The organism is Streptomyces sp. NPDC004126 (genome assembly GCF_050275515.1).
Lineage (GTDB): Bacteria > Actinomycetota > Actinomycetes > Streptomycetales > Streptomycetaceae > Streptomyces.
In genome coordinates this window covers 112,481-222,346 of sequence record NZ_JBNNPF010000004.1, presented here as the reverse complement: position 1 = coordinate 222,346, position 109,866 = coordinate 112,481, and the positions used below count along the sequence as shown (strand labels likewise).

Annotated in this window: 110 protein-coding genes and 4 tRNA genes (2 of these 114 only partly in view); 59 read left to right on the top strand and 55 right to left on the bottom strand. The window is 72.8% G+C overall.

Features of this window, described 5'->3' with window-relative positions:
• Positions 1-15 carry the 3' end of a PIN domain nuclease gene (locus ACQKM2_RS06370; RefSeq protein WP_427707148.1) on the top strand. The gene continues 426 nt to the left of window position 1, outside the view, so 15 of the gene's 441 nt are visible here — the last part of the coding sequence; its start codon lies off the left edge, out of view; the stop codon is at positions 13-15.
• A gap of 8 nt (positions 16-23) precedes the next feature.
• Positions 24-221, top strand: a complete 198-nt coding sequence (locus ACQKM2_RS06365) for a hypothetical protein (protein WP_427707147.1) — start codon at positions 24-26, stop codon at positions 219-221.
• Here the strand turns inward: ACQKM2_RS06365 and ACQKM2_RS06360 are convergent.
• Both ACQKM2_RS06360 and ACQKM2_RS06355 read right to left on the bottom strand, forming a co-directional pair.
• The gene (locus ACQKM2_RS06360) at positions 182-1,147 is read right to left on the bottom strand and encodes a kinase (RefSeq protein ID WP_427707146.1); all 966 of its coding nucleotides are present in this window, start codon (positions 1,145-1,147) and stop codon (positions 182-184) included. The two genes, ACQKM2_RS06365 and ACQKM2_RS06360, sit on opposite strands and share 40 nt — an antisense overlap.
• Entirely contained in the window at positions 1,144-1,632 is a 489-nt protein-coding gene (locus ACQKM2_RS06355) for a MarR family winged helix-turn-helix transcriptional regulator (RefSeq protein ID WP_427707145.1), read from the bottom strand. Before ACQKM2_RS06355 ends, ACQKM2_RS06360 begins: the two co-directional genes overlap by 4 nt.
• 121 nt (positions 1,633-1,753) lie before the next feature.
• On the opposite strand from ACQKM2_RS06355, the gene ACQKM2_RS06350 reads away from it, so the two are divergent.
• Both ACQKM2_RS06350 and ACQKM2_RS06345 read left to right on the top strand, forming a co-directional pair.
• Entirely contained in the window at positions 1,754-2,602 is an 849-nt protein-coding gene (locus ACQKM2_RS06350) for an NAD(P)H-binding protein (RefSeq protein WP_427707144.1), read from the top strand.
• Positions 2,599-3,006, top strand: a complete 408-nt coding sequence (locus tag ACQKM2_RS06345; RefSeq protein WP_427707143.1) for a MarR family winged helix-turn-helix transcriptional regulator — start codon at positions 2,599-2,601, stop codon at positions 3,004-3,006. Before ACQKM2_RS06350 ends, ACQKM2_RS06345 begins: the two co-directional genes overlap by 4 nt.
• Here ACQKM2_RS06345 and ACQKM2_RS06340 read toward each other — a convergent pair.
• Entirely contained in the window at positions 2,990-3,634 is a 645-nt protein-coding gene (locus tag ACQKM2_RS06340; protein ID WP_427707142.1) for a disulfide bond formation protein B, read from the bottom strand. The two genes, ACQKM2_RS06345 and ACQKM2_RS06340, sit on opposite strands and share 17 nt — an antisense overlap.
• Before the next feature lie 13 nt (positions 3,635-3,647).
• On the bottom strand, positions 3,648-3,806 hold the full coding sequence (locus tag ACQKM2_RS06335) for a hypothetical protein (RefSeq protein WP_427707141.1): 159 nt from the start codon (positions 3,804-3,806) through the stop codon (positions 3,648-3,650).
• A gap of 141 nt (positions 3,807-3,947) precedes the next feature.
• Here ACQKM2_RS06335 and ACQKM2_RS06330 point away from each other — a divergent pair, with 141 nt between their 5' ends.
• Positions 3,948-4,349 carry a TOBE domain-containing protein gene (locus tag ACQKM2_RS06330; protein ID WP_427707140.1) on the top strand — a complete coding sequence of 134 codons (402 nt, stop codon included), beginning with the start codon at positions 3,948-3,950 and terminating at the stop codon, positions 4,347-4,349.
• 35 nt (positions 4,350-4,384) lie between these two features.
• Here ACQKM2_RS06330 and ACQKM2_RS06325 read toward each other — a convergent pair whose 3' ends face one another.
• Entirely contained in the window at positions 4,385-5,845 is a 1,461-nt protein-coding gene (locus ACQKM2_RS06325) for a PucR family transcriptional regulator (RefSeq protein WP_427707139.1), read from the bottom strand.
• A gap of 217 nt (positions 5,846-6,062) precedes the next feature.
• Here ACQKM2_RS06325 and ACQKM2_RS06320 point away from each other — a divergent pair, with 217 nt between their 5' ends.
• From ACQKM2_RS06320 to ACQKM2_RS06305, 4 genes are all read left to right on the top strand, one after another.
• A complete protein-coding gene (locus ACQKM2_RS06320) occupies positions 6,063-6,890 on the top strand; it encodes an FAD binding domain-containing protein (RefSeq protein WP_427707136.1) in 828 nt (275 codons plus the stop codon).
• The gene (locus tag ACQKM2_RS06315) at positions 6,887-9,670 is read left to right on the top strand and encodes a molybdopterin-dependent oxidoreductase (protein WP_427707134.1); all 2,784 of its coding nucleotides are present in this window, start codon (positions 6,887-6,889) and stop codon (positions 9,668-9,670) included. The genes ACQKM2_RS06320 and ACQKM2_RS06315 overlap by 4 nt, the downstream gene beginning before the upstream one ends.
• Positions 9,671-9,750: 80 nt before the next feature.
• Positions 9,751-10,200 (top strand): molybdopterin-dependent oxidoreductase, encoded by a 450-nt coding sequence (locus ACQKM2_RS06310; protein ID WP_427707132.1) that lies wholly within the window; start codon positions 9,751-9,753, stop codon positions 10,198-10,200.
• A gap of 138 nt (positions 10,201-10,338) precedes the next feature.
• Positions 10,339-10,671, top strand: a complete 333-nt coding sequence (locus ACQKM2_RS06305; RefSeq protein WP_427707130.1) for a hypothetical protein — start codon at positions 10,339-10,341, stop codon at positions 10,669-10,671.
• Between the two features lie 19 nt (positions 10,672-10,690).
• Here ACQKM2_RS06305 and ACQKM2_RS06300 read toward each other — a convergent pair whose 3' ends face one another.
• Entirely contained in the window at positions 10,691-11,149 is a 459-nt protein-coding gene (locus tag ACQKM2_RS06300; RefSeq protein ID WP_427707128.1) for a MarR family winged helix-turn-helix transcriptional regulator, read from the bottom strand.
• A 139-nt stretch (positions 11,150-11,288) separates the two neighbouring features.
• Between ACQKM2_RS06300 and ACQKM2_RS06295 the strand changes: the two genes are divergently transcribed.
• The 3 genes from ACQKM2_RS06295 to ACQKM2_RS06285 all read left to right on the top strand — a co-directional run bounded on the left by ACQKM2_RS06295 (position 11,289) and on the right by ACQKM2_RS06285 (position 13,487).
• Positions 11,289-11,888, top strand: a complete 600-nt coding sequence (locus ACQKM2_RS06295; RefSeq protein ID WP_427707126.1) for an SgcJ/EcaC family oxidoreductase — start codon at positions 11,289-11,291, stop codon at positions 11,886-11,888.
• Positions 11,885-12,646, top strand: a complete 762-nt coding sequence (locus ACQKM2_RS06290) for an SDR family NAD(P)-dependent oxidoreductase (RefSeq protein ID WP_427707124.1) — start codon at positions 11,885-11,887, stop codon at positions 12,644-12,646. Before ACQKM2_RS06295 ends, ACQKM2_RS06290 begins: the two co-directional genes overlap by 4 nt.
• Positions 12,647-12,740: 94 nt before the next feature.
• On the top strand, positions 12,741-13,487 hold the full coding sequence (locus tag ACQKM2_RS06285; RefSeq protein ID WP_427707122.1) for a hypothetical protein: 747 nt from the start codon (positions 12,741-12,743) through the stop codon (positions 13,485-13,487).
• Here the strand turns inward: ACQKM2_RS06285 and ACQKM2_RS06280 are convergent.
• A complete protein-coding gene (locus ACQKM2_RS06280) occupies positions 13,456-14,355 on the bottom strand; it encodes a S41 family peptidase (RefSeq protein ID WP_427707120.1) in 900 nt (299 codons plus the stop codon). The genes ACQKM2_RS06285 and ACQKM2_RS06280 overlap by 32 nt on opposite strands.
• A 159-nt stretch (positions 14,356-14,514) precedes the next feature.
• On the opposite strand from ACQKM2_RS06280, the gene ACQKM2_RS06275 reads away from it, so the two are divergent.
• The gene (locus tag ACQKM2_RS06275; protein WP_427707118.1) at positions 14,515-14,850 is read left to right on the top strand and encodes an SCO4225 family membrane protein; all 336 of its coding nucleotides are present in this window, start codon (positions 14,515-14,517) and stop codon (positions 14,848-14,850) included.
• 15 nt (positions 14,851-14,865) lie between these two features.
• Here ACQKM2_RS06275 and ACQKM2_RS06270 read toward each other — a convergent pair whose 3' ends face one another.
• Positions 14,866-15,798 carry a hypothetical protein gene (locus tag ACQKM2_RS06270; RefSeq protein WP_427707116.1) on the bottom strand — a complete coding sequence of 311 codons (933 nt, stop codon included), beginning with the start codon at positions 15,796-15,798 and terminating at the stop codon, positions 14,866-14,868.
• 206 nt (positions 15,799-16,004) lie between these two features.
• Here ACQKM2_RS06270 and ACQKM2_RS06265 point away from each other — a divergent pair, with 206 nt between their 5' ends.
• Positions 16,005-16,241 (top strand): hypothetical protein, encoded by a 237-nt coding sequence (locus tag ACQKM2_RS06265; protein WP_427707114.1) that lies wholly within the window; start codon positions 16,005-16,007, stop codon positions 16,239-16,241.
• A 71-nt stretch (positions 16,242-16,312) separates the two neighbouring features.
• Here the strand turns inward: ACQKM2_RS06265 and ACQKM2_RS06260 are convergent, their stop codons facing one another.
• Positions 16,313-17,125 carry a VOC family protein gene (locus ACQKM2_RS06260; protein WP_427707112.1) on the bottom strand — a complete coding sequence of 271 codons (813 nt, stop codon included), beginning with the start codon at positions 17,123-17,125 and terminating at the stop codon, positions 16,313-16,315.
• 128 nt (positions 17,126-17,253) lie between these two features.
• Here ACQKM2_RS06260 and ACQKM2_RS06255 point away from each other — a divergent pair, with 128 nt between their 5' ends.
• Positions 17,254-17,838 (top strand): HhH-GPD-type base excision DNA repair protein, encoded by a 585-nt coding sequence (locus ACQKM2_RS06255; RefSeq protein WP_125819154.1) that lies wholly within the window; start codon positions 17,254-17,256, stop codon positions 17,836-17,838.
• A 97-nt stretch (positions 17,839-17,935) separates the two neighbouring features.
• Positions 17,936-18,409 (top strand): cupin domain-containing protein, encoded by a 474-nt coding sequence (locus ACQKM2_RS06250; protein ID WP_427707109.1) that lies wholly within the window; start codon positions 17,936-17,938, stop codon positions 18,407-18,409.
• Here the strand turns inward: ACQKM2_RS06250 and opcA are convergent.
• Together opcA and ACQKM2_RS06240 are read right to left on the bottom strand one after the other, a co-directional pair.
• Entirely contained in the window at positions 18,358-19,290 is a 933-nt protein-coding gene (gene opcA, locus ACQKM2_RS06245; RefSeq protein WP_427707107.1) for a glucose-6-phosphate dehydrogenase assembly protein OpcA, read from the bottom strand. The two genes, ACQKM2_RS06250 and opcA, sit on opposite strands and share 52 nt — an antisense overlap.
• An 84-nt stretch (positions 19,291-19,374) precedes the next feature.
• Positions 19,375-20,994: a helicase HerA-like domain-containing protein gene (locus ACQKM2_RS06240; protein ID WP_427707105.1), complete on the bottom strand. Its 1,620-nt coding sequence runs from the start codon at positions 20,992-20,994 to the stop codon at positions 19,375-19,377.
• 88 nt (positions 20,995-21,082) lie between these two features.
• Between ACQKM2_RS06240 and ACQKM2_RS06235 the strand changes: the two genes are divergently transcribed.
• Both ACQKM2_RS06235 and ACQKM2_RS06230 read left to right on the top strand, forming a co-directional pair.
• Positions 21,083-21,379, top strand: a complete 297-nt coding sequence (locus ACQKM2_RS06235) for a type II toxin-antitoxin system VapB family antitoxin (RefSeq protein WP_007265358.1) — start codon at positions 21,083-21,085, stop codon at positions 21,377-21,379.
• 79 nt (positions 21,380-21,458) lie between these two features.
• Positions 21,459-22,154: a LytR C-terminal domain-containing protein gene (locus ACQKM2_RS06230; protein ID WP_427707102.1), complete on the top strand. Its 696-nt coding sequence runs from the start codon at positions 21,459-21,461 to the stop codon at positions 22,152-22,154.
• A 17-nt stretch (positions 22,155-22,171) separates the two neighbouring features.
• Here the strand turns inward: ACQKM2_RS06230 and upp are convergent, their stop codons facing one another.
• Complete coding sequence (gene upp, locus ACQKM2_RS06225; protein WP_007265356.1) at positions 22,172-22,807, bottom strand: uracil phosphoribosyltransferase; 636 nt, start codon at positions 22,805-22,807, stop codon at positions 22,172-22,174.
• Positions 22,808-22,989: 182 nt separating this feature from the next.
• On the opposite strand from upp, the gene ACQKM2_RS06220 reads away from it, so the two are divergent.
• The 12 genes from ACQKM2_RS06220 to ACQKM2_RS06165 all read left to right on the top strand — a co-directional run bounded on the left by ACQKM2_RS06220 (position 22,990) and on the right by ACQKM2_RS06165 (position 32,142).
• Positions 22,990-23,952 carry a universal stress protein gene (locus ACQKM2_RS06220; RefSeq protein ID WP_427707099.1) on the top strand — a complete coding sequence of 321 codons (963 nt, stop codon included), beginning with the start codon at positions 22,990-22,992 and terminating at the stop codon, positions 23,950-23,952.
• Between the two features lie 124 nt (positions 23,953-24,076).
• Complete coding sequence (locus ACQKM2_RS06215; RefSeq protein WP_050779660.1) at positions 24,077-24,277, top strand: hypothetical protein; 201 nt, start codon at positions 24,077-24,079, stop codon at positions 24,275-24,277.
• 283 nt (positions 24,278-24,560) lie between these two features.
• Entirely contained in the window at positions 24,561-25,112 is a 552-nt protein-coding gene (locus tag ACQKM2_RS06210) for a hypothetical protein (RefSeq protein WP_427707097.1), read from the top strand.
• Between the two features lie 62 nt (positions 25,113-25,174).
• Positions 25,175-25,603, top strand: coding sequence for a tRNA adenosine(34) deaminase TadA (gene tadA / locus ACQKM2_RS06205; RefSeq protein ID WP_427707189.1), 429 nt, complete (start codon positions 25,175-25,177; stop codon positions 25,601-25,603).
• Positions 25,604-25,693: 90 nt separating this feature from the next.
• Positions 25,694-25,781, top strand: a tRNA-Ser gene (locus ACQKM2_RS06200).
• 80 nt (positions 25,782-25,861) lie between these two features.
• The gene (locus ACQKM2_RS06195; RefSeq protein ID WP_427707096.1) at positions 25,862-26,155 is read left to right on the top strand and encodes a hypothetical protein; all 294 of its coding nucleotides are present in this window, start codon (positions 25,862-25,864) and stop codon (positions 26,153-26,155) included.
• A gap of 398 nt (positions 26,156-26,553) precedes the next feature.
• Positions 26,554-26,715 carry a hypothetical protein gene (locus tag ACQKM2_RS06190; protein WP_164720920.1) on the top strand — a complete coding sequence of 54 codons (162 nt, stop codon included), beginning with the start codon at positions 26,554-26,556 and terminating at the stop codon, positions 26,713-26,715.
• Positions 26,716-26,956: 241 nt separating this feature from the next.
• On the top strand, positions 26,957-27,982 hold the full coding sequence (locus ACQKM2_RS06185; RefSeq protein WP_427707095.1) for a SigB/SigF/SigG family RNA polymerase sigma factor: 1,026 nt from the start codon (positions 26,957-26,959) through the stop codon (positions 27,980-27,982).
• A 229-nt stretch (positions 27,983-28,211) separates the two neighbouring features.
• Entirely contained in the window at positions 28,212-29,051 is an 840-nt protein-coding gene (locus ACQKM2_RS06180) for an RNA polymerase sigma factor SigF (RefSeq protein WP_427707094.1), read from the top strand.
• 60 nt (positions 29,052-29,111) lie between these two features.
• Complete coding sequence (locus ACQKM2_RS06175) at positions 29,112-29,930, top strand: hypothetical protein (protein ID WP_427707093.1); 819 nt, start codon at positions 29,112-29,114, stop codon at positions 29,928-29,930.
• 114 nt (positions 29,931-30,044) lie between these two features.
• Positions 30,045-30,476, top strand: a complete 432-nt coding sequence (locus ACQKM2_RS06170) for a MarR family winged helix-turn-helix transcriptional regulator (protein ID WP_427707092.1) — start codon at positions 30,045-30,047, stop codon at positions 30,474-30,476.
• 13 nt (positions 30,477-30,489) lie between these two features.
• Entirely contained in the window at positions 30,490-32,142 is a 1,653-nt protein-coding gene (locus ACQKM2_RS06165; protein ID WP_427707091.1) for an MDR family MFS transporter, read from the top strand.
• Positions 32,143-32,190: 48 nt separating this feature from the next.
• Here ACQKM2_RS06165 and ACQKM2_RS06160 read toward each other — a convergent pair whose 3' ends face one another.
• The 9 genes from ACQKM2_RS06160 to ACQKM2_RS06120 all read right to left on the bottom strand — a co-directional run bounded on the left by ACQKM2_RS06160 (position 32,191) and on the right by ACQKM2_RS06120 (position 41,408).
• Positions 32,191-32,847 carry a TetR/AcrR family transcriptional regulator gene (locus tag ACQKM2_RS06160; protein ID WP_427707090.1) on the bottom strand — a complete coding sequence of 219 codons (657 nt, stop codon included), beginning with the start codon at positions 32,845-32,847 and terminating at the stop codon, positions 32,191-32,193.
• A 60-nt stretch (positions 32,848-32,907) separates the two neighbouring features.
• Entirely contained in the window at positions 32,908-35,133 is a 2,226-nt protein-coding gene (locus ACQKM2_RS06155) for a glycosyltransferase family 39 protein (RefSeq protein ID WP_427707089.1), read from the bottom strand.
• On the bottom strand, positions 35,130-36,398 hold the full coding sequence (locus ACQKM2_RS06150; protein WP_427707088.1) for a glycosyltransferase: 1,269 nt from the start codon (positions 36,396-36,398) through the stop codon (positions 35,130-35,132). The genes ACQKM2_RS06155 and ACQKM2_RS06150 overlap by 4 nt, the downstream gene beginning before the upstream one ends.
• A gap of 25 nt (positions 36,399-36,423) precedes the next feature.
• Positions 36,424-37,938, bottom strand: coding sequence for an ATP-binding protein (locus tag ACQKM2_RS06145; protein ID WP_427707086.1), 1,515 nt, complete (start codon positions 37,936-37,938; stop codon positions 36,424-36,426).
• Complete coding sequence (locus ACQKM2_RS06140) at positions 37,938-38,705, bottom strand: response regulator transcription factor (protein WP_427707085.1); 768 nt, start codon at positions 38,703-38,705, stop codon at positions 37,938-37,940. The genes ACQKM2_RS06145 and ACQKM2_RS06140 overlap by 1 nt, the downstream gene beginning before the upstream one ends.
• A gap of 85 nt (positions 38,706-38,790) precedes the next feature.
• Positions 38,791-39,675 carry an amidohydrolase family protein gene (locus tag ACQKM2_RS06135; protein ID WP_427707084.1) on the bottom strand — a complete coding sequence of 295 codons (885 nt, stop codon included), beginning with the start codon at positions 39,673-39,675 and terminating at the stop codon, positions 38,791-38,793.
• Positions 39,659-39,997, bottom strand: coding sequence for an antibiotic biosynthesis monooxygenase family protein (locus tag ACQKM2_RS06130; protein ID WP_427707083.1), 339 nt, complete (start codon positions 39,995-39,997; stop codon positions 39,659-39,661). Before ACQKM2_RS06130 ends, ACQKM2_RS06135 begins: the two co-directional genes overlap by 17 nt.
• A gap of 89 nt (positions 39,998-40,086) precedes the next feature.
• Entirely contained in the window at positions 40,087-40,977 is an 891-nt protein-coding gene (locus ACQKM2_RS06125; RefSeq protein ID WP_427707082.1) for a DUF2797 domain-containing protein, read from the bottom strand.
• Complete coding sequence (locus ACQKM2_RS06120) at positions 40,974-41,408, bottom strand: Lrp/AsnC family transcriptional regulator (RefSeq protein WP_007265336.1); 435 nt, start codon at positions 41,406-41,408, stop codon at positions 40,974-40,976. Before ACQKM2_RS06120 ends, ACQKM2_RS06125 begins: the two co-directional genes overlap by 4 nt.
• A gap of 143 nt (positions 41,409-41,551) precedes the next feature.
• On the opposite strand from ACQKM2_RS06120, the gene ACQKM2_RS06115 reads away from it, so the two are divergent.
• Positions 41,552-42,475, top strand: a complete 924-nt coding sequence (locus ACQKM2_RS06115; protein WP_427707080.1) for an SMP-30/gluconolactonase/LRE family protein — start codon at positions 41,552-41,554, stop codon at positions 42,473-42,475.
• Between the two features lie 22 nt (positions 42,476-42,497).
• Here the strand turns inward: ACQKM2_RS06115 and ACQKM2_RS06110 are convergent, their stop codons facing one another.
• The 3 genes from ACQKM2_RS06110 to ACQKM2_RS06100 all read right to left on the bottom strand — a co-directional run bounded on the left by ACQKM2_RS06110 (position 42,498) and on the right by ACQKM2_RS06100 (position 43,540).
• Positions 42,498-42,863 carry a PH domain-containing protein gene (locus ACQKM2_RS06110; RefSeq protein WP_007265334.1) on the bottom strand — a complete coding sequence of 122 codons (366 nt, stop codon included), beginning with the start codon at positions 42,861-42,863 and terminating at the stop codon, positions 42,498-42,500.
• Between the two features lie 178 nt (positions 42,864-43,041).
• Positions 43,042-43,114, bottom strand: a tRNA-Arg gene (locus tag ACQKM2_RS06105).
• A 335-nt stretch (positions 43,115-43,449) separates the two neighbouring features.
• Positions 43,450-43,540: transfer RNA gene (locus ACQKM2_RS06100), tRNA-Ser, on the bottom strand.
• Positions 43,541-43,717: 177 nt separating this feature from the next.
• Here ACQKM2_RS06100 and ACQKM2_RS06095 point away from each other — a divergent pair.
• The 3 genes from ACQKM2_RS06095 (at position 43,718) to ACQKM2_RS06085 (ending at position 48,083) form a co-directional block, all read left to right on the top strand.
• Positions 43,718-44,140: an SSI family serine proteinase inhibitor gene (locus ACQKM2_RS06095; protein ID WP_427707078.1), complete on the top strand. Its 423-nt coding sequence runs from the start codon at positions 43,718-43,720 to the stop codon at positions 44,138-44,140.
• Between the two features lie 119 nt (positions 44,141-44,259).
• Positions 44,260-47,493 carry a PAS domain-containing protein gene (locus ACQKM2_RS06090; protein ID WP_427707076.1) on the top strand — a complete coding sequence of 1,078 codons (3,234 nt, stop codon included), beginning with the start codon at positions 44,260-44,262 and terminating at the stop codon, positions 47,491-47,493.
• Positions 47,494-47,507: 14 nt separating this feature from the next.
• Complete coding sequence (locus ACQKM2_RS06085; RefSeq protein ID WP_125813447.1) at positions 47,508-48,083, top strand: antibiotic biosynthesis monooxygenase; 576 nt, start codon at positions 47,508-47,510, stop codon at positions 48,081-48,083.
• A gap of 19 nt (positions 48,084-48,102) precedes the next feature.
• On the opposite strand, the gene ACQKM2_RS06080 is transcribed toward ACQKM2_RS06085, so the two are convergent.
• From ACQKM2_RS06080 to ACQKM2_RS06010, 15 genes are all read right to left on the bottom strand, one after another.
• A complete protein-coding gene (locus ACQKM2_RS06080; RefSeq protein WP_427707073.1) occupies positions 48,103-49,752 on the bottom strand; it encodes a long-chain fatty acid--CoA ligase in 1,650 nt (549 codons plus the stop codon).
• 188 nt (positions 49,753-49,940) lie between these two features.
• Positions 49,941-50,474 carry a SigE family RNA polymerase sigma factor gene (locus ACQKM2_RS06075; protein WP_427707071.1) on the bottom strand — a complete coding sequence of 178 codons (534 nt, stop codon included), beginning with the start codon at positions 50,472-50,474 and terminating at the stop codon, positions 49,941-49,943.
• 134 nt (positions 50,475-50,608) lie between these two features.
• Complete coding sequence (locus ACQKM2_RS06070; RefSeq protein ID WP_427707069.1) at positions 50,609-51,775, bottom strand: lipid-transfer protein; 1,167 nt, start codon at positions 51,773-51,775, stop codon at positions 50,609-50,611.
• Positions 51,772-52,161, bottom strand: coding sequence for a MaoC family dehydratase (locus ACQKM2_RS06065; RefSeq protein ID WP_427707067.1), 390 nt, complete (start codon positions 52,159-52,161; stop codon positions 51,772-51,774). The genes ACQKM2_RS06070 and ACQKM2_RS06065 overlap by 4 nt, the downstream gene beginning before the upstream one ends.
• The gene (locus ACQKM2_RS06060; RefSeq protein ID WP_427707065.1) at positions 52,158-53,255 is read right to left on the bottom strand and encodes an acyl-CoA dehydrogenase family protein; all 1,098 of its coding nucleotides are present in this window, start codon (positions 53,253-53,255) and stop codon (positions 52,158-52,160) included. The genes ACQKM2_RS06065 and ACQKM2_RS06060 overlap by 4 nt, the downstream gene beginning before the upstream one ends.
• Before the next feature lies 1 nt (position 53,256).
• A complete protein-coding gene (locus ACQKM2_RS06055; protein WP_427707063.1) occupies positions 53,257-54,171 on the bottom strand; it encodes a bifunctional MaoC family dehydratase N-terminal/OB-fold nucleic acid binding domain-containing protein in 915 nt (304 codons plus the stop codon).
• Complete coding sequence (locus ACQKM2_RS06050; RefSeq protein WP_427707188.1) at positions 54,168-55,319, bottom strand: acyl-CoA dehydrogenase family protein; 1,152 nt, start codon at positions 55,317-55,319, stop codon at positions 54,168-54,170. Before ACQKM2_RS06050 ends, ACQKM2_RS06055 begins: the two co-directional genes overlap by 4 nt.
• A 209-nt stretch (positions 55,320-55,528) precedes the next feature.
• A complete protein-coding gene (locus ACQKM2_RS06045; RefSeq protein ID WP_362456499.1) occupies positions 55,529-55,840 on the bottom strand; it encodes a hypothetical protein in 312 nt (103 codons plus the stop codon).
• Positions 55,841-56,304: 464 nt separating this feature from the next.
• Positions 56,305-56,691 carry a DUF6344 domain-containing protein gene (locus ACQKM2_RS06040; protein WP_427707061.1) on the bottom strand — a complete coding sequence of 129 codons (387 nt, stop codon included), beginning with the start codon at positions 56,689-56,691 and terminating at the stop codon, positions 56,305-56,307.
• A 233-nt stretch (positions 56,692-56,924) separates the two neighbouring features.
• Positions 56,925-57,012: transfer RNA gene (locus ACQKM2_RS06035), tRNA-Ser, on the bottom strand.
• 60 nt (positions 57,013-57,072) lie between these two features.
• Entirely contained in the window at positions 57,073-58,020 is a 948-nt protein-coding gene (locus tag ACQKM2_RS06030; RefSeq protein ID WP_427707059.1) for a trypsin-like serine peptidase, read from the bottom strand.
• A gap of 264 nt (positions 58,021-58,284) precedes the next feature.
• A complete protein-coding gene (locus ACQKM2_RS06025) occupies positions 58,285-59,331 on the bottom strand; it encodes a YeiH family protein (protein WP_427707057.1) in 1,047 nt (348 codons plus the stop codon).
• Positions 59,331-59,879, bottom strand: a complete 549-nt coding sequence (locus ACQKM2_RS06020; RefSeq protein WP_427707055.1) for a cysteine dioxygenase — start codon at positions 59,877-59,879, stop codon at positions 59,331-59,333. The genes ACQKM2_RS06025 and ACQKM2_RS06020 overlap by 1 nt, the downstream gene beginning before the upstream one ends.
• A gap of 99 nt (positions 59,880-59,978) precedes the next feature.
• Complete coding sequence (locus tag ACQKM2_RS06015; RefSeq protein ID WP_427707053.1) at positions 59,979-60,884, bottom strand: LysR family transcriptional regulator; 906 nt, start codon at positions 60,882-60,884, stop codon at positions 59,979-59,981.
• A gap of 125 nt (positions 60,885-61,009) precedes the next feature.
• On the bottom strand, positions 61,010-62,599 hold the full coding sequence (locus ACQKM2_RS06010) for a S1C family serine protease (RefSeq protein ID WP_427707051.1): 1,590 nt from the start codon (positions 62,597-62,599) through the stop codon (positions 61,010-61,012).
• A 290-nt stretch (positions 62,600-62,889) separates the two neighbouring features.
• Between ACQKM2_RS06010 and ACQKM2_RS06005 the strand changes: the two genes are divergently transcribed.
• The 3 genes from ACQKM2_RS06005 to ACQKM2_RS05995 all read left to right on the top strand — a co-directional run bounded on the left by ACQKM2_RS06005 (position 62,890) and on the right by ACQKM2_RS05995 (position 65,530).
• A complete protein-coding gene (locus ACQKM2_RS06005) occupies positions 62,890-63,690 on the top strand; it encodes a glycerophosphodiester phosphodiesterase (protein ID WP_427707049.1) in 801 nt (266 codons plus the stop codon).
• A gap of 81 nt (positions 63,691-63,771) precedes the next feature.
• Complete coding sequence (locus tag ACQKM2_RS06000; protein ID WP_427707187.1) at positions 63,772-64,389, top strand: ATP-binding protein; 618 nt, start codon at positions 63,772-63,774, stop codon at positions 64,387-64,389.
• Between the two features lie 166 nt (positions 64,390-64,555).
• A complete protein-coding gene (locus ACQKM2_RS05995; protein WP_427707047.1) occupies positions 64,556-65,530 on the top strand; it encodes a DUF5926 family protein in 975 nt (324 codons plus the stop codon).
• Between the two features lie 181 nt (positions 65,531-65,711).
• Here the strand turns inward: ACQKM2_RS05995 and ACQKM2_RS05990 are convergent, their stop codons facing one another.
• Both ACQKM2_RS05990 and ACQKM2_RS05985 read right to left on the bottom strand, forming a co-directional pair.
• Positions 65,712-66,272, bottom strand: coding sequence for a hypothetical protein (locus tag ACQKM2_RS05990; RefSeq protein ID WP_427707045.1), 561 nt, complete (start codon positions 66,270-66,272; stop codon positions 65,712-65,714).
• Positions 66,273-66,391: 119 nt separating this feature from the next.
• Positions 66,392-67,120: a bifunctional DNA primase/polymerase gene (locus ACQKM2_RS05985; RefSeq protein WP_427707043.1), complete on the bottom strand. Its 729-nt coding sequence runs from the start codon at positions 67,118-67,120 to the stop codon at positions 66,392-66,394.
• 423 nt (positions 67,121-67,543) lie between these two features.
• Between ACQKM2_RS05985 and ACQKM2_RS05980 the strand changes: the two genes are divergently transcribed.
• Together ACQKM2_RS05980 and ACQKM2_RS05975 are read left to right on the top strand one after the other, a co-directional pair.
• Positions 67,544-69,133, top strand: coding sequence for a PP2C family protein-serine/threonine phosphatase (locus tag ACQKM2_RS05980; protein ID WP_427707041.1), 1,590 nt, complete (start codon positions 67,544-67,546; stop codon positions 69,131-69,133).
• A gap of 270 nt (positions 69,134-69,403) precedes the next feature.
• On the top strand, positions 69,404-70,870 hold the full coding sequence (locus ACQKM2_RS05975) for an aminopeptidase P family protein (RefSeq protein ID WP_427707039.1): 1,467 nt from the start codon (positions 69,404-69,406) through the stop codon (positions 70,868-70,870).
• A 60-nt stretch (positions 70,871-70,930) separates the two neighbouring features.
• On the opposite strand, the gene ACQKM2_RS05970 is transcribed toward ACQKM2_RS05975, so the two are convergent.
• On the bottom strand, positions 70,931-71,434 hold the full coding sequence (locus ACQKM2_RS05970) for an ATP-binding protein (RefSeq protein ID WP_427707037.1): 504 nt from the start codon (positions 71,432-71,434) through the stop codon (positions 70,931-70,933).
• Positions 71,435-71,760: 326 nt separating this feature from the next.
• Between ACQKM2_RS05970 and ACQKM2_RS05965 the strand changes: the two genes are divergently transcribed.
• The 9 genes from ACQKM2_RS05965 to ACQKM2_RS05925 all read left to right on the top strand — a co-directional run bounded on the left by ACQKM2_RS05965 (position 71,761) and on the right by ACQKM2_RS05925 (position 81,695).
• Positions 71,761-72,576 carry a hypothetical protein gene (locus ACQKM2_RS05965; protein WP_427707035.1) on the top strand — a complete coding sequence of 272 codons (816 nt, stop codon included), beginning with the start codon at positions 71,761-71,763 and terminating at the stop codon, positions 72,574-72,576.
• Positions 72,577-72,686: 110 nt separating this feature from the next.
• Positions 72,687-73,430 (top strand): YcnI family protein, encoded by a 744-nt coding sequence (locus ACQKM2_RS05960; RefSeq protein ID WP_427707033.1) that lies wholly within the window; start codon positions 72,687-72,689, stop codon positions 73,428-73,430.
• Between the two features lie 80 nt (positions 73,431-73,510).
• On the top strand, positions 73,511-74,164 hold the full coding sequence (locus ACQKM2_RS05955; RefSeq protein ID WP_427707031.1) for an SCO family protein: 654 nt from the start codon (positions 73,511-73,513) through the stop codon (positions 74,162-74,164).
• A complete protein-coding gene (locus tag ACQKM2_RS05950) occupies positions 74,161-74,703 on the top strand; it encodes a copper chaperone PCu(A)C (protein WP_427707029.1) in 543 nt (180 codons plus the stop codon). Before ACQKM2_RS05955 ends, ACQKM2_RS05950 begins: the two co-directional genes overlap by 4 nt.
• 22 nt (positions 74,704-74,725) lie before the next feature.
• Positions 74,726-76,780 carry a copper resistance protein CopC gene (locus ACQKM2_RS05945; protein WP_427707026.1) on the top strand — a complete coding sequence of 685 codons (2,055 nt, stop codon included), beginning with the start codon at positions 74,726-74,728 and terminating at the stop codon, positions 76,778-76,780.
• Positions 76,781-76,785: 5 nt separating this feature from the next.
• A complete protein-coding gene (gene efeB, locus ACQKM2_RS05940) occupies positions 76,786-78,069 on the top strand; it encodes an iron uptake transporter deferrochelatase/peroxidase subunit (protein WP_427707024.1) in 1,284 nt (427 codons plus the stop codon).
• A gap of 42 nt (positions 78,070-78,111) precedes the next feature.
• Entirely contained in the window at positions 78,112-79,047 is a 936-nt protein-coding gene (gene pheA / locus ACQKM2_RS05935) for a prephenate dehydratase (RefSeq protein WP_427707022.1), read from the top strand.
• A gap of 561 nt (positions 79,048-79,608) precedes the next feature.
• On the top strand, positions 79,609-80,886 hold the full coding sequence (gene serS, locus ACQKM2_RS05930; protein WP_427707019.1) for a serine--tRNA ligase: 1,278 nt from the start codon (positions 79,609-79,611) through the stop codon (positions 80,884-80,886).
• A complete protein-coding gene (locus tag ACQKM2_RS05925; protein WP_427707017.1) occupies positions 80,883-81,695 on the top strand; it encodes an HAD family hydrolase in 813 nt (270 codons plus the stop codon). The genes serS and ACQKM2_RS05925 overlap by 4 nt, the downstream gene beginning before the upstream one ends.
• A gap of 161 nt (positions 81,696-81,856) precedes the next feature.
• Here ACQKM2_RS05925 and ACQKM2_RS05920 read toward each other — a convergent pair whose 3' ends face one another.
• Positions 81,857-82,420, bottom strand: a complete 564-nt coding sequence (locus tag ACQKM2_RS05920; RefSeq protein ID WP_427707015.1) for a hypothetical protein — start codon at positions 82,418-82,420, stop codon at positions 81,857-81,859.
• Positions 82,421-82,583: 163 nt separating this feature from the next.
• On the opposite strand from ACQKM2_RS05920, the gene ACQKM2_RS05915 reads away from it, so the two are divergent.
• Both ACQKM2_RS05915 and ACQKM2_RS05910 read left to right on the top strand, forming a co-directional pair.
• Positions 82,584-83,576 (top strand): sensor histidine kinase, encoded by a 993-nt coding sequence (locus ACQKM2_RS05915; protein ID WP_427707013.1) that lies wholly within the window; start codon positions 82,584-82,586, stop codon positions 83,574-83,576.
• Between the two features lie 10 nt (positions 83,577-83,586).
• A complete protein-coding gene (locus ACQKM2_RS05910) occupies positions 83,587-84,231 on the top strand; it encodes a response regulator (protein ID WP_427707011.1) in 645 nt (214 codons plus the stop codon).
• A gap of 42 nt (positions 84,232-84,273) precedes the next feature.
• Here ACQKM2_RS05910 and ACQKM2_RS05905 read toward each other — a convergent pair whose 3' ends face one another.
• The 5 genes from ACQKM2_RS05905 to ACQKM2_RS05885 all read right to left on the bottom strand — a co-directional run bounded on the left by ACQKM2_RS05905 (position 84,274) and on the right by ACQKM2_RS05885 (position 88,537).
• Positions 84,274-84,945 (bottom strand): rhomboid-like protein, encoded by a 672-nt coding sequence (locus ACQKM2_RS05905; RefSeq protein ID WP_427707009.1) that lies wholly within the window; start codon positions 84,943-84,945, stop codon positions 84,274-84,276.
• Positions 84,946-85,028: 83 nt separating this feature from the next.
• A complete protein-coding gene (locus ACQKM2_RS05900; RefSeq protein WP_427707007.1) occupies positions 85,029-85,748 on the bottom strand; it encodes an ABC transporter permease in 720 nt (239 codons plus the stop codon).
• Positions 85,749-85,762: 14 nt separating this feature from the next.
• The gene (locus tag ACQKM2_RS05895) at positions 85,763-86,674 is read right to left on the bottom strand and encodes an ABC transporter ATP-binding protein (protein ID WP_386271475.1); all 912 of its coding nucleotides are present in this window, start codon (positions 86,672-86,674) and stop codon (positions 85,763-85,765) included.
• The gene (locus ACQKM2_RS05890; RefSeq protein ID WP_427707005.1) at positions 86,671-87,558 is read right to left on the bottom strand and encodes an ABC transporter permease; all 888 of its coding nucleotides are present in this window, start codon (positions 87,556-87,558) and stop codon (positions 86,671-86,673) included. The genes ACQKM2_RS05895 and ACQKM2_RS05890 overlap by 4 nt, the downstream gene beginning before the upstream one ends.
• Positions 87,548-88,537: an ABC transporter ATP-binding protein gene (locus tag ACQKM2_RS05885; protein WP_427707003.1), complete on the bottom strand. Its 990-nt coding sequence runs from the start codon at positions 88,535-88,537 to the stop codon at positions 87,548-87,550. The genes ACQKM2_RS05890 and ACQKM2_RS05885 overlap by 11 nt, the downstream gene beginning before the upstream one ends.
• A 212-nt stretch (positions 88,538-88,749) precedes the next feature.
• Between ACQKM2_RS05885 and ACQKM2_RS05880 the strand changes: the two genes are divergently transcribed.
• Genes ACQKM2_RS05880 through ACQKM2_RS05865 form a run of 4 tightly spaced genes read left to right on the top strand, consistent with a single transcriptional unit; the run spans position 88,750 to position 92,483 of the window.
• Positions 88,750-89,619 (top strand): M24 family metallopeptidase, encoded by an 870-nt coding sequence (locus tag ACQKM2_RS05880; protein WP_427707001.1) that lies wholly within the window; start codon positions 88,750-88,752, stop codon positions 89,617-89,619.
• 5 nt (positions 89,620-89,624) lie between these two features.
• Entirely contained in the window at positions 89,625-91,397 is a 1,773-nt protein-coding gene (locus ACQKM2_RS05875) for an SDR family oxidoreductase (protein ID WP_427707186.1), read from the top strand.
• A gap of 14 nt (positions 91,398-91,411) precedes the next feature.
• Complete coding sequence (locus ACQKM2_RS05870) at positions 91,412-91,558, top strand: hypothetical protein (protein WP_427707191.1); 147 nt, start codon at positions 91,412-91,414, stop codon at positions 91,556-91,558.
• A 10-nt stretch (positions 91,559-91,568) separates the two neighbouring features.
• A complete protein-coding gene (locus tag ACQKM2_RS05865; protein ID WP_125813411.1) occupies positions 91,569-92,483 on the top strand; it encodes a MerR family transcriptional regulator in 915 nt (304 codons plus the stop codon).
• 115 nt (positions 92,484-92,598) lie between these two features.
• Here the strand turns inward: ACQKM2_RS05865 and ACQKM2_RS05860 are convergent, their stop codons facing one another.
• The gene (locus ACQKM2_RS05860) at positions 92,599-93,384 is read right to left on the bottom strand and encodes an aquaporin (protein WP_427706998.1); all 786 of its coding nucleotides are present in this window, start codon (positions 93,382-93,384) and stop codon (positions 92,599-92,601) included.
• 144 nt (positions 93,385-93,528) lie between these two features.
• Here ACQKM2_RS05860 and ACQKM2_RS05855 point away from each other — a divergent pair, with 144 nt between their 5' ends.
• The 3 genes from ACQKM2_RS05855 (at position 93,529) to ACQKM2_RS05845 (ending at position 99,182) form a co-directional block, all read left to right on the top strand.
• Complete coding sequence (locus ACQKM2_RS05855) at positions 93,529-94,068, top strand: RNA 2'-phosphotransferase (protein ID WP_427706995.1); 540 nt, start codon at positions 93,529-93,531, stop codon at positions 94,066-94,068.
• Between the two features lie 153 nt (positions 94,069-94,221).
• Entirely contained in the window at positions 94,222-96,153 is a 1,932-nt protein-coding gene (locus ACQKM2_RS05850) for an HSP90 family protein (RefSeq protein ID WP_427706993.1), read from the top strand.
• Entirely contained in the window at positions 96,150-99,182 is a 3,033-nt protein-coding gene (locus tag ACQKM2_RS05845; RefSeq protein WP_427706991.1) for a tetratricopeptide repeat protein, read from the top strand. Before ACQKM2_RS05850 ends, ACQKM2_RS05845 begins: the two co-directional genes overlap by 4 nt.
• A 90-nt stretch (positions 99,183-99,272) precedes the next feature.
• Here the strand turns inward: ACQKM2_RS05845 and ACQKM2_RS05840 are convergent, their stop codons facing one another.
• Complete coding sequence (locus ACQKM2_RS05840) at positions 99,273-100,175, bottom strand: LLM class flavin-dependent oxidoreductase (protein WP_427706988.1); 903 nt, start codon at positions 100,173-100,175, stop codon at positions 99,273-99,275.
• 185 nt (positions 100,176-100,360) lie between these two features.
• On the opposite strand from ACQKM2_RS05840, the gene ACQKM2_RS05835 reads away from it, so the two are divergent.
• Positions 100,361-101,242, top strand: coding sequence for a Cof-type HAD-IIB family hydrolase (locus ACQKM2_RS05835; RefSeq protein ID WP_427706986.1), 882 nt, complete (start codon positions 100,361-100,363; stop codon positions 101,240-101,242).
• Between the two features lie 28 nt (positions 101,243-101,270).
• On the opposite strand, the gene ACQKM2_RS05830 is transcribed toward ACQKM2_RS05835, so the two are convergent.
• The 4 genes from ACQKM2_RS05830 to ACQKM2_RS05815 are packed head-to-tail and all read right to left on the bottom strand — an operon-like array spanning position 101,271 to position 109,183.
• On the bottom strand, positions 101,271-103,016 hold the full coding sequence (locus tag ACQKM2_RS05830) for a GAF domain-containing sensor histidine kinase (protein WP_427706984.1): 1,746 nt from the start codon (positions 103,014-103,016) through the stop codon (positions 101,271-101,273).
• 37 nt (positions 103,017-103,053) lie between these two features.
• A complete protein-coding gene (cydD, locus tag ACQKM2_RS05825; protein ID WP_427706982.1) occupies positions 103,054-106,611 on the bottom strand; it encodes a thiol reductant ABC exporter subunit CydD in 3,558 nt (1,185 codons plus the stop codon).
• A 46-nt stretch (positions 106,612-106,657) separates the two neighbouring features.
• On the bottom strand, positions 106,658-107,659 hold the full coding sequence (gene cydB / locus ACQKM2_RS05820; RefSeq protein WP_427706980.1) for a cytochrome d ubiquinol oxidase subunit II: 1,002 nt from the start codon (positions 107,657-107,659) through the stop codon (positions 106,658-106,660).
• An 18-nt stretch (positions 107,660-107,677) separates the two neighbouring features.
• The gene (locus tag ACQKM2_RS05815) at positions 107,678-109,183 is read right to left on the bottom strand and encodes a cytochrome ubiquinol oxidase subunit I (RefSeq protein WP_427706978.1); all 1,506 of its coding nucleotides are present in this window, start codon (positions 109,181-109,183) and stop codon (positions 107,678-107,680) included.
• Between the two features lie 201 nt (positions 109,184-109,384).
• Between ACQKM2_RS05815 and ACQKM2_RS05810 the strand changes: the two genes are divergently transcribed.
• On the top strand, positions 109,385-109,753 hold the full coding sequence (locus tag ACQKM2_RS05810; RefSeq protein ID WP_042801275.1) for a cyclophilin-like fold protein: 369 nt from the start codon (positions 109,385-109,387) through the stop codon (positions 109,751-109,753).
• 40 nt (positions 109,754-109,793) lie between these two features.
• On the opposite strand, the gene hisC is transcribed toward ACQKM2_RS05810, so the two are convergent.
• Positions 109,794-109,866, bottom strand: partial view of a histidinol-phosphate transaminase gene (gene hisC / locus ACQKM2_RS05805; protein ID WP_427706976.1) — the 3' end only. The gene runs 1,007 nt beyond the window's last position; 73 of the gene's 1,080 nt are visible here — the last part of the coding sequence; its start codon lies beyond the right edge, outside the window; the stop codon is at positions 109,794-109,796.

Genomic DNA, 109,866 nt, shown 5'->3' with positions numbered 1-109,866 from the left:
AGGTCTGGGGGCTGAAGCCGTTCGTGCGGACCAGCACCGTGATCACCGCCGTCTGGACCGCGGCCTTCGCCGTGACCGCGGTCGCCCTCGCGGCCCTGTCCCGCTCCGGCCTCGGCCACTCGGCCGCCGCCACCCTCGCCCAGGCCGCCGGATTCGTCGTCCCGATGCTCTTCACCACCCGTTACGTCGCTTCCGCGCAGGCCAGGGCCGCCGCGCGCTGACCGGGGACCCACGGGGCACCCGCGCCGGTCCAGTCGTCGGCCGGGCCGAGGGTGCGGTGGAGGCGGGTGGTGCCGGGGAGGGCGGCGGCGCAGGCGGACCGGGCCGCGGCGGCCTTCGCGGGGGTGGCGGGGTCGTCGTGGGGCAGCAGGATGCCGAGCACGGTGCCGCTGTGGGCGCAGGCCACGCCGAGCCCGCCGACGTCCCGGCAGACGCGCAGCAGGGCGGGCAGGGCGGGGCGCGGGTGGCGGCGGGCGTGCAGTTCGGCGCTGCGGGTGGCGACGCGGCCGAGGGCGGGCAGGTCGGCGGCGCGGACCGCCTCGCGCGCCCGGTCGAGGAGGAGGGCGTACTCGCGCCGGTCGGCCGCGCCGGGTGCGGCGGCCGTGCGGTTGCGGCCGATGGTGTCGACGGTGCCGCCCTCGTCGTAGCCGACGACCGTCATGGCCGGCACCGTGCCCAGCCGTTCCCGGAGCCTGACCTCGCGGTGCCGGAAGGCGACGACCTCGTCGTACATGACCCCGTCGGTCGGCTCCACGCCGCGCAGCAGCGCCTCGACGTCGGCGGGGCCGAACCGGGCGCCCACGGCGTCGGCGACGGCCCGGGCCGTGGCCACGAGGTCGGCCGAGGAGCTGGCCATGCCCTTCCCCTCGGGCAGTCCGCCGCCCAGGCTCAGCCGGCCGCCGCCGGGAAGGCCGGCGGCGCGCAGGGCCCGTACCGCCAGCCGTGCCGCCCGGTGCTTGTGGGCCGGGGCGACCCGGACGCCGGGGGCGGACGGTTCGTACGAGAACTCGGCGGTGGACCACCGCGCCAGCGGCAGGGTCACCATGAAGTGGCCGCCGGCGCCGGGCAGTACGCCCTGGAGCAGTTCCCCGAAGGTGCCGAAGGCGCTGCCGCGGCCCGCCGCTCCCGCCACCGCCGGGCGGCTCAAGCCCCGCGCCGGCGCAGGGACTCCTGGGACGCGACGTACTTCAGCATCAGGCGGGCGAAGTCCAGGCGTTCGCGCTCGCTCCAGTCGGCGGTGATGTACTCGAACGCCGAGCGCTGGTGCCGGCGGAAGCGGACCATCAGCTCCTCGCCCCCGGGGCTGAGGTGCAGGACCGTGCGGCGGCCGTCCTGCTGGGAGGCGGCGCGGACCAGGTAGCCGGCGGAGATGCAGTCGGACACCATGCGACTGGCCACCGACGGGTCGGTGCCCAGGTGCGCGCCGACCGCGCCGACGGTGACCTCGCGGGCGCCGTCCTGGCCGATCTCCAGGACCACGTTGAGGACCAGGGTCCGGCCGAGGTCCTTCTGGGAGATCGGGTCCTCGACCTCCAGGAGCGAGGAGCGCCGCAGCTTCCCGAAGGCCGGGCCGACGGCGTTCAGCAGCTCTTCGTCACCCATGTCCGCCGCGTCCGGCTGCTGCTTCGTCATGCCCCTCATCGTACATACGTGACTGTCGACAAACATGTGTTGACCTGAAAACGTGTGCATGCAAGCATGCATATGTCGACGGTCAGCGAACGGCTGCCGCCACCACGAACGGAGAACCCCCATGACCACCCTCGTCACCGGCGCCCGCGGCAAGGTCGGCCGGGCCCTCGTCGCCCGCCTGCACTCCGCCGGCCACGCCGTCCGCGCCGCCAGCTCCCACCCCGCCCGGCTCACCGTCCCGGCCGGCGTCGAGACCCGCGAGCTCGTCCTCGACCGCCCCGGGACCTTCGCCGCCGCACTGGACGGCGTCCGGCAGGTCTTCCTCTATCCCGAGCCCGCCGGCATCCACGAGCTGATCGACACCGCCGGGGCAGCCGGCGTCGAGCACGTCGTCCTGCTGTCCTCGTCCTCCGTCCTCGCCCCCGGCGCCGAGGACGACGCGCTCGCCGGCCACAGCCTCAAGGTCGAGCGCGCCCTCGCCGCCTCGCCTTTGACCTGCACCTTCCTGCGCCCCGACGCCTTCGCCAGCAACTCCTTCGGCTGGGCGTACCCCATCGGCCGGGGCCTGCCGGTCCAGCTCGCCTTCCCCGACGCGCACATCGCGCCCATCCACCCCGAGGACATCGCCGACATCGCCTTCGAGGCCCTCACCGGCGACTCCCTCACCGGCCGCCGGCTCACCCTGACCGGCTCCGAGTCGCTCACCTTCCGCCGCCAGCTCGCGATCCTGGGCGACGCCATCGGCCGCGGGATACCCGTCGAGCGCATCTCCCGCGCCGAGGCCGAGCGGCAGATGGGCGCCCACATGCCCGCGCCGATGGTCGCCTCGCTGCTCGACCTGTGGGAGGCCGCGGACCACGGCCCCGCCGCCGTCGCCGACACCACCGAGACCCTCCTCGGCCGCCCCGCCCGCAGCTACGCGCAGTGGGCCCGCGAGAACGCCGCCGCCTTCACCGGAGCCTCCTCGTGAAGCCCATCGGCCACTGGCTCAGCCGCACCGACCAGGCCCTCACCACCGCCATGGACGCCCTGCTGGACGAGTTCGGCCTCACCCGCCTCGGCTGGCAGGTCCTGAACGTCGTACGCGACTCCCCCGCCGCCGGTGACGCCGCCGTGCACACCGCCCTCGCCGCCCACGCCACGGCCGCCGGCCTGGACTCCGCCATCGCGGCCGTCCTCGACGGCGGCTGGGCGGCCCGGCCGGAGCCGGGCCGCCTCGCGCTGACCGACGACGGCCGCGCCCGGCTCGCCCTGGCCGGCGAGCGCGTCGGCGCCTTCCGCGAGCTGTCGACGGCCGGCATCTCCCCGCAGGAGTACCGGACCGCCGTCAGCGTCCTGGAGCGGATGACCCGCAACCTCACAGCAGATCGGTGAAGAACCGGTAGCCGGTCGGGTCGCCCGGCATCTGCCAGTGCAGGCCCTGGAGGAGGAAGCAGGCCACCAGGTTGCTCACCGCGAAGAACGCGAGGACGGCCAGGGTGAAGCCGGCCGCGCGGCGCAGGGCCGGCGAGGCCTGGGCGGCGCCCAGGGGCTGGAACTCGCGGGCCAGGACCAGGTTCACGGCCGCCGCGAGGACGGCGAGCAGGAAGGTGATCGCGGCCCAGGTGTAGAGGTGCAGACCGAGCAGGGCGCCCGCGTAGCCGGGGTCCGGGGGCACGATGTGCATCAGCACCTGCGAGGCGGAGACGGTGCTGCCGATCAGCGCCGAGACGATCGCGACGCCCCACCCGGAGGCGAACTCGGCGGTGCCCACCGCGCCCTTGCGCGAGCGGGCGACGATCATGGCCGGGCCGAGTGCGCTGAGCAGCATGAACATCCGCTGCAGCAGGCACATCGGGCAGGGGTACTCCCACAGGCCGAACTGGAAGACGTACGCCCCGCCGATGGCGGCGCACATGCCCAGCACGTAGGCGTGGGCGAACCAGAGGCCGAGGCGGTGGGAGAGCCGGGCGGGGGGAAGGGCGGTGACGGTGGTGGTGGTCGTGGTCGCGGTGGCGGTCATCGCGTGCTCCTCCTCAGAAGCTCAGGCCGAAGGCGCGGTCGAGGTGGGGGAGGAACGCGAGCGTGGTGAGCGCCAGCGTCCCCGCCCACAGCAACAGCCGTGGCCCGCGCGGCCAGCCGCGCAGCACCGCCCAGAGGCAGAGGGAGATCAGGAGGAACAGGAGGGTGTACATGGCGTCCTTGCTTCATCGAAAGGCTCTTGCCACCACCCTCGTCCGGTCCTCGGGCCCCCGGTAGGACCTCCGGACCGATGGACCCATAGGCCGGCCCTATGCCCCCGCCGCGGCCGGCACGGCAACCCCTAAGCTGCGGGCGTGCCGTCTTACTCGATCGGACAGGCCGCGGCCCTGCTGTGCGTGAGCCCCGAGACCGTCCGCCGCTGGGCCGACGCCGGCCGGCTGCCCTCGCTGCGCGCCCCCGACGGCACCCGGTCCGTCGACGGCGCGGCGCTGGCCGCCTTCGCCACCGGGCGGGCCGCCGGGATGCACCCCGTGCCCGGCCGGGCCCCCGCGACCTCCGTGCGCAACGCCTTCGCGGGCATCGTCACCGCCGTACGGGTCGACGAGGTCGCGGCCCAGGTGGAGATCCAGTCGGGGCCGCACCGCATCGTCTCGGTGGTGACCCGCGAGTCGGTGGAGGAGCTCGGGATCGCGGTCGGCGTCAGCGTCACCGCCCGGGTGAAGTCGACGGAGGTCCACGTGGACCTACCCGGGTAGCCCGCGCGGGGGCCTCCCCGGCCGGCGCGCGGGGGTCAGCGGCAGAGCAGCGCCGCGTACAGGTCCAGCTTGTGGTCCAGGCGCGAGAGGTCGCGGCCCGTCAGGGCCTCCACCCGCTCCATCCGGTAGTGCACGGTGTTCACGTGCAGGTGGAGCGCCTCCGCCGTCCGGGCCCACGAGCAGTTGTTGGCCAGGAAGACCTCCAGGGTCTCCCGCAGCATGCCGTCCCCCAGCGACCCCAGCGTCGCCGTCCCGAACACCGAGCGGACCTCTCCCGGCACCCCCGACAGCAGCTCCGCGAGGGTGTCCAGCTGCTCGACCGCCCGTACCCGGCCCTCTGCCTCGGCGGCCGCCGTCAGGGCGAAGCGGGCCTGGCCGAGGGAGGCCCGCAGGCCCTCCGGCCCCGCCGCCGGGGCGCCCGCGCCCAGCCGCAGGTCCGCTCCCGGGACCCCGCAGGCCTGCAGCAGCGGCCACAGTGCGCGCAGCTCGGCCGCGACGTCCACGCGCCCGCGCGGGTCCTCGTACAGCACGGCGGCCCCGTCGCCCGCCGCCCACGGGACCCCCTCCAGGTGCGCCAGCGCCTCCGCCAGCGCGGTCCCCGAGGTGGCCGCGAGCACCCGGTACGGGCCCGCGGCGGGCAGGCCGGCCGCCGCGAGGGCCTCCTCCAGCGCCGCCGAATCGGGCTCCGCCGGGCCGGACAGCAGCCCGGTCAGGGCCTGCCCGGCCGCCCGCGCCGCGGCGGTGTCCCGGCGCTCGCGGCCCTCGCGGTACTGGGCGAGGACCTCGGCGATCTCGTGCAGCACCCGGGGCGGGGCCGCGTCGGCGTCCGGGACGTGCAGCTGCCAGGCGTCGTACGGGGAGCTGTCGGCCTCGACGCGCAGGGTGAGCCCGCCCCGCGCGGGGGCGGCGGCCCGCTGTGCGGGTATGACGGGGGCGGAGGGCGTACGGGCCACCGTGCGCCCGCTCGCGGTCAGGAGGTAGCAGGCCACCTTGCCGAGGTGCGCGCAGGCCCGGTCCAGCAGTTCGGCGGGTCCGGCGCCGCCCTCCAGCAGCCGGCTCAGCTCGCCGCGCACGTTCTCGGGGAGGGCGAAGGGCCTGGTGGGACGGCGGCTGAGGTCGCCCCACTGGCGCAGGTAGACGGCTTCGGTGACGGCCCGGAAGCTGGTGCGCCCGGGGACGGCCACGATCGGCATCCGGTGGGCCCGGCAGGAGGCGACCAGTGCGTCGGGCACCCGTCCGTGGGTCTCCTCGCCTGCGAGGAGGGCGGTGGCCCCGGCCTCCGCGAGGGCGGAGACGAAGCGGTCCGCCTTGGCCGGCTCGCCCTCCGCCCACCACACCAGACCGCTCAGTACGAGCTCGCCCGGGCCCAGGAAACGGCCCGGGTCCTCCAGGTCGGTGGCGGTGACACCGCTGATCTCCTGGCCGAGAAGCGCTTCCTCGCCCCAGAGCAGGGTGAGGCCGAGATTGTCTGACTGGAGCAGGTCGAGGACGTGCATGGGGACTCCTTGCGGTGGGGGTGTCCCACATTCGCGAGGTGAATACGAGGAATGTCATCGTAAATGCAAGGCTGCTGGCGGCCTATAGCTCTTGGATGATTCACCAGGAGCGGCCTGCCGCGGCCGGATCCTTTCCGTGGCCTGGACCAGTCGTTTCGCCCCCTTTCCGTTGCTTCACTGAGGCGAACCCCGACGGCAGGAAGGCTGGTGGCGCGAAATGGACCTCAACACGGTGCTCGACGTGCGCGATGCGCGCCGCCGCGAACCCTGGCGTCCCGGCGACGCCTTCCTCGGCGGCGGCACCTACCTCTTCTCCGAGCCCCAGCCCCACATCCGCCGCCTCGTCGACCTCTCCCGGATGGGCTGGCCGCCGCTGTCCTGGCAGCCCGACGGCTCCCTCGACATCGCGGCCACCTGCACCATCACCGAGCTGTCCCGCTTCGGGCGGAACCTGTCCCGCGCCGCCGCCCCGCTCGTCGAGCAGTGCTGCCGGGCCTTCCTGGCCAGCTTCAAGATCTGGAACATGGCCACCGTCGGCGGGAACCTCTGCAACGGCCTGCCGGCCGGCCCGGTCATCTCCCTGACCGCGGGCCTCGACGGCACCGTCCTGCTCCAGGGCCAGGACGGCGCCACCCGCCGGATGCCCGTCACCGACTTCATCCGCGGCGCCGGCGTCAAGGACCTGCGCGACGGCGAGCTGCTGCGCTCCGTACGGATCCCCGCCCACGCCCTGGAGACCCGTACGGCCTTCCGGCAGGCCTCGCTCTACGGACTGGGCCGCTCCGGCTCCCTGGTGATCGGCGCCCTCGACCCGCGGGACGGCTCCCTCGCCGTCACCGTCTCCGCCGCCACCACCCGCCCGTTCCGCTTCTGGTTCGCGCTGCCGCCCACGGCGGACGCGCTGCGGGCGGCCATCGACGACGCCGTCCGCCCCGAGGAGTGGTTCGACGACATCCACGGCCTGCCCGAGTGGCGACGGCACATGGCACTGCGGCAGGCGGAGGAGATCCGCCGCGAACTCACCCTGGAGGAGGGACCCCGATGAGCTACGGGATCGAGATCAACGAGCAGCGCTTCGAGGACGAGCCGCGGGCGGGCCAGTGCCTGCGCACCTACCTGCGCGAGCGCGGCTGGTTCGGCGTGAAGAAGGGCTGCGACCAGGGCGACTGCGGGGCCTGCACGGTCCACGTCGACGGACAGCCGGTGCACAGCTGCCTCTACCCGGCCGTCCGCGCCGAGGGCCGCTCCGTCACCACCGTCGAGGGCCTGGCCAAGCCCGGCGGCGAACTGCACCCGGCGCAGCAGCAGTTCCTCGACGCCCAGGGCTTCCAGTGCGGCTTCTGCACGGCCGGGTTCCTGATGACCACCTCCGCCCTCCAGGCCGAGCGGGGCACCGCCCACGACGACGGCAAGCTCGACGACCTCCCGCGCGCCTTCAAGGGCAACATCTGCCGCTGTACGGGCTACCGCGCCATCGAGGACGCCGTCCGCGGCGTCCGGCACACCGAGGAGCCCGAGGCGGGCCGGGCCGTCGGCCGCAGCCCGGGCGCCCCGGCCGGCCCCCAGGTCGTCACCGGCACCGCCCGCTACACCTTCGACGTCGAGGTGCCCGGGCTGCTCCACATGAAGCTGCTGCGCTCCCCGCACCCGCACGCCCGCATCGTCGGCATCGACACCCGCGACGCCCTCCAGGTGCCGGGCGTGCACGCGGTCCTCACCCACCACGACGCCCCCGACCACCTGTACTCCTCCGCCCGCCACGAGCACCCGACCGAGGACCCGATGGACACCCGGGTCCTGGACGACGTGGTCCGCTTCGTCGGCCAGCGGGTGGCGGCCGTGGTCGCCGACAGCGAGCAGGCCGCCGAGGAGGGCTGCCGCCGCGTGGTCGTCACGTACGAGGAACTCCCCTACGTCACCGACCCGGAGGAGGCGATGCTGCCGGGCGCCCCGGTCCTGCACCCCAAGGGCCCCGAGTCGGGGATCTTCCGCGCCGAGAACAACGTGTGCGGCGAGGTCCACGGCACGATCGGCGACATGGAGAAGGGGTACGCGGAGGCGGACGTCGTCCACGAGGAGACCTTCCGGACGCAGCGCGTGCAGCACGCCAGCCTGGAGACCCACGGCAGCGTCGCCTATTTCGAACCCAAGGAGGACGGCAGCGGCGAGCGCATCACCGTCCGCTCCTCCACCCAGGCCCCCTTCCTCACCCGGCGGGCGCTGTGCGCGCTCTACGGCTTGGGCGAGGACGAGGTCCGGGTCGTCGCGGGCCGCGTGGGCGGCGGGTTCGGCGGCAAGCAGGAGATGCTCACCGAGGACATCGTGGTCCTCGCCGCCCTGAAGCTGCGCCGCCCGGTGAAACTGGAGTTCACCCGGGCCGAGCAGTTCTACGGTGCCACCACCCGCCACCCCTTCAAGATCACCATCAAGATCGGGGCGAAGGCCGACGGCACGCTCACCGCGCTGCGCATCCGCATCGTCTCCAACACGGGCGCCTACGGGAACCACGGCCCGGCCGTCATGTTCCACAGCGCGGGCGAGTCCTTCGCCGTGTACAAGGCGCCGAACAAGGAGGTGGAGGCGTACTCGGTCTACACCAACACCGTGCCCGCGGGCGCCTTCCGCGGCTACGGCCTGGGCCAGGTCCTCTTCGCCCTCGAATCGGTGATGGACGAGCTCGCGATCCGGCTCGGCATGGACCCGCTGGTGCTGCGCGAGAAGAACGTGATCGGCGCCGGCGACCACATGGTGACCCCGATCGGCCACGAGGAGGACCTCTTCATCGCCTCCTACGGGATGAAGCAGTGCATGGACATCGTGCGCCGGGCCGAGGCCGAGGACCGCAGCCACGAGGACGTCCCCGAGGGCTGGCTGACCGGCACGGGCTCGGCGGTCGCCATGATCGCGACCGGGCCGCCCGGCGGGCACTTCGCCGACGCGCGGGTCAGCCTGCTGCGCGACGGCACGTACGACATCGCGGTGGGCACGGCGGAGTTCGGCAACGGCACCACCACCGTCCACAAGCAGATCACCGCCGGAGCGCTGAACACCACGGTCGACCGGATCACGGTCCGCCAGTCCGACACGGACGTGGTCCGCCACGACACCGGCGCGTTCGGCTCGGCCGGCACGGTGGTGGCGGGCAAGGCCGTGATGCTCGCGGCGGACTCGCTCGCCGAGCGGCTGAAGACCTTCGCCGCCCGCCACACGGGAGTGGCCCGGCACCTGTGCAGGCTGGAGGCCGAGGCCTTCGACTGCGCGGGCCGCGTCCTCACCCTCAAGGAGCTGTACGAGGCCGCGCACGACAAGGGCGCGCTGGAGGAGATCGCGGCGGACGGCCACTGGGGCGGCTCCCCCCGCTCGGTGGCCTTCAACGCCCAGTGGTTCCGGCTCGCCGTGGACCCGGACACGGGCGAGATGAGGATCCTGCGCAGCGTGCACGCGGCGGACGCCGGCAAGGTCATGAACCCGATGCAGTGCCGCGGGCAGGTCGAGGGCGGTGTGGCCCAGGCGCTGGGCGCCACCCTCTTCGAGACGGTACGGGTCGACGAGCGCGGGGAGGTCACCACGGCCGCCTTCCGCCGCTACCGGCTGCCGCAGTACGCGGACGTGCCGCGCACCGAGGTGCACTTCATGGAGACCTCGGACGCGATCGGCCCGCTGGGCGCGAAGTCCATGAGCGAGAGCCCCTTCAACCCGGTGGCCCCGGCGTTCACGAACGCCCTGCGGGACGCGACGGGGATCCGCTTCACCGAGCTGCCGGTGACACGTGATGTGGTTTGGCGGGCAATCAACCGGAAACTGCAAGGTGGAAACGACAATTGATCGCACAGATGCGGCTCATACGACCCTCCCAACCTCGCAGATGAGGTTCCACCGCCACTCCGGCGGGGCATGACTGCTCCATGCCCTCACTCCTGCTGCACGGCGACCTCGACCACCCGGCTCTTCTCACCGTCGCCGACCTGCGGGAATGGCCACAGCACCGGGCAGAGGTCACCTTCGACTGCGCGACGAACGGCCCGCAGCACCACGTCTTCGAGGGCGCGCTGCTGCGGGACGTCGTCTCCGGCGCCGGCCCGGTCTTCGACGCCCGCCGGCGCAAGGACCGCAGCCGCTACCTCCTCGCGGTCAGCGGCGGCGACGGGCACCACACGGTGCTGTCCTGGGCGGAACTGGACGCCGACTTCTGCGGGAGTCCGGTCCTGCTGGCCACCCGCCTGGACGGCGAGGAGCTCGACGTCCCGGGCAGCCAGCTGGTGGTCCCCTCCGACCGCTGCGGGGCCCGCTACGTCAGCGCGGTCACCCACGTCTGGTTCGGCACCCTGTCCGTCCCGGCGCTGACCTCGGTCTGAGCGCACGCCCCGCACGCTCCTCGCGCCCCTCCTTCACCACCACACGCCGTGTCACGGAACGTGACCTCCACCTACCGTCGGTCATGACACCTGGTCGGGCGAGAGGAACGAGGCGGACGGATGCGGATGCGGATGCAGATGAGGACGAGGACGAGGACGAGCGTGCGGGCACGGGCGCGGGCGCGGAGGACGGCGGGGCTGCTGGGGGCGTGCGCGGCGGCCGCGGCACTGGCGCTGGCGACCCCGGGCACGGCACAGGCGGCCCAGGGCGTCCTGTTCATCGACGGCGCGCCGAACGGCGACCCCAGCGGCTGCTTCCCGCTGGGGGACTTCGCCCCGTCGGAGGTCTTCAACCTCACGGACGGGGTGGCCTGGGTGTGGAGCGGCGCGAACTGCGACGGCCGGGTGGTGCACCCGATCCTCCCGGGCCAACTGGCGATCGGGCACGGCCGGAGCCTCTTCATCGAGTAGCCGGCCGCGCGGCTTCCGCCTACCGCTCCCGCGTCGCGGCGCGGATCTCCTCCGTGGCCTCGCGGAAGGCGGGGGCCGCCCGGGCGAAGTAGTCGAAGAGCAGCGCCTGCTGCTCCGGCGGATACGCGGCCAGCACCTCCGCGATCCTGCGGCGCGCCGGGCCGACCGCCGCCTCGACCTCCGCGAGCGCGCCCGGCACCGCCTCCACCACGACCTTGCGCCGGTCGGCCGGATCGGCGGTCCGGCGTACGTAGCCCGCGCGCTCCAGCCGGTCGATCAGCCGTGTCGTCGCGCCCGTGGTCAGACCCGTGCCGGCGGCGAGCTCCCCCGAGGTGAGCCCGCCGGCCAGGGTGATCCGGCTGAGCGCGTACCACTCGGACGCCTGGAGGCCCGCGGCTTCCGCGCCCGCCATGCCGTGCAGCCCCACGGCGTCGACGTAGTCCCGGAAGACCAGCCGGCGTTCGTCCTGTTCCGCCATGTCCACACCTCTCCCCTTGCCTAATATCTGCACGTGTGCAGATAATGCATGCATGCAGTTGCTGCACCAGTGTAGTCAATCTGCGGCAGTCGTGCCGTGCCCCGCCCCGAACGAACCCGTCGATCCGAGAGGCACCACCATGAACACCAAGACCCTCAAGCGCGCCGCCCTCGCCACCGCCGCCGTCCTCGCCCTGGGCGCCGGCGCCGCGTACCTCTACCTCGACGCCACCTCCGAGGTCCACCGCACCGGCGCCGCCGCCTGCGCCGACGTCATACCGGCCACCGCCGACCGCGCCGACGGCGAGGCCGTCTGCGCCACCATCGACGCCCTCACCGCCGCCTGGGCGGCCGGGGACGCCGACGCGTACGGCCGCCAGTTCACCGAGAACGGCACCTACACCACCTACGTCGGCACCCACTACGAGGGCCGGGACGACATCACCGAAGGCCACCGGGCGCTCTTCCAGGAGTTCGTCAAGGGCACCCGGCTGGCGGCCTCCTACCTGGACATGCGCTTCCTCACCAAGGACGTCGCCGTCCTCACCGGCCGGGGCGACGACTACAGCGGCGACAGGCCGGCCGCCCGCGAGCTGTCGAAGGTCCAGACGTACACGCTGGTCCGGGACACCGACGGCGCCTGGCGGATCGCCGCCTTCCACAACACCCGGCGGCAGAACGTGATGGAACGGTTCTCCTTCCTCTACTCGCCCGCCACGGCCCCCAAGGCGGAGCGGTGAGCCGCGCCCTGATCACCGGCGCCACCGAGGGCATCGGCCGCGCCCTCGCCCTCGCCCTGGCCGCCGAGGGCCACACCGTCACCGCCGTCGCCCGCACGCAGCACCGGCTGGACGCCCTCCTGGCAGAACTCGACGGTGTCCGCGCGGCCGGCCACGGCCGCCTGGCCGCCGACCTCGGCACCCCGGAAGGCCTGGAGGCCGTCGCCGCGGAACTGCGCACCGGGCGCTACGACCTGCTGGTCAACAACGCCGCCACCGCCCCCGCCGGCCCCTTCGCCGGCTCCGGTGACCCCCTCGGCGCCGCCGGCGCGGCGGCGGCCGTCCGCCTCAACTGCGAGGCCGTCGTCACCCTCGCCCACGCCTTCCTGCCCGCCGCCCGCCCCGGAGCCGCCCTCGTCAACGTCTCCTCCGCCCTCGCCCACACCCCCAAGCCCGGCCAGGCCCTCTACGGCGCCACCAAGGCCTTCGTCACCGCCTTCTCGGACGCCCTCTGGTACGAGCAACGGGGCCGGGGCGTCCACGTCCTGGCCCTCTGCCCCGGCCCGACCGCCACCCGCCCCGGACTCCACTCGGACGCCCCCTCGGCGCTGGTCCGCACGCCCGAGCAGGTCGCCGCCGCCACCCTGGCCGCCCTGCGCGAGCGCCGCCGCACCGTCGTCCCGGGCCGCGCGGCCGCCCTCGCCGCCAGGGCCGTCCGGCTCCTCCCCCGCCGCACGGCCCTCGCCCTCCTCGCCGAGCACCCTCCAACTCCCCTGTGAGGGATCGACCCTGACTTCCCTTCAGGGCTGCCTCAGGGTGGGTACGGGGCCATCCCGGTGACCCGCCGGGCCGGTGGAGCGGCACCGTGGGGACATGCAGACCAACACCCTCCTCCGCCGCACGGCCGCCGGCCTCGGCCTCGCCGCCGCCCTCACCGTCGCGGTCACCGGGACGGCGAGCGCCTCGCCCGTACCCGCGCCCACGCCGTCGTTCGACTTCACCGACTGCCCGGCCATCCCCGCCGGGGTGGACGCGGCACAGTGGAAGTGCGAGGTCCTGACGGCCACCGGGGCCCTGCAGCTCGGCAACCGCACCCTGCCGGAGCTCGCCCCGATGACCGTCACCCACGCCGAGGGCCCGATGCCCGACGGGAGCAAGGGCCAGGTCTGGGGCGCGCTGCGCAGCGGCCCGACCGCCGTCCCCGGCGGGCTGTTCGGGAACCCGGCCGGCGACCGCAGCCCCGTACTCGGCCTCTCCCTCCAGCCGGAGTACGGCGGGCGCTCGGACTTCTACAGCGTCGGCGACGACATGGGCTTCTTCACGCTGCGCTACCGCGTGGTGAGCCCGCTCCTCCCGCAGGGCTGTGTCATCGGAGCGGGCGACAACCCCGTCGAGATCCGGCTGAAGCGCGTGGGCAAGTCCGAGCGCGTCTCGAAGGAGCCGCCGGTGATCAAGTTCACCGCCGCCGACGACTCCTTCGCGGTGCCGGCCGCCGAGGGCTGCGGGCCACTGGGGAAGGTCGTCAACGACAAGCTCGGCCTCCCCGCGACGACCGGCAACTCGATCACCCTGTCCGCGCTCTACACCTTCAGGACCTACGACCGGCTGCCGTCGCGCTGAGGGCGAGCGCCTCCTCCAGGGCCCGGTCCGCCGGGACCTGGACGTCCGGTACGACGCCCACTCCCTCCCAGTTGGTGCCGGTGACGGTGTTGATGCTCCGGGCCGCCGGCACGGTCACCAGGATGTGCTCGGCGACCGCGTGGCGGGCCGTCGGATGGGCCCCGCCCCGCGAGGTCGCGCCGACGACGACGGCCCTGCCGTGCGCCTGCAGGGTGTACGCCACGTCCTCGCCCCCGGAGAACGTCGTCGCGCTGGTCAGCACGTAGACGGGCCGGTCCGTGTAGCGCGGCGCGGGCAGGTGTCCGGTCGTCCAGTACTGCCGGGTCGTGTCGGTGGCCCGTTCGTAGATGTCGTTGAGGTGCACCTGGTCGTCGGGGAAGAAGTAGCTGCACCACAGCGCCGCCCCCTCCGGGAACCCGCCGAGGCACTCCCGCAGGTCCAGGACGAGCGCGGAGCTGTTCGCGACCAGCTGCATGACCGCGCCGATCGCGGTCGCGCCCTCGATCGCGGTCGCGATGCGGCGGACCTCGATGACCGCCACGTTGCCCTCCAGGTGCTCGACGCGGCGGATCCCCTGGTGCTCCGCCCTGAGGAGCGCGAGGAACGCGGCCTCGCCCCCGTCGTCGTCCACCGGTTCGAGCGACTGCGGCTCGTCCGTCCACAGCAGGCGCAAGTGCCGGTCCGGGCACACCTCCTGGAGGTCCGCCGTCACCGTCGCGCAGAGCGCCGGCCCGTCCAGATCCGCGTAGGCGCCCTCCGCGAGCCTCGCCCGGATCGCCGCCTCGACGGCGCCGGTCTTCTCGGGGAAGACGTAACCCGCGGTGATCCGCTCCAGGGCCTGTTCGATCACTTGTTCATTGGTAGGCATGGTCGGTCACCCTAGGCCGCCGCCGGAGATCCCTCCCCCCATTTACGCGGCCCGGCCGCCGCAACCGCGGCGGTACCGGGCGGGATTGGGTACGGGTACTCACGACACCGCGGCCGTCCGGGCCGACCCTGGAGGCACACCACGCCCCAGGGAGAACCGATGAACGAGCGCACGCTGATACGCCTGACCTTCGCCAATCCCGCCTCGGCGGTGTACCTCACCCTCGTCGCCGGCGCCATCGCGGTCGCCACGGGCATCTCCCTCTTCGGCCAGGACCCGGGCTTCGTCTGGATCTGGCCCACCCTCTTCACCGCCCCCTCCTCCTTCGCGGCGACGGCCTTCGGCATGCTGCTCTGGGACGCGTCGAAGCCTCCCCTGTGGTTCTCCGTCGGCGTGCTGGCCGCCTGCGCCCTCGTACAGTCCGCGGTCATCGGCGCCGTCTGGCAGGCCCTCCGCCGCGGCCGCCGCCCCCTCGCCGGCCCCCGGCACGGCTGACCCGGCCCTCCCGGATCACCCACCCCGGACCGCCACCGCCCGGCGCCGCGAACCCCCACCGGACCGGACCAGGACCCGCAGCATCCCCGCACCCGCGACCACCGCGCACAGGTGCAGCAGGACCGCCGCGACGGGGTCCTCCGGCGGGGTCACCCCGGCCGGCTCCGCCAGGGCCACGTACAGCGTGAGGGGCAGCTTCCAGCCGCTCCACGCGAACAGCGAGCCCGACCCGACCCAGCCGAAGACCAGCGGAACCCAGCGCGGCAACCCCCCGGGCCGCGCCCGGGCCGTCACCCAGACCGCAGCGGCCCCCGCAACCGCCCAGAAGCCCGAGACGGCCCCCAGCAGGTACCCGGCGGCGACCCGCTCGGCCGGGTGCGCGATCCCCACCGTGCCTCCGGCCGCCCAGTACAGCCAGACCAGGCCCACGGCCGCCGCGAGCACCGCCGGCCAGGCCCCCGCCCCGCGCGGCCCGTCGCCTATCCGCCCGGCGAACGCCTCCGGCCAGCGGCGCCTCAAGTAGGCGGGCACCGCGACGGCCAGCCCGATCCCCGTCCCCAGGAAGCCGAGCTGGATCAGCACGCCCTCCCATGCCGGCAGGGCCCCGCCGTCACCGCCGCCCTGCCCACCCAGCCCGCCGAACACGGAGAACGGCAGCACCGACACCAGGAATCCCGACCCCACCCAGGCGCAGAAGCCGACGAGGGACCCCGGCATCCTCATCCCCCACGGCCGCACCAGGGCCAAGGCCATCCCGATCCCGATCGCGGCCATGCCGACCGTGACGGTGTTGAGCACCACCCACTCCGCCGTGGTGAACTCCTCGCCGACCGGCACCACCCCGACGAGCGCGCCGACCACCCACGCCACTTTGATCAGCAGGTACGGCGTCAACGACAGCGCCGCCCCGTACCCCGCCATCCGCCCCGCCCGGTCCCAGCGCTCCATCTCCGAATCCCCCTCCTCCAGCAGGAATTCAAGAGTCGGACAACGCCCCGCCCCGCCACCTCCCCCAGCGGGGGGAACCGGCTCCCCCGGACGGGGGAGGGCAGCGGGCGAGTGATCGATTCTGCGGTGAACCGGCTCCGGCAACCGGGTGATCAGGAGTGTCCTCGGCTGGTGGGCGCCGACGGACCGGCGCTATCTCTGCACGCATGATCAAGAACATCGCCGCCGCCGCGGCGCTCGCTCTCAGCACCGCCCTGTTCACCAGCACCCCCGCCCAGGCCGCGCCGAGCTCCTTCCCGCTCCCGCCCTTCGGCTATCCGGTGGTCTACACGGTCGCCCCCGCCCCGTCCGTCCGGAACGCCCCGCTGGTGCTCCACCCCGCGTACCACCCCGCGTACCAGCCCGCCTTCCGGACCGCGCTCACCGTCCAGCCGCTGTACTGACGCCCGCACGCCGCCCCGCTCCTCCGCCGGGTCGACCGGCGGGGGAGCGGCTCCGGACACGGGCCGCGCGGCTAGCCGAAGCTCGGCATCTCCCCGGCCGTCGTCGACAGGTCGATCACCGCGAACGCCGCCCCCTGCGGGTCGGTGACCGCCGCGAAGCGGCCGAAGGGGCTGTCCATCGGCCCGAAGTGCAGCTGCCCGCCGTGCTTGCGGGTCTTCGCGACCGCCTCGTCGCAGTCCGGCACCGCGAAGTAGACCTGTACGTACGAGGGGATCTCCGGCGGGAACTCCTCGCCCATCTTCATCCGGCCCAGCACCGGGTTCTGCGGGCCGCCGACGCTGAAGACCTTGAAGTCCATCCCGGCCGCCTCCGGGTCGTCACCGGGGTCCATCTGCTGGGACTCGTACGGGAAGACCTGCGACAGGAAGCCGTCCGCCTTGTCCGGCTCGCGCGTGAACACCTCCGCCCAGGCGTACGCACCGGACTCGCCGAGCTTCTCGAAGCCCTTGTGCTCGCCGGGCTGCCAGACGCCGAAGACCGCGCCGCTCGGCTCCTTGGCGATCGCCATCGTCCCGAAGGCGCCGACCTGCATCGGCTCCATCATCAGCGCGCCGCCCGCCGCCTTGATCTTCTCTGCGGTGGCGGCGGCATCGGACGAGGCGAAGTAGAGACACCACTGCGAAGGGGCGTCGCCGCCCGGCATCGGCGGCACCACGGCCGCGACCGCCTTGCCGTCGGAGTAGGCCTGCGTGTAGTTGCCGTACTCGCTGCTGGCCTCGCCGAAGGTCCAGCCCAGCACGTCGCCGTAGAACGCCTTGGCGCCCTCCACGTCGGTGAACATCGCGTCCACCCAGCACGGGGCGCCTTCCGGGAACTCAGCCATGGTCGATCGACTCCTGTGTCGTATGCCGTCCGTACACGTGCCTGTCCTGTCGCTCCCACGCTAGGCGCGGGGTCTGACAACCGCGCGCCGACCGGGCGCCGGGCCCCCCGCTGGGAGAGGCTGGGGGCATGGACGACATCACCATCCGGCTCGCGCAGCAGCCCGAGGCCGACGCCCTGCTCGCGCGCAGCCCGCTGGCCGCGCTCACCGGCATGCTGCTCGACCAGCAGGTGCCGATGGAGTGGGCGTTCTCGGGACCCTGGACCATCGCCCAGCGGCTCGGCACCGACGACCTCGACGCGCACGCCATCGCCGCCCACGACCCGGAGGCCTTCGCGGCACTGCTGTCGCAGAAGCCCGCCGTGCACCGCTACCCGGGGTCGATGGCGAAGCGGATCCAGCAGCTCTGCGCGTACCTGGTGGAGCACTACGACGGCGACGCGGCCGCCGTGTGGGCCGACGCCGCGAGCGGCGCGGAGCTGCTGGCCCGGCTGAAGGCGCTGCCGGGCTTCGGGGAGCAGAAGGCGCAGATCTTCCTGGCCCTGCTCGGCAAGCGCTTCGGCGTCCGCCCCGAGGGCTGGCGCGAGGCCGCCGGCGGCTACGGCCTGCCGAACGTCCACCGCTCGGCGGCCGACATCACGGGCCCGGAGTCCCTGGCGAAGGTCCGCGAGTACAAGCAGGCGCAGAAGGCCGCGGCCAAGCGCTCCGCGTGAGCCGGCGGGACGTCACTTCCCGCGCCGGAAACGGAGTTACGCCTTCCAGGGGCACCCGTCGGCAGGGCGCGGGGCCGGGCGCCGTAGGGTCGGCGGCATGACCGAGAACCTCACCCGCGCCGCAGACGCCGAAGTCATCTCCGACGGCCCCGGCAGCTTCATCACGCTGCTCACCGACACCGCCGAACTCACCTGCAACACCGCGCGCTTCGAGGTGGGCGCGGCCGGGGCCCCGGTGCACTTCCACACCAAGGCCACCGAGTTCTTCCACGTCACCGACGGCCGGCTCGACGTGCTCGTCGGCGACGAGGTCCACACCCTCGCCAAGGGCGACTTCATCAGCATCGCCCCCGGTGTGAAGCACGCCTTCGCCCCGGCCGCCGGCCACACGGCCGAGGTGTTCGTCGGCTTCACCCCCGGCATGGACCGCTTCGACTACTACCGCCTCCTCGGGCGGGTGCGCGCGGGCGAGGCCACCGTGCAGGACATCATCGACAGCCAGCCCACGTACGACAACCACTACGCCGAGAGCGACGCCTGGGCCGCCCGGCCGCGCAGCACCGAGGCGTAGACCTCGTCGGCGTCGAGCCTCCGCAGCTCCTCCGCGATCAGCTCGGCGGTGCTGCGGATCTTGAGCGCGACCTTGCGGTCGGGCCAGCCCGGCAGCACCAGCGTGGCCAGCGAGCCGGTCGGGCGGTCCACGACCACCTCCCCGGCGGAGGTCTCCAGCCGGACCCGGGTGATGACCGGCCCGTCCGACGGCACCCGGGCCACCGGCACGCCGAGCCGGTCCTCCAGCCAGCGCGCCAGCAGCTCCGCGCTCGCGTTGTCGGGCTCGCTCTCCACCGCGGCGGCGGTCACCGGCAGCGGCTTCTGGTCGAACGCGCAGGCCAGCAGGGAGCGCCACGGCGTGAGCCGGGTCCAGGCGAGGTCGGTGTCGCCGGGGGCGTACGAGGCCGCGCGCGCGTCCAGCACACCGACCGGGTCCGGCGCCTCCTGCGCGTCGGTGATCCGGCGCTGCGCCAGCGCGCCCAGGTCGTCGCGGGCAGGATCGGCGGGGGCCTCGGCCGGCCACCACGCCACCACCGGCGCGTCCGGCACCAGCAGCGGGAGCACCACCGAGCCGGCCTGGGTGGTGAGGTCGCCGTGCAGGCGCAGGATCACGATCTCCCCCGACCCGGCGTCCGATCCCACGCGCAGTTCGGCGTCGAGCCGGGTCCGGCGGCGCCGTTCGGGGCCCCGGTGGGTCCGCTTGATCACCGCGATGATCCGGCACGGGTGCTCCCGCGAGGCCTCGGAGGCCGCGCGTACGGCGTCGTAGGCGTTCTCCTCGTCGGTGACCACGACGAGGGTCAGCACCAGCCCCATGGTCGGGCTGCCAACGGCCCGGCGGGCGTCGAGCAGCGCCCGGCCGATCTTGCTGGACGTGGTGTCGGTGAGTTCGGTCCGCATGCCCCCGAGTCTGTCAGCGCCCGCCGGGCGCCCGACAGCCGGTTCGCTCGATTCCGTCTGGAGGGGGGACCCGGGCGGCCCGGCTCAGCGGCGGCGGCGCGCGGTCCCGAAGATCGACCGCGAGATCTCCCGGCCCAGCTGCGTCCCGATCGACCGCGCCAGGGAGCGGAACAGCCCGCTCCCCACGACCTGTTCGGCCAGGGAGGGTTCCGGTTTCGGGGCGGAGCGGGCGGCCTTCGCCGCCTCCTTGGCCTGCTTCTCGGCCTCCGCCGCCGCGGCGGCCGCCTCCGCCTCGGCCTCCGCGGCGGCCTGTTCGGCGGTGATCTTCTCGTACGCGGACTCGCGGTCGACGGGCTCGGCGTAGCGCGAGTACAGCAGCGAGGACTTGACCGCCCGGTCCAGGGCCTCGGCGTCGACGGGCCCCATCAGCGACTGCGGTGCGCGCAGCCGGGTGGCGGCGACCGGGGTCGGGGCGCCCTTCTCGCTGAGCACCGTGACGACGGCCTCGCCGGTGCCGAGCCCGGTGAGCGTCTCCTCCAGGTCGTAGGGGGAGTTGGGGAAGGTCTTCACCGTGGCCTTGAGGGCCTTCGCGTCATCGGGGGTGAAGGCGCGCAGGGCGTGCTGGACGCGGTTGCCGAGCTGGGCCAGTACGTCCGCGGGCACGTCCTTGGGGGTCTGGGTGACGAAGAAGACGCCGATCCCCTTGGAGCGGATCAGCCGGACGGTCTGGGTGATGGATTCCAGGAACGCCTTCGAGGCCCCGTTGAAGAGGAGGTGCGCCTCGTCGAAGAAGAACACCAGCTTGGGCTGTTCCAGATCGCCGACTTCGGGAAGTCCTCCGTAGAGGTCGGCGAGCAGCCACATCAGGAATGTGGAGAAAAGCTGCGGTTTGTCCTGTACGGCAGGGAGTTCCAGTACGGAGACCACCCCGCGCCCGTCGGCGGCCGTCCGGAGCAATTCACCGGTGTCGAATTCGGGCTCGCCGAAGAATTCCGTGGCGCCCTGCTGCTCGAATGCGGTCAGGGCGCGCAGGATCACTCCGGCGGTGACGGTGGAGAGGCCGCCGATTCCCTTCAGCTCGGCTTTTCCCTTGTCGGACACGAGGAAGGCGACGACCGCGCGCAGGTCCTTGAGGTCGATCAGCTCCAGGCCCTTGGAGTCGGCGTAGTGGAAGATCAGGCCGAGCGACTGCTCCTGCGTCTGGTTGAGCTGGAGCACCTTGGACATCAGCACCGGCCCGAAGGCCGTCACCGTCGCGCGGACCGGGATCCCGGGGCCGATCCCGCCGAGGGAGTAGAACTCGGCGGGGTATCCGGTGGCCTCCCACTCCTGCGCGACCTCGCCGGCCCTGGCGGCGGTCCGCCCGTCCGCCGCGCCCGGGGCCGAGATGCCGGAGACGTCGCCCTTGATGTCGGCCAGGAAGACGGGCACGCCGTTCGCCGACAGCTGCTCGGCGATCAGCTGGAGCGTCTTGGTCTTGCCGGTGCCGGTCGCCCCGGCCACCAGCCCGTGCCGGTTGAGCATGGCGAGGGGGATCCGGATCTGCCGGTCGGGCAGGCACTTCCCGTCCCAGAGCAGGGCTCCGAGGTCGAGCGCCGGGCCGGTGAAGGCGTACCCGGCGGCGATCGCGTCGACCGCGGGGTCGGGCGCCCCGGGCGGTTCGGGCGAGTCGGCCGGATCGGCCGGGTCGGTGCTCTGGCTCATGCATCCCTCCCGGAATAGGCCTGTCTGCCACTTTTGCACCGACGGCGCGAGGCTGCGCCCGGAGGCACCGGCCCGGTAGGCTTTCCGTGTGATCTTCAAGCGCATCGGAAACGGGCGGCCGTACCCCGACCACGGCCGGGAGAGCGTCCGGCAGTGGGCGGACGTCGCGCCGCGCCCGGTACGGCTCGACCAGCTCGTGACGACCAAGGGACAGCTGGACCTAGAGACCCTGCTCGCGGAGGACTCCACCTTCTACGGGGACCTCTTCGCCCACGTCGTGAAGTGGCAGGGCGACCTCTACCTGGAGGACGGGCTGCACCGCGCCGTGCGCGCGGCCCTCCAGCAGCGCCAGGTCCTGCACGCGCGCGTCCTCGAGATGGACTGATTGCGCCTTTCGGGTCTGCCTTACCCGATCAACAGATCATTTAGTAGGCATCGTTCCGGTACGGCACTACGCTGCGCCCATGAGCATGCTCACTCCCCCCGGCATGGGCGGAAAGTACCGCGTAACGGGAGCTGCCTACCCCCGTATGAGCCGCCCCCGGCGGCGTCGGAAGATCGTCCTCGCCCTGCTCGGATCCGTCCTGGCCCTGGCCCTGCTCGGCTACGGGGCGCTGCAGCTCATCGACGTGTTCGGCGGCGACGACAGCGGCAAGCGCAATACGGCGGCGTCCGACGGGAACTGCCCCACGGCCTCTGCCAAGCCCGCCAAGCCCGCCAACGCCGTGAAACCCGCCACCGCGCCGGACGCGGGCCCCGCCGCCTCCAAGGCCCCCGCGACCGCCCTTCCGCAGCCCGGCCAGATCACCGTCAACGTCTACAACGCGACCCCGCGCTCCGGCCTGGCCAAGGCCGTCGGCGACGAGCTGAAGAAGCGCGGCTTCGCGATCGGCCACGTCGGCAACGCCCCCGCCGACTTCGACAAGAAGGTCCCCGGCCCCGGGATACTGCTCGGCTCCCCGCGGACGGACAAGGCCGCCTACTCCGTCCTCGGCACCCAGCTCGCCGGGGTCACCACCCAGACCGACGCCCGCGAGGGCGCAGACATCGACCTGATCCTCGGCGACTCCTTCAAGGAGCTCAGCACGAAGGAGGACGCGGACAAGGCGCTGGCCGTCCTGGCCAACCCGCCCGCGCCCGCGCCCTCCGCGAAGTGCTGATCCCCTGAGGGGGAGTACTACTCGGCCGAGCCGTACATGCGGTCGCCCGCGTCGCCCAGGCCCGGGACGATGTAGCCGTGCTCGTTGAGCCGCTCGTCCACGGCGGCCGTCACCACCGTCACCGGCGTGCCCGCGAGCTCGCGCTCCATGACCTCGACGCCCTCCGGCGCGGCCAGCAGCACCACGGCGGTCACGTCGTCGGCGCCGCGCTTGATGAGCTCCTGGATCGCGGCGACCAGCGTGCCGCCGGTGGCCAGCATCGGGTCCACCACGTACACCTGGCGGCCGGAGAGGTCCTCGGGCATGCGCGTCGCGTACGTGGAGGCCTCCAGGGTCTCCTCGTTGCGGACCATGCCCAGGAAGCCCACCTCGGCGGTCGGCAGCAGCCGCACCATGCCGTCCAGCATGCCGAGGCCGGCGCGCAGGATCGGGACGACCAGCGGGCGCGGGTACGACAGCTTGACGCCGGTGGTCGGGCCGACCGGGGTCTCGATGTCGGACTGCTCGGTGCGCACGTCGCGGGTGGCCTCGTACGCGAGGAGCGTCACCAGCTCGTCGGCGAGCCGACGGAAGGTGGGGGAGTCGGTGCGCTTGTCGCGCAGCGTGGTGAGTTTGTGCGCCACCAAGGGGTGATCGACGACCTGCAAACGCACAACATCCTCCAAGACTCAGCCGGGCTTCGACCTGCGATCAGCGAACTGCGAGACCCTGCTACCTGCGAAAACGGCCGCCTGTTCGCGACCCACTGGCAAAAGGCTACGCGCTGTGCGCACCGCCGTGCGTCCGCCGCGGGCCCTGAGATGCGGCCCGCCGCCGGGCCCAGCACGCTGGACTGGTGAGCAACGGACTGGTGATCGCGGCCGTCGACGGATCCGAGCACAGCCTCCGCGCCCTGGAGTGGGCCCGCACGGCCGCCCTGCGGCACGGCACCGGCCTGCTGGTCGCACACGTGCTGCCCGAGGCCACCCAGCTGTACGCCGGCCGCCGCGCGGGCCTGCACGACCCGAACGAGCCCGAGGAGTACCCGGACCCCGTGGGCGACCGCGTGCGCGCCATCCTGGCGGCCTCCCCCGAGCCGCCCGCGGAGATCCGCTACGAGGCCCTGGAGGGCTCGGTCCCGGCGGCCCTGCGGGTGATCAGCGGCGAGGGCTCGCCCCGGATGCTGGTGATGGGCTCCCGGGGGCGCGGCGGGTTCGCCGCGCTGCTGCTCGGCTCCAACAGCAGGGCCGTGGCCACCACCGCCTCCTGCCCCGTGGTGGTGGTCCCGCACGCCGACCGCGACGCGGCCGCCGACCCCGCCGGGGAGGCCGCGGGCGCCTCGGCCGGCAAGGTGGTGCTCGGGCTGCACGTCACCGAGACGCCCGAGGACGTGCTGTCGTTCGCCTTCGCTGAAGCCGCCGCACGGGGGACCACCGTCCAGGTGGTCTCCGCGTACGCGATCCCGCCCGGCCCGGCGAACGTGCTCGGCGGCCCGTTCGCGGTGATCCCGCCGGAGGCGCTCGCCGACGAGGGGGACGCCGTGCCGGCCGAACGGGAGATGCTGCGGGCCCAGACCCGGCGGCTGGAGGCGGTGCGGGGCCGGTACCCGGACGTGCCCGTCGAGCAGGCCGCCGAGCCGGGGAACGCGGCCGGGCGGCTGGTGGAGGCGTCCCGGTCGGCCGCGCTGGTCGTGGTGGGCCGCCACCACCCGCGCGTACGGTCCCTGCTGATCGGGTCCGTCGCGCACGCGGTGCTCCAGCACGCGCACGGCCCGGTGGCCGTCGTACCGGCCCTCACCGACGAGGACGCCGAGGTCTGACCCCTGACCTGGGGCGATCTGCGCGCCGGTGGCATCAAACGCGCCGGCCGGGGGAAGGTGGGAGCCGGGGGGTCTGCTCCGTGACGGCGGAGGAGGACGACCGGACCAGCCTGGGGTGGTGCCGATGCCCGAGACGCAGCCGAACGACACCGACGGGAGAGAGGCGTACGAGGCGCCGGAGACGGCGGCGCAGCGCAGGGCGCGACGCGCGCAGTTCCTGCGCGATCTGAACGAGGCCAGGGAGCTGCGCGACCGGGTCCAGCCCCGGCGCGCCCGAGCGGCCCGGATGCGGCAGCAGATGCGGATGCGTACCTTCCGCTGGTGACCGGGGGACCCTGGTGCGACCGGGGTGCGGCCGGGCGCGCCCCCTGGCGCGCCGCCCGGCTCACCGGCGTGCGCGCCGACGGCCCCCTGACCGGGCCCGCGACCGGGCGCGCCACCGGCGCCGCGACACGGCCGCCGCGCGGAAGACCTCTCGCAAAGCCGCTGTTTCTGCCACGATGCCGATTGGGCGGGGTGCGGACGGCAAGCGTCACGGCCGTGCACACCCCAACCTCCGGCCGGGGGGACCTCCAACCGGCACGCCTATGACCAGTGGGAGAGTCACGGTGTATTTCGCCGCACTGCTCGCGCGCACCGAAGACGGGTGGGAAGCGAGCGACCTGGAACTCGACGACGTCGAGTCCCTCAGTGATCTGATCGATCTCGCACGGTCCGCCGCTGTCGACGACGACACGGTGGTCGCCCTCATCGAGCAGGAGGACGCCTGGTTCGGCGTCATCCGCGTGGACGGAGAGGAGGACCCCCGCTACTTCGTGTCGAACGCCTCCGTGGCCGACCGCAGCTCCTACGGATCGATGCTCACGAAGGAGCTGCTGGGCACCGACGAGGAGGACGACGACCTCGACGAACTGGACCTGGACGGCACCGAGGACGGCGAGGACGAGCCGGTCGCCGCCTACACGGACGACGAGGACGACGACGCGGACGACGAGCCGCGCGCCGGCTCCGAGCCCCTGCCGGCCGGCCCCCTCGGCGACCCCCGGCTGCTGGACGACCTCGGGGTCGGCCACAAGGAACTGCTGACCCTCGACGGAGACGCCCTCACCGAGATCGCCGACGCCCTCGGCGCCACCGACGTGCTGGAGGCCGTCCGCTAGTGATCACCGAGCACCACATCACGTACGACCCCGATCCCGTACGGGATCCCTGGCGGGACTCCATGCGCCTGGCGCTGGAGGAGGCCGCCCTGGCGGTACCGGCCGGCGACGTGCCGGTCGGTGCCGTCGTGCTCGGCCCCGGCGGGGAGCTCCTCGCCACCGGGCACAACGAACGGGAGGCCGCCGGAGATCCCACGGCGCACGCCGAGCTGCTGGCGCTGCGCCGGGCGGCCGCCCGGCTCGGGGAGTGGCGGCTGACCGGGTGCACGCTGGTGGTGACCCTGGAGCCGTGCGTGATGTGCGCGGGCGCGCTGGTGCAGTCCCGCGTGGCGCGGGTCGTCTACGGCGCGGGGGACGAGAAGGCGGGCGCGGCCGGGTCGCTCTGGGACCTCGTACGCGACCGCCGGCTCAACCACCGCCCCGAGGTGATCCGCGGGGTGCTGGAGCAGGAGTGCGCGCGGCAGCTCACGGACTTCTTCCGGGAGCTGTGAGCCCCTCGCGGGAGCCTTCCGGGAGGGGTGAGCCAGGCCACGTCCTGCGGATTTGCAAACCACTCCCCACCTTGGGCTAGGATCTCTCTCGGTGGTGTGTCCGAGTGGCCGAAGGAGCTCGCCTCGAAAGCGAGTATGGGGCAACCCATCGGGGGTTCAAATCCCTCCACCACCGCCAATGAGAGCCCCGGTTCGTACGAACCGGGGCTCTCGTGCGTACCCGCCGTGACCGGCCGCCCGCTCGGCCGTTGTCACGGCATGACCAAGACCCAGCGCATGCTCGCCGCCTTCGCCCTCGCGGGGGCCGCCGCGGGCCTCGCCGCACCCGCCGCCTCCGCCGCACCCGTGGACGCGGCCCCCCTCAGCCTCCCGGACCTCCCGGCCGCCGCCCCGGGCATGCCCGCCGGCGCCCAGCCGTCCATCCCCGAGATCGGCGCGCGGCTCAGCCAGGGCGCGAACCAGCTCAACCAGCTGACGACCCTGCCGGACCAGCTCTCCCCCGTGATCGCGCCCGTACAGCCGCTCCTGGGCCTCGCCGGCGCCATCCAGTAGCCCCCGGCAGCCCAGGCCTCCCGGCACCCCCGGCACTCCCCCCGAACGCGAAGAAGGTCCCGACCGGAGTCGGGACCTTCGACGGTGGGGACGGGGGAAGTGGCGATCGGGGGGACAAGCCACTTCCCCCGACGGGGACGGAACCTGCCAGCCCGGGCCGCAGTCAGGGGGGAAGCTTGCGGCTCGGACCCCGCAGTGAGGTCCTGTCCCTCACCCACCGGTTTCCTGCCAGAACCGGTGGGCTCGTGTTCAATCCTGCGCCCGCCCCGACCGGGCACCCAGCGGCAAAGGGCCCCAACCGCCGGGTCATTGGTCCTTAAAGGACAGGTGAGTGACCAAACCTGACCGGTTAGACTCACCCGACTTTGCAGCGCCGGTTGGGGAGGCCGACACCGTCCATGGACACCAAGAAGCTCATCACGGGCGTCCTCACCGTGTTCGTCCTCTTCGTGATCATCACCCAGCCCAAGCGGGCGGCGGAGATGGTGGGAATAGGCTTCCAGGGCATATCGGATGCCGCCTCCGGCATCGGTGAGTTCATCACCGAACTGGTGAACTGAAACCGCACGCCGAAGCGATTTCCGGACTTCCAGGTCCCCCACTCCGACGGGTGGGGGACCTTTCGCGTTCACGGTCGGGGGAGCCGGTAAAAAGAATACCCCTAAATGCCCAACTTGCCCTCAACACGGCTATATACGGTGCTTGCACACAGTGCACATCTCTTGTGATGCTATGACCGCTTTTGACCGATGAGTTGATCGAAGGGGTGGCGTGACCGTGCCGGCCAGTACTGCGCCTCAGGTGCCTCCCCAGCAAGAGCTCCGTCCGCACGAACCGCGCCACCAGGAGCCGCGCCCGGCCGAGCCCCGTACCGCGGAGCCCCGCCCGGGAGGTCCCCGTCCGGGGGAGCCGCGCGCAGGGGAGCCGCGCTCCGGGCCCCGCCCGCAGGAGCAGTCGCAGGAGCAGTCGCAGGAGCAGCCTCGGGAGCAGCCGCAGGACGTACCCGGGGGTGCGTCCCAGGAGCCGTCCCAGGACCTGCCCCCGACGCCGGCGAGGCCGCAGGGCCGGGGCGCCGACACCCGGGCCCTGACCCAGGTGCTCTTCGGCCAGTTGAAGGACCTGGAGCCGGGCACCAGCGAGCACCACCGGGTGCGCGGGGCCCTGATCGAGGCGAACCTCCCGCTCGTCCGGTACGCGGCCGCCCGCTTCCGCAGCCGCAACGAGCCCATGGAGGACGTGGTCCAGGTCGGCACCATCGGCCTGATCAACGCGATCGACCGGTTCGACCCGGAGCGCGGGGTCCAGTTCCCCACGTTCGCGATGCCGACGGTCGTGGGCGAGATCAAACGGTACTTCCGCGACAACGTCCGCACCGTCCACGTCCCGCGCCGCCTCCACGAGCTGTGGGTGCAGGTGAACGCCGCGACCGAGGACCTCACGACCCTGCACGGCCGGACCCCGACCACTCCCGAGATCGCCGAGCGGCTGCGGATCAGCGAGGACGAGGTGCTGTCCTGCATCGAGGCCGGCCGCAGCTACCACGCGACCTCGCTGGAGGCCGCGCAGGAGGGCGACGGCATGCCCGGGCTGCTCGACCGGCTCGGCTACGAGGACCCCGAGCTGGCCGGCGTCGAACACCGCGACCTCGTGCGCCACCTGCTGGTGCAGCTGCCCGAGCGGGAGCAGCGGATCCTCCTCCTGCGCTACTACAACAATCTGACGCAGTCGCAGATCAGCGCGGAGCTGGGCGTCTCGCAGATGCACGTGTCCCGGCTGCTCGCCCGGAGCTTCGCCCGTCTGAGATCCGCAAACAGGATCGAGGCCTAACCGGATCGGGTGGATCTGTTCCAGCGTTTCCCTACAGAATCGGCTCATTCTGCTCGGTCGGTCGACTGTCGCTGGAGATACTTGTCGACATGACGCTACAGCGTGTTGCCGACATGTGACATTCTGCTGGAACCGCGTTTGCCGCAGCCCCGCCTCCGGTATTCAGGTGGAGGCTGCGTTCCTCCGACGGGCGCAGAGACGCGACCGTCCGCGACCTCAAGGGGGTGGCATGTCCGCAGAACAGGGCAGCTCCAAGGTGCTCACGCTCGAAACGCGTGAGCTGCCGGCAGTGGCCGACCGCTCGGAAGCCATCGACACCCGCACCCTCTCCCGCTCCCTCTTCCAGCGACTCGCCGCCCTGGACGCGGACAGCCCCGAACGGGCGTACGTACGAGACACCCTGATCGAGCTGAACCTGCCGCTGGTGCGCTACGCGGCGGCCCGGTTCCGCAGCCGGAACGAGCCGATGGAGGACATCGTCCAGGTCGGCACCATCGGCCTGATCAAGGCGATCGACCGGTTCGACTGCGAACGCGGCGTGGAGTTCCCGACGTTCGCGATGCCGACCGTCGTGGGCGAGATCAAACGATTCTTTCGAGACACTTCCTGGTCCGTCCGCGTCCCGCGCAGGCTCCAGGAACTGCGCCTCGCGCTGACCAAGGCGAGCGACGAACTGGCCCAGAAGCTGGACCGGTCGCCGACCGTCCCGGAGCTGGCGGCCGTGCTCGGCGTCTCCGAGGAGGAGGTCGTCGACGGCCTCGCCGTCGGGAACGCCTACACCGCCTCCTCGCTCGACTCGCCCTCCCCGGAGGACGAGGGCGGCGAGGGCTCGCTCGCGGACCGCCTCGGGTACGAGGACAGCGCCCTGGAGGGCGTCGAGTACCGCGAGTCCCTCAAGCCGCTGCTCGCCAAACTCCCGCCCCGGGAGAGGCAGATCATCATGCTGCGGTTCTTCGCGAATATGACCCAGTCGCAGATCGGCGAGGAGGTCGGCATCTCCCAGATGCACGTCTCCCGCCTGCTCACCCGCACGCTCGCGCAGCTGCGGACGGGCCTGATCGGGGACTGAAGCGCGGACCGGCGGGCGGGCGGGGTTCACATTTGACATTGCGTCAGGAACACTGGCGCGATGCGAACGGGACCCCGCGCCGCCCTCGCCCTCGTCCTCTGCTGCAGCGCCCTGGCCGCCCTCGCCGGCTGCGGGCAGGACCGGGACGGATACGTCGTCGTGGGCGCCGCGGCCGCGGGCCCCGAACGGGGCGCGGGAGAGAACGTGCCGCCCCGTGGCCGGGTGGAGTTCCAGCCGCTGGCATCCGACGGACCGGGCCCCTCCGCCGAGGCCCCCGGTTCCACGCCGCCCGGTGCGCCCGGATCCCGGCCGGCCGACGGCTCCGGCCCGGGCGGAGGGACGGCCACCGCCCCCGTCGGCTCCGCACCCGTTCCCGGCACCCCGCCGGACCCGGGCACCGCAGCCACCCCCGGCGGCGCCGGGGGCACCGGGGGCACGGGCACGGGCGCCACCACCCCGGCCCCGCCCGCCCCGCCGACCTCACCCGGCTCTCCGGGCAGCCCCGGCACTCCGGCCCCGCCCGCACCCAAGCCGGGCACGACGCCGCCCGCCCCGCCGGCCACACCGGCCACCCCGGCCCGGCTCACGCTCGGCGCGCCGGTCCGCGCGGCGGCGTCCTCCCGCTGGTGCGAACGCGTCACGGTGACCTTCACCAACACCGGGACCACGCCGGCCCGCTCGGGCACGGTCGGCTTCGCGACGCACATCATCGGCGCCCTCGGCGTCGACTGGGCCACGATCACCACGACCCAGCCCCTGCCCGCCCCCATCGCGGGCGGCAGCTCGAAGACGCAGACGTACACGGTCTGCGTGGAGGCGTGGCGGGTCCCGCTGGGCATGCGCGTGGAAACCCGGAACGTCAGCGCCGCCTGGAACTGAGGCCACCGGCCCGGCTTTCCGATTCCTTTACCGCCGCACCCCCCGGATTCATTTGCCTGTAGCAACCATGCGCTTCTATGGTTGCCCTAAGCAACAAGATGGGGGCGGTTCCCGGTGACCACGCAGACGGCCCAGCACACCCGCTACGAGGAGCTGGCCCGCCAGCTCACCGGAATCGGCGCGGTCAAACGCGACCTCGCCCGGATGCTGCCCCCGCACTGCCCGCCCGGCTCCGCCGCCGTCCTCACCGTCCTCGACCGGCACGGCGAGATGCGGCTCAGCCGGCTCACCGAGTTCATGGCCGTCGACATCTCGGTCAGCAGCCGGCACGTCGCCCACGTGGCGCAGCACGGCTGGATCGAGCGGGAGACCGACCCCGGCGACGGCCGCTGCCGGATCCTGCGCCTCACCGAAGCCGGGCGCGCCATGCTCGCCGAGCTCGGCGCCCGCTACACCGACGCACTGGAGACGGCCCTGGCCGACTGGTCGGCCGAGGACATCGACGTACTGAACACCCTGCTGGCCCGACTCCGATCGAGCTTCTAGGCAAAGGAAACACATGGCTACGACCACACCCGGCGGTGTGCGGGGAGGCGGCCGGTCGGAGACCACGTCCGACGGCGCACCCATGACCCATCCGCAGATCATGAAGGCGCTGTCCGGGCTCATGCTCGGCATGTTCGTGGCGATCCTGTCCTCCACGATCGTCTCCAACGCCCTGCCCCAGATCATCAGCGACCTCGGCGGCACCCAGTCCTCCTACACCTGGGTCGTCACCGCCGCGCTGCTCTCGATGACGGCCGCGACCCCGCTGTGGGGCAAGCTGTCCGACCTCTTCAGCAAGAAGCTCCTCGTCCAGATATCCCTGGTGATCTACGTCCTCGGCTCCGTGGTCGCGGGCATGTCGCAGAACACCGGGATGCTGATCGCCTGCCGGGTGGTCCAGGGCATCGGCGTCGGCGGCCTGTCCGCCCTCGCCCAGATCGTGATGGCCGCGATGATCTCCCCGCGCGAGCGCGGGCGCTACAGCGGCTACCTGGGCGCGGTCTTCGCCGTCGCCACCGTCGGCGGCCCGCTGCTCGGCGGCGTCATCACCGACACCGACTGGCTGGGCTGGCGCTGGTGCTTCTACGTCGGCGTGCCGTTCGCGGTCATCGCGCTGATCGTGCTCCAGAAGACCCTGCGGCTCCCCGTGGTCCGCCGCGACGTCAAGGTCGACTGGCTCGGCGCCTTCCTCATCAGCGGGGCGGTCTCGCTCCTGCTGATCTGGGTCACCCAGGCCGGGGACTCCTACGACTGGATCTCCTGGACCACCCTGGCGATGACCGGCGGCGCCGTGGTGCTCGGCCTGCTCTTCCTCCTCGTCGAGTCCCGCGCGAGCGACCCGATCATCCCGCTGCGGCTGTTCCGCAACAAGACCATCAGCCTGGCCTCCGCCGCGTCCCTGTTCGTCGGCATCGCGATGTTCTCCGGCACGGTCTTCTTCAGCCAGTACTTCCAGCTGGCCCGGGGCGAGTCCCCCACCATGTCCGGCATCCTCACCATCCCGATGATCGGCGGCCTCTTCGTCTCCTCCACGGTCTCCGGCCAGATCATCACCAAGACCGGCAAGTGGAAGGCCTGGCTGGTCTCCGGCGGCGTGCTGCTGACCGCCGGACTCGGCCTGCTCGGCACCCTGCGGTACGACACCCCGTACTGGCACATCGCGGTCTACATGGCGCTCACCGGGCTCGGCCTCGGCATGATGATGCAGAACCTGGTCCTCGCGACGCAGAACCAGGTGGCCCCCGAGGACCTCGGCGCCGCCAGCTCCGTCGTCACCTTCTTCCGCTCGCTCGGCGGCGCCATGGGCGTCTCGGCGCTGGGCGCGGTCATGGCCAACCGGGTCACCCACTACGTCAAGGACGGCCTCGCCGCGCTCGGCCCGAAGGCCGCGGCCATGGGGCACAGCGGCACCGCCGGCGGGGGGATCCCCGACCTCGACAAGCTGCCCGCGCCGCTGCGGACCGTCATCGAGTCCGCGTACGGGCACGGCGTCGGCGACGTCTTCCTGTACGCCGCCCCGAGCGCGCTCCTCGCGCTGCTGCTGGTGCTGTTCATCAAGGAGGTCGCGCTGAAGTCGAAGCCGGCCCTGCACGAGCCGTCCGCCGAGGGCGGCGCCGGGACCGGGGCCGCTGTGTCCGCCGAGGCCGCCGCGCGGGCCAAGGCCTGACCGGAAGTCCGCCCGGAGCAGCCGTGAAAGGCCCGGGCCGGCACCCCGCTAAGGGGTCCCGGCCCGGGCCTTCGCCGTATGCGCCGCCTTGGCCTCGATGCCGGCGATCAGGACGTCCAGGGCCAGGGCGAACTCCGCCTCGGGCGCCCGCCGGACCGTGCCGCCGCAGCCGTTCAGGGCGCAGCCCCCGAGGAACTGGGAGACGGCCAGGTGCGCGCCCGTCCGGGCGGCGTCCACCAGGCCGGTGGACTCCAGCAGCCGGTGCAGGGCGGCGTCGAAGGCCCGCGCGTGCGGGCCGATGTTCGGGTAGGCGACGCTGAGCGGGGCCACCCACGGGTGCTCCGCCAGCAGCTGCCGGTAGCCGCAGGCCAGGGCCCGCAGCCGGGCCGGCCAGCCCTCCCCGGGGGGCGGGCCGGCCGGCAGGCGCTGCTGGCCCAGGGCGCTGTCCAGGGCCAGTTCGAGCAGGTCGTGCTTGGTGTCCACGTACCAGTACAGGGACATCGCGGTGACCCCCAGCTCGGCGGCCAGCCGGCGCATCGAGAACCGGCCGAGCCCCTCCGCGTCCAGCAGCCGCACGGTGGCGGCGGTGATCCGGTCCCGGTCCAGGCCCGAGGGCGCCTCGCTGCGGCGTCTGCTGGGGGCGCCGGCTCTGGTGCCCAGCCACACACTGGTCCTGGCCTCGCCCGGATCAGCCTCGGTCACCATGGAGGCACCCTCCTCACCACAAGGGGATCGGCCCGGAATGCCCGGTCCGCCCTCTTGATGCTAGGGGGTCGTCAGGTCGTAGAAGGTGGCTCCGCCGATGGTGGTGGCCTTGAAGTTCGCCTTCACCCAGCTGTCGATGGCCGAACCCGCCGCCCCGCCGGGGCCTCCCGTGCCTCCCGGCCGGTTCGCACCGGCACCCCCCTCGCCGGAGGCGCCGTCGACGCCGCCCTGGGCGATGAACCAGTGGATCTTCCCCGCCTTCACGTACGCCTTGAACTGCTCCAGCGTGGGCGAGGGGTCGCTGCCGTTGAAGCCGCCGATCGGCATCACGGGCGCGCCGGAGGCCAGCTGGTAACTCGCCGCGTTCTGGGAGCCGATGGTGGCCGCCGCCCAGGTGTAGCGGTCCGCGCCGCCGCTCAGCGCGGCCTTGGCGTCCGCGCCGACCCGGGTACCGCCCAGCAGCCCCCCGGGACCGCCGCCGGCGAAGCCCAGGCGTTCACGGCCGCCCTGGCCGGCCGGGGTGCCCTGGCCGCCGGGAGTCCCGCCCGGGGCACCGCCGTTCGGCCGCGTCGCACCCGGGCCGCCCATCGGGCCACCGCCCTGCGGCGCTCCGCCGGGGAACCCGCCCGGCGCGCCCTGGCCGGTGGGGGCTCCCGGGCCGCCCGCGAGCTGCTCGGCTCCGGGGCCGAAACGCATCCCGCCCGGGCCGCCCCGGCCGCCGGCCACCGCCGGGCCGGCCGTCGGGATGGATCCGGTGTGGCCCGTGCCGACGGTGGTCAGGCAGTAGGCGAGGGGCCCCGCCAGGGCCGCGCCCAGGCCCAGCGCGGCCGTCGCGAGCAGCACCCGGCGCCCGAGGCGGGCCGCGAACGGCAGCAGGACGGCGGCGAGCAGCCCCCCGGCCAGTACCGCCCAGCGCAGCCACGGAAGGTAGCCGGAGGAACGGCCGAGGAGTACGTACGACCAGACGGCGGTCAGGGCCAGCGTCCCGGACAGGGTGAGCGCGGCCGCCTTCCCGCCCCGCTCCTCCCAGAGCACGGCCGTTCCCATGCCGACCAGCGCGGCCACGAAGGGCGCGAGCGCGACGGTGTAGTACTCGTGGAAGATGCCCTGCATGTAGCTGAAGACGAGCACGGTGATCAGCAGCGAGCCGCCCCAGGCGAGGAACGCCGCGCGGGCCATGCCCTCCAGGGAGTCCGTGGTCCTGCGGGCCCGCCAGGTGACCACCAGCCCGGCCACCAGCAGCACCAGCGCCGCCGGCAGCAGCCAGGAGATCTGGCCGCCCACGTTCCCCGAGAACAGCCGGTCGATGCCGGTCTCCCCCCAGCCGCCGCCCCTGAGGCCCGGGCCCCCCTCGGGCATCCCGTAACCCCCGGCCCCGCCGGTCATGGCCCGCCCGCCGCCGACGCTGCCCGTCTCGTCGCCGTTCAGCCGGCCGAGGCCGTTGTAGCCGAAGGTGAGCTCCAGGAAGGAGTTGTTCTGCGAGCCGCCGATGTACGGGCGGGAGGAGGCCGGCCACAGCTCCACCACGGCCACCCACCAGCCGCCGGACACCACCGCGGCCAGCCCGGCGAGCAGCAGCTGCCCGAGCCTGCGGCGCAGCCGGGTCGGCGCGCAGACCGCGTACAGCAGGGCCAGCGGCGGCAGGATGACGAAGGCCTGCAGGGTCTTCGTCAGGAAGCCCAGGCCGATCGCCGCGCCGGCTGCCACCAGCCACCCCGTCCGCGCCCCGTCCAGGGCCCGGAGGACGCAGTACACGGTGACGGTCAGCAGCAGCGTCAGCAGCGCGTCCGGGTTGTTGAAGCGGAACATCAGCGCGGCCACGGGCGTGAGCGCGAAGGCGGCACCGCTCAGCAGGGCGGCCCCGGCCCCGAACTGGCGCCGCACGGCCGCGTACAGCACGGCGGTGGTGCCGACGCCCATCAGGGCCTGGGGTACGAGGATCTGCCAGGAGCCGAGCCCGAACAGCCGGACGGACAGCGCCATCGGCCACAGGGCGGCCGGGGGCTTGTCTACGGTGATGGAGTTCCCGGCGTCGGAGGAGCCGAAGAAGAAGGCCTTCCAGCTCTCCGAACCGGCCTGAACGGCGGCGGAGTAGAAGGAGTTGGCGTAACCGGAGGCCCCCAGGTTCCACAGCAGCAGCACGGCGGTGGCGAGCAGCAGCGCCGCGTAGGCGGGCCGCTCCCAGCGCGGGCGCACGGCGCCGGCCCGGTGCGCGGCGGTGCCCGCTGCCGCGGCGGGCGGCCGCTCGGGGAAGGGGGAGTCGAAGGGGGCTGGCGCGGTGGTCATCGGTGGTCGTCCTTCACGGGAGTGGTGCGCCGCTCGGGGAAGACCCAGGCGCGGAAGAGCAGGAACCGCAGCACGGTGGCGGCGAGGTTGGCGGTGATCAGGACGGCCAGCTCGGTGCTGTGGGCGGGGTTCACGGCGGCCGCGTCGAGGGCGGCGAGCGAACCGCTGGTCAGTGCCAGTCCGATGGCGAAGACCACGAGCCCCTGGGCCTGGTGGCGGACGGCCCGGTCGCGGCCCCGGACGCCGAAGGTGAGCCGCCGGTTGGCGGCGGTGTTGGCCACGGCGGAGAGCAGCAGGGCGGCCGCGTTGGCGGTCTGCGGCCCGGCTCCGAGCCGGAAGAGGGAGTACAGGGCGAGGTAGCAGAGGGTGGACAGCACCCCGACCACGCAGAAGCCGAGGAGCTGGCGGGCCAGCCCGCGCGGTACCCCGGGCAGGGCCGTGCGGTCGCGCGGGTCGTCTCCGAAGGGGCGGGCGAGCCGGTCGAGCGGGAGCGCTCCGACCGCCAGCGCCCGGCCCACCCGCCAGACCCCCTTCAGGTCCTCGGTGGCGGTCCTCACGATGTGGACCGTGGAGTCGGGATCGTCCACCCAGTCCACCGGCACCTCGTGGATCCGCAGCCCGGCCCGCTCGGCGAGTACCAGCATCTCGGTGTCGAAGAACCAGCCGGTGTCCTCCACGAGCGGCAGCAGCCGCTGCGCCACCTCTCGCCGGATGGCCTTGAACCCGCACTGGGCGTCGCTGAACCGGGCGGCGAGGGAGGAGCGGAGCAGCAGGTTGTAGGCACGGGAGACGAACTCCCTCTTGGCTCCCCGCACGACGCGCGAGGAGCGGGCCAGCCGGGTGCCGATGGCCAGGTCGGAGTGGCCGGAGATGAGCGGGGCGACCAGCGGCAGCAGCGCGTTCAGGTCGGTGGAGAGGTCCACGTCCATGTACGCGAGGACGGGGGCCTCCGAGCACGACCAGACGGTGCGCAGGGCCCGTCCGCGGCCCTTCTCCTCCAGCCGGAAGCTGCGTACTCCCTCGACCGAGGCGGCGAGCCCGGCCGCGACCTCGGGGGTGCGGTCGGTGCTGGCGTTGTCGGCGATGGTGATGCGGAAGGCGTACGGGAACGTGCGGGTGAGGTGGGCGTGGAGCCGGCGTACGCAGGGGCCGAGGTCCTTCTCCTCGTTGAAGACCGGGATCACCACGTCGAGTACGGGCTCGCCGGGCGCGGACGCGAGCGGCGCCCGGGCCGGGAGGGCGTCGGGAGAGGTGTCGGTTGGCATGTTCCGACCCTCGCCGGACGCCCTGTCACCTCGGTGTGGTGAGCCTGTGCGCCGTCTGTGAGTGCGTGCCGGGGTCGTGGGCCGCCAGCGGGAGCAGCACTTCGAAGCAGGTCCGGCCCGGCTCGCTGCGTACGCCGACCCGTCCGTCGTGCGCGCCGACCACGGCCTGGACGATGGCGAGGCCGAGCCCGGTCGATCCCGCCGAGCGGGACCGGGAGGCGTCGCCGCGGGCGAAGCGCTCGAAGACGTGCGGCAGCAGCTCTGGCGGGATCCCGGGGCCGTCGTCCTCGATCAGCAGGCGGACGGCGGATGTTTCACGTGAAACATGGGCGGTGACGGTGGTGCCGGGCGGGGTGTGGGTGCGGGCGTTGGCGAGGAGGTTCACCAGGACCTGCTGGATCCGTGCCGCGTCGGCGCGGACGGGTGCGGGCTCGTCGGGGAGGGAGAGGCGCCAGTGGTGGCCGGGGCCTGCGGCACGGGCGTCGCTGACGGCGTCGACGACGAGCGGGGCCAGGTCGGTGTCCTCGAAGGACAGCGGGCGGCCCGCGTCCAGCCGGGCCAGCAGCAGCAGGTCCTCGACCAGTCCGGTCATCCGGGTGGCCTCGGACTCGATCCGGCCCAGGGCGTGCCGGGTGTCGGGGCCGGGCTCTTCCCGTCCCCGGCGGGTGAGTTCGGCGTAGCCCCGGATGGAGGCGAGGGGGGTGCGCAGCTCGTGGGAGGCGTCGGCGACGAACTGCCGGACCTGCGTCTCGCTCTGCTGGCGTGCCGTCAGCGCGGAGGAGACGTGCCCCAGCATCCGGTTGAGGGCGGCACCGACCTGCCCCACCTCGGTGCGGGGGTCGGCCTCGGCGTCCGGGACCCGCTCGTGCAGGGCGGGTTCGCCGCTGTGCAGGGGGAGTTCGGACACCCGGGTGGCGGTGGCGGCGACCCGGCGCAGCGGGCGCAGGGCGACCCCGACGAGGACCTGCCCGGCGAGGGAGGCGGCGATCAGACCGGCCAGGGTGACGCAGACCTCGACGGCGATCAGGGCGCGCACGGTGGAGTCGACGCCCTGGAGCGGGAAGGCGAGCACCAGGGTGCCGTCGGGGGCGGAGACGACCCGATAGGCGCCGAGGCCGGGCAGGTCGGCGTCCACGGGTTCGGTGCGGCCGTGGCCGGCCTTGCGGGCGACCGCCGCGAGGGCCTCGGTCTGGGCCTCGGTGAGCAGCTCGCGGTGGTCGAGGTTCTGGCCGGACACGGGGACGATCCGGGCGCCGCCGATCACCGTGCGCTCCGCGTCGAGGCGGATCCCGGCGGCGCCCATCGGGGAGCCGGGGGCGAAGACGAAGCCGAGGCCGGCGTCGCGGGCCGCCTTGGCGGCACCGGGGCCCCGGACGGCCATCTCGACGGAGGTCTTCAGCTGGTTGTCGAGCTCTCCGACCAGGCGGGAGCGCATGGCGAGGGTGGTGACGGTGCCGATGGCCGCGCCCACGACGGCGATCAGCGCCACCGCCGAGACGACCAGCCGCGTCCGCAGCGACCAGGGACGCCGGAGGGCCACTAGTCGGCCGGCTTGATCAGGTAGCCGGCGCCGCGCCGGGTGTGGATCATCGGGGGCAGACCGGTGCCGCCCTCCAGCTTCCGGCGCAGGTAGGAGATGTAGAGCTCCACCACGTTGGCCTGGCCGCCGAAGTCGTACGACCACACCCGGTCCAGGATCTGCGCCTTGCTGAGCACCCGGCGGGGGTTGCGCATCAGGTAGCGCAGCAGCTCGAACTCGGTGGCGGTCAGGTGGACCTCCTGACCGCCCCGCACGACCTCGTGGCTGTCCTCGTCGAGACGCAGGTCGCCGACGGTCAGGACCGAGCCGCCGCGGGCGGCCTGCGCGGCGCCGGAGCGGCGCACCAGCCCGCGCAGCCGGGCCACGACCTCCTCCAGGCTGAACGGCTTGGTGACGTAGTCGTCGCCGCCCGCCGTCAGGCCCGCGATGCGGTCCTCGACGGAGTCCTTGGCGGTCAGGAACAGCACCGGGACGTGCGGGATCTCACGGCGCAGCCGTCCCAGGACGGCCAGCCCGTCCATGTCCGGGAGCATGATGTCGAGGACCACCACGTCCGGCCGGAACTCCCGCGCGGCCCGGACGGCGCCCGCCCCGTCGCCCGCGCTGCGGACCTCGCAGCCCTCGTAGCGCAGGGCCATGGAGAGCAGCTCGGAGAGCGAGGCCTCGTCGTCGACGACGAGGACCCGGCAGGGTCCGCCGTCGGGCCGCAGCAGGGCCGTCGGGTTGCCGGTGGACGTGGACGCGTGGGAGGTGGTCGTCGCGGTCATGGCCCCACGCTGGCGGCCGCCCCTGAGAGCGTTCTTGCCCCTTCCTGTGAATCTCCTGAGAAAGGGCGGTCCCGTCCGAGAGCGCTCAGGGAAGGGGGAGGCCGAACAGGCGGGCGGCGTTGTCGTGGCAGACCGCGCGCAGCCAGTCGTCGCCGAGGCCGAGCCGTTCCAGTGCCTCCAGCTGGTGCTCGTAGGGGTAGGGGATGTTCGGGAAGTCGGTGCCCAGCAGGATCCGGTCCCCGAGGTCGGCGAGCCGCCCCAGCTCTCCCGGCGGGAAGGGCCCGAGGCGCTCCGAGAAGTCGGTGAAGGCGATGGTCGTGTCGAGGCGCACCTCGGGGTACCGGTCGGCCAGGTCGAGGAAGTCCGTGTACTCGGGCATCCCCATGTGCGCGATGACCAGCGGCAGCCGGGGGTGGCGGGCCAGCAGCCGGGCGACCGGCCCGGGTCCGGTGTGCTTGCCCGGGGCGGGCCCCGAACCGCAGTGGACGACGGTCGGGATCCCCGCCTCGGCCAGCAGGCCCCAGACCGGGTCGAGCCGGTCGTCGTTCGGGTCGTAGCCGCCGACCTGGAGGTGCGCCTTGAAGACCCGGGCCCCGTCGGACACGGCCTGCGCGGTGTACGCCGCCACGTCCGCCTCGGGGAAGAAGGTCGCGGTGTGCAGGCAGTCGGGGGTGCGGGCGGCGAAGTCCGCGGCCCACGCGTTGAGCCAGGCGGCCATCGCGGGCTTGTGCGGGTAGAGCATGGAGGTGAAGGCGCGGACCCCGAACTCCCGCAGCAGCGCCACCCGCCGCTCCTCCTCGTGCCGGTAGGTGATGGGCCATGCGACGCCGGTCAGCGGACCGACGGCGTCGAAGTAGTCCCAGACCTTCGCCAGCACCCGCTCCGGCATGAAGTGCGTGTGGACGTCCACCAGTCCCGGCAGGCCGAGCCGCTCGCGGAACGCGCGGACCGCCTCAGCCGTTGCGGGCAAAGCCGTGGCTCCGCTCGACGGTCGCGACGTGCAGGGTGTAGCTCTCGTACCAGTGGGCGCGGCCCTGCTTCATGGCCGCCTGGTGGTCCAGGTCCTCCCGCCAGCCGCGCAGGGACTCGTGGTCGCGGAAGTACGCGACGGTGATCCCGAGGCCGCCGGGGGTGCGGGCGGATTCGTAGCCGAGGAACCCGGGGTTCTCCTTGACGATCTCGTCCATCCGGGCGCTGGTCTCCGGATAGCCGCTCTCGTCGGAGGTGCGGACATTGGTGAATACGGCCATCACGTAAGGCGGTTCGAACGCCGGAACGGGCTGAATGCTCATGTCCCCACCCTCGGCGGAAGCCCCTTGGCATGTCCATCAGATTCGGCCCCGGGAGGCCAAAGGGATCCAAGTTTTGACCTTGCCCCGCGTCAGAACAGTCCGCCCTGCTCGGCCTCGGGCGGCGCGGGCGCGACGGTGGTCAGCGGTACGTCGGTGCGGGCACCCTCGGGGGCGGCGGACAGCTCCCATCCGGCCAGCAGCCGGGTGTCCACCACGAGCCCGTCCGCGAAGTGCAGGTCGGGTCCGGCGGCCCCCGCCAGCCGCCCGACGACGGTCCCGCCGGGCACCAGCTCCGTGACCAGCCGGGCCGGTTCCGGCAGCCCGGCCAGCCCGAACGGCCCGGCGTGGTCGGTGATCTCGCACCCCACCCGCTCCAGAGACTCCGGCCACCCGGGCAGCGCGGCGGCCCGCGCGTACAGCTCGGCGACCTCCCGGGCCCGCTCGGGCTCCTCCGGCAGCCGGGCCCGTACGGCGCGCTTGCGGGCGTACGCGATCCGGTCGGGCACCCCGAGGGCGGCCCGCAGCAGCTCCTCCGTCCGGCGCGCCGCCATCAGCGGGCCGCGCCCCAGCCAGGCCCAGGTGACCGCCCCCTGCTCCAGCAGCCGGACCGGACCCCGCTCCTCGGCGGTGATGCCGACCTTGACCATCCCGGGCCCGAACCACGCCAGGTAGACGCGGTAGGTCCGCGGGTCGGCCGCATTGGTGTCCGCGGCCACCGAGAACGACCGGTCCAGCCGGGCGCACTCGGGGCACTGGGCGCTCCCCGCCCGGCCCGGCACCGACCGGGCCACCGGGCACGGGGTCCGCTTCCCGGCCCGCCGCACGCCGAGGCAGTGCCGCTCGCCGCGGGCGGTGAAGGCCAGCCGCTGCCCCGGGGCGAGTGGGCTGCCGCGCTCCCCGCGCCCGCACCACCCGATGGCGGGACCCCCCGCGCTCCACCGGATCCCGGTGCACCACCAGCCCGCGGCGGGGGCGGTCACAGCGGGAGCGGCCGCTCGAAGAAGGTCTCCAGGACCACGGTGGCCTGCGTCCCGCTGACCCCGTCGATGGCGTAGAGCCGCCGCAGGACGTCCTGGAGCTGCTCGGTGGTGGCCGTGCGCACCTTGACCAGCACCGAGGCGCTGCCCGCGATGATGTGCGCCTCCTGGATCTCGGGGATGGCGGCGAAGTCCTCCGCCGACTCGCCCATCCACGCGTTGGAGTCGACCATCACGTAGGCCAGCACCCCGCTGCCGACCGCGGCCGGGTCCACGTCGACGGTGGTCCGCCGGATGACCCCGCGCTCGCGCAGTTTGCGTACGCGCTCGTGGGTGGCCCCGGCCGAGAGCCCCACGGCCGCGCCGAGTGCGGCGTAGGACTGGCCCGCGTCCTGCTGGAGGCGCAGGACGAGCGCCCGGTCGATGTCGTCCACGCCGTCTGCCTCCCGTGGGCCCGCCGGCCCGTCGAGCCCCTTGGGCCGGTTGAGCCCGCCGGCTCTTGCGAAGACGGTACCTGATCCTGCAATCTCACCATCACACCGAACACAATTCGGAGCTTCACTCATCTGGGGGAATCATGTTGGGTATAGCTGACCTCACCTTGTACGAGATCCTGGACGAACGCTTCCGTACCGGCCGCTGCGCCAACGGAGACGCCCGCCTGGAACGGCTCTACGACGACTGCCGCTGGGCCGAAGGCCCCCTGTACCTGCCCGCCTGGCGCCAGCTCGTGTGGAGCGACATCCCCAACGACCGGATGCTGCGCTGGGACGAGGCAACCGGTGCGGTCTCCGTCTTCCGTTCCCCGGCCGGCCACTCCAACGGCAACACCCTCGACCGCGAAGGCCGCCTGATCACCTGTGAGCAGGGCAACCGGCGCGTCACCCGCACCGAACCCGACGGCAGCCTCACCGTCATCGCCGACCGCTACGACGGCAAGCGGCTCAACAGCCCCAACGACGCGGTGGTCCGCTCGGACGGGTCCGTCTGGTTCTCCGACCCGGACTTCGGGATCACCAACGACTACGAGGGCCGGCGGGCGCCGAGCGAGATCGGCGCCCGCAACCTCTACCGTGCCGACCCGGCCACCGGCGAGGTCCGCCTCGTCGCCGACGGCTTCCTCGGGCCGAACGGCCTGGTCTTCTCCCCCGACGAGAGCGAGCTGTACGCGGCCGACACCCGCGCCGGCCACATCCGAGTCTTCAAGGTCGGCGACGACGGCACCCTGAGCGGGGACCACGTCTTCACGGACTGCCCCTCGGTGGACAACATCCGCTTCGACGACGAGGGCCGGCTGTGGGCGGCCGCGATGGCGTCGGGCGTGCACTGCTACGCGGCGGACGGAGACCTCATCGGCCGCCTGCGCGTCCCGGAGCCCGTTTCGAACATCGCCTTCGGCGGCCCGAAGAACAACCGCCTCTTCATCACCGCCACCACCTCGCTCTACTCGCTGGTGCTCTCGGTGACCGGCCTCCCGCGCGTCCTGCCCGGCCGCCCCTGAGCCCCGCTCCGCCCGTGCCGGCCTAGCGCGCGACGAACTGCGTCAGGATCGCCTGCATCTCGTAGATGTCGACCCCCTTGGTGAAGGTCTTCTCGATCGGCGCCGGGCTGCCGGATATCCATATCTTGAGCTCGGCGTCGAGATCGAAGTGCCCGGCCGTCTCCACCGAGAAGTGCGTGATGCTCCGGTACGGGATGGAGTGGTACTCCACCTTCTTGCCCGTCAGCCCCTGCTTGTCGACGAAGACCAGCCGCCGGTCCGTGAACAGGATCGTGTCGCGCACCAGCAGGTACGCCGCGTAGACCTGCTCGCCGTTCCCCAGCAGGCGCGCGTAGTCCCGCTGCGCCGACGACGGGTCGACGGTGTGCGCGTTTCCGAAGAGTCCCATGAGAGCCCCCATCAAGGTTCGAACGATCTTCGAAAACCGTATCCGGGAGTCCGCGTGGTCCACGTCCCCCTCAGGAGCCATTCCACCCCTGAGCTCTCCCGGGGGACCCCTCCGCCTTGAGTACTGCCCGGACACACGAAAGAGGCCCTCAGGACTTCTCCTGAGGGCCTCTCGGCTGTGCACTCGGCAGGATTCGAACCTGCAACCTTCTGATCCGTAGTCAGATGCTCTATCCGTTAAGCTACGAGTGCTTGGGCTTCCCGGGTTTTTTTCGCCCCGTTGGCCTTGCGAGAACAACAATACATGGACCTCGCCGGGACGCGAAATCCATTAGCCACAACGCCCCTGACCTGCGGAAACACCCCGGAAGAAGATCGTCCGGTCGGATCCGCACAGGAGCGCCGGGCCCGGCGGGCTACCCACGGGAGCCCATCCGAAACCCCTCCAAGCCCTGAACGCGCCGGCCCACGCCTCCACCCGGTCCACGCACCCGCCCGGCGTCCGAACGCACCCCCGCGCCGGAACGCATCCGGCCTCCGAACGCACCGAAGCCCCGGTCCATCAGGACCGGGGCTTCGGTGAGGTGCGGAGGCGGAGGGATTTGAACCCTCGATGGGGTGTAAGCCCCAAACCGCATTAGCAGTGCGGCGCCATAGACCGGACTAGGCGACGCCTCCAGCACACCCCCGCGTACGAAGGTGCGTGCAGATGATGACACAGCCGCGGGGCCGCTCACCAATCCGCTCCCAACGGTACAAGGAGCCGGGGCCGCAGGGCAAAGGCTTAAGCACGCAACGTCCGAGCGGGAACGTCGTTGGTGAGGCGTACGACGTACGGACGACCTGGAGTGCCCCATGCTGCGTCTCGCCGCCTTCGCCGTCACCTCCGCCCTCGCCGCCGCGGCCGCCGGCCCCCTGCCGCCCCTGCCCCTCGGGCGCCTGCTGTCCTCACCCGACCGGCTCACCATCGAGATCTCCAAGAGCGGCAACCGCCTGGTCGACGGCACGCACCGGCTGGAGTGCCATCCCGCCGGCGGCGACCACCCCTTCGCCGAGGAGGCCTGCGCCCGCCTCGACGCGCTGGCCAAACAGGGCAAGGACCCCTTCGCCGAGCCGGAATCCAAGAACTGCTCGTTCCAGTACGGCGGGTCGGCCGTCGCCCGCGTCACGGGAACGTGGCGCGGCCAGAAGGTGGACACCACCTTCCAGCGCAGGAACGGCTGCGACATCGCCCGGTGGAAGAACCTGGAACCTGTGCTTCCGGGGGAGCATTCCTGACCTGGGACGATGCGGCGGATGCGCGTTTTACCCCGGCCATCCGCCACCTCACGGCAGGACGGTGCCCTTAGACTCCTCCCGTGACATGCCGGTAGTCGTGGTCAGGGAGGAAGCTCGTCGTGAGCAGCAGGCCATCCCGAGGCGCTGCTCGCCTCGCAGCAATACTCGACGCGCTCCCGGACGCGCTGTTGCTCGTCAACGCCAACGGCACGGTCGTCAACGCCAATTCGATCGCCCTCGAAGTCATGGAGAGCCCCGGTACCGGGCTCGTCGGCCGCGGGGTGCTCGACCTCCTGCCGGAGTTCGACTCCAAGCAGATCCCCGGCTCGATGCGCCGCCCCGGCGACCGCGAGGAGGGCCGCTCCAAGCCGAAGCGGATGACCGCGCGCCGCACCGACGGCAGCGAGTTCCCCGTCGAGGTCACCAGCGCCCACCTCGACGGCCGTGACGCCTACCGCGAGCCCCAGCCGTACACCGGCGACGAACTCCTGATGCTCGTCGTGCGGGACCTCTCCGAGACCGTGGACACCGAGGCCGAGCTGGCCCGCTCCCAGCGGCAGACCGAGATGATCCTGCGCGCCGCCGCCGAGGGCGTCGTCGGCACGGACACCGAGGGCCGCGTCGTCCTCGTCAACCCGGCCGCCGCGCAGATCCTCGGATACCGCGCCACCGACCTCGGCAACCGCGAGCTGCACGGGCTGATCCAGCACTCGCGCGCCGACGGCTCGCCCTTCCCCTTCGACGAGTCCCCGCTCGCCGACACCCTCCGCAGCGGGCGCAAGCACCGGGTCCGCGGCCAGGTGCTGTGGAACAAGGCCGGTCAGGCCGTCGCCGTCGACCTGACCACCTCCCCCGTACGGGACGGGGAACTGCTCGTCGGCGCGGTGATGACCTTCACCGACCGGCGCCAGTACGACGCCCTCGCCGCGCGCCACGCCCAGCTGCTGGCCGTCCTCGGGGACTCCCTGCGCGGCCCGCTGGAGGAACTGCGCGGGGAGCTGGCCACGCTGGCCGCCGACGACGGGGGCCAGCTGTGGCCCGAGGCCAACCAGCTGCTGCACCATCTCGCCGCCGGCTACTCGCGGATGACCACCCTCGTGGACAACGTGCTGGAGTACCAGCGCCTGGACGCGGGCAGCGACAAGCTCAAGAAGAAGAACGCCCTGATCAACACCGTCGTCGCGGCGGGTGTCGACGGCGCGGTCGAGCTGATCGGCCCCGGCCGGGTGCAGTTCGCCGTCCACGCCCCGACGATCGAGGCCGAGGTGGACGAGGGGCGGATCGCAGCCGCCCTCGCACACCTGATCGCGGACGTCGCCGGAGTGGACGCCACCGGCAAGACCGCCCAGGGCAGCGGGTACGGCGACTCCACCATCGTGGTGGCGGCGGCCCAGCGGGGCGACGTCGTACGGATCGAGGTGCGCGGCCCGTACGAGGGCGGCGACCCGGTGCACGAGCCGATCGTGCGGGGCATCGTCACCGCGCACGGCGGTGTCCTGCAGACGGTGGAGGTACCCGGCGCGCCCGGCGGGGCGTACGTGCTGGAGCTGCCGCTGGGTTCGGGTGCCGGGACGGTGACCCTGCCGGAGCCCGAGGAGCAGCCCGCACCGGAGCCCGAGGCCGCCCCGGCGACGGTCTCCGGCGGCCGGCGGGGCCGGCGCGGGGTGGACGCCTTCCTGGAGGACGAGACCTCCGGGCCCAGGAACTCCGAGGCACGCGAGGGCGGGGGCGCGCTGGCGCTGCCGTCCGGGCGGCGCCGGGCGGAGGGCGAAGCCCCCGCGCAGGGCGTCGTGGCCGGTCCGGCGGAGCTGGCCCAGTCCCCGGTGAACCCGGCGGGGCTCGGTACCGGGCGCCGGCGGGGCCGCGACGGTGACGACGCCCCGCACGACCGGCCCGTGCCGCCGCAGGGCACCGTCCTGCCCGCGCTGCCGCCCGTGCCGCCGGTGCCCCCGGTTCCGGTGACCGAGCACCCGGCGGGCCGCCGCAGGGCGCTGGGGCCGGCCGGGGCGGCCGCGCAGCCCGCCGGCCCGGTGCCGGCGACCGGGATCCCGGCGCCCGCCGCGCCGCGGCCCGTCGCCCCCGAGGGCGGCTTCGCCCTGCCGGCCGGACCCGCCGCGGGTTCCGGTTCCGCCGAGTCCGACGCCGAGGGCCCGGGCGGACGCCGTGGCCGGCGGGTGCTCGGCGCGCCCTCCGAGCCCGAGCCGCAGCAGCCCGCGGACGGTCCGGAGCCCGCACTCCCGACCGGGCGGCGGCGTGCGCTCCCCGCGACCCCCGCGTGGCCGGTGCCCGCCGCGCGCACCGCCCCCGAGGACGGCGAGACCCCCGGGCAGCCCTCCGTCCCCGGTGCCCGCCGGCCCGGTGAGGCGCCCGTGGGTGCGGGGCAGCCGATCAGCGTGCGCGCTCTGGGCACCCTGGGCCAGGGCATCGCCGTGGACCCTGGCGCCGCGGGCGCGGAGGGTTCCGGTTCCGGCCGGCGCCGCCGGCTCGCCGAACCCGCGCCCCAGGGGCGGGCCTTCGCCATAGGGGCTCCCGAAGCGGGCGCCGCCGAGGGCCCGGAGCCGCTGGACGGCCCCGGGGGAGCCGTCGAGGTGGTCAACCGGCCCGTACCGCAGCCGGTGGACGACGAGCTGCCGCCGGAGCCGCTGGACAACCCGCGCCGGCTCCTGGTGTGGCCGGCGCCCGACGCGCAGACGCAGCAGGCGCTGAGCGACCGCGGCTACCGCCCGGTGGTCGTGCACTCGCGCGAGGAGGTGGACGCGCAGATCGCGGCGTTCCCCGCCGCGCTGTTCGTCGACCCGCTGACCGGGCCGATCACCCGGACCGCCCTGCAGTCCCTGCGCCAGGCCGCAGTGGCCGCCGAGGTGCCCGTACTGGTGACGGCCGGGCTGGGGCAGGCCACGCGCGAGGCGGCGTACGGTGCCGATCCGGCCGTCCTGCTCAAGGCGCTCGCGGCGCGCGACAGCGAGCAGCACCCGTCCCGGGTCCTGCTGATCGAGGAGCACGACGAGATCGCCACCGCGCTGACCGCCGCGCTGGAACGGCGCGGCCTGCAGGTCGGCCGGGCGGGCGCGGACACCGACGCCGTGGAGCTGGCGAGCCGGATGCGGCCCAACCTGGTGGTCATGGACCTGATGCAGGTCCGTCGCCGGCGGGCCGGGATCGTGGACTGGCTGCGTGCCAACGGGCTGCTGAACCGCACTCCGCTGGTCGTCTACACGACCGCCGGGATCACTCCCGCCGACCTGCCGCGGCTGGCCTCGGGCGAGAGCGTGCTGTTCCTCGCCGAGCGGGCCACCACGGCCGATGTGCAGGGCCGCATCGTGGACTTGCTGGCCAAGATCGGGACCAACTAGCGATCCTGGGGCCCATGGCCATCACCGACACGTCCGAGCACACCGTTCCCGCCGACAACGGGGAGGTCAACCTCCTCATCGCCCGGCAGGTGGAGCCCGGCCACGAGGAGACCTTCGAGGCCTGGGCCCACGGGATCCTGGAGACGGCCGCCGCCTTCCCCGGGCACCTCGGGTACGGGCTGTTCCGGCCCGCCACCGAGGGCGGCCCGTGGTTCCTGGTGCACCGCTTCCGCGACCAGGCGGCCTTCCAGCGCTGGCAGGACTCCCCCGAGCGGGCCCAGTGGTTCTCGAACTGCCTGGGCCACCACCACACCGAGATAGCCCGGCGCGAACTGCACGGGATGGAGACCTGGTTCGCCAAGCCGGGTACGACCCGGCCCGCGCCGCCGCGATGGAAGATGGCCATCAGCTCGGGGCTGGCCATCTTCCCGATCTCGCTCGCGGGCAACGCGCTGCTCGGGCCGTACCTGGTGGACCTGCACTTCGTGGTGCGGACGGCCGCCTTCGCGGTGGTCTTCAGCACCCTGATGACCTACGTGGCCATGCCCGCGGTCAGCAGGCTGCTGCGGCCATGGCTCACGCGCGGCTGACGTCCCCGGGACCCGGGGCCTACGCGAGGGTGGTGACGTCGAGGGCGCCGTCCGCGTACTGCTTGCGGATCACCTTCTTGTCGAACTTGCCGACGCTGGTCTTCGGCACGGCCTCGACGATCGTCCAGCGCTCGGGGAGCTGCCACTTGGCGACGGAGCGGCCCAAGAAGGTGCGCAGGCCGTCGTAGTCCACCGTGGCGCCCTCCTTGAGGACGACGGTGGCCAGGGGGCGTTCGCCCCACTTCTCGTCCGGGACGGCGACGACCGCCGCTTCGGCCACCTCGGGGTGGGCCATCAGGGCGTTCTCCAGCTCGACGCTGGAGATCCACTCGCCGCCGGACTTGATGACGTCCTTGGCCCGGTCGGTGAGGGTGAGGAAGCCGTCGGCGCTGATCACGCCGACGTCCCCGGTCTTGAGCCAGCCGTCGGCGCTGAACTTGTCCTCGGGACGCAGGGCTTCGCCGGAGACGCCGTTGTAGTAGGAGGCGGCGATCCAGTTGCCGCGGACCTCCAGCTCGCCCGCCGACTCCCCGTCCCACGGCAGGACGTCGCCGGCCGGGCCGATGAGGCGGGCCTCGACGCCTGCGGGGAAGCGGCCCTGGGTGACCCGGTACGGCCACTCCTCCTGGGCGGTCAGCCCGGCCGGCGGGTGGGCCATGGTGCCCAGCGGGGAGGTCTCGGTCATGCCCCACGCGTGGCAGAGGCGGACGCCGAGCTTGTCGTAGGCCTCCATCAGGGCGGGCGGACAGGCGGCGCCGCCGATGGTGACCTGCTTCATCGAGGTGAGGTCGCGCGGCTTCGCGGTGACCTCGGCGAGCAGCCCCTGCCAGATGGTGGGGACGGCCGCGGCGTGCGTGGGCTTCTCCTTCTCGATCATCTCGGCGAGCGGCGCCGGCTGGAGGAACCGGTCCGGCATCAGCATGTTGATGCCGGTCATGAAGGTGGCGTGCGGCAGGCCCCAGGCGTTCACGTGGAACTGGGGCACCACGACCAGGGTGGTGTCGTGGTCGGTGAGGCCCATCGACTCGGTCATGTTGACCTGCATGGAGTGCAGGTAGATCGAGCGGTGGGAGTAGACGACGCCCTTGGGGTCCCCGGTGGTGCCGGAGGTGTAGCACATGGCCGCGGCCTGGCGCTCGTCCAGCTCGGGCCAGTCGTAGCGCTCGGGGCGGCCCGCGAGGAGCTCCTCGTACTCGTGGACCCGGACGGCCAGGCCGTCGAGCGCGGAGCGGTCGCCGATGCCCACGACCACGACGTGCTCGACCGTCGGCAGGTGCGGCAGCAGCGGTGCCAGCAGCGGCAGCAGGGTGCCGTTCACCAGCACGACCCGGTCCGCGGCGTGGTTGACGATGAAGACCAGCTGCTCCGGGGGCAGCCGCAGGTTGAGCGTGTGCAGGACCGCGCCCATGGACGGGATCGCGAAGTACGCCTCGACGTGCTCGGAGTTGTTCCACATGAGGGTCGCGACGCGTTCGTCCTGCTGGACCCCGAGCTCGTCACGCAACGCGTGCGCGAGCTGCGCACTGCGGACGCCGATCTCGGCGAAGCTGCGCCGATGCGGCTCGGCCTCGCCGGTCCAGGTCGTGACCTGGGACTTCCCGTGGATCGTCGACCCGTGGGCCAGGATCCGCGAGATCAGCAGCGGTACATCCTGCATGGTGCTCAGCAAAGCGTCCTCCCGGTGAGCGCTGCGGCGCTGCGGCGGCTGTCGGATGCTGCCGATTCTGCGCACGTACCGGTCGGCATGTCACTACCCGGGAGTACAAAGAGGCTGGCCCATCGCTGTCCGGGGCCGTTCCGTGGCCGATGTTTCACGTGAAACACGTGGGCCGGGACCGGAGCGGCACCGGCCGGCGTTCAGCGCACGGGGGTCAGCTCGGGGTCCTCGCGCAGCTTGACCAACGCCCGGGAGACGGCGCTCTTGACCGTGCCGATCGAGACTCCGAGCAGCTCGGCGGTCTGCGCCTCGCTCATGTCCTCGTAGTAGCGCAGGACGACCATGGCCCGCTGCCGGTCGGGCAGCCGGGTGACCGCACGCCACATCGCGTCGCGCAGCGCCTGTGCCTCGGCGGGGTCCGTTCCCGCCGGGGTCTCGCTCTCCGGGATCTCGTCACAGACGAACTCGTCGACCTTCCGCTTGCGCCACTGGGAGGTGCGGGTGTTGACCAGGGCCCGCCGGACGTAGCCGTCGAGGGCCCGGTGGTCCTCGATCCGGTCCCAGGCGACGTAGGTCTTCGCCAGGGCCGTCTGGAGCAGGTCCTCGGCGTCGCAGGGGTTGGCGGTCAGGGAGCGCGCGGTACGCAGGAGGACGGTGCCACGGGTCCGTACGTACGCCGAGAACGACGGGTACTGCGTCGGGTTCGCGGCGAGCGTGCACACAGGCGTGGTCATGGCTCCACGCTAGAAGCGGGAGGCCTTCCTGGGATCGGCCCCAGGTGCCGGAGCCGGGTCCCTCTCAGGTTGTACGGCCGGGCCGCGCCCCACCTCCTGAAGGTGGAGGACGCGGCCGGCCCCTGGGACCGGAGTCAGAGCCCGGCTCCCAGGATCAGGCCGGAGGTCGGCACCCCCGTACCGGCCGTGACCAGGACGTTTTCCGCCCCCGGGAGCTGGTTGACGGAGGAGCCGCGCACCTGGCGGACGGCTTCGGCGATGCCGTTCATGCCGTGCAGGTAGGCCTCCCCGAGCTGGCCCCCGTGGGTGTTGAGGGGGAGCGCCCCGGCCGCCGTGAAGTCCGCGGCCTCCCCCGGGCCGCAGAAGCCGAACGCCTCCAGCTGCATGAGGACGAACGGGGTGAAGTGGTCATAGAGGATGCCCACGTCGATGTCCGCGGGGCGCAGTCCGCTGGTGCGCCAGAGCTGGCGGGCGACCACGTCCATCTCCGGGAGGCCGGCGAGGCCGTCCCGGTAGAAGGAGGTCATCCCCTCCTGGCGGCGGCCCGCGCCCTGTGCGGCAGCGGTGATCACGGCGGGCTTCTGGCGGAGGTCCCGGGCCCGCTCGGCCGTGGTGACGACGAGGGCCTGGCCGCCGTCGGTCTCCTGGCAGCAGTCCAGCAGCCGCAGCGGCTCGACGATCCAGCGCGAGGCGGCGTGGTCGGCGAGGGTGATGGGCTTGCCGTGGAAGTACGCGGCGGGGTTGTTCGCCGCGTGCCTGCGGCCGGTGACGGCGACGTGGCCGAAGGCCTCGGGGGTCAGGTTGTAGGTGTGCAGGTAGCGCTGGGCGGCCATGGCCACCCAGGACGCGGGGGTGAGCAGGCCCCAGGGCAGGGACCAGCCGAGGGCGGCCCCTTCCGCGGAGGGTTCGCGCTGCTGGACGCCGGAGCCGAAGCGGCGGCCGGAGCGTTCGTTGAAGGCGCGGTAGCAGACCACGACCTCGGCCACCCCGGTGGCGACGGCGAGAGCGGCCTGCTGCACGGTGGCGCAGGCCGCGCCGCCGCCGTAGTGGATGCGGGAGAAGAAGGACAGCTCCCCGATGCCGGCCGCCTGGGCGACGGTGATCTCGGGGCTGGTGTCCATGGTGAAGGTGACCATGCCGTCGACGTCTGCGGGGGTGAGCCCGGCGTCGTCGAGGGCTGCGTGCACGGCCTCGACGGCGAGCTTGAGCTCGCTGCGGCCGGAGTCCTTGGAGAACTCGGTCGCGCCGATGCCGGCGATGGCGGCCCGGCCGCCGAGGTCGTCGCGGGTGCGGACGCTCATGTGGCGGCCCCCAGGGTGACGGTCACGGTGCCCGTGACGTGGTGGCCGATGCGGTTGGCCCCGACGACCCGGATCTCGATGGTGTCCCCGTCGACGGCGGTGACCGTGCCCGTGAGCGTCATCGTGTCGCCCGGGTAGTTCGGGGCGCCGAGGCGGATCGCGACCTTGCGCAGGACCGCGCGCGGGCCCAGGTGGTCGGTGATGTACCGGCCGACCAGGCCGTTGGTGGTCAGGATGTTCATGAAGACGTCCGGGGAGCCCTTCGCGCGGGCGAGCTCCGCGTCGTGGTGCACGTCCTGGTAGTCGCGGGAGGCGATCGCCCCCGCCACGATCAGGGTGCGGGTGACCGGGATCTCCAGCGGCGGCAGCACGTCGCCGACGTTCATGCGTGTTCCCCCTCGGACATGGGGGCTTCCCCCTCGGACATGGGGGCTTCCCCCTCGGACATGGGGGCTTCCCCCTCGGATATGAGGGCGCCCAGTTCGGCCAGCAGCTCGCTGCCGCAGCCCAGGTAGGCGTCCAGCTGGCGGCCCCACAGGAAGTGCCGGTGGACGGGGTGGTCCAGGTCGGCGCCCATCCCGCCGTGCAGGTGCTGGCCCGCGTGGACGACCCGCTTGCCCGCTTCGGAGGCCCACCAGGCCGCCGTGAGCGCGTGGTCCCGGGCCGGGAGTCCTTCGTCGACGCGCCAGGCCGCCTCGTACGCGGTGACCCGGATCGCCTCCGTGTCCATGTACGCGTCGGCCGCGCGGAGCATGACGGCCTGGTTCGTGGACAGCGGCCGGCCGAACTGCTCGCGGGTGGAGGTGTACTCCACGGCCCGGGCCAGCGATCCCGCGCAGACCCCCGCCTGCAGTCCGGCGAAGGCGGTCCGGGCGGCGCCGAGCACCTGGCCGTAGACCTCCGGGCCGCCGAGCCGCTCAGCCCGCGCCCCGTCCAGGGTGAGGCTCCCCGACGCCCAGGGCGCGGTGGTCTCCACCGGACGGACGGCTGCTCCGGGCGCGTCGGTCCGTACGAGCCACAGGGTCCGGCCGGTGTCGGGGACCAGGACGTGCGTGGCGTCGCGGAGCCAGGGCACGGTGGGGGCGGTGCCGGTGAGGAGGCCGTCGGGGGTGGCGGTGAACCGGCCGCGCTCGGGGAAGGCGCCGGTGGCCACGGCCTCGCCGGAGCCGAGGGCGGGCAGCAGCCGGTCGCGCTGCTCGGGGCTGCCGTGCGCGGCCACCGGCAGGACGCCGTACACACAGGTGGCGGCGTACGGGACCTGGGCGGTGGTGCGGCCCTGCTCCTCCAGCAGCAGCACCAGGCCGAGCAGGCCGACGTCCTCGACGGCGGAGACCAGCCCGGCGGAGGTCAGGGCCTTCCAGAGTTCGGCGTCGCTGCTGGTGCCGGCGGCCGCGAGCCGTTCGTGGGTGGCGAGGTCGCGGAAGATCCGCGCCGCGAGGCCGGCCGCGGCGTCCTGCTCCTCGGTGGGGTGGAAGTCCATGTCAGCCCGCCTCCCCTCGGAAAACGGGGAGTTCGAGGGTGTCGTCGACGCGCAGGAACTCCAGCCGGACCGGCATGCCGATGCGGACCTTGTCGTAGGGGACGCCGGTGATGTTGCTGATGATCCGGACGCCCTCGGCCAGCTCGACCAGGGCCACCGCGTACGGCGGGTCGAAGGCGGGGAAGGGCGGGTGGTGCATGACGACGTACGAGAAGACCGTGCCGGCGCCGCTCGCCTCGACGGTGTCCCAGTCGGGGGAGGAGCAGGCGTTGCATCCGGGCAGCCAGGGGAAGCGCAGGGTCGCGCAGGCGGTGCAGCGCTGGATCAGCAGCCTGTGCTCGCGGACCCCGTCCCAGAAGCCCTGGTTGTCGCGGTTGATCACCGGGCGCGGCCTGGGCGGGGCCGCCGGGCGGCTCTCGGGCCGGGCGGCAGGGGCGTACTTCAGGATGCGGAAGCGGTGGGTGCCGGCGAGTTCGCCGTTCGCCCGGACGTCCATGCGTGTGGTGACGAAGTGACCGGTGCCCAGCTTGGTCGTCTTGCGCGGCGAGACCGACTCGATCACGGCGTCGAAGCTCACTTCATCGCCCGGGCGCAGTGGGCGCAGGTGCTCCTGTTCGCAGTCGGTGGCGACCACGGAGGTGCAGCCGGCGCCGTCGAGGAGCTCGAACAGCTCGTCGTAGGCGGAGGAGCGGTCGGTGTGGCCGGAGAGGCCGCCCATCGTCCAGGCCTGGAGCATGGTGGGCGGGGCGATCGCGCCGGGTCCGGTGTAGGCGGGGTTGGTGTCGCCCATCGCCTCGCACCAGTGGCGGATCATCGGCTCGTTGACCGCGTCCTTGGCCCGGCCCGCGGTGGCGGCGGGCCGCCCCTCGAAGGCCTTGAGCCTCTCGTGGAACGGGTCGCTCTCCCCGGCGGTCATCGCTTCCTCCCCTTCATTCCGAGCCGCATCATGGCGACGATCTCGCGTTGGACCTCGCTGACCCCGCCGCCGAAGGTGTTGATCTGGGCGGCCCGGTTCATCCGTTCCAGCTCGCCGCCGGCGAAGGCGTCCGGACCGCGTACGAGGGCCTCCTCGCCCACCGCCTCCTGGCAGATCCGGTAGACCTCGACGGTGGACTCGGTGCCGAGGAACTTCACTCCGCTGGCGTCGCCGGGGGCCAGGGTGCCCGCTCCCACGTCCTGGACGAGGCGCCAGTTGAGGAGGCGTACGGCGGCCAGCCGGGCGTGGGCCTCGGCGAGCCGGGAGCGCACCCAGGGGCGGTCGGCGGGGCGGTCGCCGGTGGCGGGGTCCGGGGTGTGTGCGTGGCGCAGGGCCCGCTCGTAGAAGTCCTCTGCCTGCATGCCGATGGCGGCGAGGGCGACGCGTTCGTGGTTGAGCTGGTTGGTGATCAGGCCCCAGCCGCCGTGCTCGGGGCCGACGAGGTTGCCCTCGGGGACCCTGATGGCGTCGTAGTACGTCGCGGTGGTGGTGAGGCCGCCGACGGTCTCGATCGGGGTCCAGGCGAAGCCGGGGCTGTCGGTGGGCACCAGGATGATCGAGATGCCCTTGTGCTTGGGGGCCGCCGGGTCGGTGCGGCAGGCCAGCCAGATCCAGTCGGCGTTCTGGGCGTTCGAGGTGAAGATCTTCTGTCCGTCGATCACCCAGTCCCCGCCGTCGCGGACGGCCCTGGTGCGCAGCGAGGCCAGGTCGGTTCCGGCTTCGGGCTCCGAGTAGCCGATGGCGAAGACGATCTCGCCGCGGAGGATCCGGGGGAGGAAGTAGTCCTTCTGCCGCTGGGTGCCGTACTTCATGAGGGTGGGGCCGACGGTGTTGAGGGTGACCATGGAGACGGGGGCGCCGGCCCGGTAGGCCTCGTCGAAGAAGACGAACTGCTCGTCGGGACCGCGGCCCTGGCCGCCGTACTCGACGGGCCAGCCGAGGCCGAGCAGGCCGTCGGCGCCGATCCGCCGCAGCAGTGCGCGCTGGGCGTCCGGGTCCTCGGGGACCCCGTCGGGGAGCAGGTCGCGGAAGTACTCGCGCAGTTCGGCGCGCAGTCGCGCCTGGCCTTCGGACGGGGCGAGGTGCACGGCGCTGGCCTCCCGGCATCGCATCGGACGAGTCAAACTGACTGTCCGTCAGATTCGCCGTGGATGTCAAGGTCGGGAGGGAGGGAGCGGGGAGGGGAAGGGGAAGGGGGAGGAAGGCCGGACACGCAGAAGGGCGCCCGCGCTACCGGACCCCAGCCGGTCCGGTCGCACGGGCGCCCTCAGCGGTCAAGCGGCTCCAGGAGCGCCGCCTACCACCACGGGAAGAAGTTCACCGCGACGTTGGAGTTGGCCTGGTGGATCGCCGTGTACGCGGAGCCGTTGACCTGCGCGGTGTTGTTCTGGTTCGACGCTCCGGAGCCGGTGGCCACCTGCTGCGAGGTGGAGGAGTTGCCGCTGTTGCTGCCGCCCACACCGCTGCCCACGATGCTCGCGACGCTCGCATTCGATCCGTCGTTCGCGAAGGAGCCGTTGTCGGCCGCGGCCACCCCTCCGAAGACGGCGACGGCGAGGGGCAGCGAGGCGACGGCGGCGATGACGCGGGCGGTACGGATGCTTGCCATGTCTGATTTTCCTCCAGGAAACCGAAGTCGGGTGTACTCCAAGGCAGTTGGCCGACCGCCTCGGTCGTTCGTGCTGCTGACGACGTCGCGAGACCAGAGTTGCCCACCGAATCCCCGGCGAACCACCCCGCAGCCTGCTATTCCCCCGCAAGCATGACCAACTACGGATAAACCCCGTTCACGCCCCTGCCGCCCCACGCGGCGCACCCGCATCGCACGGAGGCCTACGCGCGCAAGAGGCGAACCGTTCCGTCAAACCGGTCGGCCCCGGGCATGCCGAAAAGGGCCGCACCGTCCGGGAACCCCACCGTCTCCCGGCCCTGCGACCCTGCGGTACCAAGCTTCACGCCCCCCGCGCGCCCCGGACGAACGCCGGTGCGACCCCCTGTGCCCCGTCCCCGGGGGCACTGCGCGGCGCGCCTGCGCCGCATCCTGCCGTTCCTGCTGCTGGTGGTGTGCTCCCGCTATGCGGCGAGGTCGAGCCGGTCCCGATCCGCACGGGAGGCGAGGACGGCGTCGGTTCCCAGGGCCGCGGCAGGGCTGAGGAGCGCATCGGGGGCGAGGGCCGCGGCGGTGGTCGAGCGCCGGACGGACGGGGCCTTTCCGTGGGCCTCGGCCCGGATCCGCTGCTTGATCGTCGGCGGGAGCGAACCGCCCCGCATCACCGCCCGCCAGGTCCGCCGCGCCACCACGGCCGGGCGACGGCGCACCGCCGGCGCCACCGGACCGGCGACCACCTCACCCGCGGCCTCCGGGGCCGCCGCCTTCCCACCGAGGCCGAGGGCGGCCAGGAGCGCCACGAGCGCGGCGAGGACGGTGGTCCAGATCGAGGTGACGCTGCGGTGGGTCATGACGAGCCCCTCATTTCGCGATGTTCCGACGGGCGGATCTGCATACATTCGTCATGATGTGACCGCAACCGCACGACCCCCGCCACGCGCGCCGATCTTCTGACAAACACCACCCGGAAGGCGTAGAGCCCCTGCCGCCGGCCCCGGTGGCACCGGACCGGCGCCCCGCACACACGGAGAAGGGGCGCCCCGCGATCGGGGCGCCCCTTCCGGTCAGCGCGTGCGCTGAGGTGTGGCGGTGGGTGTGGGATTTGAACCCACGGTGACTCGCGCCACGACGGTTTTCAAGACCGTTCCCTTAGGCCGCTCGGGCAACCCACCTGGCCGGTACAGAGTACCGGGATGTCGGGGTGGGTGGGGTGGGAGTTGCGGTCGGCCGGGTCAGGAGGTCTGGGCCTTGTCGTAGGCCACCTTGGCCTCGTTGCCGAAGTACGGCCCGAACATCGTGTTGGGCAGGAAGTTGTAGCCGAAGCTGTTCACCGAGACTTGGGTGCCGAGGCCCGTGGACTCGTTGAAGTCCTGGAACCAGGGGCCGCCGCTGGAGCCGCCCGTCATGTTGCAGGCCATGCTGTGGTCCTTGGTCAGCAGGAAGTCCTTGCCCGTGTTGGCGCTGCAGTAGACGAGCTTGGTGCCGTCGTACGGAGCCGCCGCGGGGAAGCCGAAGGAGTACATCCGCTTGTTGTAGCCGCCGTTGAACAAGATCCCCTGCGCCCCGACGACCTGGCTGAGCTTCTGGCCGTTCAGCGGGGCGACGACGGCGAGCCCCACGTCCGTGTTCATGTCCTCGCTCGCCGCCCACTGGTCGGTGGCGAAGGTCTTGACCGCCGACCACTGGCCGTACGGGGCATTGCCGTTGTCGTACGCCGGCACGAAGATCCAGTTGGTGTGCCAGGCGCCCTGGTACTTCACGCAGTGGCCGGCCGTGATGACCGTGCTGCCGTTCTGGCTGGTGACCGAGTCGCCCGAGCAGGAGGCCGTGCGGCCCTGGAAGGTGAAGAACACCCGGCCCGAGGTCTTCACCACGGCCCCGCCGCCCGTCCAGGCGCCGCCCGCCTGCGGGAACGCCATGACGGACGTGGGGGAGGTCGGGGGCACCCGGGTGGGGAGGGCCGCCTTCGCGGGCGCCGTACGCGCGCCGCCAGGGGCCGCCTCCAGGTCGAGCGGGGTGGCCTGGCGCATCCGCTCGGCGGTCCAGAAGCCGGGGGTCTGCCCGGGCCGGAACGAGGAGGGCGGCTCGGCCGCCGCCGAAGGGGAGGCCGCCGTCAGGGCCCCCGCGAGCAGGGCGCCCGCTGCCAGGAGGACGGACACCGCCGTGCGATGACGATTCACGCAGGACTCCTTCTGCCGTGCCCGTGCCGGAATGACCCGGGCAGGGGTGGGGGTGAAGAGCTGTCGGTGCGGATCGGCTGTTCGGCTTGCGGGGGCAGAGTCGCACGGGGGCCCGGAGATGTCAGGGGGCAGTCCGGACGTTCGGTCGGTTCCGGCCAGGAAATGGCCAACTCGCCTTGTGCCTAACCGTCATGTGGTCGGCCGTCATCCGGCCGCCCGTCATGCGGTCGGCCGTCAGGTGGTCGGCCGTCAGGTGGTCGGCCGTCAGGTGGTTACGAGGACGCCCGCGTAGGAGACCCCCGCCACCACCACCCAGGCTCCGAGTCCGAGCAGTGCGGCCCGCCCTCCGGTGCGGGCCAGGGTCGGCAGGTGGACCGCGCTGCCCAGCCCGAACAGGGCCGCCGCCAGCAGACCCTCCTGCGCCGTGTGCGCCCAGTCCAGTGCCACCCCGGGCAGCAGGCCGGTGGCTCGCAGCGCGGCCGCCGCCAGGAACCCGGCGACGAACAGCGGCACCGGAGCCGGACGCCGCCCCGAAGCGGTGCGTACGCCGCGCCGCCGGGCCCGCATCGAGAAGGCCACCGCCGCCACCAGCGGGGCCAGCAGGGCCACCCGCATCAGCTTGACCAGCACCGCCTCGCCGAGCGCCCCCGGGCCCGCGGTCTGGGCCGTCGCCACCACCTGGCCCACGTCGTGGACGCTCGCCCCCACCCACCGCCCGAAGGCCGGGTCCGAGAGCCCCAACGGGTCCTGGAGGAGCGGGAGTACCGCGATGGCCAGCGTCCCGCACAGGGTGACCAGTGCCACCGAGGCGGCCACGTCCTCCTCGTCGCTGCCCGAGACCTCGCTCACCGCGCCGATGGCCGAGGCACCGCAGATCGAGTACCCGGTGGCGATCAGCAGGGGCTGGTCCCCCGGCAGGCCGAGGCGGCGGCCCAGCCAGACCGTGCCGAAGAAGGTGGCGGCGACCACGGCGCACACCATCGCCACCGTCGCCCAGCCGAGGCGGAGCACCTGGTCCAGCCCGAGGCCGAGGCCCAGCAGGACGATGCCGATGCGCATCAGCCGCCGCCCGGCCAGCGACAGACCCGGGCGGGCCGGTCCGCGCACGACGGTCCGTACGCCGGGGAGGTGGGCCACGGCGATCCCGAGCACCACCGAGGCGGTCAGCATCGGCACGCCCGGCACCAGCCGGTGCACGCCCCATGCCACCAGCACGCCGACGGCAGCCATCCCCAATCCGGGCCAGGGAGAGGGTGTTTCACGTGAAACATGGCGGACCGCCTCGCTCTGGGGGCGGTGGAGGAGGGCCATCAGTCGACGGGGAGCGTGTAGACGCGGCGGATGCTGGTGCCCAGGCGGGAGACGTCGGCCCCGTAGACGTGGATCGATATCGCGGTGCCGGTACAGGAGTTGCGCACTTTGTGGATGTCCCCGGGCGGCGCGAAGCCGCAGACCTCGCCCTGGGCGTTGACCACGTCCTCGGTGGCCACCAGACGGGCGGCGTCAGGGCCCGGGGCGAGGCGGTAACGGCGCTCGCTCTCCTCGCCCTGGTGCACGCCCGCCACGCACCACGAGACGTGGTCGTGGATGCAGGTCTCCTGGCCGGGCAGCCAGACCAGGGCCACGACCGAGAAGCTGCCGTCGGGCTCCGCGTGCAGGATGTGCTGCCGGTAGTGCTCCGGGTCGCCCTCCTGCTGCTCCGCGGTCAGCAGGTCGGCCGCGCCCAGGTGCGGGGCGAGCCGTTCGCCGACCAGGTAGGAGGTCAGGTCGGGGGCCAGGCCCCGGTCCACGACGCTGCGGATCTCGGTGACGAGGGCGGCCATCCTCGTGGTCGTACGGGCCGGCGTGGTGGTGGTCATACAAGCAGCGTCGGACGGCACATCCATCACGTCCAACGACAGTTATGACCTGAAATCCCAAGCAGTGCTTATGGATTGAGGACTGCTGGAGTCATCGGATCAGCAGCCGACGCGGTTCGCGGCGACCCTCTTCAGCTCGTCCAGCACCACGGCGGTGGCCGGGACCCGCAGGTGGTCCCGGTAGACGTACGCGGCGATGTGGCGGCGGGCGGCAGGCTCCAGGACCCGTCCGCAGACCCGGCTGAGAGAGAGCGAGGGCAGCACCAGAGCGGGCATCATCGCCACGCCCAGACCCTGTGCGACCAGGCTCTGGACCACCAGGTTGTCGTCGGTCGCGAAGCGGATGTCGGGTACGAAACCCAGTTCCGCGCACTCGTGCAGCAGGTTCGCCCGGCAGCGCGGACAGCCCGCGATCCACCGTTCCTCGGCGAGGTCGGCGAGGTGCACGGCCCGGCGCCGGGCCAGCGGGTGGCCCGTCGGCAGCAGCACCGTGAGCTGGTCCTCCAGCAGCCTGACCTCGGCGACCTCCTCCGGGATCTCCTCGTGCAGGCCCGGGTAGGTGAAGGCGAGGGTGATGTCGCACTCGCCGCGCTGGAGCCTGCGCAGGGACTCCGGCGGCTCGCCCTCCAGCAGCTCGACCTGGACTCCGGGATGATCTTTGGCCAGCCCGCTGAGGGCTTCCGGGACGAGCGTGACATTGGCGCTGGGGAATCCGCAGACCCGTACGCGCCCGGTGCGCAGCCGCGTGTACGCCTTCAGCTGGGCCTCGGCGGCGGAGAGGCTCCCGAGGATGGACTCGGCGTGCCGGGCCAGGGACTCACCGGCCTCGGTGAGCTTCATACGGCGGCCGACGCGGGTGAACAGCGGCGTGCCGACGGCGCGTTCGAGCGCCTTCATCTGCTGGGTGATCGCGGGCTGGGTGTAGCCCAGCACGCGGGCGGCCGCCGAGTACGAGCCCGCCGCGACCACTTCATGGAATGTCCGTATGTGCCGTGAATCGAACACGAGCGAAGCATAAGCAGATGTTGGGAGGGGCCGTAGGCGGAATCCCGCCCACGGCCCCTCCCATCAAGCCACTGTCGAGCGCCTGTTCACCCCGGCACCCGCGGCCCGCCCGCGCTCGGGCGCGGCTACTTGTCGCCGACGCGCGAGCCGAGCGTGATGTCGACGGTGGTCGGCTTGCCCCCGCGCAGGTAGGTCAGCTTCACCGTGTCGCCCGGCTTGTACGTCCAGATCAGGCTGATCAGGGTCGGGCCGCTGTCGACCTGCTTGCCGCCGAACTCGGTGATGAGGTCTCCGGGCTTGAGGCCCGCCTTGCCGGCCGGGCCGTTGGGGTCGACCAGCTCGTTGGCGGGGGCTCCCTGTTCGGAGATCTTGGCGCCGTCCACCTTGGCCTGGAGGTCCACGGAGACGGAGATCACCGGGTAGACCGGCTTGCCCGTCTTGATCAGGGACTCGGCGACGTTCTTGGCCTGGTTGATCGGGATGGCGAAGCCGAGGCCGATGGAGCCGGCCTGACCGCCGCCGCCGAAGCCGCCGCCCCCGCCCGCGGACTGGATGGCCGAATTGATGCCGATGACCGCGCCGCGGCCGTCGATGAGCGGGCCGCCGGAGTTGCCGGGGTTGATGGAGGCGTCCGTCTGGAGGGCGCTCATGTACGAGTTCTTGCCGCCGGAGCCGTCACCGGAGGCCACCGGACGGTTCTTGGCGCTGACGATGCCGGTGGTGACCGTGTTGGACAGGCCGAAGGGGGCGCCGATCGCGATGGTCGGGTCGCCGACCGCGACCTTGTCGGAGTCACCCAGGGGCAGCGGCTTGAGGCCCGCGGGCGGGTTCTTCAGCTTGATCACCGCGACGTCGTAGCCCTGGGCCCGGCCCATCACCTCGGCCTCGTACTTCTTGCCGTCGGAGAAGGTCGCGGAGAGCTTGCCGCCGTTCGCGGCGGAGGCCACCACGTGGTTGTTGGTGAGGATGTGGCCCTCTTGGTCGTAGACGAAGCCGGTGCCGGTGCCGCCCTCGCCGTCGCCGGCCGAGGCCTCGATGGTGACGACGCTGGGCAGGGCGGTCGCGGCGAGGCCCGCGACGGAGCCGGCGTCGCGCTTGAGGTCCTTGGGGGTGTTGCCCGCGGTGATGGTCGTGGATCCGAAGCCGCCGCCGCTGTTGCGCTCGGCCGCCCAGTAGCCGACGCCGCCGCCGACGCCGCCCGCGAGCAGGGCCGCCACCAGGACGGCCGCGACCATGCCGCCCTTGCCCTTCGGCTTGGGCGGCGGAGTGCCGTCGGGGGTCAGGGGGGCGCCCCAGGCGCCTCCGCCGTGGCCGCCCTGACCGCCGTACGCGGGGACCGCGGGCGGCGGCGGGGGCCACGCCTCGGCGCCGTACGCCGTGTGCGCGGCGGGGGCCGGGGGCTGCGCCGGGTCCTGGGCGTGGGCCTGCGTCTGGTCGTATCCGTAGGCCGGGGGCGCGGCGGGCGGCGCCGCCGGGGCGGGGGGCAGCTGCTGGGTCTGCTCGGCACCCTGCGCGGGGGCCGGGGCCGGGGCCGGAGCCTGGACCGGCGCGGCCGGGGCCTCGGGCTCGCCGGGCGCGTGCTCCTGGTCGGCCGGCGCCGCGGCGGGCGCGGCCGGGGCCTTCGTCAGGTCAGGGGTGGAGGCGGCCGGCGCGGGGGGTACGGACGGGGCCGCGGGGGGCGTCGGGGCCGCGGTGCCCTCGTTCTCGGTGCTCACAGCGCTCTCTCCTCGTCACACACGGCTTACAGGCTTACACGGCTGCACAGGCTCTGGGTGTCTCAGCTACTGGGCATATCAGGCGAAACCGTCCCGACACCCACCTGGCATCGGTCCGACTGAACGTTCGAGGTGCCGTACAAGTTCCAGGACGAAGCCTTTCCCATGGCCCGTCAGGGCACTGTAAGCCGGACCTGTGCATCTCCCCCCATTCTTTATATCCGACATATCAGACGCATCCACAGGACTCACCCCGACGCGCGAGGCCTCCTCGATGGCACCATGACCGGGTGACCCACGCATTGCCGAGCCCCATCCAGGTCGTCGCCCACCGCGGCGCCTCGGAGGACGCCCCCGAGCACACCCTGGCCGCGTACCGGAAAGCCATCGAGGACGGCGCCGACGCCCTCGAATGCGACATCCGGCTGACCGCCGACGGACACCTGGTCCTGGTCCACGACCGTCGCGTGAACCGCACCTCGAACGGCCGCGGCGCGGTCTCGGCCCTGGAGCTCGCCGAGCTCGCCGCCCTCGACTTCGGCTCCTGGAAGGACCGAGAGGAGTCCCCCGACTGGGACGCGGACCCCGAACGCACCTCCGTCCTGACCCTGGAACGACTGCTGGAGCTGGTGTCCGACGCCGGCCGGCCCGTCCAGCTGGCGATCGAGACGAAGCACCCCACCCGCTGGGCCGGACAGGTGGAGGAACGCCTCCTCTTCCTCCTCAAGCGCTTCGGGCTGGACGCCCCGCCCGCCGCCGGGCCCCACCCGGTCCGGGTCATGAGCTTTTCCGCCCGCTCCCTGCACCGGGTCCGGGCGGCCGCGCCGACGGTCCCGACCGTGTACCTGATGCAGTTCATCTCTCCCCGGATGCGCGACGGGCGGCTGCCCGCGGGCGTCCGCATCGCCGGCCCGGCGATGCGGATCGTGCGCAACCACCCCGGCTTCATCCGCAAGCTCCAGGCCGCCGGCCACTCCGTGCACGTATGGACGGTGAACTCTCCCGAAGATGTTCAGCTATGCGCTGATCTGGGTGTAGAAGCGATCATCACGAACAGGCCACGTCAGGTTCTGTCACAACTCGGACGCTGACGTCCCCATTTGCCCACCCGTCACGCACGCCCCGTGCGTGACAGGGAGTGCACCGGCGCATCCGCTCCGCATCCGACGGTCATGAATGCGTCAGAACGGTGCCAGAGGGCCTCGTCAGGGCGGTTTCCGGTCCAGGCCAGTGGGGCATCCAGACCATGGCGTGGGGCTAAGGAGGTTCCGGGGGTGGCGTTGGTGATGGCACAGGAAGTGCCCACGTCGTCGTGCATGGACATACGCCATGGTCCTGCGGGCGTGGGCGAGGCAAGGCGCCGGATGCGCGAACAGCTGCGCATGAGCGGCCTGTCCGAATCGGTCGTGGACGATGCCGTACTGATCCTTTCCGAACTGCTCAGCAATGCCTGCCGGCACGGCCGGCCGCTGGGCCGCCACGAGATCGGAGACGGGGAGATACGCGCCGCGTGGCGCGTCGACGCCGCGGGGCGGCTGACGGTCGAGGTCACGGACGGCGGCGGCCCCACCCGCCCGATCCCGGCCACGCCTTCGGTCACCGCGCACGGCGGCCGGGGGCTGAACATCATCAGCGCCCTGGCCCAGGACTGGGGTGTCCGGGACGGAGCGGCGGGTGAGGTCACCGTCTGGGTGATCGTCGCCCGGGGGCCCCGGCACGAGGATTTCGCTACGCGCGTCACCGCCCCGGCGATGGACTTCGCATCGGCCTTCGACGACCTGGATTGCTGAAGCGGGCCCGCCCGCACGACCAGTAGCACCGGCCATCCGCACAGGCGGCCGTCCGGGAGCGCACGCCGACCGTGCTCCCGGCCGCACCCCACCGGTTCCGGCGGTACGAACGGCTAGGCTCGCGCCCAGAGACACCGCCGTACCGCCGCAACCGGGAGACACCCAGATGGCCAAGAAGCGCCCCGCCGCGAAGACCGCGAAGCCCCAGCTCGAGAACGGGGAGATCCCGGTCGTCGGCGCGCGCGAGCCCTGCCCCTGCGGTTCCGGGCGCCGCTACAAGGCCTGCCACGGCGCGGCCGCCTCGCACGCCGCGACCGAGCACGTGCAGCGTCCGTTCGAGGGACTGCCGGGCGAGTGCGACTGGGTGGCGCTGCGCGAGCTCGTCCCCGCGGCCACCATCCCGCTCGCCCTCAAGGACGGCCTGCCCGAGGGCGTCCCGTCCGTCACGCTGGTGACCGTACTCCCCATGGCCTGGCCCGCCCTGCGGCGCGAGGACGGCTCGGTCCTGCTCGGCCTCCAGAACGACTCGACCAGCGGCGACCTGGCCCGCGACATGGCCGACACCCTGGAGCGCGCGCTCGTCGCCGAGCCCGGCACCCCGGTCCCGGCCCGCCGCGTGCCGGCCGAGGGTCCCCGACTTCAGGATCTCCTCGCCCTGGACGGCGTTTTCGAGCCGGTTGTGCACACGGGCTTCGAATTCTGGATTCCGGAGGCGGAAAACGCCCAGAACGCCTCCCCGGAGATCGCCGCCTCGCTGGAACGCGCCAACGCCGCCGCCATCCCGACCGTCAAGCTGACGGGCGTGGACGCGGCCTACTGGTGCGAGACCCCGGACAAGAACCACCTGCGCTGGGTCATGCCGCACCCCGAGGAGAAGCTGCTCGACGCCCTCGCGCGGCTGCACGCGGCGGGCACCTCCTCCCTCGGTGAGGGCACCAAACTCGTCGGCTCCTTCCGCGCCCACGGCCTCGTCGTCCCGGTCTGGGACCTGCCGACCGGGGTCACCGCGGAAGACGTGGAGAAGCCGGCCGCCGAGTTCGCGGAGCGGCTGGCCGCGGCCCTGTCCGCCGACGCCCCGCTGACCGCCGAGGAGCGCCGGGCGCGCGGCGGGCTCACCAACCGCCAGATCACGCTCAGCTGACGGACGGACACGCACGGGTCCGGTGACTCGGGTCACAACTCCCGCTAATCGCCTGCAAATCGATGTCTGAATATCAGAGATCGAATTTGCGAACAGGCGATCTCTTGTTACCGTTCTTGTAGCCCGGTCGCTGGTGCATCCCCCGTCGCCAGCGACCGGGCCCTTGTCTTTCCGGTGGCGCTCAACCTTCGCCGGGGCCCGGTGAGTTGCTCCCGGACCTCAGCAGCAGCCGCCCTTCCTCATCCGGAACTGCAAACTCCGCTACGGCCGAGTAGTCCTCCGGTGCCCCCACCGAGTCGCCCCGGGGGGTCTCACAGAGCCCCGGCTCGTCCCCCGCACCCACCGCGCAGCGGATCTGCACCGTCCGTCCGGCCGGACCCATCACGGTCAGCACGGCGTCCAGCGCGCGCCCGCTGGTGTTGCGGTAGTAGCTGCGGCCCCAGGTCTGCCCCGCGCTCTCCAGGACGCAGGTCTGCGCCTCCAGCCCCTGCGGAGCGGAGAGTTCGGGTCCGCACCGCGAGTCGGTGCGCGGCTGTTCGGCAGGTCCCGGCCGTGCCGACTGCCCGGCGGGCCGCGCCCCGCCGGGCGCGCCGGAAGCGTGGGAAAGGCCCAGCGAGGAGAGCAACCCCCCGCCTTTTCCGTCACCCTGACCGGCGAAATCCGGCCCGGCGATCGCTCCGGCCAGGGGAAGCGACAGGATGATCAGCACACCGGCGCCGATACCGATCAGGCGGAGATTCATTCGCCGAAGATAGCGACGCGGGAAAGGGGCGCGGAGATCCCCGCGCCCAATTCCCTTGGAAACCCGTCGCGCTGGCACCCGTACGAGTGATGCGGAGGCCCGACGGCTCCGCCTGACGTTCAGTACGCGAGCCGGCTGCCGCCGCCCGGCGCGTCACTGCTCGCCTCGACGAGCGCGTCCACGACCGTCTCGACCTCCGGCAGCCACAGCCCGTCGGGGCCGGGCTCCGCGGCGGGCTCCCGCTCCCAGCGGACCTGCCCGCCGCCGCTGGCCGTGGACGGCGGCAGCAGCAGGTAGCCGCCCTCACCGTGGAAGCGCAGCGAGGAGGGTACGTGGTCCTTGGCGTAGAGGAGTTCGCCGAGCCGTTCCAGCGAGTACGGGGCCACCAGCAGGGACCAGCGGGTGGGGGTGGCGACGACCGGGCCGAGCCGCATGCCCTGCGCCTCCAGGCGACCGACGGCCCGCGCGGCCGCACCGGCCGGCAGGCTCACCGCGCACGGCGCCTTCCCGCCGGTGGCCAGCAGTACCGGGGCGGCCGGCCGCCGGGCCCACCACCAGGCCACCATCCGGGCGTCGGTCGTGGCGGCGAGCAGCCCGGGGTCGAAGGGATGCGCGCCGGGTACCACGCAGTCGGGGTCGGGGCAGGCGCACCGCGTGCTGTCGGCGCCGGCCCGGCCCACGCCCGGGAGAACGGGCCAGTTCCAGACGCCGACGCAGGTCAGCGCCCCGTCGAGGAGGGAGGCGGCCGCCGCGCCGTCCGTACCCGCCGGGGCCGGGCGGGAGGCGGCCCGCTGGAATTTCAAGCGATCGCGGAGCCGCTGGAGACGCCTTCCGAGGATCTCGCGCATGAGCGCTCGTTCCTTTCCGTTGAACGCCGAAGGGCCACATCACACCATGTAACCGGTGTTTCACCACACGTACACGTTTCGCGTCACTGTCCGCCAGAAGCAGGTTCACACGGTTCGTGCAGTTTTCTTACGGGTCCGTCAAACGTCCGGCGGGGACCCGGAGCGAGCGGTCCGGGCGACCCGCGCCGGTCTCGAAACCGGCTGCCGCCGCTAAGGACGGCTCCCCGCGCCGGGTGGTTCCCCGGCGGTGCGCGGGAGGGCGTCAACTGACCCCGGGCACCATCGATTACGTACCCGGAGCCCCTGGAGCGCCTGTCCAGTCGATCGCAAAAACCGTCTGCATGGCGCTTTTTCCGGCCAAGTTTTAGCCCCGGCTGGACAGTGAGTTGCTGTCCCACGGACACCAGTATTCCCGCCTGGGCAATGCTGGACATCGATCCTCGTGTGCGTGTAGATGTGGATCCATTGATGGCGGCGCAGCACGATCTGGGGGTTTGCGATGCTATATGGCGAATCGCACCAGGTGGAAAGGCGGACGCCATGAGCGCCCCGCATCTGCCGAAAGTGGCTGGAATCGATCCAGCGGTTACAGCGTCAGCGCAGACTGCGGCGCCCACGCCCGGCTCCACTTCCACGGCGTCCACGTCCACGAGCGCGCCGGGATCCTCCGCCGGCTCCGCCCGGACCGCCCCCGCCCAGGGCGCCCCGCCCGCGGCGAGCAGCGTCATCCAGGACCGGCTGGCGGGCATGGTCTCCGACCTCACCACCCTCCACGAACTCACCGAACGCCTCGCGCGGGCCGGTGACCTCGACTCTTCCCTCCACGAGTTCCTGCGCGCCGGAGCCGCCCTCGTCGGCGCCCGCCGCGGACTGGTGGTCCTGGAGCCCTCCGACGGCCTCGGCCCCTCCACCACCATCGGCCTGGGCCTCGGCCGCGCGGACCTCGGGCACATCGAGACGGTGCCGCGCAGCGCCACCTCGTACGGCCGCATCCTCGACGGACTCCCCGACGCCCACGGCGGATCCGAGGTGCTGCCCGAGCCCGGCCAGGCCGCGGCCGGCGGCCACGAGCCCCCCGTCGACCCCCGGCACCGGGAGGTCGCCGCCCGGCTCGGTTACGCCGCGAGCTACGCGCTCCCGGTGGCCGCCGACGCCACGGGCCGGCTCGGCGCCGCGGTGTGGCTGTACGACGAGCAGGCCGAGCCGAGCGACCGCCAGCGCGACCTGGTCGGGCTGTACGTCCGGCACGCCGCCGAGCACCTGGCCCGGATGGTGGACGTCACGCGCTCGCGCGACCGGCTGGCCACCATCGCCGAGGAGCTGCTGCCCAGCCGGCTGCCCCGGATCCCCGGGGTCCAGCTCGCCGCCCGGCACCGCACGGGGCCGCGCGGCGGCGGCGACTGGTACGACGCGCTGCCGCTGCCCGAGGGCGCCCTGGGGCTGGCCGTCGGGTCGGTCACCGGCTCCGGCCCGAGCGCCGTCGCCGCGATGGGGCGGCTGCGGGCCTCGCTGCGCGCGTACGCCGTGATGGAGGGGGAGGACCCCGTCGCGGTCCTGTCCGACCTGGAGCTGCTGCTGCGCCTGACCGAGCCCGCGCGCTCGGCGACCGCGCTGTTCGCGTACTGCGAGCCCGCCGCCCGCAAGATCATCCTGGCCGGGGCCGGGCACACCCCGCCGCTGCTCATCGGCGAGCGCCGGACCGAGTACGTGGAGACCTCCCTCTCCGCTCCGCTCGGGATGCTGGCGTGCTGGGAGGCGCCGAGCGTGGAGATCGAGCCCGCGCGCGGAGAAACGGTGCTTCTCTACACCGACGGGCTGCTGCGCCGCACCGGCGACGCCATGGACCGTGCCTACGCGCGGCTGCACGCGGCCGCCTCGGGGGTTCCGCGGAGCGCGCGGGAGGACCCGGCGGCCATCTGCGAGCACATCCTGAAGACGGTGCTCCCGGAGGAGGGGCCCGGCGCGGCCGGGGACTCCGAGGACGTCGTCCTGCTCGCGGCCCGGTTCGACTGAGGCGCGGGTTCACCCGAGGCAGGGGTTCACCTGTGGCACGGGTTCACCTGTGGCGCGGGTTCACCTGCGGCGCGGGTTCACCTGCGGCGCGGGTTCACCTGCGGCGCGGGTTCACCTGTGGCGCGGGTTCACCTGTGGCGCGGGTCGGCCCGCGACGTGCGCCCGGTTTGACTGATATGTCACAGGTCGAGCCGGGAGCCTTCCCCTCGCACATACGATGGACGGGGTCCGCACCCGGTCCTTGCATGTCGTAGCAGCTGAGGAGAAGACGTGGCTGACGAGCTCACCCCGGAGACCCCGGAAGAAGAGCAGCCCCAGAAGAAGCACAAGCAGCGCAAGAACGGGCTGTACCCGGGCGTCAGCGACGAACTCGCGGAGAACATGCGCAGCGGCTGGGCCGACACCGAGCTGCACGGCCTGGAGCCCATCGCCCAGGCCGGCCACACCGCCGACCGCCGCGCCGCGCTGTCCGCGCGCTTCCCGGGCGAGCGCCTGGTCGTCCCGGCGGGCCGGCTGAAGACCCGCTCGAACGACACCGAGTACCCCTTCCGCGCCTCCACCGAGTACGCGTACCTCACCGGCGACCAGACCGAGAACGGCGTCCTGGTCCTGGAGCCCACCGGCGAGGCCGGCCACCAGGCCGCCATCTACCTGCTGCCGCGCTCCGACCGCGAGAACGGCGAGTTCTGGCTGTCCGGCCAGGGCGAGCTGTGGGTCGGCCGCCGGCACTCGCTCGCCGAGGCCGAGCAGCTCCTGGGCATCCCGGCCAAGGACGTGCGCGAGCTCCCCGAGGCGCTCGCCGAGGCCACCGGCCCGGTGCGCGTCGTCCGCGCCCACGACTCCGTCGTCGAGTCCGCCCTCACCGACAAGGTGACCAAGGAGCGCGACGAGGAGCTGCGCGTCTACCTCTCCGAGGCCCGTGCGGTGAAGGACGCCTTCGAGATCGGCGAGCTGCAGAACGCCGTCGACTCCACCGTCCGCGGCTTCGAGGACGTGGTGAAGGTCCTCGACAAGGCCGAGGCCACCTCCGAGCGCTACATCGAGGGCACCTTCTTCCTGCGCGCCCGCGTCGAGGGCAACGACGTCGGCTACGGCACCATCGCCGCCGCCGGTGCCCACGCCTGCACCCTGCACTGGGTCCGCAACGACGGCGCGGTCCGCTCCGGCGACCTGCTGCTGCTCGACGCCGGCGTGGAGACCCACTCCCTCTACACCGCCGACGTCACGCGCACGCTGCCGATCAACGGCACGTACACGGACATCCAGCGCAAGGTCTACGACGCCGTGTACGAGGCCCAGGAAGCCGGCATCGACGCCGTCAAGCCGGGCGCCAAGTTCCGCGACTTCCACGACGCCGCCCAGCACGTCCTGGCGGAGAAGCTCGTCGAGTGGGGCCTGCTGGAGGGCCCGGTCGAGCGCGTCCTGGAGCTCGGGCTGCAGCGCCGCTGGACCCTGCACGGCACCGGCCACATGCTCGGCATGGACGTCCACGACTGCGCCGCCGCCCGCACGGAGGCGTACGTCGACGGCACGCTGGAGCCGGGCATGTGCCTGACCGTCGAGCCCGGTCTGTACTTCCAGGCCGACGACCTGACCGTGCCGGAGGAGTACCGCGGCATCGGCGTCCGGATCGAGGACGACATCCTCGTCACCGAGGACGGCAACCGGAACCTGTCGGCCGGGCTGCCCCGCACCTCGGTCGAGGTCGAGGCGTGGATGGCGCGGCTGAAGGGCTGACGCCGGCGCACGGACGTACGGGTGGGCGGGAACCGGATGCGGTTCCCGCCCACCGCCGTACTACGAGGCCTTCAGGAGTGCGCCGTCGCGCCACTTCAGCATCTTGTCGAAGCTCACCACGGCACCCCGCCCCGGCCGGTTGCGGAAGCGGACGTGGTCGGAGAGCTGCTCGATGAGGTGCAGCCCCCGGCCGTTCTCGGCGAGGCAGGAGCCGGCGGGTCTGGGCCGGGCAACCGTCGAGGGCGGGAATCCCGGACCCGAGTCGGCCACCTCGATGCGGCAGCGGTCCCCGTCCAGATAGGCCGTGACGCGGTACGCCTCGGTCCCGTCCGCGGCGCCGCCGGCGGGGCTCCCGCCGGGGCCTTCGCCGGGACGTTCGCCGGGACGGCCGATGCGGCCGCCGTGCTCGACCGCGTTCGCGCAGGCCTCGCTCAGCGCGACCGACAGGTCGTGGCAGATCTCCGGGTCCACCCCCGCGGTCTCCATCGTCCCCAGCAGCAGCCGCCGGGCGAGCGGCACGCTCGCGGCTTCGCGCCTCAAGTGGAGAGACCACCAGATGCTCATACGGGTACCTATTGCCACCCGCACCGGGCCGTAAGCCCCCGGCGGCCGGCACGGCCCTCATTCGGCCGATGTGCATGTCCCGGGCCGCGGTGTATGCGGGGGCCGCGGTGCCGCCGGCCACCCAGGCCGGACCCGGCGCTCCGCCCCTGGCCGGGGCCTCGGCACGGGCCCGTCGGGGCGCCGTCAGGCGGCGGTCGGCACCGGGTGCGGAGCTGACGGCGGGCTGACCCGGTACGGACGCGACGCCGGCCGGCGACCGGAACCCAAGGGTCCCTCCAGCACCTGCCGTAGGCAGGGCCCGGGCCCAGTGCGATGATTGCCCGGCCATGACTGGATCCCACACGACACGCGCCGGAGCAGGCCTCCGGATGACCCGGGCCGCGGTGTTCACCGCGGTCTGCGTCGTGCTGTCCGCGGCCGGCCACGCGGTGGCCTCCTGCGCGACCGTGCCGTGGTGGGCCCTGGCCCTGGCCTTCGTCGCCGTCTTCGCGGTCGCCGCCCCCCTCGCGGGACGCCGGCGCCCGCTGCCCGGCATCGCCGCCGGACTGGCCGTCGGCCAGCTCGGGCTGCACACGCTGTTCGGCCTCGGCCAGCACGGCGCCGCGGCCGCCCAGGCACCGGCCGGCGGCACCGACACCTCGCTGGCGGCGCTCGCCGCCCAGCTGGTCTGCGGGGGCAACTCTGTGCCGCTGAGCGCGGCCGACGCCCGGCAGATCCTGGAGGCCGCCGGACTGGACCCGGCCGCCGTGGCCGCGCAGGCCGCCGCTCAGGGCCACATGGCCCACGCCCACCTGGCGGGGGGCGCCGCGGCACCGGCGACCGGTCTGTTCAGCCCGGCCATGCTGATCGGCCACCTGCTGGCCGCGCTCGCCGCCGGCTGGCTGCTGGCCCGGGGCGACGCCGCGCTGTTCCGGCTCGTCGAACTGTCCCGGCTCTCCGCCGAAGCCGACCCCGTACGTCCGCTGCGCGCCGCGCTGGCCTTCGTACGCGCCCTCGCGGCCGGGCTCCCCGGCGCCCCCGCGCGCGGCCCCCGGGCCCGCCGGAGCGCCGCCGCGCCCGCCGTCTCGACGGGCCGGGACGCCCTGCAGCACACCGTGGTCCGGCGCGGGCCGCCGACGGCAGCACTCGTCCTCGCAGCCTGACGCGGCACCCCACTCCCCGGAACACCCGGCGGGAGCACCGGTGCCGCGACCTCCGCGCGCGCCCGCGTGCGGAGCCGACGTCACCACTGCTTCCATGGAGTGTTCCTGCCGTGAAGACCTCTCGCGTCTCCTTCGCCGCCGCCCTCGCCGCCGGCACCGTCCTCGCCCTGTCCGGCACCGCCTTCGCGCACGTCAGCGTGCAGCCGGCCGGTGAGGCCGCCAAGGGCGGCTACGCGACGATCAACTTCAAGGTCCCCAACGAGCGGGACAACGCCTCGACCACCCAGGTCGAGGTCAACTTCCCGGCCGACCAGCCGCTCACGTCCGTCATGCCGCAGGAGCTCCCCGGCTGGACGTCCACCGTCGAGAAGACCAAGCTCGACAAGCCGCTGACCGTGCACGGCAAGCAGATCAACGAGGTCGTCACCAAGGTGACCTGGACCGGCGGCAAGATCGAGCCCGGCAAGTTCCAGCAGTTCCCGGTCTCCGTCGGCAAGCTCCCCGAGAGCGCCGACAAGATGGTCTTCAAGGCGATCCAGACGTACGACAACAACGAGGTCGTCCGCTGGATCGAAGAGCCCAAGGAAGGCGCCCCGGAGCCGCAGACCCCGGCGCCCGTGCTGAAGCTGACCGCCGCCAAGGGCGCGGACGACCACGGCGCCGCCGCCAAGCCGGCCGCCGACGGGGCCAAGAGCGGCGACAAGAACGACAAGGGCGAGGAGAAGGGCGGGCACGACGAGGCCGCCAAGAGCGCCTCCGACACGACCGCCCGCACGCTCGGCATCGTGGGCATCGTCGTCGGTCTCGCCGGCGTCGCCTTCGGCATCACCTCGCGCCGCCGCGCCGCCAACTGAGGGGGCGGGCCCCCGGCCCGCCGCTCCACCGTCGTACGCACGACATCCGCACCATCCCCGATTCCCAGGGACATTTCCTCATGCGCACCACACGTGTGACGGTCGCCGCCCTCGCGGTGGCGACCGCGCTCGCCCTCACTGCCTGTGGCAGTGAGACGGCCAAGACCACCGGTTCGGTCACGCAGATCACCGGTCAGAAGAAGGCCGGATCCGCGACCGTACTCGACCGCCCCTTCGACAAGCCGGAGCTCGTCCTCACGGACACCACCGGCAAGCCGTGGAACCTGCGCGAGCAGACCAAGGGCCGGCCGACGCTCATCTACTTCGGCTACACCAACTGCCCCGACGTGTGCCCCCTGACGATGAGCAACATCGCCGTCGCCAAGAAGGCACTCCCGAAGGCCGACCAGGACAAGCTCCAGGTCGTCTTCGTCACCACTGATCCGGAGCGGGACACCCCCGACTCCCTCGGCGCGTGGCTGAGGGCCCAGGACCCGTCCTTCACCGGACTGACCGGGGACTTCGCCACCATCCAGGCCGCAGCCCGATCTCTCGGCATCGGTATCGAGGCCCCCAAGAAGGAAGCCGACGGCAGCGTCGTCTCCATGCACGGGGCCCAGGTCATCGCGTTCTCGCCCAAGACCGACGAGGGCTACGTCCTCTACGGCGAGGGCACGACCGTCGACGACTACACCAAGGACCTGCCGAAGATCATCAAGGGAGAGAACCCGTGAACGCCCGCACCATCCGCACCATCGCCGCCGCCCTCTCCCTGACGGCAGCGCTCGCCATATCCGGCTGCTCCTCCTCGGACTCGGACTCCACGTCCGGCTCGTCGGCCGACACGAAGGCCGCCGCCGACACGAAGGCCTCCGGTGCCCCGGAGACCGGCAAGCCCGTCCTGACGGTCAGCGGGGCGTACATGCCCGAACCGGTCAACGACAAGATGGCCGGCGCTTTCATGGTCATCAAGAACGACTCGAAGACCGCCGACAAATTGGTCTCCGTCACCAGCCCGCTCTCGGACGATCTCCAGATCCACGAGACCAAGGACCAGAAGATGCAGCAGGTCCAGTCGATGGACGTGCCCGCAGGTGGAGAGCTCCGGCTGCAGCGCGGCGGCAACCACATCATGTTCATGGGGCTCAAGAACCAGCCGAAGGTCGGTGACAAGATCACCATCGAGCTGCGTTTCGAGAAGGCCGACCCGGTCAAGGTCGAGCTGGACGTCAAGGAACGGACGTACAACGCACAGAACTCCACCGCCCACTGACGGACCGAGGAACTGACACGCCATGACGGCCATCGCCCCCGCTCCTCCTTCGGCCCGCGTCCGCGCCACGGCACTCCTGCCCCGCCTCGCGCTGGTCATCGCAGCCCTGCTGGCCACCCTGTTCACCGCGGCCGCCCCGGCCACGGCGCACGCGGCACTCACGGCGAGCGACCCCCAGGACGGGGCGGTGGTCGCCACGGCGCCCGCCCAGGTCACCCTCTCCTTCTCGGAGCAGGTCGCCCTGGGCGACGACTCCATCCGCGTCATGGACCCGCAGGGCAAGCGCGTCGACACCGGCGAGCTGAGGGACATGTGCAGCGGATCGACCGTCCGCTACGGCACCGCCCTGCACCCGGGCCTGCCCAACGGCACGTACACCGTCGCCTGGCAGGCCGTCTCCGCGGACAGCCACCCGATCTCCGGCGCCTTCACCTTCTCCGTCGGCGCCCCGTCGGCGACCAGCGTCACCCTGCCCGACCAGAAGGTGGGCGGCGGCCCCGTCGGCATCGCGTACGGCATCGCCCGCTACGCCGCCTACGCCGGGTTCACCGTCCTCGTCGGCGGCGCCGCCTTCATCCTGCTGTGCTGGCGCCGGGGCGCCGCTGAGCGCCCGCTGCAGAAGCTGGTGGTGAGCGGCTGGGTGACCCTCACCGCCGCCACCCTGGCGATGCTGGTGCTGCGCACCCCGTACACCGGCTCGGGGAAGTTCGCCGACGCCTTCGACCTCGACGGCCTCAAGGCCGTCCTGGACACCAAGACCGGTGCCGCCTTCCTCTCCCGGCTGCTGCTGCTCGGCGCGGCCGCGCTGTTCATCGCCGTGCTCTTCGGCGCTTACGCCCGCCGGCAGAAGGCCGCCGCCGCGGACGCGACGGGGGCCGGGACCGGGGACGCGACGGGGGCCGAGGAGGCCGAGGACCGCGCCGAGGAGAAGAAGGAGACGAGCGACCTCGCCTTCGGGCTCGGCGTCGGCGGCACGGTCGTGGCGGGCGGCATCGCCGCCACCTGGGCCCTTGCCGAACACGCCTCCACCGGCATCCAGCCCGCGATCGCGATGCCGGCCGACATCCTGCACCTGCTGGCCGTGGCCGCCTGGCTCGGCGGGCTCACCGCGCTGCTGGTCGCCCTGCGCAAGGTGCCGGACATCGAGCGGGAAGCCGTCCGGCGCTTCTCCCGGGTCGCCTTCATCAGCGTCCTGGTCCTCGCCGTCACCGGCGTCTACCAGTCCTGGCGCCAGGTCGGCAGCTGGTCCGCCCTCACCGGCACCAGCTACGGCCGGCTGCTGCTCATCAAGATCGCGCTCGTCGCCGTCCTCGTCGGCATCGCCTACCTCTCCCGGAAGTGGACCGCCCGGCTCGGGGAGGTCCGGGCCGAAGAGCCGGAGAAGGTGCTCGCGGGAGCCGATGTTTCACGTGAAACATCGGCCGGGAGCGCCTCGGGCGATGCCGCCGGAGCCGACGAGAACACCGGGGCCGCCGACGAAAGCGAAGCCGCGGCCGCCGACCCGAAGCGGGCCGCCCAGCTCGCCCGGCAGCGCGCGGCCCGTGAGAAGGCCCGTGAGACCCGCGTCCGCGATTCCGATCCGGGCCGTGCCGGCCTGCGCCGCTCGGTGCTCGCCGAGGCCGGCGTGGCCGTCGTGCTCCTGGCCGTCACCACCGTCCTGACCAGCACCGAACCCGGGCGCGCGGTGGAGAAGGAAGTCGGCCGCGGCGGAGCGTCCGCCCCCGCGGTACCCAACCGCCCCGTCAAGATCACCCTGCCCTTCGACACCGGCGGCCAGAACGGCAAGGGCAACGTACGGCTGGAGCTCGACCCCGGCCGGGTCGGCGCCAACACCCTCCACCTGTGGGCGGACGGCCCCGACGGCAAGCCCCTCGACCTCCCCGAGGTCAAGATCTCCTTCACCCTGCCCGCCAAGGAGATCGGCCCGCTGCCGCTCGCCCCCGACCGTGCCGCGGCCGGACACTGGACCGCGTCCGGGGTCCAGCTGCCGCTCGCGGGCGAATGGCGCATCGACGTGACCGTACGCACCTCCGACATCGACCAGACGACCGTCCAGAAGAACGTGAAGATCGGCTGAACAGCGTGACCGACAGCACCGGTAGCACCCCCGACATCGAGATCTCCCGGCGCCGACTGCTGGGCACCGTCGGCGCCGCGGGCGCCACGGGGCTCGCACTCGGCGCCACGGGCGGCGCGCTCGTGCAGTCAGCGCTCTCGGACTCCCCGGCCGGCTCCCCCGGAGCCGCCGGGTCCCTCGCCTCCCTCGGCGCCACCCGGGTCGCCTTCCACGGCGAGCGCCAGGCCGGAATCACCGACCCGCTCCAGGCCAAGGGACACGTCCTCGCCTTCGACCTGGCGCCGGGCGCGGGGCGCAAGGAGGCCGCCGCGCTGCTGCGCCGCTGGTCCGACACCGCCCGGCGGCTCATGGCGGGCGAGACGGCGCCGACCGCGGACAGCGGCATCGCCCTGGACGCGGGCCCGTCCTCCCTCACCCTCACCTTCGGCTTCGGCCACTCCTTCTTCGACCGCACCGGCCTCACCGCCCGGCGCCCGGCGGCCCTCGACCCGCTGCCCGACTTCTCCTCGGACCGGCTCGACCCCCAGCGCAGCAACGGCGACCTGTGGGTCCAGATCGGTGCCGACGACGCGCTGGTGGCCTTCCACGCCCTGCGCGCCGTACAGAAGGACGCCGGGGAGGCCGCCCGGGTGCGCTGGCAGATGAACGGCTTCAACCGGTCCCCCGGGGCGACGGCCTCGCCCATGACGGCCCGGAACCTGATGGGCCAGGTGGACGGCACCGCGAACCCCCGGCCCAAGGACCCCGACTTCGACAAGCGGATCTTCGTGCCGGGCGCGGGCCCCGGACCGGCCGAGCACGCCTGGATGGCCGGGGGCTCGTACGCCGTCGTCCGCCGGATCCGGATGCTGCTCGACGACTGGGACAAGCAGTCCCTCGCCCAGCAGGAGCAGGTCATCGGCCGGAACAAGGCCACGGGCGCGCCGCTGACCGGCGGCGACGAGAAGACCGCGATGGCCCTGGACAAGCTCGGCCCCGACGGCAAGCCGGTCATCCCGTCCAACGCCCACGCGCGCATCTCGGCGCCGGCGCAGAACGGCGGCGCCGCCATGCTCCGGCGGCCCTTCTCGTACCACGACGGCATCGGCCCCGACGGCACTCCGGACGCCGGTCTGCTGTTCATCTGCTGGCAGGCCGACCCGCTGCGCGGGTTCGTCCCGGTCCAGCGCAAGCTCGACCGGGGTGACGCCCTGTCGGAGTTCATCCGCCACGAGTCCAGCGGGCTGTACGCGGTCCCGCCCGGACCGGGCGACGGGGAGTACGTCGGGCAGCGCCTGCTCGAAGGGTGAACAGCGCCGCCCCGGCGGGTGACCCGGCATTAGGCTGACCGCATGTCGGCCACCCGCTTCACGTATCTCGGTCCCGAGGGCACTTTCACCGAAGCCGCCCTGCGCACTCTGCCGGAAGCAGCCACCCGGGAGCTCGTCCCGATGGTGTCGGTCCCGGCCGCCCTGGACGCCGTGCGCAACGGCGAGGCCGCGGCGGCGCTGGTGCCGATCGAGAACTCGGTGGAGGGCGGGGTCACCGCCACGCTTGACGAGCTGGCCTCCGGCGAGCCGCTGATGATCTACCGCGAGGTGCTGCTGCCGATCGCGTTCGCGCTGCTGGTGCGGCCCGGTACCAAACTGTCGGACATCAAGACGGTCACCGGCCATCCCGTCGCCCAGCCGCAGGTGCGCAACTGGCTGCGGACGCACCTGCCCGACGCGGTGTGGGAGTCGGCGGCCTCCAACGCCGACGGTGCCCGGCTGGTGCAGGAGGGCCGCTTCGACGCGGCCTTCGCGGGTGAGTTCGCCGCCACCACGTACGGGCTGGAGGCGCTGGTCACCGAGATCCACGACGCCCAGAACGCCGAGACCCGTTTCGTGCTCGTCGGGCGGCCCGCCCGGCCGGCCGCCCCCACCGGCGCCGACAAGACCTCCGTCGTGCTGTGGCTCGGCGACGACCACCCCGGCGCGCTGCTGGAGCTGCTCCAGGAGTTCGCCGTCCGCGGGGTGAACCTGATGCTGATCCAGTCCCGCCCGACCGGCGAGGGCATCGGCAACTACTGCTTCGCCGTCGACGCGGAGGGACACATCTCCGACCGCCGGGTCAGCGAGGCGCTGATGGGCCTGAAGCGGACCTGTCCCCAGGTGCGCTTCCTCGGCTCCTATCCGCGAGCCGGTGTCGCGCTGAGTGAAGTGCGGGCCGCGCGGCCGGGAACCTCCGACGGCGACTTCACCGAGGCCTCCGACTGGCTGGCGCGCTGCCTCGACGGCCGGGCGTAGTCCTCCGTCCACTGTCCACAGAGTTATCCACAGGCCGGGGTGGAGACCTGGGGACAAGTCGACAGAGCGGCACGGCAAGGTCGACATATCGGTCGGGTGGCCCAGGTTTCGTGCTGGGGAGCGGTAGGTGAACGGCGTCACCCCCGTATCGCCGATCAACTCTTTGGAGCGAGCCATTCCCACCCGAATGAGTGTGTGGGGGCGGTTTGAACCCTGATCGGCCCGGACCGGTCGCGGACGCCTATTGATCTAATTCGATGTCCACAGATCCGGCGCACAGCCTGTGGATAAGACCGGCCCGGCGGGAATTCCTGTGGACAAGGGTCGCCCCCCTCCCGCCCTCCGGCCCTGCTCAGGCCCCGCGCGACGATCGCCGTTGTGCCCCTTTTCGGAGAAAGGGGCCGATTTTATCGAGCTGCTCCCCGGTGGCTGGATCCAGCCGCCCGGCACGCACGGGACAAGCCGGGACCCAGCCAATTCCATTCGCCCGAATTGGGACATAGCGACACGCAGCGTGATATCGGTGTGAGCCCGGGAAGCCCAGCCCGGTAGCCTGGAGGGGTGATTGACCTCCGGCTGCTCCGTGAAGACCCTGACCGTGTCCGCGCCTCGCAGCGCGCCCGTGGAGAGGACGTCGAGCTCGTCGACGCACTCCTCTCCGCCGACGAGCGCCGCAGGTCTTCCGGCATGCGCTTCGACGAACTGCGCAACGAGCAGAAGTCGCTCGGCAAGCTCATCCCCAAGGCCTCCCCGGAGGAGCGGGCCGAGCTGCTGACCAAGGCCGAGCAGCTCAAGCAGGACGTCAAGGCCGCCGAGGCCGAGCAGAACGAGGCGGACGAGGCTGCCAAGCAGCTCCTGCTCAAGCTCGGCAACATCGTCCACGAGGACGTGCCCGTCGGCGGCGAGGAGGACTTCACCGTCCTGGAGACGCACGGGACGATCCGCGACTTCGGTGCCGAAGGCTTCGCGCCCAAGGACCACCTGGAGCTCGGCGAGTCGCTGGGTGCCATCGACATGGAGCGCGGCGCGAAGGTGTCCGGCTCGCGGTTCTACTACCTCACCGGTGTCGGCGCCCTGCTGGAGCTCGCCCTGGTGAACGCGGCGATCGCCCAGGCCACCGAGGCCGGCTTCATCCCGATGCTGACCCCCGCGCTGGTACGCCCGCGCGCCATGGAGGGCACCGGCTTCCTCGGCCAGGCCGCGGAGAACGTGTACCACCTGGAGAAGGACGACTACTACCTGGTCGGCACCTCCGAGGTCCCGCTCGCCGCGTACCACATGGACGAGATCATCGACGCCGAGAAGCTGCCCCTGCGGTACGCCGGCTTCTCCCCGTGCTTCCGCCGCGAGGCCGGTACGTACGGCAAGGACACCCGCGGCATCTTCCGCGTCCACCAGTTCGACAAGGTCGAGATGTTCTCGTACGTCGCGCCGGAGGACGCCGAGGCCGAGCACAAGCGGCTCCTGGAGTGGGAGAAGCAGTGGCTGACCAGCCTGGAGCTGCCGTTCCAGGTCATCGATGTCGCGACCGGCGACCTGGGCGCCTCCGCCTCCCGCAAGTTCGACTGCGAGGCCTGGATCCCGACCCAGGGCAAGTACCGCGAGCTGACCTCCGCCTCGAACTGTGACGGCTTCCAGGCCCGCCGCCTGGCGATCCGCTACCGCGACGGCAAGAAGACCGCTCCGCTCTCCACGCTGAACGGCACCCTGTGCGCCGTCCCGCGCACCATCGTCGCGATCCTGGAGAACCACCAGCAGGCCGACGGCTCCGTGCGGGTCCCCCCGGTGCTCCGCCCCTACCTGGGCGGCCGCGAGGTCCTGGAGCCGATCGCCAAGTGAGCCCCGCTCCGTTCCCGTACAAGCTCGTCGCGACGGACCTCGACGGCACGCTGCTGCGTGCCGACGACACCGTCTCGGAGCGCACCCGTGAAGCCCTCGCCGCGGTCACCGCGGCGGGCGCTGCGCACATCGTCGTCACCGGCCGTGCCGTGCCCTGGACCCGGCACGTGCTGGACGACCTCGGCTACCGGGGGATCGCGGTGTGCGGGCAGGGCGCCCAGGTCTACGACGCGGGAGCGCACCGGCTGCTGACCTCGGTGACGCTGGACCGGCAGCTCGCCGGCCTGGCCCTGTCGAAGATGGAGGCCGAGGTGGGTCCGCTGGCGCTCGCCGCCAGCCGTGACGGGGTGGACGGGGAGGTCCTCTTCGGCCCCGGCTACCAGGTGCAGGAGGGCCTGCCGGCCCTCTACCTGGAGGACACCGCCCAGGTCTGGACCGCCCCGCTGAACAAGCTCTACATCCAGCACCCGGGGATGGGCGAGGACGAGCTCGTCAAGGTCGCCCGGGAGCTCGTCGGCAACCTGGTCGACATCGTGATGGCGGGCCCCGGCATAGTGGAGATCCTTCCGCTGGGCCTGAGCAAGGCCACCGGCCTGTCACTCGCCGCGCGCCGGCTGAAGGTCAAGGCCGCGGAGACGATCGCCTTCGGCGACATGCCCAACGACATCCCCATGTTCGGGTGGGCCGCGCACGGCGTCGCCATGGCCAACGCCCACGCGGAGCTGAAGGCGGTGGCCGACGAGGTGACGACCTCCAACCAGGAGGACGGCATCGCGGTCGTCCTGGAGCGCCTGCTCGGCGCCATGTAGAGCATCGGGACGCAGCAGCGTCCCGGGACCGGACGCACGAGAGGTCCGGGACGGCCCGCGCCGTGAGGCGCGCTCGAAGTGGCCGTCCCGGACCTTTTGTTGCTCCCCGCACCACTCACTGTGCCCCGGCCTCACGGGCGGTACCAGCGAATTTCCGCCGGTCAGCCGCGGAGCCCGCGGCGCCGCCAGTAGGCCGCCGTCACGAAGGCCAGGAGCGGCCCCCACAGCAGCAGGGGGGCGTAGCAGAGGGTCATGAACCAGTACGCGGCCCCGCTGGGCGCGGTGGGACTCGCGGTGAAGTTGGCGTTCCACGCGAACGCGGAGACCACCGTGACCGCGGTCACGGCGGCGGCGCCGAGGGCCGCGGGAACCACCGCGACCAGCGGCGGGATGCGGCGGCCTCCCAGCCGGGGGATCCAGCGCGGCACCTCTTCGCCCCACCGCTGCACGAGGCCCAGGGTGAGCAGGCCCAGGCATTCGGCGAGGGTGCTGAGCGCGATGAGGTAGAGCGATCCGACGCCCGGGAAGTTGTCCGCGTGCAGCGCGTCGCCCGCCTTCCAGCCGACGGGGATCCCGACCGCGATCAGTACGCGCCACAGCCCGCTCGGAAGCAGGGTCAGGGCCGCGGCCTTCGCGGCCCAGCGGACCGGGCGGGAGACACCGGCGACTACGGCGACGGCGGAGACGGCGGAGGCGGCGACCGTGGCGGGGGTGGTGAGGGCCATGACTCAAGTCCGTTTCAGGAGGCGGTTGGTGGTGCTCCAAGCCTGGTCCGGCCCGGTCCGCGCGGCCATCGGCCGATCAGCAGGTACGGGCGGCCGGGAGCCGGGTCCTCCTCTGCCGAACGGCGGATGGAACGGCTCGGCCACTGCTCGTAGGGTCGGCGGCATGACCTGGAATCCGCGTGCCCTGTACGCCCCGGCCCTGGCCTGCGGCTCCGCGCTGTCCCTGGGCGGGAGCCTCGCCCGGGTGCCCGGGGTGTGGACCCTGGCGGGGGTGGCACTGCTGCTGCCCCTTCTCTCGCTCGCGGCCCGGTGGTCACCGGTGCGGCCCGGGGCGGTGGCCGGCGCCCTGGGTACCGCTGCGGTCTCGCTCTGGCCGGTGCCGCTGCTGTGGGCGGACGGGGCGTCGTGGCTGGAGTGCAGCGGGGCGGCGGCGTTCTGGTCGGCGCCGGCTCTCGCCGCACTGGCCCTCGGCGGCCACCTGCGCCGGCAGGAGGACAGGACACGGCGGGCCGTACGGGACGCCCGGCGCGGCCAGCAGCTCGAACTGGCCCGCGATCTGCACGACTTCGTCGCGCATGACGTGAGCGCCATCGTGGTGCAGGCCCAGGCGGCCCGGTTCGTCGCCGGGAGCGACCCCCGTCAGGCGGTCGTCGCCCTGGAGCGCATCGAGGCGGCCGGCCTGAACGCACTGGCCTCGATGGACCGGACGGTGCACGCGCTGCGCGCCGCGGGCGGCGGCCCCGCCGCCCAGGCGCCGGGGCTCGCCGAACTACCGGAACTGGTGGCCCGTTTCGAGGGCGGGGTACTGGAGGCCGAGGAGCAGGCCCTGGCCGCTCTGTCGCGCGAGGCGGACACCACGGCGTACCGCGTCGCGGTGGAGGCGCTGACGAACGTACGGCGCCACGCGCCCGGAGCGGGCTCGGTACGGGTGAGCGTCCGCCAGGCCCCTGCGGGGATAGAAGTGAGCGTGGCGAACACCGCGCCACCGCGCGGGCCCCGGGGCCTCCTCGGCCGCGGGCGCGGTGGCGGGACGGGGCTGGCGGGCCTACGGGAGCGGGTGGAGGCGGCGGACGGCACCTTCGGAGCGGGGCCCGACGAGGCCGGGGGCTGGAGGGTTTCGGCGGTCTTCCCGCCGGTCGGCCCCCTTCTGGGGTGATCATGGCAGCGTGACCACCAGCATCCTGATAGCCGACGACCAAGAGGACATCCGCAGCGGGTTCCGGCTGATCCTCGACTCCCAGCCGGACATGACCGTGGTGGGGGAGGCAGCCGACGGGGAGATCGCCGTGGAGCTGGCCCGGCGGCTGCGCCCCGACGTGGTGCTCGCCGACATCCGCATGCCGCGCCTGGACGGCCTGGAGGTGACCCGGCTGCTGTCCCCGCAGACCCGGGTCGTGGTGGTGACCACTTTCGACCAGGACGACTACGTCCACACCGCGCTGCGCAACGGAGCCTGCGGCTTCCTGCTGAAGAGGTCGGGCCCGACACTGCTGATCGAAGGGGTGCGGGCGGCGATGGCCGGGGACACCCTGATCAGCCCTCAGATCACCGTACGGCTGCTGAGCCGGCTGTCGGGGACCGGGACCGCGGCGGCTCCCGTGGCGCCCGGGCAGGTGCTGACGGGGCGCGAGCTGGAGATCGTCCGGCTGGTGGCGCGCGGGTACACGAACGCCGAGATCGGCGCGGAGCTGTTCATCAGCGCCGGTACCGCGAAGACGCACATCGCGAACGTGCAGGCCAAGCTGGGGGCCCGGAACCGGGTGGGGATCGCCGCGTGGGCCTGGGAGCACGGAGTGGTCGGCCCCGAGTAGACCGGCTGGAGCCTGGTTCGTGTTTCACGTGAAACAACAGGGTCAGACGCGTGTTTCACGTGAAACATCGGGCGTCCGCCCGTGCCCGTGCGGATCGCGGTGCAGGGTGAGCGGCCAGGCGAGGAGCCCCACGGCCAGCGAGGTGGCGTGGCCGAGGTCGGTGAAGGTTCCCCCGGTGAGCAGCGGCAGTCCGAAGAAGGCGACCACGCCGAGGAGGTAGAACCATCTCCAGGGGTTCGGGAGCCGGTAGGTCAGCACTCCGATGGAGGCCGCCAGCCCGTAGCTGACGCCGATGTCGACGACGTGGGTCATGCTGTGCGGCGCACGGTTGTCCTGGATGGCCATCAGGAGCACCTTCTGGCTCAGGAGGGTGGCGACGACATGGGCGGTCGCGACGATCAGGAGCCAGCGCAGGGTGCCGAGCCAGCGTTCCACGGGGGCGTGGAAGAACTCGAAGAGCACGGCGTACAGGGCGAGCGAGGCCGGGTTCTCGATCCAGAAGGCGCTGCTGAGCAGTGCCCGGACGGGGTACTTGACCAGCTGGTGGATGTTGCTGCTGTTCCGGTGGAGCAGCACGTGGTCGAGCCGGTCCGGGGAGATCGCGACGACGAGGCTGGTGACGGCGACGATCAGCAGCCATATGTGAGTGCCGGGCGAGGAGCGTATCCAGGACCGCAAGGGCCTGGACGGCTCAGGCTCGGGATGCTGGATCATGCACCGATGATGCCCCGCAAAACTGTGCCCCGCCTGGCCGGTGGGCCGGGCGGGGCACGGTCGTGGACGCTGCCGCCGGAGTCCTACTCCTCGCCGGCGAGGGTGAGGCGGCGCAGCTTCTGGCCCGCGTACACGGTGGCGCCGACGGTGACCGCGAGGAGCAGGACCACCGCGGTGGGCAGGCCGACGCCGGCGTCGACGTACCCCTGTCCGGCGACCTTCTCGGCCAGGGCCAGGGACCACTGCTGGACGCTGAGCGTCTTGGCTCCCGAGACCAGGCTGCCGAAGAGGGACTCCCAGATGAGGGCGTAGACCAGGCCGAAGACGACCGCGTGCCGACTGACGGTGCCCAGCAGCAGGAACAGGGCGCTGTAGGCGATCGAGGCGACGAGGGCGGCCACGGTGTAGGCGACGGCGATCTGCTGGCCGTTGCCGTTGAGGATGAAGCCCGCGATCAGGGTGGGGATCGCGGAGAAGGCCATCGTGACCGCGATCGCGACGATCAGCTTGGTCATGATGATCGTCGGGCGCTTCACCGGCTTGGAGAGCAGGTAGACGATCGAGCCGTCGTCGATCTCGGGGCCGATGGCGCCGGTGCCGGCGATGACGCCGATCAGCGGGACCATCGTCGCGAGGGCGAAGCCGCCGAGGAGGTCGGCCGCCACCTTGTCGTCCACACCGGTGAAGAAGCGGACGGCGAGGGCGATGACGATCAGCAGAGCGGGGAGCGCGAAGAGGATCAGCGCGCGGCGCCTGCCGAGCAGTGCCCGGTAGGTGAGCCGGGCGACGGTGGGGTTGTACATGGGTGCCAGCTCCTTCAGGCCGCGACGAGGTAGGAGAAGACCGACTCGAGGGACTCGTCGGAGGGGGAGACCGTCAGCAGCCGGATGCCGTGGTCACGGGCGACGCGCGGCAGCAGTTCGGTGAAGCGCCCGAAGTCGACGGCCTGGATGCGCAGCGCGCCTTCCTGGAGGTCGACCTCGATGCCTGCCGTGGAAGGGTCGGCGATCAGGGCCGCGGCGAGGGCCCGGTCGTCGGAGGAGCGGACCAGGTAGCGGTGCGGGCGGTCCGTCATCAGGCGGCGGATCTTGCGGAAGTCACCGGATGCGGCGTGCCGACCGGCGACGACCACCTCGATGTGGGAGGCGAGCTGTTCGACCTCCTCCAGGATGTGGGAGGAGAACAGGACGGTGCGGCCCTCGTCGCCCATCCGCCGCAGCAGGTCCATGAGCTGCATGCGCTGGCGCGGGTCCATGCCGTTGAACGGCTCGTCGAGCAGGAGCACGGACGGCTCGTGGACCAGGGCGGAGGCCATCTTCACGCGCTGGCGCATGCCCTTGGAGTACGTGGCGATCTTGCGGTCCTGGGCGTACTCCATCTCGACCGTGGCGAGCGCCCGCTGGGCCGCCGCGTCGTCGAGCCCGTGGAGCTCGGCATTGGCGACGACGAACTCCCGGCCGGTGAGGAAGTCGTACATCGCCTCGCGCTCGGGCACGACACCGATCTGCTTGTAGACCTGCTCGTTGCGCCAGATCGGCGCGCCGTCGAGGGTGACGGTGCCCGTGGAGGGGGCCAGGAAGCCGCCCATCATGTTGATGAGGGTGGACTTGCCGGCGCCGTTGGGGCCGAGGAGTCCGGTGACGCCGGGCCCGATGCGCATGGTCACGTCGTTGACGGCGACGACGTTCCCGAACCAGCGGGAGGTGTGGTCGATGTCGATGATGGTCACAGCCCGGCCTTCCGGTAGCGGGCCATCAGGGCGGCGTAGGAGCCGGCGATGAGGCCGAGTACGACGAGCAGGTACACCACTCCGGTGGCGGCGGAGGGGCCCTCGCCGCCCGGGAAGGCGGAGGTGGCGCCGAGGAAGGCGGTCTGCACCCCGTCGATCAGCGAGATCGGGGAGAACAGGCCCATCCACTCGATGGCCCCGGTGTTCCCGGTGGAGTAGGCAACGGCCTGGAGGGTGGAGACGGCTCCGTAGGGGATGAGCAGCAGGGCGATGACGGCGGCCACGCCGAAGCCGCGGCGCGGGGTGAGTGCGGCCATGACGAGGCCGAGGCCGGCGAAGAGGAGCGACAGCAGCAGTACCGACACCAGTCCCTGCCCGAATCCCTTGGTCTGGTGACCGAAGTCGAATTTGGCCAGCAGCGAGCCGATCCACATGATCAGCAGCGGGGTGGCGGTGAGGATGAAGAGGGCCGAGGCCATGGCGGCGTACTTGGCCAGCACGTAGTCGACCCGCTCGATGGGCCGCGAGAAGTACAGCGGCACCGTCTTGAAGCGAAGGTCGCGCGAGACCGACTGGGGCGCCTGCGAAGCGAGGTAGAGACCGATGACCACCTGCGTGGTCAGGGCGTACGTCGTGTACTTGATCGGCAGGTCGCTGGAGCCGGGGACGGCGATGGCCACCGCGACGATGATCAGCGCGGGGATGCACATCACCGCGAAGAGGATCATCGGCAGCACCTTGGACTTGGCAGAGCGGCCGAGCCCGTACGCGCCGCGCAGGGACTGCGAGAACAGCGAGGTACGGGCGTAGCCGCGGCCGAGCCGGGGGCCGTCGTAGGACCGGTAGCCGATGTTGTGGATCTGGGTCGAGGTCTCAGGCGCCATCGGGGCCGGCTCCCTTCGGGTGGGCGGGGGACGAGGATCGGTCGCTGTCGCGGAAGACCTCGGCGATGTGGTGGCGGCGCTGCTCCATGCGGACCAGGCCGAGACCGAGGCCGGCGACGGTGTCGCGGACGGTGTCGTACGTCTCCTCGCCCGTGGCCTCGACGAGGAGGATGTGGCCGGCGCCGGGCAGGCCCTGCTCCTCGCCCGCGTGCAGGGTGACGCCCGCCTCGGTGAGCGCCTTGCGCAGCGCGGTGGTGCCGTCCGGGTACGCGTCGGAATCGGTGACCTCGACCGCGAGGGTGGTCGTGGTCTGGGTGAAGTCGCTGGTGGAGCTGGAGCGCAGCAGCTTGCCGCCGTCGACGACGACCACGTGGTCGCAGGTCCGTTCCAGCTCTCCGAGGAGGTGGGAGGTGACCAGGACCGAGATGCCGAAGTCGGTGTAGACGCGGCGGATCAGGCCGAGCATCTCGTCGCGGCCGACCGGGTCGAGGCCGTTGGTCGGCTCGTCGAGGAGGACCAGCTGCGGGTCGTGGACCAGCGCCTGGGCGAGCTTGACCCGCTGCTTCATGCCGGTGGAGTAGCCGCCGATGGGGCGGTAGCGCTCCTCGTACAGTCCGACGTGGCGCAGGGTGTCGGCGGTGCGCTCGCGGGCGGCGGTCGGCGGGAGGCCGGACATGCGCGCCATGTGGACGACGAACTCGGTGGCCGAGACGTCGGGCGGAAGGGCGTCGTGTTCGGGCATGTAGCCGACCCGTTCGCGGATGGCGCTGCCATGCGTGGCGACGTCCAGTCCGAGCACGGCGGCGCGGCCCTCGGTGGCGGGGGACAGTCCGAGCAGGATCTTGATCAGCGTGGACTTGCCGGCTCCGTTGGCGCCCACGAGGCCGGTCACGCCGGGCCCGATGTCCAGGGAGAGCCGGTCGAGGGCGGTCACTCGGGGGTACCGCTTGCTCAGGCTTTCGGTCGCGATGACAGTCACGGCTTCGACGTTAGTGCCGAGGGGGCCGCGGATCGTCAGACCTGGAGCGGGATCGTGTATCCGCCTTGAGGACTACGGACCCTGACGGAAGGCTGATGCCGCCGAAGTTTGTCCACAGGTCCGTGCAGGGGCCTTGACGTGATCTCCGCCCATTGTCACATTCATCAGTGGCAGGTTTCGGGAGCGTTGGGCGACAGGGACGGACGGCCGGCATGACTGGGGACACCAAGCAGCGCACCGCGCACGACTCCGGGCAGCTTTCCGCCGGGCTGCGCGGCTTCAGCGAGGTCCAGCGGCTCGCGTACGAGTGCGCGGAGACCGTGGCGGCGCAGCTGCGCCCGGGAGTGACCGAGCGCGAGGCGGCGCGGATGCAGCGCGACTGGCTGCGCGAGCGCGGGGTGCGGGACTGGTTCCACCTGCCCTTCGCGTGGTTCGGGGACCGTACCGCGTTCGCGAACTTCAAGATCCCCCTCCAGTTCTTCCCGACCTCGCGGCGCCTGGAGCCGGGGATGCCGTTCATCCTCGACATGGCGCCGGTGTACCGGGGCTACGCGGCCGACATCGGCTACTCCGGCAGCCTCGGGCTCAATCCGGTGCAGGACCGGCTGATGTCGGACCTCCGGCCGCACCGGGAGCTGATCCTGGAGCAGGTGCGCGAGCGCCGGCCGCTGCGGGAGATCTACGAGAACGTCGAGCGGCTGATGACCCGCCAGGGGTACGCCAACCGGCACCGGGCCTACCCCTTCGGCGTCATCGCGCACAAGATAGACCGGGTCAAGGAGCGCCGCTGGTCCCCGACCGCGTTCGGCTTCGGCACCCAGTCCCTCAAGGGGCTGGCCTCCGACGCCCTGCACGGGCACCGGGAGGGCTGGTCCCCGCTGTGGAGTCCGTACCACTTCTCCGACCATCCGCCGCAGCCCGGTCTGTGGGCGGTGGAGCCGCACCTGGGCTTCCGGGGCACCGGCGCGAAGTTCGAGGAGATCCTGGTCGTCACCGACTCCCGGGACCCCGAGGAGAGCGCGTTCTGGCTGGACGACGACCTGCCGCACGTGCGGCGCTGGGCTGAGGAGAAGGCGGCATGAGCGGGATGAGCGGGACGGGTCTGCAGGGCGCGCGCGAGCGCCGGGTGAGCACCGGCGGGATCGAGCTGTGCGTCGTCGAGCTCGGGGAGACGGGCCGGCCGACCGTGCTGCTGGTGCACGGGTACCCGGACAGCAAGGAGGTCTGGTCGGAGGTCGCCGAGCGGCTCGCGGACCGGTTCCACGTGGTGCTCTACGACGTGCGCGGCCACGGGCGCTCCTCGGCTCCGGTGCCGCTGCGCGGGGGCTTCACACTGGAGAAGCTGACCGACGACTTCCTGGCCGTGGCGGACGCGGTCAGCCCGGACCGCCCGGTGCACCTGGTCGGCCACGACTGGGGCTCCGTGCAGGGCTGGGAGTTCGCGACGGTCGCCCGCACCGAGGGGCGGATCGCCTCCTTCACCTCCATGTCGGGGCCCTCCCTCGACCACTTCGGGCACTGGATCAAGCAGCGGGTGAGGCGGCCCTCCCCGCGCCGGGCCGCCCAGGTGCTGGGGCAGGGCGTCCGGTCCTGGTACGTGGGGATGCTGCACACTCCGGTGCTGCCGGAGCTGGCATGGCGCGGCCCGCTCGGCAAGCACTGGCCCAAGCTCATGGAGCGCAGCGAGGGGATCCCGGTCGGCGGGTACCCGACGGCCTCGCTGTCCTCCGACGCGGCGCACGGCGCCTGGCTCTACCGGGACAACGTGCGGGCCCGGATGGCCCGGCCCCGCTCCGACGCGTACGCGCACGTGCCGGTGCAGCTGATCGTCCCGACCGGGGACGTCTTCCTGTCCGAGCGGCTCTACGACGACGTGGAGCGCTGGGCGCCGGGACTGGTGCGGCGGACCCTGCCCGCGAAGCACTGGATCCCCAGGACCCGGCCGGACCAGGTGGCGGCGTGGATCGCAGACTTCGTCACGGCCCGCGAGGAGCCTGCCGCGCGGGCGCCGGAGCAGCGCGCTCCGGGCAAGTACGCGGACCGGTTCGGGGGACAGCTGGTACTGGTCACCGGCGCCGCCAGCGGGATCGGGCGGGCCACGGCGTTCGCGTTCGCCGAGGCCGGGGCCCGGGTCGTGGCGGTGGACCGGGACGCCGAGGGCGCGGCCCGTACGGCCGAGATGGCGCGGCTCGTCGGTGCCCCGGAGGCCTGGGGCGAGTGCGTCGACGTCAGTGACGAGCAGGCGATGGAGAAGCTCGCGGCGAAGGTCGCCGCCGAGTACGGGATCGTCGACGTACTCGTCAACAACGCCGGGATCGGCCTCTCGGGGTCCTTCCTGGAGACCGGTTCCGAGGACTGGAAGAAGGTGCTGGACGTCAACCTGTGGGGGGTCGTCCACGGCTGCCGGATCTTCGGGAAGCAGATGGCCGAGCGCGGTCAGGGCGGCCACATCGTCAACACCGCCTCCGCGGCCGCCTACCTGCCCTCCCGGACGCTGCCGGCGTACAGCACCTCGAAGGCCGCGGTGCTGATGCTGAGCGAGTGCCTGCGCGCTGAGCTGGCGTCCAAGTCGATCGGGGTCTCGGCGATCTGCCCGGGCATCGTCAACACCAACATCACGGCCACCTCCCGGTTCGCCGGGGTGGACTCGGCCGAGGAGAAGCGCCGCCAGGAGCGCTCCTCGCGGCTGTACGGGCTGCGCAACTTCCCCCCGGAGAAGGTGGCGGACGCGATCCTGCTGGCCGTGGTGAAGAACCGGGCCGTGGTCCCGGTGACGCCCGAGTCCAAGGCCGCCCTGTGGATGTCCCGCTTCGCGCCGAACGCCCTGCGCCGGATAGCACGGCTGGAGCCCCGGCTGTGATGCCGTGCGACGGCATGCGCGGCACGGCCATACCCGGCTCCTGCCCGCGGTCGTACCATCCCTCGCAGGAGGGCTCGCTGCTCAAGGCGGTCGAGTACCTGGCGGCGTCTCCTGCCGCCCGGACCGCGGCGGGCGCGGTCGGCCGAGCCGCCATGTCGTAGGGAGCCGGGATTGTCCGATCAGGCGGTAGCCGAGTACAGGATCGAGGATCTGGCCCATCACAGCGGGGCGACGGTGCGCACGATCCGGGCGTACCAGGACCGCGGCCTGCTGCCGAAGCCGGAGCGGCGGGGCCGGTCCAACGTCTACCGGGAGACGCACCTGGCGCGCCTGCGCCAGATCGCGGACCTGCTGGACCGCGGCTACACCCTGGCCTCCATCAAGGAGCTGCTGGAGGCCTGGGACGCGGGGCGCGGGCTGGGCGGCGTACTCGGTCTGGTGGCCGAGGTGCACGGGCCCTGGACCGACGAGGAGGCCGACCGGATCAGCCGGGAGGACCTCAACGCGCGGTTCGGCGGCCTGCCCGACGACGACGCGGTGGACGAGGCCTGTGAGCTCGGGGTGCTGGAGCGGATCCCCGGCCGCCCGGACGAGTTCCTCGTGCCCTCGCCGCAGGAGCTGGCCGTCGCGGCCGAGCTGTACGCGGCGGGGGTGCCCCTGGGGGCGATCACGGGGCACCTGCGCGAGCTGCGCGGGCAGGTGGAGCACATCGCCTCGCGCTTCCTGGAGTTCACCACCGAGCACGTCTTCGCCCGCTACCTCGGACAGGTGCCGCCGACCGACGCGGACGCGGCCGAGGCGGCGACGATGGTGCGCAGGCTGCGGCCGCTGGCCCAGCAGACGGTGGACGCCGAGCTGGCCCGGGCGATGAGGCTGTTCGCGACCCGGCACCTCCAGCGCCATCTGGGCGCGCCCGGTGCGGCTCAGCCGACGGGCCCCGCCCCGGTGGCCCTGCCCGCCGGGACGGTGCGGGCGGTGCAGGAGCTGGTGGGGCCGGAGCACGTGGCGGAGTTCGTCCGGGCCGCGACGGAGCGGGAGCTCCAGGCCCGGACGATGAACGATCTGGCGAGCCGGCGCGGCCGGTAATGCTCGATCGGTAGTCCACAGGGGGTCCCCGGGGCGAATCGCTCAGATGTCGCCGAAACCCGCCGAAACGGCTGTGGACAACTCCCGTCTGCCTGTGGGCAACACGGGTGGCCGCCTAGACGATGGCCTCGAAGGCGGAACCCGGGCGGGGGATATCGGCCACGGCGGCCTCCGTCTCCGGCTGTCCGGATCGGGGCGCCCCGGTGTCACCGTCACGGCGCTCGCGGCCGTAGAGGAGCACGGCCAGGGCGAGTCCGAGGACGCCGCCGAGCAGCTGCGCCGCGACGAACCCGGGGAGCGACTGCGGTGCGATGCCGGTGAAGGAGTCGCTGAAGGCGCGCCCGATGGTGCCGGCCGGGTTGGCGAAGGACCCGGACGAGGTGAACCAGATCGCGGCGGCGATGTACGCGGCGACCGCGGCCGGGATCAGCCTGGGCCGGCCGATGCGGCCGAGGCCCTGGATGACCAGGACCAGTCCGGCGGTGGCGACGATCTCGCCGATCAGCAGGTGGCCCCCGTCGCGGACCTGGGTGGAGAAGGTTCCCGGGGTGCGGCCGAACATCGTCTCCGCCAGTACGGCGCCGCCGATGGCGCCGGTGGTCTGGGCGGCGGCGTACGCGAAGGCCTCACGCGCGTCGAGTCCCTCGCCGCCGGTGCGCCGGGCCCACCAGGCGGTGAGGGTGACGACCGGGTTGAGGTGGGCTCCGGAGAGGGGGCCGAACAGGGTGATGATCAGGCCGAGGCCGATCGCGGAGGCGAGCGAGTTGGCGACGAGGGCGACACCGGTGTCGCGGCTGAGGTTCGCGGCCTGGATGCCCGAGCCGATCACCACCACGAGCAGGCCTGCGGTGCCGATGAGCTCGGCAGCCACACGCCGAAGCAGTGAGGCCTTATTTGTCATAGTTTCTCCCTCTGAATAAGTCGTGATGCGGAAAATGTATTCCGTATCTTGGAAAAGCGATAGAGGGTGTCCCGCCCGCGCCCCGCCCGTCCGAGGGGTGGAAAATCGCTGCCGCGGCCCCCTGCGAGCCGTCAAGCTGGGCACATGGATGACCGACGCACCGTGAAGGTGTCCAAATACGTCTCGAAACACCTGCGGCACCAGCCGGAACGGATCGGACTGGTGCTCGACCCCCAGGGCTGGGTGGAGATCGACGATCTCCTGCGGGCCGCCGCGGACCACGGATTCCCGTTCAGCAGGGCCGAACTCGACCACGTCGTCGCCGCCAACGACAAGCAGCGGTTCGCCGTCGACGGCACCCGCATCCGGGCCAGCCAGGGCCACACGGTCGCCGTGGACCTGGGCCTGCCGGAGGCCGAACCGCCCGCGTACCTCTACCACGGCACCGTGGCCGCGGCCCTGGACGCGATCCGCGCCGAGGGCCTGCGCCCCATGGCCCGCCACCACGTACACCTGTCGCCCGACCGCGAGACGGCCACCCGGGTCGGCGCGCGCCGGGGCCGGCCCGTGGTCCTCGCCGTGGACGCCGCGGCGATGCGCGCGGCCGGCCACGCGTTCCGGGTCAGCGCCAACGGGGTGTGGCTGGCGGAGGCCGTACCGCCGGAATTCCTCCGCTTCCAGTGACCGGCCGAAGGCCCCGGCCGAGTACGCCGACAGGGACGGAATTCACGGAGTGATTGTCGGATCGTCCACCTACTCTGTTCCTCGTTCCGGGATCAGTGAGGGGGGTACCTCGCGATCGCCGACCGACCACGCGAGCAAGCGAGCTGATGCCTGATGACATCCGTTTCCCCGTCCCCGTCTCCTTCCGAATTCCCCTTCGAATCCCCGGCCGAGGGCGCAGTCAACAACTTCCAGGTCGATCTGCGCGGCCTGGTCGACCTGCTCTCCCACCACCTCTATTCCAGCCCCCGCGTCTACGTGCGCGAACTCCTCCAGAACGCCGTGGACGCCGTGACCGCCCGTCATGCGCACGAACCCGGCGCCGAGGTGCGCATCCGCCTGTCCGCGGCCGCCGGCCGGATCACCATCGAGGACTCCGGCATCGGCCTGACCGCCGACGAGGCCCACTCCCTCCTCGCCACCATCGGCCGCAGCTCCAAGCGCCGCGGCGAAGGCGCCTCCGCCGCCGAACTCCAGGGCCTGGAGAACACCCGTCAGCAGTTCCTCGGCCAGTTCGGCATCGGCCTGCTCGCCTGCTTCGTCGTCGCCCGGCAGATCCGGGTCGTCACCCGGTCCGCCCGCGACCCCCAGGCCGCGCCCGTCGAGTGGCTGGCCACGGACGACGGCTCGTACACCGTGCGCGAACTGCCCCACGAGGCCCGCACCGAGCCCGGCACCACCGTCCATCTGGAAGCCCGCCCGGGCGCCGAGGAGTGGACCGAGCCCGCCCGCGTCGAGCACCTGGCCCGCGACTACGGCTCCCTGCTCCCCTACCCGATCACCTTCGACGACGGCCTCGGCGGCACTCCCCGCCCCGTCACCGACCGGCCCGCCGTGTGGGACCGGGCCCACCCCACCCCGGCCGCCCGGCGCGTCGCGCTCGCCGGCCACTGCGCGCAGCTCTTCGGCTTCACCCCGCTCGACAGCATCGACCTCGACCTGCCGGTGGCCGGGGTGCGCGGAGTCGCGTACGTACTCCCCGAACCGACCAGCCCCGCCCACCGGGCCGGCCACCGCGTCCACCTCAAGGGCATGCTGCTCACCGACCAGGCCGACAACCTGCTGCCGGACTGGTCCTTCTTCGTCCGCGCCGTGCTCGACACCGACACCCTGCGGCCCACCGCCTCCCGCGAGAACCTCTACGACGACGAGACGCTCGCCGCCGTGCGCGAAGCCCTCGGCGCCCGCATCCGGTCCTGGCTGGCGGAACTCGCCGCGAGCGAACCGGACCGTCTGGCCGCCTTCCTGAGCGTCCACCACCTCGGCGTGAAGTCCCTCGCCCGGCACGACGCCGAACTGCTCGGCCTCATGCTGCCGTGGCTGCCGTTCGAGACCAGCGACGGCTCGATGAACCTGGAGGAGTTCACGGCGGCCCACTCCGAGATCCACTTCACGCACACCGTCGAGGAGTTCCGGCAGATCGCCCCGATCGCGGCCGCCCACGGCCTCGGCGTCGTCAACGCCGGCTACACCTACGACGCCGACCTGCTGGCCCTGCTGCCCTCCGTACGCCCCGACCTGAAGGTCACCGAACTGGACGCGGGAGCGGTCACCGACCGCCTCGACCCGGTCCCCACCGCCGTCGAACTCTCCCTCGCCGCCTTCCTCTCCACCGCCCGCACCCGGCTGGAGCCCCAGAGCTGCGACGTGGTGCTGCGCGCCTTCCAGCCCGTGGCCGTCCCCGCGCTGTACCTCGACGACCGCCAGGCCCGCCAGGAGCGCGACCGGACCGCCGCTCTCGAGTCCGCCGACTCCCTGTGGAGCGGCATCCTCGGCTCCCTGCGCGGCTCCGCCCCGCGCGCCCGCCTCGTCCTCAACCACAACAACCCGCTGATCCGGCGGATCGCGGGCCTTCCCGACCCGACGCTCGCCGGCACCGCCGTCGAATCGCTGTACGGCCAGGCGCTGCTGATGTCCCAGCGGCCGCTGCGCCCGGCCGATTCGGCCCTGCTCAACCGGGCCTTCCTCGGGCTCCTGGAATGGGCGACCCACCCCGTCAACAGCCCGGACACCCCGACCGCCGCCTCCGAGGAGGACGAGAAGTGAGCACCCTGACGGCCGACGAGATCCGGCGCGCCCTGCACGAGAACCGGAACCTGCCCCACGGTGCCGCGCGCAACGCCCAGGCCGAGGCGCTGACCGCCGCCGCCGAGGTCTGCGGCGACACCGGTGTGTACCGGGCGGCGCTGATCAACCAGATCGACTCCTACGAGTACAGCGCCGAGCGCAGCCGCATGGTGGTCCCCTTCGCCCGCCTCCTCCAGGAGTACGACCGCGACCCGACGGCGTTCGGCCCGGGCGACGCCCACTCCCTGTTCTGGCGCTTCAAGTGGGTCTCGGGCCAGATCATCAGCTCCCCCGACGTGCCGATCTCCTCCGTCACCGGCTACCTCGACGACATGGAGAAGCGCTACCGGATCGCCGGCTACAGCGAGCGGGCGGTACGCCAGTCCGAGTACTTCCTCGCCGACGCCATCGGCGACGACGAGCGCGCCGAGCGGGCCATGGCGCAGTGGCGCACGGCCGACCGCGACGAGATGAGCGACTGCCACGCCTGCGAGACCAACTCCCAGGGCGTCTTCTGGGCGACCAAGGGCGAGCACGCCAAGGCCATCGAGGTCTGGGAGCCCGTGCTGACGGGCGAGCAGACCTGCATGGAGGAACCGCACCGGGTGCTCGCCCGGTCTCTGCTCCCCCTGCTGCGCCTCGGCCGCACCGACGAGGCCCGCTCGCACCACCTGCGCGGCTACCGGATGGCCCGGGGCAAGGAGAGCCTGCTGCGGGCGATCGGCCAGCACATCGAGTTCTGCGCGCTCACCGGCAACGAGGCACGCGGCGTGGAGATCCTCGCCGAGCACGGGGCCCACCTGCGGCCGCTCGTGGACGTCAAGACCCAGCTGGACTTCTACGCCGGGGTCCTCGTCCTGCTCCGGCGGCTGATCGAACTCGGCCACGGCGGCGACCCGACGGTGCCGTACGAGGGCTCCGCGCACACCGTCGAGGAGCTGCACGGCGTCCTGAGCGCCGAGGTCCTGGACATCGCCCGGCGGTTCGACGTGCGCAACGGCACCACCCGGGTCTCCGAGCGGCTCACGGAGCGGCTCTCCCGGGCGCCGCTGGCCGACACGCTGCCGCTCGGCGTGCGCAGCACCGCGCTGCCGCAGCCGGCCGGGACGGCCCCGGACGCGGCCGCGGCCCCCGTACCCGTGCCCGTCAGCGCCGCCGAGTTCAGCGTGCTCGTGGAGCGGGCCCGCGACGCCCGCGACACGGGCCGCCCGGACGCGGACCGGCTCTGGGCGGAGGTGGCCGTACGGGTCTCCGCGCTGCCGGAGCCGGACGTGCACCCGATGCTGACCGCCGAGGTCGCCGACCACCGGGCCCTGACGGCCGCGCGGGCCGGGGCACCGGACGCGGCGGAACTGCTGACCGCCGTCCGCGACGGCTACCGGGCGCTGGGGCAGGCCGAGCGCGCAGCTCTGGCCGAGCTGCGGCTGGCGAGCGCGGCCGCGCAGGCCGGGGCCGCGCCGGAGGAGGTCCGCGCGCTGCTGGCCGCGGGCCTGCGCGCCGCCGAGGCGCTGGACGCGGCGGAACCGCTGCGGGCGCGCCGGATCGCCGTCGCGGAGCTGTCCGCGCTGCGGCTGGAGCCGTACCTGCGCTCCGCGGAGGCCGCACGGGAACACGGGAACGAGCACGACCACGAGTACGGCCACGGCCACGGCCATGCCCACGAACACGAACACGAGCACGGCCACGGGCTGCTGGTGGCCGAGCTCTCCTCCTTCGTCTCCTCCTACGGGCAGGTCCTCCCGGACCTCGCCTCCGAGGCCGAGGAGCTGCTCGGCCGGCTGGCCCTCTCGCAGGGCGACACCGAACGGGCCCTGGAGCTGCTGGCCTCCGCCGCGGACCGGGCGGTCGGGGCGGGCCGCCCGTGGCAGGCGGCGGACCCCCTCGTGCTGCGGGCCGGGGTGCTGCTCTCGCTGGGACGGCCCGAGGAGGCCGAAGCAGCCGCGCGGTCCGGCCTGGAGCACTCCGCCGAGGTGACAGACCCCGAGGAGCGGGGTCTCGTACGCCTCACCCTCGCGGACGTCCTGCTGCGCGGGCGGGGCGCGGCCGCGGAGGCCGCCGAGCACGCCCTCACGGCGGCGCACTGGTTCGACCAGGCGGGGCTGACAGCGGACGGCGGGGCCCAGGCCCGGCTGATGCTGGCCCAGGCCTACGCCCGGGACGGGCGGACCGCCGACGCGGCGGAGGTGCTGCAGTCGGCGCTGCCGGACCTGCTGGAGCACGGTGAGGGACAGGCCGTGTCGGCGCGGGACTTCCTGGGGAACCTGCTGCGGGAGCTGCGCGAGTCCCGGGCCGCCGCGGAGCAGTTCCTGCTCGCCGCCGACCTGGTCGAGGACTGGGAGGACCCCCGGCCGCAGGCGGGCTTCGCCCAGGCGGCGGCCGACTGCCTCTCCGACGCCGGTCTCGCCGACGAGGCCGTCGCCGCGTACCGGCGTGCCCTGGAGCTGCGCCGGCTGACCGGTGACGCGGTGGTCTCCGAGGTCAGGATCCTGCGTTCACTGGCCTGGCTGGGGATGCGCGAGGAGGTCACCGAGGAGAGCGTGGCAGCGGCCCGGGTCCTGATGGACGAGGCCGCCGAGGTCCTGGAGGCCGCCCTGGAGGCCGGCGACGCCGAGGACCCGGAGCTGCTCTCCGAACTGGCGCAGACCTGGCACCAGCTGGCACAGGTGCTGGACCGGCTGGTGGGCTCCCGTGCCCCGGAGGGCACCGGGGAGTCCCACGACGACGGGGTGGTCCTGAGCCCCGCCGCCGTCGAGGCCCTGCGGCTGGAGGAGATCGGGCTGTGGGAGCGCGCGGCCGGACTGTACTCGGGGCTCGGGCCGGAGTACCTCCAGGACCGCTTCCAGTGCGTGAACAACGCGGCGTGGACCGATCACGAGCTGGGCCGCCCGGAGGCGGGCGCGGCCAGGATGTCGGCGCTGCTGGAGGAGGCCGAGTCACTGCCCGAGGGCGCGGCTCCGGAGTGGTTGGTCCCCCAGGCGCGGCGGATCATCACGAACCTGACGGCCTGAGCACCTGATCGCCTGATCGCCTGATCGCCTGACCGGCCCCGGCCGGGTCCCGTCGTATCGCGGGACCCGGCCGGGGCCGTCGGGGGAGGTTCAGCCCTCCAGCTGGGCGAGCGCCTCGGTGGCGATCCGCTCGAAGACCGCCTCGTCGGCGGCGAAGTCGGAGTCCGGGACGGGCGCGTGGATCACCAGCTCGGTGAAGCCCAGCTCGCGGTGGCGGCCCGCGAAGTCCACGAACGCGTCCACGGACTCCAGAATGGCCGCGCGCTCCGGGGTGAAGCCGGTCAGCAGCACCTTCTCGATGGAGTCGGAGTCCCGGCCGATCTCCGCCAGGGCCTTTTCGAGGCGCCCGTGCTGCACGCGCAGGGCCGCCAGCGACTCCTCGGGCGTGCCCTCGGCGTGCTTCGGGTCGCCCGCGGTCACCCAGGCCTGGCCGTGGCTCGCCGCGAGCTTCACACCGCGCGGGCCGGTCGCCGCGACGGCGAACGGCAGACGGGGGCGCTGGACGCACCCGGGAATGTTGCGCGCCTCTTCGGCGGAGTAGAACGTGCCGCGGTGGGTGACCGCCGGCTCGGTGAGCAGCCGGTCGAGCAGCGGCACGAACTCCGCGAAGCGGTCCGCCCGCTCGCGCGGGCTCCACTCCTCCTGCCCCAGCGCGGTCGCGTCGAAGCCGTTGCCGCCCGCCCCGATGCCGAGGGTGACTCGGCCGCCCGAGATGTCGTCCAGCGACATCAGCTCCTTGGCCAGGGTCACGGGGTGCCGGAAGTTCGGCGAGGTGACGAGGGTGCCCAGGCGGATCCGCTCGGTGACGGCGGCCGCGGCGGTCAGGGTGGGCACCGCGCCGTACCAGGTCTGGTCGCGGAAGCTCCGCCAGCTCAGGTGGTCGTAGGTGTAGGCGGTGTGGAACCCGAGGCGCTCGGCCCGCTCCCACTGGTCGCGGCCTCCCTCGTGCCACGGACGTACCGGCAGGATCACGGTGCTCAGGCGCAGAGTCATGCCGTCGAGCGTACGGCGGTCCGTGGCTCGTACACCAACCACGCAGCGTGCCGCAGGGCCCGGCTCGTCCGGCGCGGCGCATGTTTCACGTGAAACATGCGCCGGGCCGGATGCTTCCGCGGGGCGGCCCCGTGGCGGGATCGGGGAAAAATGTCGGGACGATCATGGTCCGGCGGCAGGGGCCCATGGGCGAAGATGGAGCGGTGACCTCGGCTTCTCAGCGGCCCGACGGGCCGACCCCCGCCCCCCGGCTCATCGCCACCGATCTCGACGGCACCCTGCTGCGCGACGACAAGTCCGTCTCGCTCCGCACGGTCGCCGCGCTCGCCGCTGCCGAGGAGGCCGGGATCGAGGTCTTCTTCGTCACCGGCCGTCCGGCCCGCTGGATGGACGTGGTCAGCGACCACGTCCACGGCCACGGCCTGGCGATCTGCGCGAACGGCGCCGCCGTCGTCGACCTCCACGCCGGCCGGGAGTTCGTCCAGGTCAGGGCACTGCCCCGGGCCACGGCCCTCACCGTCGTCAACACCCTGCGCAAGGCCGCCCCCGGCACCTCCTTCGCGGTCGAGATGACCACCGGCATCAACTACGAGCCGGCCTACCCGCCGTTCTTCCAGGACCCGGGCGCCACGGTCGCCACCGCCGAGAAGCTGCTCCACGAGGAACACGACGACCATGCGGCGCCGGTGCTGAAGCTGCTCGCGCACCACCCCGAGATGGCCCCGGACGACTTCCTCGCCCTGGCCCGGTCCGCCGCCGGCGCCTACGCCTCCATCACCCGCTCCAGCCCGACCGCACTGCTGGAGATCAGCGGGCTCGGCGTGTCCAAGGCCAGCACCCTGGAGCTGTGCTGCGCCGAACGCGGGATCTCCCCCGCGGAGGTCGTCGCCTTCGGGGACATGCCGAACGACGTGGAGATGCTCCGCTGGGCGGGCACCTCGTACGCGATGGGCAACGCCCACCCGGACGTGATCGCGGCCGCGTCCGGCCGTACCGTCGCCAACAACGAGGACGGGGTCGCCGTGGTCATCGAACAGATCCTGGCCGAGCGCGCCGAGCGCGGCTAGGTCCACCCGCCCGGACGGGCACGACGGATCACAGCGGGGCCTCCCAGACCAGGGTGGTCCCGCCGCCGTCCTCCCCGATGCCGGATCCGTACCAGCTGGAGCCGCCGAGCGACTCCGCCCTGCGGCGCAGGTTCCGCAAGCCGCTGCGCCGGCCGCCCTCCGGCATGCCCACCCCGTCGTCGGCTACTTCCAGCCGCACTCCGGGCCGGCCGTCGGGCAGACCGGCGGTGGAGTCGACCAGCACCTCGATGCGGGACGCGGCGGCGTGCCGGAAGGCGTTCGACAGGGCCTCGCGGAGGGCTGCGATCAGGTTCTTGCCGACCAGCTCGCCGACGACCGTGTCGATCGGCCCGACGAACCGGTGCGCGGGCTTGAAGCCCAGCGGCACGGCCGCCATGTTGATCTCCCGCAGCACACGGGTGCGCAGCCCCGACGGGGCCTCCGCCGGGCCCTGCTGGAGCGCGAAGATCGCGGTGCGGATCTCCTGGATGGTCACGTCCAGCTCGTCCACGGCCTTGCCCACGCCGTCGCGGACCTCGGGGACGATGGACCTGCGCTGCGCGCCCTCCAGCATCATCCCGGTGGCGAACAGCCGCTGGATGACCAGGTCGTGCAGGTCCCGGGCGATCCGGTCGCGGTCCTCGAACACCGCGAGCCGCTCCCGGTCGCGCTGGGCCTCGGCCATCATCAGCGCGAGGGCGGCCTGGGAGGCGAACTGCGTGGCCAGGGTCCGTTCCGCCTCCGTGAAGGGCCGTTTGCCGCGGGCCCGCGGGGTGACCAGCGCGCCGAGCACCCGCCCGCCGCTGTGCAGCGGCAGCATCATGCAGGGTCCGTACTGACTGGTCAGCCTGCTGATCATGCGCGGGTCGGCGGCGGCGTCGTCCACGAAGACCGGCTCGCCCCGCAGCAGCTTGTCCACCACCGGGCTCTCGGCGGGAATGACCACGCCGAGCGAGGTGGCGGGGTTGTCCGCGGAGACGGCGACGATCTCCATGCCGCCCTCCTCCGCCGGCAGCATCACGATCCCGGCGGCGGAATCGGCCAGCCTCCGGGCCTGTTCGGCCACCACCGACAGGGCGTCGTCCGCGTCCCCGCCGGACAGCAGGGCCGTGGTGACGGCCACCGAGCCGTCGATCCAGCGCTCGCGCTGGGTGGCGGCCTCGTAGAGCCGGGCGTTGCCGATGGCGATGCCCGCCTCGGTGGCCAGCACCCGGACCATGTGGACGTCGTAGTCGTTGAACTCGCCGCCGCCGTTCTTCTCGGCGAGGTAGAGGTTCCCGAAGATCTCGCCCTGCACCCGGATCGGGACGCCCAGGAAGGTCTTCATGGGCGGGTGGTGCGCGGGGAATCCCGCCGACCGGGGGTCCTTCGTCAGATCGGCGAGCCGGACGGTGTCCGGGTGGGAGATGAGCGCCCCGAGCAGGCCGCGCTTCCCGTCCGGCCGGTGCCCGATCCGCCGCGCCACCTGTGCGCTGACGCCGAAGGTGACGAAGTCCGAGAGCCCCGGGCCGTCCGTGTCCACGACCCCGATCGCCGCGTAGCGGGCGTCGGCGAGCTCGGCGGCGGTCTCGCAGATGCGGTCGAGCGTGGAGTGCAGTTCGAGGCCGGTGCCGACCGAGCGCATGGCCTCCAGCAGTTGCGGGACGCGCGCGGTCAGCTCCGTGGACAGCCCGTGCAGACTACGGGTGGCCTGGGTGGCGGCCTCCAGCGGATCCGGTGCGCCCCCACGGGATTCCGGTGACTCCGGTGATTCCTGCGACTCCTGCACTGACATGCCCTTGAGCCTAGTTAGTCCCGTTTAGGAGGGAAAGTCAGCCCGGGGTGCCAATAAGGGCCCGATCGGCCTCGCGCTCACGCTCCAGCAGGCTCCGCAGCGGTCCCTCGACCGCGGCCAGCTCCGCATAGGCACCCCGCTGCACGACCGCTCCCCCGTCCAGTACGAGCACCTCGTCCACCGCCGCCAGCCCGGCGAGCCGGTGCGTGATCAGTACGGTGGTCCGGCCCTCGGTGGCCGCCAGCAGATCCGCCGTCAGGGCGTCCGCGGTCGCCAGGTCCAGGTGCTCGGCCGGCTCGTCCAGGACGAGGACGGGGAAGTCCGCCAGCAGCGCCCGCGCCAGGGCCAGCCGCTGGCGCTGCCCGCCGGAGATCCGCTCACCGTGCTCCCCGACCAGGGTGTCCAGTCCGTCCGGAAGCCCATCGGCCCACTCCAGCAGCCGGGCCGCGGCCAGCGCCTCGCGCAGCTCCTCCTCGCTCGCCCCGGTACGGGCCAGCCGCAGGTTCTCGCGCACCGAGCTGTCGAAGAGGTGCGCGTCCTGGGCGCACAGGCCCACGATCCGGCGTACGTCGTCGCCGTCGAGGTCGCGGACGTCCGTCCCGCCCAGGGTGTACGCGCCTTCGCGCGGGTCGAGGAAGCGCAGCAGGACCTGCGCCAGGGTGGTCTTGCCCGAACCCGACGGCCCGACGACCGCGATGCGCCGACCCGCCTCCAGGGTCAGGTCCAGCCCGTGCAGCGCGTCCCGCTCCTGCCCGCCGTGCCGGGCGGCGAGGCCCGTCAGCCGCAGCGGGAACGGCGAGGCCGGCAACGCCAGGGGCTCGGCCGGCTCGGCGACGGGCACCGGCGCGTCGATGACCTCGTACACCCGCTCGGCGCTGCGGCGCACCCGCTGGCGGTACTGGACGGCCAGCGGGAGCCCGTTGACGGCCTCGAAGGCGGCGAGCGGGGTCAGCACCACCACCGCCATGGCCACCCCTGACAGCCGGCCGGCCGCGACGGCCTCCGCACCCGCGAACGCGGCACACACCACCGTGAGTCCGCACACCAGGGCGGACAGCCCGCCGCCGAGCCCGTTGGCCGCGGCCCCGCGCGAGGCGATCCGGGTCAGCACCCCGTCGCTCTCCCGAGCCCGCTCCTTCCGGCCGGCCAGCGCCCCGGCCACCGTCAGTTCGGCGGTACCCGTCAGCAGATCGGCCACCCGGGTGGCGAGTTCGCCCCGGGCCGGCGCCAGCCGCCGCTCGGCACGCCGTGCACAGGCCCCGCTGAGCAGCGGCACCCCCACCCCCGCGGCGAGCAGACCCACCGCGAGGACGGCCCCCGCCCCGGGCAGCATCCAGGCGGTGAACGCCACCGACCCGGTGCCGACGAGCACCGCGGTGCCCACCGGGAGGAGCCAGCGCAGCCAGTAGTCCTGGAGCGCGTCGGCGTCGGCCACCAGCCGGGAGAGGAGGTCCCCGCGCCGCTGCTCGCGCAGCCCGGCGGGGGCGATCCGCTCCAGTCGGCGGTACACCGCGACCCGCAGGTCGGCGAGCATCCGCAGGACGGCGTCGTGCGACACGAGCCGCTCGGTGTAGCGGAAGACGGCCCGCCCGATGCCGAAGGCCCGCGTCGCGGTGACGGCCACCGCCAGGTACATCACCGGCGGCTGCTCGGAGGCCCGGGAGATCAGCCATCCGGAGACGGCCATCAGCCCGATGCTGCTCGCGACGGCCAGCGCCCCGAGCAGCAGCCCGAGCCGGAACCGGTCCTGCCAGGCCGCGGCCACGGCCCGCACCCGCCGCAGCGGATCACCGGCCGTGCCCGTGCCGGCGGTGCTCCCGCCGCCCGGTCCGCGTCCGTCCCGCTCGGGTCCGTCCCCGAGGATCCACTCCCCGGGGCCGGCGACCACGGCGGAGCCGCGCGGAGCCGTCCCCCCGTCAGCCCGGGGTGCCGTGCCCACGTGCGGGCGGGCCGGGGCGCCCTCGCCCACCGCCACCACCCGGTCGGCCACCGCCAGCAGCGCCGGCCGGTGCACCACGAGCAGCACGGTCCGCCCGACCGCGAGGCGGCGTACGGCATCCACGACCGCCGCTTCCGTCTCCCCGTCCAGGGCCGCCGTCGGCTCGTCCAGCAGCAGTACCGGCCGGTCCGCGAGGAACGCCCTGGCCAGGGCGAGACGCTGGCGCTGCCCGGCGGACAGGCCGGCCCCGCCCTCGCCGAGCAGGGTCCGCGCCCCGTGCGGCAGGGCCGATACGAACTCCCACGCCCCGGCGTCGCGCAGGGCCGCCTCCACGGCTTCGCCGCCGGCCCCGGGGCGGGCCAGGCGGACGTTCTCGGCGATGGACCCGGCGAACAGGTGCGGCCGCTGCGGGACCCACGCGATGCGCTCCCGCCACTGTTCCAGGGAGAGCTCGGCCAGGTCCGCGTCCCCGACCCGGACCCGTCCCGCCGTCGGGGTGACGAAGCCCAGCAGCACGTTCAGCAGGGTGGACTTCCCGGCCCCGCTCGGCCCGGTGAGGGCCACGCACTCACCCGGTCCGACGACGAGCGATACGGGTCCCGGAGAGCTCGCGCCGCGCCCCTCGTACCGCACCTCGACCCCGTCGAGCGCGATGCGCAGACCCGTGGCCGGCACGTCGGCGCCGCCGCCCGGCGCGGGGGCCGGGGTCTCCAGGACCTCGAAGATCTCTTCCGCGGCGGCCAGTCCCTCGGCGGCCGCGTGGTACTGCGCGCCGACCTGGCGCAGCGGCAGGTAGGCCTCCGGCGCGAGGATCAGGACGACCAGTCCGGTGTACAGGTCCAGTTCCCCGTGGACGAGCCGCATGCCGATGGTGACCGCGACGAGCGCCACCGACAGCGTCGCCAGCAGCTCCAGGGCGAAGGAGGAGAGGAAGGCGATGCGCAGGGTGCGCATGGTGGCCTGGCGGTAGTCGTCGGTGATCTTCCGGATGGACTCGGCCTGCGCCTTGGCCCGCCCGAACACCTTCAGCGTGGGAAGACCCACCACCACGTCGAGGAAGTGCCCCGAGAGCCGGGAGAGCAGCCGCCACTGGCGGTCCATCCGGCTCTGGGTGGCCATGCCGATGAGGATCATGAACAGCGGGATCAGCGGCAGGGTGACCACGATGATGGCCGCCGACACCCAGTCCTCGGTGACGATCCGGGCGAGGACCGCCACCGGGACCACCACCGCGAGCCCCAGCTGGGGCAGGTAGCGGGAGAAGTAGTCGTCGAGCGCGTCCACGCCCCGGGTGGCCAGGGACACCAGGGACCCCGTGCGCTGCCCGCTGAGCCAGCCGGGCCCCAGGCCGGCGGCCCGGTCCAGCAGCCGGCCCCGGAGTTCGGACTTGACCGCCGCGCTCGCCCGGTGCGCGGCCAGCTCCGTGAGCCAGGTGACGAGGCCGCGCCCCAGGGCCACCGCCGCGAGCAGCAGCAGTGGCGTCCGGAGCGCGGCTCCGTCGAGTCCCCGCTCGAAGGCTCCGACCACGATCTCGGCGATGAGCATCGCCTGACCGACGACCAGCCCCGCTCCGGCGAGCCCGAGGGCCACCACCGCCCCCAGGAAGAGACGGGTGGAACGGGCGTACCGCAGCAGGCGCGGGTCGATCGGTTTCACGTGAAACATCCCCTCGGCAGGGTCGGGCAGGAGTGACGCACGCAGCTCAGTGCGCGTCGACGATGTGCTGCGTACCGATCCGCTTGCGGAAGACCCAGTACGTCCAGCCCTGGTAGAGCAGGACCAGGGGAGTGGCCACGGCGGCGCACCAGGTCATGATCTTCAGGGTGTACGGGGTGGACGAGGCGTTGGTGACCGTGAGGCTCCAGGCCGCGTCCAGCGAGGACGGCATGACGTTCGGGAACAGCGTCAGGAAGAGCATCGCGACGGCCGCCGCGATGGTGATCCCGGACAGGGCGAACGCCCAGCCCTCCCGGCCCGCCAGGTTGAACCCGAGGGCCCCCAGCAGTGCCAGTACGGCGACGGCCATCGCCACCAGGCTCCACACGTCACCGCGCGAGGCCTGGGTCCAGATCAGGAAGGCCAGGGCCAGGACGGCCGTCACCACGCCCAGCCGGGTGGCGAGCGCACGCGCACGGTCCCGGATGTCCCCGACGGTCTTCAGCGCGGCGAATACGGCACCGTGGAAGGTGAACAGGGTGAGGGTGACCAGGCCGCCGAGGACCGAGTAGACGTTGAGCAGGTCGAGGACGTTCCCGACGTACTCCATGTCCTGGTCGATCTTCACGCCGCGCGTGATGTTGGCGAAGGCCACGCCCCACAGGAAGGCCGGGATCAGCGAGGTCCAGAAGATCGCGTGTTCCCAGTTGGTCTGCCACCGCTCCTCGGACCGCTTGTGGCGGTACTCGAAGGCGACACCGCGGACGATGAGGCACCCCAGGATGAGCAGCAGCGGCAGGTAGAAGCCGGAGAAGAGGGTCGCGTACCACTCCGGGAAGGCGGCGAAGGTGGCGCCGCCGGCCGTGAGCAGCCAGACCTCGTTCCCGTCCCAGACGGGCCCGATGGTGTTGATCAGGACCCGCTTCTCCGTGCGGTCCCGGGCGAGGAGCTTGGTCAGGACGCCGATGCCGAAGTCGAAGCCCTCCAGGAAGAAGTAGCCGGTCCACAGGACGGCGATCAGTACGAACCAGACGTCGTGAAGTTCCATGGTGTGGTCTCCTCAGCCTCAGTACGAGAAGGCCATCGGCCGGTCGGGGTTCTTGTCGTCCCCGCCGATCCTGGTGGGCGGGTTGAGGTCGGCCTCGGTGAGCTCGGGAGGGCCGGCCTTGACGTACTTCACGAGGAGCCTGACCTCGATCACCGCGAGCACGGCGTAGAGCAGCGTGAAGCCGATCATCGAGGTGAGCACCTCGCCCTGCGAGACGCCCGGCGAGACCGCGTCCCTGGTGCGCAGCACTCCGTAGACCACCCAGGGCTGGCGGCCCATCTCGGTGAAGATCCAGCCCCAGGAGTTGGCGATCAGCGGGAAGAGCATGGTCCAGAGGGCGACGACCCAGTACAGCCGGGCGTACCGGGGGCTGAGCGCCTTCTTGAAGAGGACGAGATGGGGGACCTCGTCCTCACCGGTGCGCAGGGCCGGCGGCAGCATGAACCGCTTGCGGGTCAGCCAGAGCCCGAGCATGCCGATCCCGAGGGAGGCCATGCCGAAGCCGATCATCCAGCGGAAGCCCCAGTACGCGACGGGGATGTTGGGGCGGTAGTCGCCGGGGCCGAACTTCTCCTGTTCGGCCTTGTTGACGTCGTTGATGCCGGGGACGAAGGAGCTGAAGTCGTCGTTGGCGAGGAAGGACAGCAGGCCGGGGATCTCGATGGCGACCTTGTTGTGGCCCTTCTCGACGTCTCCGTAGGCGAAGACCGAGAAGGGGGCCGGCGCCTCGCCGTCCCAGAGCGCCTCGGCGGCGGCCATCTTCATCGGCTGCTGCTTGAACATCACCTTGCCGAGCAGGTCGCCGCTGATCGCGGTGCCCATCCCGGCGATGATCATGACGACCAGGCCGAGCCGCAGCGAGCTGCGCATCACCGGTACGTGCTTCTTGCGCGCGAGGTGGAAGGCGGCGATGCCGACCATGAACGCGCCGCCGACGAGGAACGCGGCCGTGATGGTGTGGAAGAACTGGGTGAGGGCCGTGTCCTGGGTGAGGACCGCCCAGAAGTCGGTGAGCTCGGCCCGGCCCCGCTCCTCGTTGATGCGGTAGCCGACCGGGTGCTGCATCCAGGAGTTGGCCGCCAGGATGAAGTAGGCGGACAGGACGGTGCCGAGGGAGACCATCCAGATGCAGGCCAGGTGGATCTTCTTCGGCAGCTTGTCCCAACCGAAGATCCACAACCCGATGAAGGTCGACTCGAAGAAGAAGGCGATCAAAGCCTCGAAGGCCAGCGGGGCGCCGAAGACGTCACCGACGAATCGCGAGTAGTCGGACCAGTTCATGCCGAACTGGAACTCCTGGACGATGCCGGTGACGACGCCCATCGCGATATTGATCAAGAAAAGCTTGCCCCAGAACTTCGTGGCCCTGAGGTACTTCTCCTTCTCCGTGCGGACCCACGCGGTCTGCAGGCCGGCTGTCAGCGCGGCGAGCGAGATCGTGAGCGGAACGAAGAGGAAGTGGTAGACGGTGGTGATGCCGAACTGCCAGCGCGCCAATGTCTCAGGCGCCAAAGCTAGGTCCACGTCGTCTTCTCCTTGTCGTCGCCGTGGTCACAGCGGGCAGTCTGCCTGGCGGGTTCCTCCCCATAACGGGAGGAAGCAGGACACGCTTGTGAACGCGTTCACATTCACAAGCATTATGTCCTACCGCTCGCGGCTCGAATCAGCCGGGGTCCCCCTTATCGGCCACTAGCCAAGGATTTCAACAGATTGTTGAATGTGGCCATGCAGATTCGAATCTCCTGGCCTGCGGGCCTGCTCACCGCGACCCTCGACGAGACCCCGACCAGCAAGGCGCTGGCCGCGGCCCTTCCGATCTCCGCCTCCGCGAACACGTGGGGCGAGGAGGTCTACTTCGACACCGGGGTCTCCGTGGCCCTGGAGGACGACGCCCAGCAGGTCGTCGAGCCCGGCACGGTCGCCTTCTGGACCGAGGGCGACGCACTCGCCCTGCCCTACGGCCCCACGCCCATCTCGCGCGGGGGCGAGAGCCGCCTGGCGAGCCCCTGCAACGTGCTCGGCTCGTTCGACGGCGACCCCCGCCTGCTGGCCACCGTCCGCGACGGCGACCCCATCCGCGTGGAACTGGTCTGACCCCAGTCCCCGGCCGCGGCACGTGGCCGCAGCTCCTTGCCTACAGCTCCTTGAAGAACGCCTCCGCCGTGTGCAGGAAGAGGTCGTTCGCCTCGGTCTCACCGATCGTGACC

Bases quoted from the DNA above. Each gene is read 5' to 3' on its own strand.
- ACQKM2_RS06255 (WP_125819154.1), top strand. From the start codon at position 17,254: ATGGACGACATCACCATCCGGCTCGCGCAGCAGCCCGAGGCCGACGCC.
- ACQKM2_RS06115 (WP_427707080.1), top strand. From the start codon at position 41,552: ATGTTGGGTATAGCTGACCTCACCTTGTACGAGATCCTGGACGAACGC.
- ACQKM2_RS06335 (WP_427707141.1), bottom strand. From the start codon at position 3,806: ATGTACACCCTCCTGTTCCTCCTGATCTCCCTCTGCCTCTGGGCGGTG.
- ACQKM2_RS06150 (WP_427707088.1), bottom strand. From the start codon at position 36,398: ATGCCAACCGACACCTCTCCCGACGCCCTCCCGGCCCGGGCGCCGCTC.
- ACQKM2_RS06270 (WP_427707116.1), bottom strand. From the start codon at position 15,798: ATGGAGCGCTGGGACCGGGCGGGGCGGATGGCGGGGTACGGGGCGGCG.
- ACQKM2_RS05890 (WP_427707005.1), bottom strand. From the start codon at position 87,558: ATGGCGCCTGAGACCTCGACCCAGATCCACAACATCGGCTACCGGTCC.
- ACQKM2_RS06295 (WP_427707126.1), top strand. From the start codon at position 11,289: ATGAACACCAAGACCCTCAAGCGCGCCGCCCTCGCCACCGCCGCCGTC.
- ACQKM2_RS06240 (WP_427707105.1), bottom strand. From the start codon at position 20,994: ATGAGCCAGAGCACCGACCCGGCCGATCCGGCCGACTCGCCCGAACCG.
- cydB (WP_427706980.1), bottom strand. From the start codon at position 107,659: ATGGAACTTCACGACGTCTGGTTCGTACTGATCGCCGTCCTGTGGACC.
- ACQKM2_RS06085 (WP_125813447.1), top strand. From the start codon at position 47,508: ATGGCCATCACCGACACGTCCGAGCACACCGTTCCCGCCGACAACGGG.
- ACQKM2_RS05990 (WP_427707045.1), bottom strand. From the start codon at position 66,272: ATGAATCTCCGCCTGATCGGTATCGGCGCCGGTGTGCTGATCATCCTG.
- ACQKM2_RS05995 (WP_427707047.1), top strand. From the start codon at position 64,556: ATGGCCAAGAAGCGCCCCGCCGCGAAGACCGCGAAGCCCCAGCTCGAG.
- ACQKM2_RS06280 (WP_427707120.1), bottom strand. From the start codon at position 14,355: ATGCCTACCAATGAACAAGTGATCGAACAGGCCCTGGAGCGGATCACC.
- ACQKM2_RS05915 (WP_427707013.1), top strand. From the start codon at position 82,584: ATGACCTGGAATCCGCGTGCCCTGTACGCCCCGGCCCTGGCCTGCGGC.
- ACQKM2_RS06020 (WP_427707055.1), bottom strand. From the start codon at position 59,879: ATGACCACCACCACGCCGGCCCGTACGACCACGAGGATGGCCGCCCTC.
- ACQKM2_RS06180 (WP_427707094.1), top strand. From the start codon at position 28,212: ATGTCCGCAGAACAGGGCAGCTCCAAGGTGCTCACGCTCGAAACGCGT.
- ACQKM2_RS05985 (WP_427707043.1), bottom strand. From the start codon at position 67,120: ATGCGCGAGATCCTCGGAAGGCGTCTCCAGCGGCTCCGCGATCGCTTG.
- ACQKM2_RS05905 (WP_427707009.1), bottom strand. From the start codon at position 84,945: ATGATCCAGCATCCCGAGCCTGAGCCGTCCAGGCCCTTGCGGTCCTGG.
- ACQKM2_RS06140 (WP_427707085.1), bottom strand. From the start codon at position 38,705: ATGACCGCGACGACCACCTCCCACGCGTCCACGTCCACCGGCAACCCG.
- ACQKM2_RS06350 (WP_427707144.1), top strand. From the start codon at position 1,754: ATGACCACCCTCGTCACCGGCGCCCGCGGCAAGGTCGGCCGGGCCCTC.
- ACQKM2_RS06325 (WP_427707139.1), bottom strand. From the start codon at position 5,845: ATGCACGTCCTCGACCTGCTCCAGTCAGACAATCTCGGCCTCACCCTG.
- ACQKM2_RS05965 (WP_427707035.1), top strand. From the start codon at position 71,761: ATGACTGGATCCCACACGACACGCGCCGGAGCAGGCCTCCGGATGACC.
- ACQKM2_RS05970 (WP_427707037.1), bottom strand. From the start codon at position 71,434: ATGAGCATCTGGTGGTCTCTCCACTTGAGGCGCGAAGCCGCGAGCGTG.
- ACQKM2_RS06275 (WP_427707118.1), top strand. From the start codon at position 14,515: ATGAACGAGCGCACGCTGATACGCCTGACCTTCGCCAATCCCGCCTCG.
- ACQKM2_RS05945 (WP_427707026.1), top strand. From the start codon at position 74,726: ATGACGGCCATCGCCCCCGCTCCTCCTTCGGCCCGCGTCCGCGCCACG.
- ACQKM2_RS05810 (WP_042801275.1), top strand. From the start codon at position 109,385: ATGCAGATTCGAATCTCCTGGCCTGCGGGCCTGCTCACCGCGACCCTC.
- ACQKM2_RS05880 (WP_427707001.1), top strand. From the start codon at position 88,750: ATGACTGGGGACACCAAGCAGCGCACCGCGCACGACTCCGGGCAGCTT.
- ACQKM2_RS05870 (WP_427707191.1), top strand. From the start codon at position 91,412: ATGCGCGGCACGGCCATACCCGGCTCCTGCCCGCGGTCGTACCATCCC.
- ACQKM2_RS06055 (WP_427707063.1), bottom strand. From the start codon at position 54,171: ATGACCGCCGGGGAGAGCGACCCGTTCCACGAGAGGCTCAAGGCCTTC.
- ACQKM2_RS06045 (WP_362456499.1), bottom strand. From the start codon at position 55,840: ATGGCAAGCATCCGTACCGCCCGCGTCATCGCCGCCGTCGCCTCGCTG.
- ACQKM2_RS05860 (WP_427706998.1), bottom strand. From the start codon at position 93,384: ATGACAAATAAGGCCTCACTGCTTCGGCGTGTGGCTGCCGAGCTCATC.
- ACQKM2_RS06065 (WP_427707067.1), bottom strand. From the start codon at position 52,161: ATGAACGTCGGCGACGTGCTGCCGCCGCTGGAGATCCCGGTCACCCGC.
- ACQKM2_RS05835 (WP_427706986.1), top strand. From the start codon at position 100,361: ATGGGCGAAGATGGAGCGGTGACCTCGGCTTCTCAGCGGCCCGACGGG.
- tadA (WP_427707189.1), top strand. From the start codon at position 25,175: ATGCGCCTGGCGCTGGAGGAGGCCGCCCTGGCGGTACCGGCCGGCGAC.
- ACQKM2_RS06175 (WP_427707093.1), top strand. From the start codon at position 29,112: ATGCGAACGGGACCCCGCGCCGCCCTCGCCCTCGTCCTCTGCTGCAGC.
- ACQKM2_RS06160 (WP_427707090.1), bottom strand. From the start codon at position 32,847: ATGGTGACCGAGGCTGATCCGGGCGAGGCCAGGACCAGTGTGTGGCTG.
- ACQKM2_RS06230 (WP_427707102.1), top strand. From the start codon at position 21,459: ATGAGCATGCTCACTCCCCCCGGCATGGGCGGAAAGTACCGCGTAACG.
- ACQKM2_RS05840 (WP_427706988.1), bottom strand. From the start codon at position 100,175: ATGACTCTGCGCCTGAGCACCGTGATCCTGCCGGTACGTCCGTGGCAC.
- ACQKM2_RS06095 (WP_427707078.1), top strand. From the start codon at position 43,718: ATGCTGCGTCTCGCCGCCTTCGCCGTCACCTCCGCCCTCGCCGCCGCG.
- ACQKM2_RS06195 (WP_427707096.1), top strand. From the start codon at position 25,862: ATGACCAAGACCCAGCGCATGCTCGCCGCCTTCGCCCTCGCGGGGGCC.
- ACQKM2_RS05980 (WP_427707041.1), top strand. From the start codon at position 67,544: ATGCTGGACATCGATCCTCGTGTGCGTGTAGATGTGGATCCATTGATG.
- ACQKM2_RS06355 (WP_427707145.1), bottom strand. From the start codon at position 1,632: ATGACGAAGCAGCAGCCGGACGCGGCGGACATGGGTGACGAAGAGCTG.
- ACQKM2_RS06215 (WP_050779660.1), top strand. From the start codon at position 24,077: ATGCCCGAGACGCAGCCGAACGACACCGACGGGAGAGAGGCGTACGAG.
- pheA (WP_427707022.1), top strand. From the start codon at position 78,112: ATGTCGGCCACCCGCTTCACGTATCTCGGTCCCGAGGGCACTTTCACC.
- ACQKM2_RS06060 (WP_427707065.1), bottom strand. From the start codon at position 53,255: ATGGACTTCCACCCCACCGAGGAGCAGGACGCCGCGGCCGGCCTCGCG.
- ACQKM2_RS06285 (WP_427707122.1), top strand. From the start codon at position 12,741: ATGCAGACCAACACCCTCCTCCGCCGCACGGCCGCCGGCCTCGGCCTC.
- ACQKM2_RS06320 (WP_427707136.1), top strand. From the start codon at position 6,063: ATGGACCTCAACACGGTGCTCGACGTGCGCGATGCGCGCCGCCGCGAA.
- ACQKM2_RS06130 (WP_427707083.1), bottom strand. From the start codon at position 39,997: ATGAGCATTCAGCCCGTTCCGGCGTTCGAACCGCCTTACGTGATGGCC.
- ACQKM2_RS06190 (WP_164720920.1), top strand. From the start codon at position 26,554: ATGGACACCAAGAAGCTCATCACGGGCGTCCTCACCGTGTTCGTCCTC.
- ACQKM2_RS05920 (WP_427707015.1), bottom strand. From the start codon at position 82,420: ATGGCCCTCACCACCCCCGCCACGGTCGCCGCCTCCGCCGTCTCCGCC.
- ACQKM2_RS06075 (WP_427707071.1), bottom strand. From the start codon at position 50,474: ATGACCACGCCTGTGTGCACGCTCGCCGCGAACCCGACGCAGTACCCG.
- ACQKM2_RS06340 (WP_427707142.1), bottom strand. From the start codon at position 3,634: ATGACCGCCACCGCGACCACGACCACCACCACCGTCACCGCCCTTCCC.
- ACQKM2_RS06000 (WP_427707187.1), top strand. From the start codon at position 63,772: ATGAATGCGTCAGAACGGTGCCAGAGGGCCTCGTCAGGGCGGTTTCCG.
- ACQKM2_RS06110 (WP_007265334.1), bottom strand. From the start codon at position 42,863: ATGGGACTCTTCGGAAACGCGCACACCGTCGACCCGTCGTCGGCGCAG.
- ACQKM2_RS06025 (WP_427707057.1), bottom strand. From the start codon at position 59,331: ATGGCCCTCCTCCACCGCCCCCAGAGCGAGGCGGTCCGCCATGTTTCA.
- ACQKM2_RS06250 (WP_427707109.1), top strand. From the start codon at position 17,936: ATGACCGAGAACCTCACCCGCGCCGCAGACGCCGAAGTCATCTCCGAC.
- ACQKM2_RS06155 (WP_427707089.1), bottom strand. From the start codon at position 35,133: ATGACCACCGCGCCAGCCCCCTTCGACTCCCCCTTCCCCGAGCGGCCG.
- ACQKM2_RS06315 (WP_427707134.1), top strand. From the start codon at position 6,887: ATGAGCTACGGGATCGAGATCAACGAGCAGCGCTTCGAGGACGAGCCG.
- ACQKM2_RS05955 (WP_427707031.1), top strand. From the start codon at position 73,511: ATGCGCACCACACGTGTGACGGTCGCCGCCCTCGCGGTGGCGACCGCG.
- ACQKM2_RS06165 (WP_427707091.1), top strand. From the start codon at position 30,490: ATGGCTACGACCACACCCGGCGGTGTGCGGGGAGGCGGCCGGTCGGAG.
- ACQKM2_RS06265 (WP_427707114.1), top strand. From the start codon at position 16,005: ATGATCAAGAACATCGCCGCCGCCGCGGCGCTCGCTCTCAGCACCGCC.
- opcA (WP_427707107.1), bottom strand. From the start codon at position 19,290: ATGCGGACCGAACTCACCGACACCACGTCCAGCAAGATCGGCCGGGCG.
- ACQKM2_RS05850 (WP_427706993.1), top strand. From the start codon at position 94,222: ATGACATCCGTTTCCCCGTCCCCGTCTCCTTCCGAATTCCCCTTCGAA.
- ACQKM2_RS06070 (WP_427707069.1), bottom strand. From the start codon at position 51,775: ATGAGCGTCCGCACCCGCGACGACCTCGGCGGCCGGGCCGCCATCGCC.
- ACQKM2_RS05900 (WP_427707007.1), bottom strand. From the start codon at position 85,748: ATGTACAACCCCACCGTCGCCCGGCTCACCTACCGGGCACTGCTCGGC.
- ACQKM2_RS05875 (WP_427707186.1), top strand. From the start codon at position 89,625: ATGAGCGGGACGGGTCTGCAGGGCGCGCGCGAGCGCCGGGTGAGCACC.
- ACQKM2_RS05855 (WP_427706995.1), top strand. From the start codon at position 93,529: ATGGATGACCGACGCACCGTGAAGGTGTCCAAATACGTCTCGAAACAC.
- ACQKM2_RS05830 (WP_427706984.1), bottom strand. From the start codon at position 103,016: ATGTCAGTGCAGGAGTCGCAGGAATCACCGGAGTCACCGGAATCCCGT.
- ACQKM2_RS06310 (WP_427707132.1), top strand. From the start codon at position 9,751: ATGCCCTCACTCCTGCTGCACGGCGACCTCGACCACCCGGCTCTTCTC.
- ACQKM2_RS06300 (WP_427707128.1), bottom strand. From the start codon at position 11,149: ATGGCGGAACAGGACGAACGCCGGCTGGTCTTCCGGGACTACGTCGAC.
- ACQKM2_RS06305 (WP_427707130.1), top strand. From the start codon at position 10,339: ATGAGGACGAGGACGAGGACGAGCGTGCGGGCACGGGCGCGGGCGCGG.
- ACQKM2_RS06260 (WP_427707112.1), bottom strand. From the start codon at position 17,125: ATGGCTGAGTTCCCGGAAGGCGCCCCGTGCTGGGTGGACGCGATGTTC.
- ACQKM2_RS06040 (WP_427707061.1), bottom strand. From the start codon at position 56,691: ATGACCCACCGCAGCGTCACCTCGATCTGGACCACCGTCCTCGCCGCG.